Source organism: Nonomuraea jiangxiensis (assembly GCF_900099965.1).
GTDB classification, from domain to species: domain Bacteria; phylum Actinomycetota; class Actinomycetes; order Streptosporangiales; family Streptosporangiaceae; genus Nonomuraea; species Nonomuraea jiangxiensis.
Genome location: NZ_FNDJ01000007.1, coordinates 266,912 through 380,601 on the forward strand (window position 1 = coordinate 266,912; position 113,690 = coordinate 380,601).

Annotated in this window: 102 protein-coding genes, 2 tRNA genes and 1 pseudogene (2 of these 105 running past the window's edge); 47 read left to right on the forward strand and 58 right to left on the reverse strand. The window is 70.5% G+C overall.

The window, feature by feature from the left end:
* Both mfd and BLS95_RS17735 read right to left on the reverse strand, forming a co-directional pair.
* Positions 1-3,072 carry the 5' portion of a transcription-repair coupling factor gene (mfd, locus tag BLS95_RS17730; RefSeq protein WP_090932774.1) on the reverse strand. Its footprint begins 417 nt before the window's first position, so 3,072 of the gene's 3,489 nt are visible here — the first part of the coding sequence; its start codon is at positions 3,070-3,072; the stop codon falls past the left edge of the window.
* Positions 3,073-3,239: 167 nt separating this feature from the next.
* Entirely contained in the window at positions 3,240-3,608 is a 369-nt protein-coding gene (locus BLS95_RS17735; RefSeq protein ID WP_090932520.1) for a cupin domain-containing protein, read from the reverse strand.
* A 61-nt stretch (positions 3,609-3,669) separates the two neighbouring features.
* Between BLS95_RS17735 and BLS95_RS17740 the strand changes: the two genes are divergently transcribed.
* From BLS95_RS17740 to BLS95_RS17750, 3 genes are read left to right on the forward strand one after another with little or no spacing between them, the layout of a single operon-like run.
* Positions 3,670-4,389 (forward strand): class I SAM-dependent methyltransferase, encoded by a 720-nt coding sequence (locus BLS95_RS17740; RefSeq protein ID WP_090932522.1) that lies wholly within the window; start codon positions 3,670-3,672, stop codon positions 4,387-4,389.
* A gap of 54 nt (positions 4,390-4,443) precedes the next feature.
* Positions 4,444-5,673, forward strand: a complete 1,230-nt coding sequence (gene cysC, locus BLS95_RS17745; protein ID WP_245765113.1) for an adenylyl-sulfate kinase — start codon at positions 4,444-4,446, stop codon at positions 5,671-5,673.
* A gap of 1 nt (position 5,674) precedes the next feature.
* On the forward strand, positions 5,675-6,559 hold the full coding sequence (locus BLS95_RS17750) for a sulfite exporter TauE/SafE family protein (protein ID WP_090932525.1): 885 nt from the start codon (positions 5,675-5,677) through the stop codon (positions 6,557-6,559).
* Here BLS95_RS17750 and BLS95_RS17755 read toward each other — a convergent pair.
* The gene (locus BLS95_RS17755) at positions 6,504-7,625 is read right to left on the reverse strand and encodes a glycoside hydrolase family 26 protein (RefSeq protein WP_245765114.1); all 1,122 of its coding nucleotides are present in this window, start codon (positions 7,623-7,625) and stop codon (positions 6,504-6,506) included. The two genes, BLS95_RS17750 and BLS95_RS17755, sit on opposite strands and share 56 nt — an antisense overlap.
* Positions 7,626-7,939: 314 nt before the next feature.
* Between BLS95_RS17755 and BLS95_RS17760 the strand changes: the two genes are divergently transcribed.
* The 6 genes from BLS95_RS17760 to BLS95_RS17785 are packed head-to-tail and all read left to right on the forward strand — an operon-like array spanning position 7,940 to position 14,456.
* Positions 7,940-9,238, forward strand: a complete 1,299-nt coding sequence (locus BLS95_RS17760; RefSeq protein ID WP_090932527.1) for a Wzz/FepE/Etk N-terminal domain-containing protein — start codon at positions 7,940-7,942, stop codon at positions 9,236-9,238.
* Positions 9,235-10,533 carry a hypothetical protein gene (locus BLS95_RS17765; RefSeq protein ID WP_090932529.1) on the forward strand — a complete coding sequence of 433 codons (1,299 nt, stop codon included), beginning with the start codon at positions 9,235-9,237 and terminating at the stop codon, positions 10,531-10,533. Before BLS95_RS17760 ends, BLS95_RS17765 begins: the two co-directional genes overlap by 4 nt.
* A complete protein-coding gene (locus BLS95_RS17770; RefSeq protein WP_090932531.1) occupies positions 10,530-11,426 on the forward strand; it encodes a hypothetical protein in 897 nt (298 codons plus the stop codon). Before BLS95_RS17765 ends, BLS95_RS17770 begins: the two co-directional genes overlap by 4 nt.
* Entirely contained in the window at positions 11,423-12,277 is an 855-nt protein-coding gene (locus BLS95_RS17775) for a sulfotransferase domain-containing protein (protein WP_245765115.1), read from the forward strand. Before BLS95_RS17770 ends, BLS95_RS17775 begins: the two co-directional genes overlap by 4 nt.
* On the forward strand, positions 12,265-13,545 hold the full coding sequence (locus BLS95_RS17780) for a lipopolysaccharide biosynthesis protein (RefSeq protein ID WP_090932533.1): 1,281 nt from the start codon (positions 12,265-12,267) through the stop codon (positions 13,543-13,545). The genes BLS95_RS17775 and BLS95_RS17780 overlap by 13 nt, the downstream gene beginning before the upstream one ends.
* Complete coding sequence (locus BLS95_RS17785; RefSeq protein WP_090932534.1) at positions 13,542-14,456, forward strand: sulfotransferase; 915 nt, start codon at positions 13,542-13,544, stop codon at positions 14,454-14,456. The genes BLS95_RS17780 and BLS95_RS17785 overlap by 4 nt, the downstream gene beginning before the upstream one ends.
* Positions 14,457-14,531: 75 nt before the next feature.
* On the opposite strand, the pseudogene BLS95_RS59035 reads toward BLS95_RS17785, so the two are convergent.
* The 12 genes and pseudogenes from BLS95_RS59035 to BLS95_RS17845 form a co-directional block, all read right to left on the reverse strand.
* Positions 14,532-15,356 (reverse strand): annotated as a pseudogene (locus BLS95_RS59035) (WecB/TagA/CpsF family glycosyltransferase); the annotation flags it as partial.
* Between the two features lie 11 nt (positions 15,357-15,367).
* Positions 15,368-16,288 carry a glycosyltransferase family 2 protein gene (locus tag BLS95_RS17795; RefSeq protein ID WP_090932778.1) on the reverse strand — a complete coding sequence of 307 codons (921 nt, stop codon included), beginning with the start codon at positions 16,286-16,288 and terminating at the stop codon, positions 15,368-15,370.
* The gene (locus BLS95_RS17800; protein WP_245765116.1) at positions 16,285-17,184 is read right to left on the reverse strand and encodes a sulfotransferase; all 900 of its coding nucleotides are present in this window, start codon (positions 17,182-17,184) and stop codon (positions 16,285-16,287) included. Before BLS95_RS17800 ends, BLS95_RS17795 begins: the two co-directional genes overlap by 4 nt.
* 92 nt (positions 17,185-17,276) lie before the next feature.
* Positions 17,277-18,539 carry a sulfate adenylyltransferase subunit CysN gene (gene cysN, locus BLS95_RS17805; protein ID WP_090932536.1) on the reverse strand — a complete coding sequence of 421 codons (1,263 nt, stop codon included), beginning with the start codon at positions 18,537-18,539 and terminating at the stop codon, positions 17,277-17,279.
* Complete coding sequence (gene cysD / locus BLS95_RS17810; protein ID WP_090932538.1) at positions 18,539-19,453, reverse strand: sulfate adenylyltransferase subunit CysD; 915 nt, start codon at positions 19,451-19,453, stop codon at positions 18,539-18,541. Before cysD ends, cysN begins: the two co-directional genes overlap by 1 nt.
* Positions 19,454-19,472: 19 nt before the next feature.
* Positions 19,473-20,312 carry a 3'(2'),5'-bisphosphate nucleotidase CysQ gene (locus tag BLS95_RS17815; RefSeq protein WP_176993242.1) on the reverse strand — a complete coding sequence of 280 codons (840 nt, stop codon included), beginning with the start codon at positions 20,310-20,312 and terminating at the stop codon, positions 19,473-19,475.
* Complete coding sequence (locus BLS95_RS17820) at positions 20,312-21,751, reverse strand: sugar transferase (RefSeq protein WP_090932542.1); 1,440 nt, start codon at positions 21,749-21,751, stop codon at positions 20,312-20,314. The genes BLS95_RS17815 and BLS95_RS17820 overlap by 1 nt, the downstream gene beginning before the upstream one ends.
* A gap of 114 nt (positions 21,752-21,865) precedes the next feature.
* Positions 21,866-22,450 (reverse strand): aminoacyl-tRNA hydrolase, encoded by a 585-nt coding sequence (gene pth / locus BLS95_RS17825; protein WP_090932544.1) that lies wholly within the window; start codon positions 22,448-22,450, stop codon positions 21,866-21,868.
* A gap of 63 nt (positions 22,451-22,513) precedes the next feature.
* Positions 22,514-23,131: a 50S ribosomal protein L25/general stress protein Ctc gene (locus tag BLS95_RS17830; protein ID WP_090932546.1), complete on the reverse strand. Its 618-nt coding sequence runs from the start codon at positions 23,129-23,131 to the stop codon at positions 22,514-22,516.
* Positions 23,132-23,268: 137 nt separating this feature from the next.
* Positions 23,269-24,246, reverse strand: a complete 978-nt coding sequence (locus tag BLS95_RS17835; protein ID WP_090932547.1) for a ribose-phosphate diphosphokinase — start codon at positions 24,244-24,246, stop codon at positions 23,269-23,271.
* Between the two features lie 64 nt (positions 24,247-24,310).
* A complete protein-coding gene (gene glmU, locus BLS95_RS17840) occupies positions 24,311-25,762 on the reverse strand; it encodes a bifunctional UDP-N-acetylglucosamine diphosphorylase/glucosamine-1-phosphate N-acetyltransferase GlmU (RefSeq protein WP_090932549.1) in 1,452 nt (483 codons plus the stop codon).
* Positions 25,763-25,887: 125 nt separating this feature from the next.
* Positions 25,888-25,959: transfer RNA gene (locus BLS95_RS17845), tRNA-Gln, on the reverse strand.
* Between the two features lie 301 nt (positions 25,960-26,260).
* On the opposite strand from BLS95_RS17845, the gene BLS95_RS17850 reads away from it, so the two are divergent.
* From BLS95_RS17850 to BLS95_RS17865, 4 genes are all read left to right on the forward strand, one after another.
* Positions 26,261-27,199 carry an acyl-CoA desaturase gene (locus BLS95_RS17850; RefSeq protein WP_090932551.1) on the forward strand — a complete coding sequence of 313 codons (939 nt, stop codon included), beginning with the start codon at positions 26,261-26,263 and terminating at the stop codon, positions 27,197-27,199.
* Between the two features lie 79 nt (positions 27,200-27,278).
* A complete protein-coding gene (locus tag BLS95_RS17855) occupies positions 27,279-28,181 on the forward strand; it encodes a TetR/AcrR family transcriptional regulator (protein WP_245765135.1) in 903 nt (300 codons plus the stop codon).
* A 101-nt stretch (positions 28,182-28,282) separates the two neighbouring features.
* Positions 28,283-30,340: an RNA degradosome polyphosphate kinase gene (locus BLS95_RS17860; RefSeq protein WP_090932555.1), complete on the forward strand. Its 2,058-nt coding sequence runs from the start codon at positions 28,283-28,285 to the stop codon at positions 30,338-30,340.
* Positions 30,333-31,163, forward strand: coding sequence for an NUDIX hydrolase (locus tag BLS95_RS17865; RefSeq protein ID WP_245765117.1), 831 nt, complete (start codon positions 30,333-30,335; stop codon positions 31,161-31,163). Before BLS95_RS17860 ends, BLS95_RS17865 begins: the two co-directional genes overlap by 8 nt.
* A 13-nt stretch (positions 31,164-31,176) precedes the next feature.
* Here the strand turns inward: BLS95_RS17865 and BLS95_RS17870 are convergent, their stop codons facing one another.
* From BLS95_RS17870 to BLS95_RS17885, 4 genes are read right to left on the reverse strand one after another with little or no spacing between them, the layout of a single operon-like run.
* Positions 31,177-32,349, reverse strand: coding sequence for a cytochrome P450 (locus BLS95_RS17870; protein ID WP_090932559.1), 1,173 nt, complete (start codon positions 32,347-32,349; stop codon positions 31,177-31,179).
* On the reverse strand, positions 32,346-33,824 hold the full coding sequence (locus BLS95_RS17875) for a CYTH and CHAD domain-containing protein (RefSeq protein WP_090932561.1): 1,479 nt from the start codon (positions 33,822-33,824) through the stop codon (positions 32,346-32,348). Before BLS95_RS17875 ends, BLS95_RS17870 begins: the two co-directional genes overlap by 4 nt.
* A gap of 52 nt (positions 33,825-33,876) precedes the next feature.
* Positions 33,877-34,224 carry a VOC family protein gene (locus tag BLS95_RS17880; protein WP_090932563.1) on the reverse strand — a complete coding sequence of 116 codons (348 nt, stop codon included), beginning with the start codon at positions 34,222-34,224 and terminating at the stop codon, positions 33,877-33,879.
* Entirely contained in the window at positions 34,221-34,982 is a 762-nt protein-coding gene (locus BLS95_RS17885; protein WP_245765118.1) for a trans-aconitate 2-methyltransferase, read from the reverse strand. The genes BLS95_RS17880 and BLS95_RS17885 overlap by 4 nt, the downstream gene beginning before the upstream one ends.
* An 81-nt stretch (positions 34,983-35,063) precedes the next feature.
* Between BLS95_RS17885 and BLS95_RS17890 the strand changes: the two genes are divergently transcribed.
* Positions 35,064-35,570 carry a MarR family winged helix-turn-helix transcriptional regulator gene (locus tag BLS95_RS17890; protein WP_090932565.1) on the forward strand — a complete coding sequence of 169 codons (507 nt, stop codon included), beginning with the start codon at positions 35,064-35,066 and terminating at the stop codon, positions 35,568-35,570.
* Positions 35,571-35,703: 133 nt separating this feature from the next.
* Here BLS95_RS17890 and BLS95_RS17895 read toward each other — a convergent pair whose 3' ends face one another.
* Positions 35,704-37,638 (reverse strand): ABC-F family ATP-binding cassette domain-containing protein, encoded by a 1,935-nt coding sequence (locus BLS95_RS17895; RefSeq protein WP_090932786.1) that lies wholly within the window; start codon positions 37,636-37,638, stop codon positions 35,704-35,706.
* 308 nt (positions 37,639-37,946) lie between these two features.
* Positions 37,947-38,102, reverse strand: coding sequence for a hypothetical protein (locus BLS95_RS55725; protein WP_176993243.1), 156 nt, complete (start codon positions 38,100-38,102; stop codon positions 37,947-37,949).
* Between the two features lie 215 nt (positions 38,103-38,317).
* Here BLS95_RS55725 and BLS95_RS17900 point away from each other — a divergent pair, with 215 nt between their 5' ends.
* Positions 38,318-38,884: an NlpC/P60 family protein gene (locus BLS95_RS17900; protein ID WP_090932567.1), complete on the forward strand. Its 567-nt coding sequence runs from the start codon at positions 38,318-38,320 to the stop codon at positions 38,882-38,884.
* Positions 38,885-39,150: 266 nt separating this feature from the next.
* The gene (locus BLS95_RS17905; protein WP_090932570.1) at positions 39,151-40,053 is read left to right on the forward strand and encodes a 4-(cytidine 5'-diphospho)-2-C-methyl-D-erythritol kinase; all 903 of its coding nucleotides are present in this window, start codon (positions 39,151-39,153) and stop codon (positions 40,051-40,053) included.
* Positions 40,054-40,116: 63 nt separating this feature from the next.
* Here BLS95_RS17905 and rsmA read toward each other — a convergent pair whose 3' ends face one another.
* A complete protein-coding gene (gene rsmA / locus BLS95_RS17910; protein ID WP_218135820.1) occupies positions 40,117-40,986 on the reverse strand; it encodes a 16S rRNA (adenine(1518)-N(6)/adenine(1519)-N(6))-dimethyltransferase RsmA in 870 nt (289 codons plus the stop codon).
* A 70-nt stretch (positions 40,987-41,056) separates the two neighbouring features.
* Here rsmA and BLS95_RS57925 point away from each other — a divergent pair, with 70 nt between their 5' ends.
* Positions 41,057-43,078: a serine/threonine-protein kinase gene (locus BLS95_RS57925; RefSeq protein WP_245765119.1), complete on the forward strand. Its 2,022-nt coding sequence runs from the start codon at positions 41,057-41,059 to the stop codon at positions 43,076-43,078.
* 470 nt (positions 43,079-43,548) lie between these two features.
* The gene (locus BLS95_RS56855; protein ID WP_218135821.1) at positions 43,549-44,631 is read left to right on the forward strand and encodes an FG-GAP repeat protein; all 1,083 of its coding nucleotides are present in this window, start codon (positions 43,549-43,551) and stop codon (positions 44,629-44,631) included.
* Between the two features lie 213 nt (positions 44,632-44,844).
* On the opposite strand, the gene BLS95_RS17930 is transcribed toward BLS95_RS56855, so the two are convergent.
* From BLS95_RS17930 to BLS95_RS17945, 4 genes are all read right to left on the reverse strand, one after another.
* Complete coding sequence (locus BLS95_RS17930) at positions 44,845-45,774, reverse strand: resuscitation-promoting factor (protein ID WP_090932575.1); 930 nt, start codon at positions 45,772-45,774, stop codon at positions 44,845-44,847.
* Between the two features lie 84 nt (positions 45,775-45,858).
* Complete coding sequence (locus BLS95_RS17935) at positions 45,859-46,734, reverse strand: TatD family hydrolase (RefSeq protein ID WP_090932577.1); 876 nt, start codon at positions 46,732-46,734, stop codon at positions 45,859-45,861.
* A gap of 4 nt (positions 46,735-46,738) precedes the next feature.
* Positions 46,739-48,523, reverse strand: a complete 1,785-nt coding sequence (metG, locus tag BLS95_RS17940) for a methionine--tRNA ligase (protein ID WP_090932579.1) — start codon at positions 48,521-48,523, stop codon at positions 46,739-46,741.
* Between the two features lie 1,206 nt (positions 48,524-49,729).
* Positions 49,730-50,950 carry a glycosyltransferase family 2 protein gene (locus BLS95_RS17945; RefSeq protein WP_176993244.1) on the reverse strand — a complete coding sequence of 407 codons (1,221 nt, stop codon included), beginning with the start codon at positions 50,948-50,950 and terminating at the stop codon, positions 49,730-49,732.
* A gap of 195 nt (positions 50,951-51,145) precedes the next feature.
* On the opposite strand from BLS95_RS17945, the gene BLS95_RS17950 reads away from it, so the two are divergent.
* Positions 51,146-52,603, forward strand: coding sequence for a hypothetical protein (locus BLS95_RS17950; RefSeq protein WP_245765120.1), 1,458 nt, complete (start codon positions 51,146-51,148; stop codon positions 52,601-52,603).
* On the opposite strand, the gene BLS95_RS17955 is transcribed toward BLS95_RS17950, so the two are convergent.
* Entirely contained in the window at positions 52,533-54,125 is a 1,593-nt protein-coding gene (locus BLS95_RS17955; RefSeq protein WP_245765121.1) for a dolichyl-phosphate-mannose--protein mannosyltransferase, read from the reverse strand. The two genes, BLS95_RS17950 and BLS95_RS17955, sit on opposite strands and share 71 nt — an antisense overlap.
* 10 nt (positions 54,126-54,135) lie before the next feature.
* Positions 54,136-55,005 (reverse strand): 16S rRNA (cytidine(1402)-2'-O)-methyltransferase, encoded by an 870-nt coding sequence (rsmI, locus tag BLS95_RS17960; protein WP_090932587.1) that lies wholly within the window; start codon positions 55,003-55,005, stop codon positions 54,136-54,138.
* A 56-nt stretch (positions 55,006-55,061) separates the two neighbouring features.
* Here rsmI and BLS95_RS17965 point away from each other — a divergent pair, with 56 nt between their 5' ends.
* From BLS95_RS17965 to BLS95_RS17975, 3 genes are all read left to right on the forward strand, one after another.
* Positions 55,062-56,711 (forward strand): dolichyl-phosphate-mannose--protein mannosyltransferase, encoded by a 1,650-nt coding sequence (locus BLS95_RS17965; protein WP_090932589.1) that lies wholly within the window; start codon positions 55,062-55,064, stop codon positions 56,709-56,711.
* Positions 56,712-56,824: 113 nt separating this feature from the next.
* Complete coding sequence (locus BLS95_RS17970; protein WP_176993245.1) at positions 56,825-58,021, forward strand: hypothetical protein; 1,197 nt, start codon at positions 56,825-56,827, stop codon at positions 58,019-58,021.
* 85 nt (positions 58,022-58,106) lie between these two features.
* Positions 58,107-59,039 (forward strand): DUF5996 family protein, encoded by a 933-nt coding sequence (locus BLS95_RS17975; RefSeq protein ID WP_090932591.1) that lies wholly within the window; start codon positions 58,107-58,109, stop codon positions 59,037-59,039.
* A gap of 18 nt (positions 59,040-59,057) precedes the next feature.
* Here the strand turns inward: BLS95_RS17975 and BLS95_RS17980 are convergent, their stop codons facing one another.
* From BLS95_RS17980 to BLS95_RS17990, 3 genes are read right to left on the reverse strand one after another with little or no spacing between them, the layout of a single operon-like run.
* Positions 59,058-59,702, reverse strand: coding sequence for a TetR/AcrR family transcriptional regulator (locus BLS95_RS17980; RefSeq protein ID WP_245765123.1), 645 nt, complete (start codon positions 59,700-59,702; stop codon positions 59,058-59,060).
* Positions 59,703-59,753: 51 nt separating this feature from the next.
* On the reverse strand, positions 59,754-61,091 hold the full coding sequence (locus BLS95_RS17985; RefSeq protein ID WP_425434736.1) for an RNA polymerase sigma factor: 1,338 nt from the start codon (positions 61,089-61,091) through the stop codon (positions 59,754-59,756).
* Positions 61,007-61,423 carry a YciI family protein gene (locus tag BLS95_RS17990; protein WP_090932595.1) on the reverse strand — a complete coding sequence of 139 codons (417 nt, stop codon included), beginning with the start codon at positions 61,421-61,423 and terminating at the stop codon, positions 61,007-61,009. Before BLS95_RS17990 ends, BLS95_RS17985 begins: the two co-directional genes overlap by 85 nt.
* Positions 61,424-61,525: 102 nt before the next feature.
* Here BLS95_RS17990 and BLS95_RS17995 point away from each other — a divergent pair, with 102 nt between their 5' ends.
* The 4 genes from BLS95_RS17995 to BLS95_RS18010 all read left to right on the forward strand — a co-directional run bounded on the left by BLS95_RS17995 (position 61,526) and on the right by BLS95_RS18010 (position 65,423).
* The gene (locus tag BLS95_RS17995) at positions 61,526-62,299 is read left to right on the forward strand and encodes an alpha/beta fold hydrolase (protein WP_090932597.1); all 774 of its coding nucleotides are present in this window, start codon (positions 61,526-61,528) and stop codon (positions 62,297-62,299) included.
* Between the two features lie 342 nt (positions 62,300-62,641).
* Entirely contained in the window at positions 62,642-63,832 is a 1,191-nt protein-coding gene (locus BLS95_RS18000; protein WP_090932599.1) for a Cmx/CmrA family chloramphenicol efflux MFS transporter, read from the forward strand.
* Between the two features lie 4 nt (positions 63,833-63,836).
* Entirely contained in the window at positions 63,837-64,694 is an 858-nt protein-coding gene (locus BLS95_RS18005; protein ID WP_090932601.1) for a maleylpyruvate isomerase family mycothiol-dependent enzyme, read from the forward strand.
* Between the two features lie 63 nt (positions 64,695-64,757).
* Positions 64,758-65,423: a LysE family transporter gene (locus tag BLS95_RS18010; RefSeq protein WP_090932602.1), complete on the forward strand. Its 666-nt coding sequence runs from the start codon at positions 64,758-64,760 to the stop codon at positions 65,421-65,423.
* Positions 65,424-65,633: 210 nt separating this feature from the next.
* Here BLS95_RS18010 and pip read toward each other — a convergent pair whose 3' ends face one another.
* Positions 65,634-66,593 carry a prolyl aminopeptidase gene (gene pip / locus BLS95_RS18015; RefSeq protein WP_090932610.1) on the reverse strand — a complete coding sequence of 320 codons (960 nt, stop codon included), beginning with the start codon at positions 66,591-66,593 and terminating at the stop codon, positions 65,634-65,636.
* A 175-nt stretch (positions 66,594-66,768) separates the two neighbouring features.
* On the opposite strand from pip, the gene BLS95_RS18020 reads away from it, so the two are divergent.
* On the forward strand, positions 66,769-67,518 hold the full coding sequence (locus tag BLS95_RS18020; protein ID WP_090932612.1) for a hypothetical protein: 750 nt from the start codon (positions 66,769-66,771) through the stop codon (positions 67,516-67,518).
* A 174-nt stretch (positions 67,519-67,692) separates the two neighbouring features.
* On the opposite strand, the gene BLS95_RS18025 is transcribed toward BLS95_RS18020, so the two are convergent.
* Positions 67,693-68,076, reverse strand: coding sequence for a RidA family protein (locus BLS95_RS18025; protein ID WP_090932614.1), 384 nt, complete (start codon positions 68,074-68,076; stop codon positions 67,693-67,695).
* 73 nt (positions 68,077-68,149) lie between these two features.
* Here BLS95_RS18025 and BLS95_RS18030 point away from each other — a divergent pair, with 73 nt between their 5' ends.
* Positions 68,150-69,082, forward strand: coding sequence for a LysR family transcriptional regulator (locus BLS95_RS18030; RefSeq protein WP_090932616.1), 933 nt, complete (start codon positions 68,150-68,152; stop codon positions 69,080-69,082).
* Here the strand turns inward: BLS95_RS18030 and BLS95_RS18035 are convergent.
* Both BLS95_RS18035 and rplK read right to left on the reverse strand, forming a co-directional pair.
* Positions 69,042-70,253, reverse strand: a complete 1,212-nt coding sequence (locus tag BLS95_RS18035) for a cytochrome P450 family protein (RefSeq protein WP_090932618.1) — start codon at positions 70,251-70,253, stop codon at positions 69,042-69,044. The genes BLS95_RS18030 and BLS95_RS18035 overlap by 41 nt on opposite strands.
* A gap of 221 nt (positions 70,254-70,474) precedes the next feature.
* Positions 70,475-70,903 (reverse strand): 50S ribosomal protein L11, encoded by a 429-nt coding sequence (gene rplK / locus BLS95_RS18040; protein WP_090932621.1) that lies wholly within the window; start codon positions 70,901-70,903, stop codon positions 70,475-70,477.
* A 38-nt stretch (positions 70,904-70,941) separates the two neighbouring features.
* On the opposite strand from rplK, the gene BLS95_RS18045 reads away from it, so the two are divergent.
* The 5 genes from BLS95_RS18045 (at position 70,942) to BLS95_RS56860 (ending at position 75,155) form a co-directional block, all read left to right on the forward strand.
* On the forward strand, positions 70,942-71,829 hold the full coding sequence (locus BLS95_RS18045; protein ID WP_090932622.1) for a MerR family transcriptional regulator: 888 nt from the start codon (positions 70,942-70,944) through the stop codon (positions 71,827-71,829).
* A gap of 251 nt (positions 71,830-72,080) precedes the next feature.
* Positions 72,081-73,034, forward strand: a complete 954-nt coding sequence (locus tag BLS95_RS18050) for an alcohol dehydrogenase catalytic domain-containing protein (RefSeq protein WP_218135822.1) — start codon at positions 72,081-72,083, stop codon at positions 73,032-73,034.
* 12 nt (positions 73,035-73,046) lie between these two features.
* Positions 73,047-73,730 carry an SDR family oxidoreductase gene (locus tag BLS95_RS18055; protein WP_090932627.1) on the forward strand — a complete coding sequence of 228 codons (684 nt, stop codon included), beginning with the start codon at positions 73,047-73,049 and terminating at the stop codon, positions 73,728-73,730.
* Positions 73,731-73,829: 99 nt separating this feature from the next.
* On the forward strand, positions 73,830-74,600 hold the full coding sequence (locus tag BLS95_RS18060) for a hypothetical protein (protein WP_090932628.1): 771 nt from the start codon (positions 73,830-73,832) through the stop codon (positions 74,598-74,600).
* Positions 74,601-74,780: 180 nt separating this feature from the next.
* Positions 74,781-75,155 carry a transglutaminase-like domain-containing protein gene (locus BLS95_RS56860; RefSeq protein WP_218135823.1) on the forward strand — a complete coding sequence of 125 codons (375 nt, stop codon included), beginning with the start codon at positions 74,781-74,783 and terminating at the stop codon, positions 75,153-75,155.
* A gap of 92 nt (positions 75,156-75,247) precedes the next feature.
* On the opposite strand, the gene BLS95_RS18070 is transcribed toward BLS95_RS56860, so the two are convergent.
* The 3 genes from BLS95_RS18070 to BLS95_RS18080 form a co-directional block, all read right to left on the reverse strand.
* On the reverse strand, positions 75,248-75,883 hold the full coding sequence (locus BLS95_RS18070; RefSeq protein WP_090932630.1) for a 2'-5' RNA ligase family protein: 636 nt from the start codon (positions 75,881-75,883) through the stop codon (positions 75,248-75,250).
* Between the two features lie 89 nt (positions 75,884-75,972).
* The gene (locus BLS95_RS18075) at positions 75,973-76,464 is read right to left on the reverse strand and encodes a hypothetical protein (protein ID WP_143043757.1); all 492 of its coding nucleotides are present in this window, start codon (positions 76,462-76,464) and stop codon (positions 75,973-75,975) included.
* Between the two features lie 74 nt (positions 76,465-76,538).
* Entirely contained in the window at positions 76,539-79,022 is a 2,484-nt protein-coding gene (locus BLS95_RS18080) for a tetratricopeptide repeat protein (RefSeq protein WP_245765125.1), read from the reverse strand.
* A gap of 176 nt (positions 79,023-79,198) precedes the next feature.
* Between BLS95_RS18080 and BLS95_RS18085 the strand changes: the two genes are divergently transcribed.
* From BLS95_RS18085 to BLS95_RS18095, 3 genes are all read left to right on the forward strand, one after another.
* The gene (locus BLS95_RS18085; RefSeq protein ID WP_090932635.1) at positions 79,199-79,654 is read left to right on the forward strand and encodes a carboxymuconolactone decarboxylase family protein; all 456 of its coding nucleotides are present in this window, start codon (positions 79,199-79,201) and stop codon (positions 79,652-79,654) included.
* An 89-nt stretch (positions 79,655-79,743) separates the two neighbouring features.
* A complete protein-coding gene (locus BLS95_RS18090) occupies positions 79,744-80,202 on the forward strand; it encodes an iron chaperone (protein ID WP_090932637.1) in 459 nt (152 codons plus the stop codon).
* A gap of 26 nt (positions 80,203-80,228) precedes the next feature.
* Positions 80,229-80,768 (forward strand): GNAT family N-acetyltransferase, encoded by a 540-nt coding sequence (locus tag BLS95_RS18095; RefSeq protein ID WP_090932639.1) that lies wholly within the window; start codon positions 80,229-80,231, stop codon positions 80,766-80,768.
* 105 nt (positions 80,769-80,873) lie between these two features.
* Here BLS95_RS18095 and BLS95_RS18100 read toward each other — a convergent pair whose 3' ends face one another.
* Together BLS95_RS18100 and BLS95_RS18105 are read right to left on the reverse strand one after the other, a co-directional pair.
* Positions 80,874-81,689, reverse strand: coding sequence for a SigB/SigF/SigG family RNA polymerase sigma factor (locus BLS95_RS18100; RefSeq protein ID WP_090932641.1), 816 nt, complete (start codon positions 81,687-81,689; stop codon positions 80,874-80,876).
* Between the two features lie 302 nt (positions 81,690-81,991).
* Positions 81,992-83,224, reverse strand: a complete 1,233-nt coding sequence (locus BLS95_RS18105) for a glycerophosphodiester phosphodiesterase (RefSeq protein ID WP_090932643.1) — start codon at positions 83,222-83,224, stop codon at positions 81,992-81,994.
* Between the two features lie 815 nt (positions 83,225-84,039).
* Here BLS95_RS18105 and BLS95_RS18110 point away from each other — a divergent pair.
* Both BLS95_RS18110 and BLS95_RS18115 read left to right on the forward strand, forming a co-directional pair.
* Positions 84,040-84,702 carry a response regulator transcription factor gene (locus BLS95_RS18110; RefSeq protein WP_342742724.1) on the forward strand — a complete coding sequence of 221 codons (663 nt, stop codon included), beginning with the start codon at positions 84,040-84,042 and terminating at the stop codon, positions 84,700-84,702.
* On the forward strand, positions 84,699-86,528 hold the full coding sequence (locus BLS95_RS18115) for a sensor histidine kinase (protein WP_143043758.1): 1,830 nt from the start codon (positions 84,699-84,701) through the stop codon (positions 86,526-86,528). Before BLS95_RS18110 ends, BLS95_RS18115 begins: the two co-directional genes overlap by 4 nt.
* Positions 86,529-86,561: 33 nt before the next feature.
* Here the strand turns inward: BLS95_RS18115 and BLS95_RS18120 are convergent, their stop codons facing one another.
* Complete coding sequence (locus BLS95_RS18120) at positions 86,562-87,536, reverse strand: helix-turn-helix transcriptional regulator (protein ID WP_090932647.1); 975 nt, start codon at positions 87,534-87,536, stop codon at positions 86,562-86,564.
* 137 nt (positions 87,537-87,673) lie between these two features.
* On the opposite strand from BLS95_RS18120, the gene BLS95_RS18125 reads away from it, so the two are divergent.
* Positions 87,674-88,069, forward strand: a complete 396-nt coding sequence (locus BLS95_RS18125; RefSeq protein ID WP_090932649.1) for a RidA family protein — start codon at positions 87,674-87,676, stop codon at positions 88,067-88,069.
* A 69-nt stretch (positions 88,070-88,138) separates the two neighbouring features.
* Here BLS95_RS18125 and BLS95_RS18130 read toward each other — a convergent pair whose 3' ends face one another.
* Both BLS95_RS18130 and BLS95_RS18135 read right to left on the reverse strand, forming a co-directional pair.
* On the reverse strand, positions 88,139-88,948 hold the full coding sequence (locus BLS95_RS18130; RefSeq protein WP_143043759.1) for a hypothetical protein: 810 nt from the start codon (positions 88,946-88,948) through the stop codon (positions 88,139-88,141).
* 87 nt (positions 88,949-89,035) lie between these two features.
* Complete coding sequence (locus tag BLS95_RS18135) at positions 89,036-89,503, reverse strand: GNAT family N-acetyltransferase (protein ID WP_090932653.1); 468 nt, start codon at positions 89,501-89,503, stop codon at positions 89,036-89,038.
* 97 nt (positions 89,504-89,600) lie between these two features.
* On the opposite strand from BLS95_RS18135, the gene BLS95_RS18140 reads away from it, so the two are divergent.
* Positions 89,601-90,740, forward strand: a complete 1,140-nt coding sequence (locus BLS95_RS18140) for a hypothetical protein (RefSeq protein WP_143043760.1) — start codon at positions 89,601-89,603, stop codon at positions 90,738-90,740.
* Here the strand turns inward: BLS95_RS18140 and BLS95_RS18145 are convergent.
* From BLS95_RS18145 to BLS95_RS18170, 6 genes are all read right to left on the reverse strand, one after another.
* On the reverse strand, positions 90,734-90,973 hold the full coding sequence (locus BLS95_RS18145) for a SpoIIE family protein phosphatase (protein WP_090932657.1): 240 nt from the start codon (positions 90,971-90,973) through the stop codon (positions 90,734-90,736). The two genes, BLS95_RS18140 and BLS95_RS18145, sit on opposite strands and share 7 nt — an antisense overlap.
* A 248-nt stretch (positions 90,974-91,221) precedes the next feature.
* Entirely contained in the window at positions 91,222-95,661 is a 4,440-nt protein-coding gene (locus BLS95_RS18150; protein ID WP_090932659.1) for a polymorphic toxin type 27 domain-containing protein, read from the reverse strand.
* A 32-nt stretch (positions 95,662-95,693) separates the two neighbouring features.
* Entirely contained in the window at positions 95,694-96,593 is a 900-nt protein-coding gene (locus BLS95_RS18155) for an FG-GAP-like repeat-containing protein (protein ID WP_218135824.1), read from the reverse strand.
* 146 nt (positions 96,594-96,739) lie between these two features.
* Complete coding sequence (locus tag BLS95_RS18160) at positions 96,740-97,975, reverse strand: MFS transporter (RefSeq protein ID WP_090932661.1); 1,236 nt, start codon at positions 97,973-97,975, stop codon at positions 96,740-96,742.
* Between the two features lie 8 nt (positions 97,976-97,983).
* Complete coding sequence (locus BLS95_RS18165; RefSeq protein ID WP_090932663.1) at positions 97,984-98,904, reverse strand: DMT family transporter; 921 nt, start codon at positions 98,902-98,904, stop codon at positions 97,984-97,986.
* Positions 98,905-99,168: 264 nt separating this feature from the next.
* The gene (locus BLS95_RS18170) at positions 99,169-100,074 is read right to left on the reverse strand and encodes an NADP-dependent oxidoreductase (RefSeq protein WP_090932665.1); all 906 of its coding nucleotides are present in this window, start codon (positions 100,072-100,074) and stop codon (positions 99,169-99,171) included.
* 257 nt (positions 100,075-100,331) lie between these two features.
* Here BLS95_RS18170 and BLS95_RS18175 point away from each other — a divergent pair, with 257 nt between their 5' ends.
* Positions 100,332-100,760: a hypothetical protein gene (locus BLS95_RS18175; protein WP_143043761.1), complete on the forward strand. Its 429-nt coding sequence runs from the start codon at positions 100,332-100,334 to the stop codon at positions 100,758-100,760.
* Between the two features lie 147 nt (positions 100,761-100,907).
* Here the strand turns inward: BLS95_RS18175 and BLS95_RS18180 are convergent, their stop codons facing one another.
* Entirely contained in the window at positions 100,908-101,711 is an 804-nt protein-coding gene (locus BLS95_RS18180) for a neutral zinc metallopeptidase (protein WP_090932669.1), read from the reverse strand.
* 316 nt (positions 101,712-102,027) lie between these two features.
* On the opposite strand from BLS95_RS18180, the gene BLS95_RS18185 reads away from it, so the two are divergent.
* Positions 102,028-102,954 (forward strand): hypothetical protein, encoded by a 927-nt coding sequence (locus tag BLS95_RS18185; RefSeq protein ID WP_143043762.1) that lies wholly within the window; start codon positions 102,028-102,030, stop codon positions 102,952-102,954.
* Positions 102,955-103,334: 380 nt separating this feature from the next.
* Here the strand turns inward: BLS95_RS18185 and BLS95_RS18190 are convergent, their stop codons facing one another.
* On the reverse strand, positions 103,335-104,099 hold the full coding sequence (locus BLS95_RS18190) for a class I SAM-dependent methyltransferase (RefSeq protein ID WP_090932674.1): 765 nt from the start codon (positions 104,097-104,099) through the stop codon (positions 103,335-103,337).
* Positions 104,100-104,278: 179 nt separating this feature from the next.
* Between BLS95_RS18190 and BLS95_RS18195 the strand changes: the two genes are divergently transcribed.
* Positions 104,279-105,499, forward strand: coding sequence for an erythromycin esterase family protein (locus BLS95_RS18195; protein ID WP_090932676.1), 1,221 nt, complete (start codon positions 104,279-104,281; stop codon positions 105,497-105,499).
* Between the two features lie 273 nt (positions 105,500-105,772).
* Here BLS95_RS18195 and BLS95_RS18200 read toward each other — a convergent pair whose 3' ends face one another.
* On the reverse strand, positions 105,773-107,008 hold the full coding sequence (locus tag BLS95_RS18200; RefSeq protein WP_090932678.1) for an aminotransferase class V-fold PLP-dependent enzyme: 1,236 nt from the start codon (positions 107,006-107,008) through the stop codon (positions 105,773-105,775).
* Between the two features lie 46 nt (positions 107,009-107,054).
* Between BLS95_RS18200 and BLS95_RS18205 the strand changes: the two genes are divergently transcribed.
* Positions 107,055-108,419 carry an aminotransferase-like domain-containing protein gene (locus BLS95_RS18205; protein WP_245765127.1) on the forward strand — a complete coding sequence of 455 codons (1,365 nt, stop codon included), beginning with the start codon at positions 107,055-107,057 and terminating at the stop codon, positions 108,417-108,419.
* 265 nt (positions 108,420-108,684) lie between these two features.
* Here the strand turns inward: BLS95_RS18205 and BLS95_RS18210 are convergent, their stop codons facing one another.
* Positions 108,685-109,887 carry an MFS transporter gene (locus BLS95_RS18210; protein ID WP_090932682.1) on the reverse strand — a complete coding sequence of 401 codons (1,203 nt, stop codon included), beginning with the start codon at positions 109,885-109,887 and terminating at the stop codon, positions 108,685-108,687.
* 103 nt (positions 109,888-109,990) lie between these two features.
* Here BLS95_RS18210 and BLS95_RS18215 point away from each other — a divergent pair, with 103 nt between their 5' ends.
* Positions 109,991-110,305 carry an ArsR/SmtB family transcription factor gene (locus BLS95_RS18215; RefSeq protein ID WP_090932684.1) on the forward strand — a complete coding sequence of 105 codons (315 nt, stop codon included), beginning with the start codon at positions 109,991-109,993 and terminating at the stop codon, positions 110,303-110,305.
* 56 nt (positions 110,306-110,361) lie between these two features.
* Entirely contained in the window at positions 110,362-110,535 is a 174-nt protein-coding gene (locus BLS95_RS18220; RefSeq protein ID WP_218135826.1) for a hypothetical protein, read from the forward strand.
* On the opposite strand, the gene BLS95_RS18225 is transcribed toward BLS95_RS18220, so the two are convergent.
* Together BLS95_RS18225 and BLS95_RS18230 are read right to left on the reverse strand one after the other, a co-directional pair.
* Positions 110,530-111,410, reverse strand: a protein-coding gene (locus tag BLS95_RS18225; protein ID WP_176993254.1) for an IS5 family transposase whose coding sequence is annotated in 2 segments (ribosomal slippage) — positions 110,530-111,029 and positions 111,029-111,410 — 882 coding nt in all. Because the reading frame shifts where the segments join, the coding sequence is not laid out codon by codon here. The genes BLS95_RS18220 and BLS95_RS18225 overlap by 6 nt on opposite strands.
* Positions 111,411-111,437: 27 nt before the next feature.
* Positions 111,438-112,103: a hypothetical protein gene (locus BLS95_RS18230; protein WP_090932686.1), complete on the reverse strand. Its 666-nt coding sequence runs from the start codon at positions 112,101-112,103 to the stop codon at positions 111,438-111,440.
* Between the two features lie 271 nt (positions 112,104-112,374).
* On the opposite strand from BLS95_RS18230, the gene BLS95_RS57930 reads away from it, so the two are divergent.
* Positions 112,375-112,572, forward strand: a complete 198-nt coding sequence (locus BLS95_RS57930; protein ID WP_245765128.1) for a tyrosine-type recombinase/integrase — start codon at positions 112,375-112,377, stop codon at positions 112,570-112,572.
* A gap of 102 nt (positions 112,573-112,674) precedes the next feature.
* On the opposite strand, the gene BLS95_RS18240 is transcribed toward BLS95_RS57930, so the two are convergent.
* The 3 genes from BLS95_RS18240 to BLS95_RS18250 form a co-directional block, all read right to left on the reverse strand.
* A tRNA-Ala gene (locus BLS95_RS18240) sits at positions 112,675-112,751 on the reverse strand.
* 49 nt (positions 112,752-112,800) lie between these two features.
* Positions 112,801-113,379 carry a divisome protein SepX/GlpR gene (gene sepX, locus BLS95_RS18245; protein WP_143043763.1) on the reverse strand — a complete coding sequence of 193 codons (579 nt, stop codon included), beginning with the start codon at positions 113,377-113,379 and terminating at the stop codon, positions 112,801-112,803.
* A 124-nt stretch (positions 113,380-113,503) separates the two neighbouring features.
* Positions 113,504-113,690 carry the final stretch of a GNAT family N-acetyltransferase gene (locus BLS95_RS18250; RefSeq protein ID WP_090932690.1) on the reverse strand. It continues 458 nt past the right edge of the window, so the window shows 187 of its 645 coding nt (coding positions 459-645); its start codon lies off the right edge, out of view; its stop codon occupies positions 113,504-113,506.

The window sequence follows — 113,690 nt, forward strand, 5'->3', positions numbered from 1 at the left end:
GACGTAGTCGTGCGGGATGTGGGCGTTGATCGGCAGCTCGACCTTGACCTCGGCCTGCGCCTCTGGCGCCTCCACGCCCGACAGCTTGGCCTTCTGCTCCTGCACGGCCTCGGCCATCAGCCGGACGTACAGGTCGAAGCCGACGCCCGCGATGAACCCGGACTGCTCGGCCCCCAGCACGTTGCCGGCGCCGCGGATCTCCAGGTCCTTCATCGCGACGTACATGCCCGCGCCCATCTCGGTGTGCTGCGAGATCGTGGCCAGCCGCTCGTGCGCGGTCTCGGTCAGCGGCTTCTCCGGCGGGTAGAGGAAGTAGGCGTAACCGCGCTCGCGCCCCCGCCCGACACGCCCGCGCAGCTGGTGCAGCTGCGACAGGCCGTAGTTGTCGGCCCGGTCCACGATCAACGTGTTGGCGTTGGGCACGTCGAGCCCGGACTCGACGATCGTGGTGGAGACGAGCAGGTCGTATTCCCGCTCCCAGAACCCCACCATGATCTTCTCCAGCTGGTGCTCGTTCATCTGCCCGTGCGCCACCGCGATGCGCGCCTCGGGCACCAGCTCGCGCAGCCGCGCGGCCACCCGGTTGATCGAGGCGACCCGGTTGTGCACGAAGAAGATCTGGCCGTCGCGCATGAGCTCGCGCCGGATCGCGGCCCCGATCTGCTTCTCCTCGTACGGCCCCACGAACGTGAGGATCGGATGCCGCTCCTCCGGCGGCGTGAGGATCGTGGACATCTCGCGGATGCCCGTCAGCCCCATCTCCAGCGTGCGCGGGATCGGCGTGGCCGACATGGCCAGCACGTCCACCTGCGTGCGCAGGTGCTTCATCGCCTCCTTGTGCTCGACGCCGAACCGCTGCTCCTCGTCGATGATGATCAGCCCCAGGTCCTTGAACCTGACCTCGGGGCCGAGCAACCGGTGCGTGCCGATCACCAGGTCCACCGCACCCGACCTGAGCCCTTCGAGGGTGCCCTTGACCTCGCCGTCGGTCTGGAAGCGGGAGACCGGCTTGAGCGTCACGGGGAAGCTGGAGAACCGCTCGGTGAAGGTCGACATGTGCTGCTGCACCAGCAGCGTCGTCGGCACCAGCACGGCGACCTGCTTGCCGTCCTGCACCGCCTTGAACGCCGCCCGCACCGCGATCTCGGTCTTGCCGTAGCCGACGTCGCCGCAGATCAGCCGGTCCATCGGCACGCCGCGCTCCATGTCGCGCTTGACCTCGTCGATGGCCTCCAGCTGGTCACCGGTCTCGGCGTAGGGGAAGGCGTCCTCCATCTCCCGCTGCCAGGGCGTGTCGGGCGCGAAGGCGTGGCCGGGCGAGGCCATGCGGGCGGAGTAGAGGCGGATGAGCTCACCGGCGATCTCCTTGACCGCCTTCTTCGCCCTGGACTTGGCCTTGGCCCAGTCGGCGCCGCCCATGCGGTTGAGCGTGGGGGCCTCGCCGCCGACATAGCGGGTGACCTCGTCGAGCTGGTCGGTCGGCACGTAGAGGCGGTCGCCCTTGGCGTATTCGATCACCAGGTATTCGCGGGTCGCGCCCTGGATCGTGCGCTGCACCATCTCGACGTAGCGGCCCACGCCGTGCTGCTCGTGCACCACGTGGTCGCCGATCTTGAGCTGGAGCGGGTCGACCATGTTGCGGCGGCGCGAGGGCAGCCGGCGCATGTCCTTGGTGGAGGCCTTCTGTCCCACCAGGTCCAGGTGGGTGAGGACGGCCAGGTTGGAGGTGATGAAGCCGTGCTCGATCAGCCCGGTCGTGACGTGCACCACCTTGGGCTCGGGCGCCTTGTCCAGAAAGCTCCGCAGCCTGGCGGGCACGTCCACGCCCTTGAGCAGCTCCACCATGCGCTCGGCGGGCCCGTGGCCCTCGCTGAGCAGCACGACCGCCTTCTCGTCGGCCAGCCAGCCCTTGATGTCGGCCAGCGCCTTGGCCGTGTCGCCGCGGTAGGCCTCGGAGTCCTGGGCGTCCAGCTCCACCCCGCCGCCGAACGGCGCCATGGTCCACCACGGCTGCCCCAGCGCGTCGGCGTGCCCGCGGATCTCCTCCAGCGAGCGGAACGCGGCCGCGCCCAGGTCGATGGGCGCCTCGCCGCCGGCCGCCGCGTTGATCCAGGAGGCTTCGAGGAACTCCTGCGAGGTGCGTACGAGCTCCTCGGCCCGCCCCCTGATCCGCTCGGGATCGCACACGAACACCGCCGACCGGATCGGCAGGTGATCGAGCAGCAGGTCCATCTCCCCGGCCAGAACGGGTGCGAACGCCTCCATGCCCTCGACCGGCATGCCCTCGGCGAGCTGGTCGAGCACCTCGGCCAGCGCGGGATATTCCTCGGCCAGCTCCCGTGCCCTGGCCCTGACCTCGTCTGTCAGCAGCAGCTCCCGGCACGGCGGCGCGAACAGCCCGTCCTCGGCCGCCTCCAGCGAACGCTGGTCGGCCACCTTGAACCAGCGGATCTCCTCGACCGTGTCGCCCCAGAACTCCAGCCGCAGCGGATGCTCCTCGGTCGGCGGGAACACGTCGAGCAACCCGCCCCGCACGGCCACCTCGCCGCGCCGCTCCACCATGTCGACCCGGTGATAGCCGTTGTCGACCAGCCTGTCCACCACGTCTTCGAGGTCGGCGTCGTCACCGGCCCGCAACCTGATCGGCTCCAGGTCGCCGAGCCCCTTGACGATGGGCTGCAGCAGCGCCCGGACCGGCGCCACGATCACGCTGAGCGGCCCGGCCGCGACGTCGCCCTTGACCGGGTGGGCGAGCCGCCTGAGCACGGCCAGCCGCTGCCCCACGGTGTCGCTGCGCGGCGAGAGCCGCTCGTGCGGCAACGTCTCCCACGCCGGGAACACCGCGACCGAGCTCGGCTCGATGAGGCTGGTCAGGGCCGCGGCGAGGTCTTCGGCCTCGCGCCCGGTCGCGGTCACGGCCAGCACGGTCCGCTGGTCGTGACCGGCCAGCGCGGCCACGCCGAACGGCCGCAGCGCCGCCGGCGCGATCAGCGAGACATCGCCGCCCTCTTCGAGAGCGGCGGTCAGTTTCGGGTCGGCGCGAACAAGGTCAAGTAGCCCGGAAAGACTCATCAGATACGCCCACAGCCCCAGATGCGGCAACACGACTACCCCCGGCCGGGTCAGGTCGCGGGGGTCTCTCCCAAGGGTACTCGCCGCCTCCGCTCGCCCGAGCCGCCGACCAGGCTCATCGTGGACCGGACGCCTCGCCGACGGCCCGGCCTCGCGCTGACCGGCCCCTACCGATCGGGCACCTTGTAGCCCGGCACGGACGGCCAGCGGACGGTGAGCACCGTCGAGTGCTCCTCCGCCCGCCACGAGTGGTCGACGCCCTCGCCCCACACCACGTAGTCGCCCGGCTCGGCCAGCAGCACGCTGCGGCCCGGCAGCTCGACCCGGAAGCGGCCGCTGATCAGCACGAGCAGCGCCGTGCGTGACTCGCCCCTGACCCACTCGGCCCGCTCGTCGCCCGGCGGGTGCACACCCCACTTGACCTCGACGTCCTCGCTGTGCCGCGGATCTCCTGGGGGTTTGAAGTGCCCGAGGAGCCAGCCCCGGTCTCCCGCGGCGTCAATACCGGCGTTGCCGGTGTACACCCGGTCACTCACGGGCAGGACGGTAGCAGGGAAATGCCTTACTCATAGCGTTCGACTGATTACTGTAGGTCACATGTCTGAGGTGCGAACGGTCGCCCGAAAAGGCGATCTCTTCGATCAAAGGATCCGCGAGCACTGCGCGGAGCAGCTGGGCCGGCGCCTCGACGTGCTGGTGGCCGGCTGCGCGCACCGCGAGCCGCTGGTGCTGGAGCACGTCGAGACGAGGTCGATGGGGGCCGACGAGGATCACCCGGTGATCCGGAGCGTGCTGGAGGAGCGGGGCGACCTGGTCTCGTGGTCGCTGGGCGACCTGCGCAGCGTGCCGCTGAAGCCCAGGTCCTACGACGTGATCCAGCTCTCGTTCCTGCTGGAGCGCATCCGCCACGCCGAGCTGGTGCTCGACCGGCTGCTGCAGTCCCTGCGCCCCGGCGGCCTGGTGCTGCTGCGCATGCGCGACCGGGGGTCGGCCTACGGCCTGCTCGACCGCGCCACGCCGTCGTGGCTGCGCCGCCTGCTGTGGCGGCCCCTCGTCGGCGCCGAGCGGCCGGGGCCGCTGCCCACCGTGTACGAGCGGCTGACGTCGAGCGACGGCATGCACGCGTTCTGCCTCAGCCGGGGGCTGCTGATCACCGACGACGTCCGCAACACCAGCGGCCCGGCCCGCGCGGGCCGGCTCGGCGCCGCGGCGGTCACCGCCATCGCCAAGCTGACCTACGGCCGCTACCCTGCCTCTCACGACGAGATCACCATGGTGATCAGGAAGCCTCAGCACCACTTCGCCAGGGTCATCTAGCGACACACCGGCATCAGTCGGTAGACTCCTTTCCTACCAATTTAATCGGAATAGTTGGGACTAGGAAACGTGGAGTGGACCCCCGAGCCGCGCGAGCTGGCCGATCTCGAGCTGCTGCTGTCCGGCGCGTTCGAGCCGCTGACGGGGTTCCTCGGCCACGACGACCTGCACGCGGTGCACGAGCGCGGCAGGCTGGCCGACGGCACCCCGTGGCCGGCGCCCGTCACCCTCCACCTGGACGCCGAGGTCGCGCCCGGCGACGAGGTCACGCTGCTCGACCCTGAGGGCCTGCCGCTGGCGGCGCTCACGGTGAGCGCCCAGGAGCCCGACGGGCTGACCTCGGGGCGGATCAAGGGCCTCGGCACGCCCGAGCACGGGCCGTTCGCGCGGCTGCGGCGCACGCCTGCCGAGGTGCGGGACGAGCTCGGCGGGCGCGCGGCGCTGGTCGTCACCATGCGCGGGCCGCTCGACGACCTCTCCGAGATCGTCGCCACCGCCAAGGAGCTCGACGCGGTGATCGTGCTGCTCGCCCTCTCATACGGCGAGGCCGGCCCCGCCGTCGTACGCGCCGCGCTGCGCGCCCAGGAGCGGTTGCCCGCCGGCACGCTCGTCGTCTCCGTGCCCCTGGCGCCGCGCGCGGAGCCCGAGATCGACCTGGAGCTGCGCGAGCACGTCGCGGCCGCCTACGGCGCCACCGAGCACCTGGCCGGTCCCGAGCCGGTGAGCATTCCCGGCCCGCCGCACCGCCGCGGCCTGGTGGTCTTCTTCACCGGCCTGTCCGGATCCGGCAAGTCCACGATCGCCCGCGGCCTCCGCGACGCCCTGCTGGAGCTGGGCAGCCGCACGGTGACCTACCTCGACGGCGACGTGGTGCGCCGGTTGCTGTCCAAGGGCCTGACCTTCTCCAAGGCCGACCGCGACCTGAACATCCGCCGCATCGGCTTCGTCGCCGCCGAGACGGCCCGGCACGGCGGCCTGGCCATCTGCGCGCCCATCGCCCCGTACGCGGCCACCCGCGCGGAGGTGCGCGAGATGGTCGAGTCCGTCGGAGCCGACTTCCTGCTCGTGCACGTCGCGACGCCGCTGGAGGAGTGCGAGCGGCGCGACCGCAAGGGCCTGTACGCCAAGGCCCGCGCCGGCCTCATCCCGGAGTTCACCGGCATCTCCGACCCCTACGAGGAGCCGGACGACGCCGACCTCGTGATCGACACCACGCACATCACCATCGAGGCCGCCGTCTCCCAGGTCCTGGAGACACTGCGCTCGGGAGGCTGGGTCCGGTGAAATGACCGCGGACTGGGCACTGATCGGCGGATCCTTCGTCGTCGCGGTGGTCGTCGGGCTGACCGGGATGGGCGGCGGGGCGCTCATGACGCCGATGATGATGTTGTTCTTCAACGTCCCGCCGCTGGCCGCCGTCTCCAGCGACCTGGTCGCCTCGGCCGTGATGAAGCCCGTCGGCAGCGTGGTCCACCTGCGCCGGGGCACGGTCAACCTGCGCCTGGTGGGCTGGTTGTGCGCGGGCTCGGTGCCGGCCGCCTTCTGCGGGGTGTTCCTGGCGCGGGCGTTCGCGGTCGGCGACGCGGTCTCCTACGCGCTGGGGGTGGCGCTCCTGCTGGCCGTCGCCGGCATGGCGGTCAAGAGCCTGCTCGGCGCGCGGGGCGGCACGGCGAACGCGCACGAGATCGTCGTGCGACCCATCCCCACCCTACTGGTCGGTATGGTAGGCGGATTGGTCGTCGGCATCTCCTCCGTCGGCTCCGGCTCCCTGATCATCGTGGCCCTGCTCGTGCTCTATCCCGCGCTCAAGGCCAACCAGCTCGTCGGCACGGACCTGGTGCAGGCCGTGCCGCTGGTCACCGCGGCCGCCCTCGGCCACCTGCTGTTCGGCGACTTCCAACTGCACCTCACGCTGTCGCTGCTCATCGGCTCGATCCCGGGCGTCTACCTCGGCGCCCGCATCTCCTCCCGGGCCCCCGGCGGCCTGATCAGGGCCCTGCTGGCGATCGTCCTGCTGGCCTCGGCGCTCAAGCTGCTCGACGTGAGCGACACGGTCACCGTCTGGGCGCTCGCCGCCGCCTCGGCGGTCACGATCGCGGGGTGGCGCCTCAAGGTCAGGGCCGCGGCACGCGCGTCGAGCGAAAGTACGGATCTGTCGCGAGCTCGGTGAACGCCCGCCCGGCCCCGCCGCCCGTGTCGAAGCTCGTGTCACCGCGCGGCGCCTGCGGCGAGTCGAAGTAGAGCAGCGCCTTGATCTGCGGATAGCGCTTGATCTGCCGGCGCACCGACTCGAAGAACGCCCGCTTGAACGCGGGATCGTCGTGCCGCTCGAACACCCCCCACTCGGCCACCATGACCGGCTTGCCGGGGAAGCGCGCCTGCATCCACCGGTAGAACCCCGGCCAGTCCGGATATTCCTTGCGCCGCTTGTTGACCAGCCCGTCGAAGTCGCGCACCTGGTCGTCGGCGTAGGGGTCCATGGCCACCCAGTCGACCACGTCGTCGCCCGGGTAGAGGTCCTCGAACCAGCGCTTGGCCGCCCAGTTGGGCGCCCCCATGTACGTCATGACCATGACCGCGTTCCTCACCCCCTCCGCCCGCAGCCGGAGCACCACGTGCCGGAACATGGCCGCGTAGTCGGTGGCCCGCATGCCCGAGCCGGCCGAGTCGTCCACGTCGTTCTCCGGCTCGTGATGGATGGTGAGGAAGAACCGCTCGGGAAAGGTACGCCGGAGGTGCCCGGCCAGCCGGGTGATCCGTGCGTCGAGGGCCCCGTCGGCGATCTCCGCCCAGGTGTGGTCGAACGACGGCTTCCAGTTGATCATGAGCAACCGCGGCCTGGCCGGGTCGCGGGCCAGCCTGATCTCGGCTCCGGTGGGGAACAGCTCGCTGCCCCGGTGGTAGACGTGCAGGACGTCGGCGGGGGCGCCCATGCGCGACTCCGCCCCGTGCAGCGCCTGGTCCACCGGCAGCCCGGTGAAGACCTCGGGCGCGATGCCCCACCAGGCGCCGCAGGACGGGATGAGCCGCGTGGTGGCCGTGCACGCGGACGTGCCCGCCATCGTCGCCGGCCCCGCGGCCTTGGCCGCCTCCGGAGTCGGCATCGTGGCCGCGCCGGTGGCCGCGCCGGGGAGCGTCCCGGGGGCCGCTCGCGGGGCCGTTCCCGAGGCCACCACCGCCGCCGGGCGGGCGTGGGAATCCGCCGCGCCGGAGCAGGCGGACAGCAGCGCGATCATCACCGTGATGAAAGCGGTATTCGTAGCGGAATGTGAAATTCCCCGTAGCTGCAAAGCCTTCCAACCCCCTCGTCGAATGACCCCCGCCTATCAAACCTGAACCTTGCCATGTGATTCCTGGAACTTCAGCCAGTGTGGGAGTCTCCCCAGCTCATGACGGCTCCAGACCGCCAGAATTTCCTGATATTTCGCTTTAAGGCGAGACGCTTTTCCGGCTGTACTGAAAAAATCTTGTGTATTGCCCCAGCGAATTGACCGGCCGCCCTATAGTGAGCGAGCACCCCGGCACGTGACGAATCCAGGAGAACTCCCCCATGAGCTCCGGCACGGACCTGGACGAGCACCTCGCCCTGCTGCGCAGACGGTGGCTGGTCCTCCTGGGCTGCGTCGTGTTCGGCGGCACGGCGGGGCTGGCGCTGATGCGCCTGACGCCGCCCGCCTACACCGCGACCACCCAGGTGCTCGTCATGCCGGTCGGCGGGCAGGAGCCGGGCAACCAGGTGACCGCCCGCCAGCGCGAGCCGCTCAACCTCGACACCGAGGCCCAGATCGCGCGCTCGGCCGTGGTCGCGGCGCGGGCGGCCAAGGCGCTCGGAGGCGGCGCGCCCGAGCCCGCCGAGGTCTCGGTGCCGCCCAACTCGTCGGTGTTGTGGATCTCGGTGACGGCCGCCGAACCGGCCGGCGCGGCGGCCCGATCCCGCGCGTACGCGGAGGCCTACCTGGCCAACCGCCGCGAGTCGACGCTGACCGCGATGGCCGAGCAGCAGCAGGCCGTGCTGGCCAAGCTCAGGCAGGTCAACGCGGCGATCGACCTGGTGATCAAGCAGCTGGGCGGACTGCCCAGGGGCAGCGCCGAGCACACCATCGCCACCCAGCGCCAGGGTGTGCTCAACCGGCAGGCCGCCACCCTCGCGCTGAAGTACGACGCGCTGCGGACGGTCGCGGTCACCCCCGGCACGATCATCAGCCAGGCCACCCCGCCCACCGGGCCCAGCTCGCCCAGCCTGCCGCTCTACCTCGGCACCGGGCTGATGACCGGGCTGCTCGCCGGCTCGGCCGCCGCCTACGCCCGCGACCGGCTCGACCGGCGGCTGCGCACGGCCGCCGACGTCGAGCGGCTGACCGGCCTGCGGGTGCTGGCCGACCTGTCGGGCCCGCGCGGGCCGGGCGTGCTGCACGACCTGGCCTGCGCCGTGGTCGCCGCCTGCGAGGGGGCCACCGTCCGGCGGCGGCTGCTGGTCAAGGCGCTGCCCTCCGACCTGTACGCGTCGTCGCTGGCCGAGCCGCTGTCCGTCAGCGCGCCGCTGTCGGTGCTCGACGGCTCCGACGTACGCGATCTGGCCAGGGCGGACGCCGCGCTGCTGCTCGTGGGGCTGGGCCGGGTCACCTCGACCGAGGTCGCCACCGCCGCGCGCGGGCTGGCCCAGCACGACGTGCCGGTCGTCGGCGTGGTGACGGCGACCGACGCGGTGCCCTCGTTCGTACCGCTGATGGAGCCGCACACCTCGCTCGGCAAGCTCGTCGCGACCGGCGAGCTGGAGGTGAGCGTGTCCGCCGAGACCACGCCCATGCACGCGCTGCACCGCCGCCGGCGGCCCCGCAATCCGACGTGAGAGGTCCCGCGTGGCCCATCGGGGCGCTGCTGGTCGGCTATCCGCTCTGGTGGGCGCTCGGATTCGGCGGCCTGTCGGTGATCGTGCTCGCGGTGCCGATGGCGGTGGTGCTGTGGCGGCGCAGGCCTGTCAGGGTGCCGCGCGGGCTCGGGCTGTGGGCGCTGCTGCTGGCCGGCTATCTGGTGAGCGCGCTGATGCTGGGCGAGTCGCCGCCCGGCACGTACGGCGACCTCGGGCCCGGCCGGATGATCGGCTACGTCATGCGGCTGGCGCTCTACGTGGCCGTCCTGGTCATGGTGCTCTACCTGGGCAACCTGACCGAACGCGAGCTGCCGCAGCTCCGGCTCGTCCGGATGCTGGGGGTGCTGTTCGTCACCACGGTCGCCGGCGGGCTGCTCGGCGTGTTCTTCCCGGGCTTCGCCTTCACCTCACCGGTGGAGCTGCTGCTGCCCGACTGGCTGGCGGGCAACTCGTTCGTACAGAACCTCATCCACCCCACCGCCGCCCAGACCCAGAAGGTGCTCGGCTTCTCCCTGCCGAGGCCGGAGGCGCCGTTCGAGTGGGCGAACGCGTGGGGCAGCAACGTGTCGGTGCTGGTGGTCTGGTTCGTGGTCGGCTGGTGGGTGTACGGCGGGCGGCGGCAGAAGGTCTTCGTGGCCGTCTCCCTCGCGCTGGCCGCGATCCCCGTCGTCTACTCGCTCAACCGCGGCCTGTGGATCGGCCTCGGCCTGGCCGTGCTCTACCTGATCGTCCGGGTGGGCGGGCGGACCAGGGTCGTGTTGTGCGGGGCGGTGGCGGTGGGGGCGCTGGCGTTCGCGCTCAGCCCGCTGGCCTCCCTGGTCACACAGCGGCTGGACAAACCGCACTCCAACGACATCAGGGCCTTCACCGTGACGGCCACCCTCGCGGCGGCGACCCACTCGCCGGTCATCGGCTACGGCAACACCCGCAACGCCCTGGGCAACCACCGCACGATCACCACGGGCAGGACCCAGTGGTGCGAGGGGTGCGGGCATCCGCCGCTGGGCAGCGACGGGCAACTCTGGCTGCTGATCATCACGCAGGGGTTCACCGGGGCGGCGCTCTACGTGGCGTTCTTCCTGGGGGCGATCCGCCGCCACTGGCGGGACCGCAGCCCGGTGGGGCTGGCCGGGGTGCTGGTGATGGGGCTCGTCCTGCTCTACATGTTCGTCTACGACGGGCTGGTCACGCCGCTCAGCCTCTATCTCATCTCGTTCGCCCTGCTGTGGCGGAACTCGCCGCGGAGTGACACCTGCCTTCGGAGTGACCCATGAACGACGCCGCCGTCCGGCTCGGATATCTCGCGGAGACCGTACGGCTGCTGTATCCGGGGTCGGGCTCGCCCCGGGCGTACACGGTGCTGCCGCACGCGGCCGTGCCCCGGCGGCTGGCGCCGCGGCGCTGGTGGCATCCCTGGCCCGGGGTCGTGGTGCCGGTCGAGGGGTCGATCGCGGCGCATCTGAGCGAGGTGTTCCAGCGCCCGGTCGAGACCGTCGTCCACGTACGGCCGGCGTTGCGGGCCAACCGGAAGCCCATTCTGGAGGCCCGGTCCGGCGGGCGGCGGCTGGCCTTCGTGAAGATCGGCGACAGCCCGCGCGCCCGCGACCTGATCACCGCGGAGGCGGCGGCCCTGCGCAGGCTGGCCGGCCTGCCGCTGGAGACGGTGGTCGTGCCCCGGGTGCTGCACCACGGGTCCTGGCGGGGGCTCGCGGTGCTGGCCCTGTCGCCGCTGCCGGTACGCCGCCGCCGGGTGCCGCGCCCGCTGCTCGTCGAGGCGATCAAGGAGATCGCGGGCACCGGTGGGTCAAGCCCCGCCTGGCACGGTGACCTCGCCCCGTGGAACATGTGCCCGTCCCGCGACGGCCGGGTGCTGGTGTGGGACTGGGAGCGGTACGAGGTCGGCGTCCCCTACGGCTTCGACGCCGTACACCACTTCTTCCAGCGGGCGCTGCGGCGGATGGACCCGCCGCTGGCGGCGCGGGCGTGCCTGGCTCAGGCCATCCGGGAGCTCGCGCCGCTGGGCGTGTCCGGGGCGGCGGCCAGGCAGACCGCGCTGCGCTACCTGATCGCGCTGGCCGACCGGCACGCCGCCGACGGCCACGAGCCGCTCGGACCGCCGGAGTCCTGGCTCAACCCGGTCGCCGACCACGAGGAGTCGCTCACGTGAGAACGGCCAAACGGACGCTGCTGTCGGCGTCGCGGACGATGGGACGGCTGTCCGCCCGGGCGCGGTTGCTGCCGTCCTTCCTGATCGCGGGGGCGCAGCGGTGCGGCACCACCTCGCTCTACCGGGCGCTGGCCCAGCACCCGCTGCTGCTCAAACCGTTGCTGCACAAGGGGGTGCACTACTTCGACGTCGGCTACGCGCACGGGCTGCCCTGGTATCAGGCCCACTTCCCGCTGCGGGCGAGCGCGGCACTGCTCGCCCACAGGTACGGCACCGGGGCGCTCGCCTTCGAGTCCGCCCCCTACTACCTGTTCCATCCACTGGCCGGGGAGCGGATCGCGGCCGACCTGCCGGGGGTGAAGCTGATCGTGCTGGTCCGGGACCCGGTGGCGCGCGCCTGCTCCGCCCACGCCCACGAGCTGGCCAGGGGCTTCGAGACGGAGTCCCACTTCGAGTACGCGGTGGAGCTGGAGGCGCGGCGGCTGGCCGGGGCTGAGGAGCTGTTGCGCGCGGAGCCCCACGCCCTGCACCACTCGCACCGCCATCACGGTTACCTGGCACGCGGCCGGTACGCCGACCAGCTCGACCGGCTGGAGCCGCTGATCGGCCGGGAGCGCATCCTGGTGCTGGACAGCCACCGGTTCTTCGCCGAGCCGGAGCCGGTCTATGACCGGGTGCTGGAGTTCCTGGGGGTGCCCCATCTGGGCTATCCGGAGTTCGAGCGGCACAACCGCCGGGCCCTGCCGCGGCCGATGCCCCAGGGGCTGGAGCGGGCGCTCAGGAACCACTTCGAGTCCTACGACGCGCGGCTGACGCGGTGGCTGGATGGTGAGCCCTCGTGGCGGCGGTGACCGGCGTGCTGGGGCGCAAGGGGGTCGCCGGGGTCAGCGGGGCGGTGGCCGGCGCGGGGCTGCAGTTCGCGCTGGTGGTGGTCGTGACCAGGGCGTTCCCTCCCGCGGACGCCGGGGCGTTCTTCACCGCGACCGCGCTGGCGCTGATGGTGGCGGGGGTCGCGAAGCTGGACGCGGGGAACGGGCTCGTGTACTTCATCGCGCGGGCGAGGACGTATGGGTACATCGGCATTTCCGGATATATCCGGGCGGCCGTGGTGCCGTGCGCGGTGGTGGCCTGCGCCGCCGGAGCGGTGCTGTATCCCCGGCTGGGGCCGCTGGCCGTGGCGCTGCCGGTCATCGTGGTGGGGGACGTCCTGCTGGCGGCCACGCGGGGGTTCGGGACCGTGCGGCCCACCGTGCTGCTGGACGGGATGGCGGTGCCCGGGTGCCAGCTCGCACTGGTCGCCATGGTGGCCTGGGCGGCGGCGCGCGGCGAGGTGTCGGGTGCCGGGGTCGTCGGGTGGCTGGCGTTCGCGTGGGCGGCGCCGTACGCGGTGGTGCCGGTGCTGGCGGCGGCTGCGCTGCACGGGCGGGTGCCGCGCGGGCGTTACCTGCCGGGGACGGCGCGGGATCTGTGGCGGTACACCGCTCCCCGGTCGGTCGCGGGGGCGGTCCAGGCGGTGTTCCAGCGGGTGGACATCGTGATCGTCGCGCTGCTCGCCGGGCCGGCGCAGGCCGCCGTCTACACGGCCGCCACCCGGTTCAAGGTGGTGGGGCAGCTGGCCAACCAGGGGCTGGCGCAGGCCGTACAGGCTCGGCTGGTCAGGGCGCTGGCCTGCGGGGAGGCGGGGCTGGCCAGGGAGCTGTACCAGACCGCCACGCTCTGGCTGGTGCTGCTGACGTGGCCGGTGTGGCTGGCCTACGCCGCGCTGGCGCCCGTGGTGCTGCGGGTGTTCGGCCCCTCGTACGGCTCCGCGGCGCCGGTGGCGCTCGTACTGGCCGGGACGATGATGGTGGCCACCGCCTGCGGGATGGTGGACGTCGTGCTGACGGCGGCCGGGCACACCGGCATGAGCCTGCTCAACCTGCTGGCCGCCGTGGCCTGCACCCTGGTCCTGGACGTGACCCTGATCCCCGCCTACGGGGCGCTCGGGGCGGTCATCGGCTGGTCGGGCGGCGTGGTCGTGAAGAACCTGCTCCCCCTGTGGCAGTTGCACCGCCGCTATCGCCTGCACCCGTTCGGCCGCCACACCCTAACGGCCCTGCGCCTGCGGGCGGCGGCATGAGCGAGGAGCGGGTCCCCGTGCTGGTGACCGGGCTGCCGCGCAGCGGCACGAGCTGGACCGGCCGGATGCTGGCCGCCGGTGGCGACCTGGTCTACGTCAACGAACCCCTCAACCCCGAGCACCCGCCCGGTCGCTGCCCCGGAGTGCTCAAAGTCCCGGTGACCCACAGATTCCAGTACATCTGCGACGACAACGCCACCTCCTGGCTGCCCGCCTTCCGGGACACGGTGGCGCTGCGTTACCGCTGGCTCGCCGAGCTGCGCGCCAACCACTCCCCGTACGACCTGGCCCGTCTCCTCCGCTACGGCACCGCCTTCGCCCTCGGCCGGCTGGCGGGGCGGCGCGCCCTGCTGGACGACCCGTTCGCGGTGCTGAGCGCGGGCTGGTTCGCCGCGCGGCTGGGGTGCCGGGTGATCGCGCTGGTACGCGACCCGGTGTCGTTCGTGGCGAGCTGGCGGCGGCTGGGCTGGACGGTCTACTTCCACGAGCTGCTGGAGCAGCCGCTGCTGGTGCGCGACCATCCGGAGCTGCTGGAGCTGCGGGCCCTCGTCGGCTCCCAGGACCACGTGGCCAAGGCCGCCGCCCTGTGGCGGGCGACCCGCGCGATCCTGGCCCGCACCCCCGGCATCCTGCTCACCTCGTACGAGTCTCTGGCCGCCGACCCCCTCCCCGGCTTCCAGCGCCTGTACGCCTACGCCGGCCTCCCCTGGACGCCGGCCGCCGAACGCCGCATCACCCTGGCCTGCACGGACCCGCCGGGCTCAGCCCTCGTCGCGGCGAGGACGGGCTTCACCTGGTCCGGCCTGTCCCGCACGGCCTACCGCCGCATGGACTCCCGCCGTGCCCTGGACCACGCCACCCACGGTCTGACCCCGGCCGAGGTCACCCGCGTCCGCGCCCTCACCGCCTGACTCCGGCCGGCCGAGCCGTGCGGCCAGGCAGCCGCCCAGCAGGCGGGCCGCGAACGGCAGATCGTCCAGCAGATAGCGCCGCGCCAGCCGCCTCGGCTCGGTGGCCAGCCGGAAGAGCCATTCCAGCCCGGCCCCGCGCAGCCACTCCGGCGCCCTGGGGACGGCGCCCGCCGCGAAGCCGAGCGCCGCCCCGCAGCCGAGGAACCACGTGCCCGGCAGCTCGTCCCGCAGCCCGGCCACCAGCCGGTCCTGCCGGGGGAACCCGAGCCCGGCGAACACCAGCTTCGGCCGCGCCGCGACCACCCTCGCCCGGACGCGCTCGATCCCCTCCCGGGTGGCGTCGAAGCCGTAGGGCGGCGCGTGCACGCCGCACACCCGCAGCCGTGGGTGGCGGGCGGTGAGCCGGTCGGCGGCCTTGAGCGCCACGCCCGGGGGGCCGCCGAGCAGGTAGACGGGCCAGCCGCGCCGGGCGGCCAGCTCGCTGAGCGACCAGAGGAGATCGGCCCCCGTGACCCGGCCGGGCAGGGGGGTGCCGAGCAGCCTGGCCGCCCACACCAGCGGCATCCCGTCGGCCACCACGAGGTCGGCGGCGCACACGAGCTCTCTGAGCGCGGGGTCGGTGGCGGCGGCCCGGCAGATGTCGACGTTCGGGGTGACGATGCGCCCGCCCCGGCCCGCCGCCAGCTCTGCGGCCACCCGCTGGACGGCCTCGGCCTCGGTGAGCGCGTCGACGCCCACGCCGCCCACCCAAACCCGCCGGGCGGGGGCGGGCCATCCGGACAGCGGGGCGACCCACGCTTCCGCAGCGACCGGTGCGAGCTCGGCCGCTGCGGGCGCGGACCCGTCCACTATGTCAGCGACCCCCACCGCTCCGGGAGGGGAGGCGGACACCGTTGTCACATCGGGTGGGGTCAAATGCCGTGCCCCCGGTTGTGCAGGGCCGAGAGCACCGTGGGTGCGGAGATCAGCCCGGCGGCGACCGCCAGGGCGATCGGGGCGCGCGGTTCGGCGAAGCGGGCCCTGAGCGCGCGGGCGGCCCAGCGGGCGGCCTCGCGCCGGTGCCCGAGTGCCGCGTGGCCGAAGGCCAGCTGGCCGTAGACCCGCGCCGCGCCGCGTCGGTCCACGGCCAGTTCCGGGTGCCGGTCGAGCATCCACCCGAGCCCGGCAATACGATCCGCCCATCGGGTGACATAGTGGGACCCGCCCCACCGGACCCGGACGAGCGGCCGGTCGACGTGCACGATGGGGCGGCGCCGGGCGGCGCGCAGGGCCAAGTCCCAGTCCTCGTTCTGGCCGGCGGGCGCGCTCTCGTCGGCCCACAACCCGCCGCGCTCGAACACGAACGTCGAGGAGTGCACCATCACCATCCGGGAACGGACCAGGTCCTCCACGGTCACGGCCGAGACCCCGGCGAGCCTCGGCACGCGGCGGCACCCGTACTCCACCTCGATGCCGCAACTGGCGAACTCGCCGCCGCCCTCCAACGCCCGCACCTGCGCGGAGAGTTTGCCCGGCAGCCAGACGTCGTCGTCGTCGCAGAAGGCGACGAGATCGGTGTCGCAGGCGGCGATGCCGGTGTTGCGCGCCCCGGGGAGCCCGGCGGTGAGCGTGTTGGGCAGGACACGAACCGTGTGGCGGGCCCCGATGACGACCCCGGCCACCTGCTCGGCCACCTGCTCGACAATGGGGGCGGCCGCGGGCGGCGTGTCCACCACCACGACCGCGGAGAGCCTGCCCGGGTAGTCCTGGGCCAGCACCGCCGCCACCGCCTCGCGAAGCTGGGCGGGGCGGTCGCCACGGGTGGGTACGACGACGCCGACGGACCGGGTCACGCCACCGCCCCCGAGTAGCCGTATCTGGCCCTGAGCGGCCACGTGAGGGCGTCCACCACCCGCCGGTCCCGCCCGGGCAGCCCCGACCGCCACGAGTCGTCCCGGCGCAGCTCCACCCATCCCACACGGAATCGCATCGGATTGCCGGAGGCGGTGTGGGAGCGGCCCAGCCACACCGTGCGCCCGTCGACGAACGGCAGCTCCGGCACCTCCAGCCCGAGCGTCCTGGCCAGCTCCAGAAGCGTGGGCCCCGGGGCGGCGACGAGGTCCTCGTAGCGGACCCTGGTCACCTGCCCGCCCCGGTCGGAAAGCAGCTCGATGGCGGCGTTCTGGGCGGTCCAGTGGACCGCCGTACGGGCCGGGCCCCAGCGTGTCATGGGCTGCCCGTCCTCGGGCCGGCGCACGGTCCTGCCCCAGGAGTGGGCGACCGCGCGCGGGTCCCTGACCACGTGCACGATCCGCAGGTCCATCCCGCTCTCCAGCAGGCAGCAGGCCAGCGACGCGTGCTTGCTGGAGTCGATCACCACCCGGGCGTCCACGGCCTCGTACAGGCGGCGGTGGGCCTGCGCGTATTCGGCCAGGTCGGGATGGGCGATCCGGGCGATCCTGCGGGTGCGGTCGACGCGGCGCCGCAGCGTCAGGATCCGCTCGGCCAGGGGCCGGGTCCATCCGCCGAACGCGCGCTCCCCGATCCGGCGCCAGAAGGCGCAGGAGGGGAACGCCACGCCGCATCCGCAGGGCTCCTCCGAGATGACCCCCCTCTCCCAGAGGTGGGTCACCTCCCCGAGCGCCACCACGCCGGGAACCTCGCCGAGGAGCCTTTCCAGCAGGGTGGTGCCGCTGCGGCCGAGACCGCCCAGATAGATCACTCGGGCGGTGGTTACACGATCATTCACGGAGGAGGGCTTTCGCGTGGGCGTACACCGAACGCGAAGAACCTAGCGCGGAGAGTAATCAACCGGTCACGGAACGACCAAAAGATCTACCTTCAGCTCGCGTCGAGGACCATGCCGGCGCCGACCGTGCCGTTGGTGGCCTCGTCCACCAGGATGAAACCGCCGGTCTGCCGGTTGCGGGCGTAGTCGTCCACGAACAGCGGCTGCGTGATCCGCAGCGACACCCGGCCGATCTCGTTGAGGCCGAGCGAGGTGGCCTCCTCGTCCCGGTGCAGGGTGTTGACGTCGAGCCGGTAGTGCAGGTCGCGTACGAGGGCGCGGGCCGTACGGGTGGTGTGCTTGATCGACAGCTTGGAACGCGGCGTCAGCTTGATCCCGTCGGCCATCCAGCAGACCATCGCCTCCAGCTCCTGCGCGACGTGCGGCTGGTTGTTGGGCCGGGCGATCATGTCGCCGCGCGAGATGTCGATGTCGTCCTCGAAACGCAGCGTCACCGACATGGGCGGGAACGCCTCCTCCACGGGCCCGTCGAACGTGTCGATCGAGGCGATCCGCGTGGTCAGCCCAGAGGGCAGGTGCACGACCTCGTCACCGGGCTTGAGCACGCCGCCCGCGACCTGGCCCGCGTAGCCGCGGTAGTCGTGGAAGGCGTGATCGTTGGCCCGCTGGGGGCGGATGACGTACTGGACGGGGAAGCGCACGTCGGTCAGGTTGCGGTCGGAGGCGATGTGCACGTTCTCCAGGTGGTGCAGCAGCGACGTGCCGAGGTACCAGGGCGTGTTCTGCGAGCGCGAGACCACGTTGTCGCCGTTGAGCGCGGAGATCGGGATGAAGGTGAGGTCGGAGACGTTGAGCTTGGAGGCGAACGCGGTGAACTCCTCCCTGATCTCCTCGAAGCGCTCCTGGGAGTAGTCGACCAGGTCCATCTTGTTGACCGCCAGCACCAGGTGCGGCACACGCAGCAGCGAGGTCAGGAACGCGTGCCTGCGCGACTGCTCCAGCACGCCCTTGCGGGCGTCGATGAGGATGATCGCCAGGTCGGCGGTGGAGGCGCCGGTGACCATGTTGCGGGTGTACTGGATGTGGCCGGGCGTGTCGGCGATGATGAACTTGCGGCGCGGCGTCGCGAAATATCGGTACGCCACGTCGATCGTGATCCCCTGCTCCCGCTCCGCCCGCAGGCCGTCGGTCAGCAGCGACAGGTCGGTGTATTCGGTGCCCCGGTCGCGCGAGGTGCGCTCGACCGCCTCCAGCTGGTCCTCGAAGATCGCCTTGGAGTCGTAGAGCAACCGTCCGATGAGGGTGGACTTGCCGTCGTCGACGCTCCCCGCAGTGGCAAAGCGAAGAATGTCCATTAGAAGTAACCCTCTCGCTTCCGATCCTCCATGGCCGCCTCGGACGAGCGGTCGTCGGCCCTGGTGGCCCCGCGCTCGGTGATCCGGGTGGCCGCGATCTCCTCGATGATCTCCTCGACCGTGGCGGCCGGGGACTGCACGGCGCCCGTGCAGGTCATGTCGCCCACGGTGCGGTAGCGCACCACCGCCTCGAACAGCGGCTCGTCGTCCCCCCGCTGCACGACCTCCGAGTCGGGCAGCAGCATGCCGTCGCGCTCGAACACCTTGCGGGTGTGGGCGAAGTAGATCGACGGGATCTCGATGCCCTCGCGCCGGATGTAGTCCCAGACGTCGAGCTCGGTCCAGTTGGACAGCGGGAAGACGCGGATGTGCTCGCCCTTGCGGATGCGGGCGTTGTAGAGGCTCCACAACTCGGGGCGCTGGTTCTTCGGGTCCCACTGCCCGAAGTCGTCGCGGAAGGAGAACACCCGCTCCTTGGCCCTGGCCTTCTCCTCGTCCCGCCGGGCGCCGCCGAAGACCGCGTCGAACTCGTGCTCCTCGATCGCGTCGAGCAGCGTCGTGGTCTGCAGCCGGTTGCGCGAGGCGCGGCGCCCGGTCTCCTCGACGACCCTGCCCTGGTCGATGGAGTCCTGCACGCTGGCCACGATCAGCCGCGCGCCCAGCTCAACGGAGCGGCGGTCGCGGAACTCGATGACCTCTTTGAAGTTGTGCCCCGTGTCGACGTGCATGAGCGGGAACGGGATGGCCGCCGGCCAGAACGCCTTCTCCGCGAGGCGGAGCATGACGATCGAGTCCTTGCCCCCGGAGAAGAGCAAACAGGGACGCTCGAACTCGGCGGCCACCTCGCGCATGATGTGGATGGCCTCGGCTTCGAGCACGTCGAGCTGCGACGTCGTGTAGTCGCGCTGGAGCATGGGAGCTTTCCTCCGGCGGTTAGCGATGCAGGTCCCGAATCCCGGCGAGCAGCGATGCCGCCAGCTCCGGTAGGGAAACAAGGATATCCGGTAGTGACGGGTCGGCCTGGTTGTAGACCAGCTCGGAGCCGTCGATGCGGCTCGCGTGAGCCCCGGCGGCCAGCGCCACGGCGACCGGCGCGGCGGAGTCCCACTCGTACTGGCCGCCGGCGTGCACGTAGGCCTCGACCTCTCCGGTGAGCACGGCGGAGATCTTGGCCCCGGCCGACCCGATCGGCACCAGGTCGGCGCCGACGAGATAGGCGAGTTTCTGGACGAACTCGGGCGGCCTGGTGCGGCTCACCGCGATCCGGAAGCGCCCTCCGTCGTAGGTGGGCCGCTTGGGCGGGTCGGCCGTGGTCAGCGTGCGGCCCTGGGCGGGCAGCGCCACGGCGCCCGCCGCCAGCCTGCCCCGCTCCCACAGCGCCACGTGCACGGCCCAGTCGGAGCGCCCCTCCGCTGGGCTTGTGGTCGCGCTCCCTTCGGCCCCGTCCTGGTCACGCAAGCCGCCGCTTCCGGGGCCGGCTCGCCGCTCCGAGAACTCGCGGGTGCCGTCCAGCGGGTCGACGATCCACACCCGGTCCGCGCTGAGCCGGCGCGGATCGAGCCGCTCCTCGCGGGTGGCCTCCTCGGAGAGGATGCTGTCACTCGGCCGCAGCCTGGCCAGCGACTCCATCAGGAAGACGTGGGAGGACCGGTCGCCCTCGGCCCGCAGCGCGGACGGGTCACCGAATCCCATGCGGTCGCGAACCCGCAGCAGTCTCTCCCCTGCCTCGGTCGCCAGGTCGGCGGCCACGGCGTGGTCGTCGCGAATCGTCATCAATAAGCTCCTTGCCCACGGGCGACGGCCGACCAAGTCTTCCACAGGATCTGGAGATCCATCGTCAGAGACCAGTTCTCCACGTAACGCAGGTCCAGGCGGACGGATTCCTCCCACGATAGGTCAGATCTGCCGCTCACCTGCCACAGCCCGGTCAGCCCCGGGCGTACGAGGAGCCGTCGGCGCACGTCGTCGCCGTAGCGCGCGACCTCCTCCGGCAGCGGGGGCCGGGGGCCCACCAGGGACATGTGGCCGCGTACGACGTTGATGAGCTGGGGCAGCTCGTCGAGCGAGTGCCGGCGCATGAAGGTGCCGAGCGGCGTGACCCGCGGATCGTTCCGGATCTTGAACAGCACCCCGGCGCGGTCGCTGACCAGGGTGATCCTCTGCTGTTCGGAGCCGCGGCGCATGGTACGGAACTTCACGATCGTGAAGAGCGTGCCGTCCTTGCCCACCCTGGTCTGCCGGAACAGCGCCGGCCCGGGGCTCGTCATGCGCACGGCGACCGCCAGCCCCGCCAGCAGCGGCGCCAGCAGCACCAGCAGCCCGGCGGCGACCAGCCGGTCGAAGACGTTCTTCACGAGCTGCCTGGCCCCGGCCAGCTCGGGATGCTCCACGTGCAGCAGCGGCAGCCCGGCGGCCGGTCTGATCATGATGCGCGGCCCGGCCACGTCCATCAGCGCGGGGGCGACCACCAGTTCGGTGAACGTGCGCTCCAGCCGCCAGGCCAGCCGCCGCAGCGCCTGGCCGTCCATCTCGGGGCAGGCCAGCACGGCGACGGTGTCGGCGGCGTACTGGTCGGCCACGATCGGCACGTCGCTGAGGTCGCCCGCCACGGGCACGCCGCCCACGTGCTCGCCGGCCGCGCCGCCGGGCAGGCAGGCGGCCACGACCTCCATGCCGTGGTAGCGCTCCCTGCGGAAGAGCTGCACCAGCTCGGCGATCGAGGTCAGGTGGCCGACCGCGACCACGCGGCGCATGCACTCGCCCCGCGCCCTGCGCCGGTGCAGGGCGCGGCGCAGGCCGTATCGGAAGATCAGGGTGAGCAGCGTGACGAGCGGCAGGGCGAGCACGACGTAGCCGCGCGCGACGTCGGTCTTGGTGAGGTAGGAGCCGATGGCGGTGCCCGCGATGAGCGCCACGCCCACCTGCATGACCCGGCGGAACTCCTCGGAGCCGACACCCAGCATGCGCGGCTCGTAGGCCCGGTTGAGCGCCACCGCGCAACACCACACCACCGGCAGCGCCAGGCTGACCAGCAAGTACGGCAGCACGTACGGAGTGAGCCCGCCGAACCGCACCCAGAAGGCGGCGCAGGACCCGATGCCCGCCCCGCACAGGTCGGCCAGCACCGCACGCAGGCGGTAGGAGTGGACCCAGGCAGGCGTACGCGGGCTCACCCGCCGGGACGCGGCCGGCCCGGAGCCGGCAACGGTCATCAGTCCGCGGGCTTCACCGCGCACGCGCGCCTCCGGGTGACCATTCCTGAACGGACAGTCACTGATCGTAGTCGCGGGAAAGCCCGCGAACCGGCGAACGGCTCTATGTGGTGATCAGCGTGGAGGGCCCGATATGTGCAGATCAGCCCGGTGGAACTCGTTCTGGGTGACTTCCAGGCCGCGGGTCATCAGCGACTCCACCACGTCGGCCGCCCGGTCGACCAGGAAGGGCAGGTCCTTGCGCTCCATGGTGGCGAAGTCCCGCAGCACGTAGGCGGCGGGGTCCATGCGGCCGGGCGGGCGCCCGATGCCGAAGCGGATCCGCAGGTAGTCGCGGGTGCCGAGGACCTTGGTGATCGACTTGAGGCCGTTGTGGCCGTTGTCGCCGCCGCCGAGCTTGGCCCGCAGCGCGCCGTAGGGGATGTCGAGCTCGTCGTGGACGACGATCAGCCGGTCCGGGGTGATCTTGTAGAAGTCGGAGAGCGCCTTGACGGGGCCGCCCGACAGGTTCATGTAGGTCAGGGGTTTGGCCAGGATCGCCTCGCGTGTCTCGCAGACCTCGGCCCTGCTCTTGTGCGCCTTGAACCGCCCGCCGGCCCTGCCGGCCAGCTCGTCGAGCACCATGAAGCCCGCGTTGTGCCTGTTGCCCGCGTATTCCGGGCCCGGATTGCCCAGTCCGGCGATCAGCCAGCGATCCATCTGCACCCCTTACCGCGGAACGGGGCGGCACCGCGTGGGCCGCCCCGTTCACCGGAGAACGTGTTATTCGGCGGGGGCCTCTGCGGCCTCGGCCACGGGGGCGGCCTCGCCCTCGGCGCCCTCTTCCTCGGCGGCCGGAGCCTCGACCGGCTTGTTGATGACGTGGAGGACCACGACCTCGGGGTCGGCGATCAGCGAGGTGCCCTGCGGGAGCCGGAGCTGGCCGGCGGTGATCGCGGTGCCGATCTCCAGGCCCTCGACGTCGACCTCGACGCCGGTCGGGATGTGGGTGGCCTCGGCCTCCACGGCGATGGAGACGAGCTGCTGGTCGAGCAGGCCCTCGGGGTTGACGTCGCCGACGGTGGTCACCGGGATCTCGACGGTGACCTTCTCGCCGCGCCGGACCAGGAGCAGGTCGACGTGCTCGACGAAGCCCTTGATCGGGTCGCGCTGGACGCCCTTGGGCAGGGCCAGCTCGTCGACGCCGTCACCCTGGAGGCGGATCAGCACGTTGGGCGTGCGCAGGGCGAGCAGCACCTCGTGGCCGGGCAGGGTGAGGTGCTTGGGGTCGATGCCGTGCCCGTAGAGAACGGCGGGCACCTTGTCGTCGCGGCGGATCTTGCGGGCGGCGCCCTTGCCGAACGTGGTGCGCGGCTCTGCGGCGATACGTACTTCGGACACGACATCTCCTAGGGATGCTCGGGGTTCGGTTTCGGCTGAGCGCTCACCCTCACCCGCCCTAGCGGAAGGCGTTACGAGCGCAACCCCGTCAGTCTACTGTGCCGTCCGGCGGGCTCCGGCCGGACGGCCGGGACGGCTCAGGTGTCGCCCTCGAACAGGCTCGTGACCGAGCCGTCGTTGAACACCTCCGTGATCGCGCGGGCGATGAGCGGCGCGATGGACAGCACGGTCAGCTTGTCGAACCGGTTGGCCTGCGCGAGCGGCAGCGTGTTGGTGACGATGACCTCGGAGATCCGCGAGTTCTTCAGCCGGTCGACCGCGGGGTCGGAGAAGACCGCGTGCGTGGCGGCGGCCAGCACGTTGGTGGCGCCCTGCTCGTAGAGGGCGTCGGCGGCCTTGCAGATCGTGCCCGCGGTGTCGATCATGTCGTCGATCAGCACGCAGGTGCGGCCGCGCACCTTGCCGACGACCTCGTTGACCTTCACGGAGTTGGCCACGTCGAGGTCGCGCCGCTTGTGGATGAACGCCAGCGGCGTGCCGAGCGTGTCCGCCCAGCGCTCCGACAGGCGCACGCGGCCGGTGTCGGGCGAGACGACGGTGGTGTTCTCCAGGTCGAGCTTGTCCTTGAGGTAGCTCTCCAGCACCGGCATGGCGAACAGGTGGTCCACCGGGCCGTCGAAGAAGCCCTGGATCTGCGAGGTGTGCAGGTCGATCGACATGAGCCGGTCGGCGCCGGCGGTCTTGAACAGGTCGGCCATCAGCCGGGCCGTGATCGGCTCGCGGCCGCGGCCCTTCTTGTCCTGGCGGGCGTAGCCGAAGAACGGCATGACCACGGTGATGCGCTTGGCGGAGGCCCGCTTCAGCGCGTCGACCATGATCAGTTGCTCCATGATCCACTTGTTGATCGGCCCGGTGTGGCTCTGGATCACGAAGGCGTCGCAGCCGCGTACGGACTCCAGATAGCGGGCGTAGATCTCGCCGTTGGCGAAGTCGATCAGTTTGGTGGGGGTGAGTGAGACGCCGACGTGCGCGGCGACCTCATCGGCCAGTTCGGGGTAGGCCCGGCCCGAGAAGAGCATCAGGTTCTTCTCGCCCGGCTGCTTGATGCTGGTCATGAGACCTCCTTCGGCGGTCCCGTGACCGTGGTGCTGAACTTCGTGATGACCTCGACGAGCTCGGTCATGATTCCTTCTCCTGCTGTGCTTGCTCGTCCAGCGCCCGCTGGGCGGCCGCGGCCGACTTGGTCCCCGCGCGCCTGCGCAGGACCCATTTCTCGATGTTGCGCTGCCGGGCCCGCGCCACGCCGATCGCACCCGGCGGGACGTCGTCGACGATCACCGAGCCGGCCGCCGTGTGGGCGCCCTCTTTGACCGTCACCGGGGCGATCAGCATGGTGTCGCAGCCGACGAACGCGCCGTCGCGCACGATCGTGTGGTTCTTGTTGACCCCGTCGTAGTTGACGAAGATGGTGGAGGCGCCGATGTTGACGTCGTCGCCGATCGTGGCGTCGCCCGCGTAGGTCAGGTGCGGCACCTTGGAGCGCTCGCCGACCTGGGCGTTCTTCATCTCGACGAACGTGCCGGCCTTGGACCTGCGGCCGAGCACGGTGCCGGGGCGGAGGTAGGCATAGGGGCCGACGTTGGCCTCGGGGCCGATCTCGGCGCTGTCGCAGACGGCGTTGCGGACGACCGCGTCCTCGCCGACGCGCGTGTCGGTCAGCGTCGTGGCGGGGCCCACCTCGGCGCCGCTCTCGATGACGGTGCTGCCGTGGAGCTGGGTGCCGGGATGGATGACCGCGTCGGCGGCGATCTTCACTCCGACGTCGATCCAGGTGCTGGCCGGGTCGATGATCGTGACCCCGGCGCGCATGTGGGCCTCCAGGAGGCGGTCGTTCAGCACCCTGCGGGCGGCGGCCAGTTGCACGCGGTCGTTGACGCCCTCGACCTCGACGAAGTCCGCGGCCACGCAGGCGCCGACCCGGTGGCCGTCGCCGCGCAGGATGGCCAGGACGTCGGTGAGGTATTCCTCACCCTGCGCGTTGTCGGTGGACACGCGCTTGACCGCGTCGGCCAGCAGCGGGCCGTCGAAGGCGTAGATGCCGGAGTTCATCTCCCTGATGGCGCGCTGCTCGGCGCTGGCGTCCTTCTCCTCGACGATCTCCAGCACGGCGCCCGCCTCGTCACGCACGATCCGGCCGTAGCCGGTCGGGTCGGGCACCTCGGCCGTGAGCACGGTGACCGCGTTGCCCTCGGTGGCGTGCCGTTCGAGCAGGTGGGCGAGGGTCTGGGTGCGGAGCAGCGGCACGTCCGCGTAGGTGACGAGGATCGTGCCGGAGATCGTGCCGACCTCTTCGAGCACCGTGCGCACGGCGTGGCCGGTGCCACGCTGCTCATGCTGGACGACGGGGCGGGCGTCCGGGCTGGTGGCGGCCAGATGGCCGCCGACCCGCTCCAGCGCGTGGCCGATGACGACTATGAGCCGCTCGGGACCGAGGTCGCGGGCGGCCGAGAGCATGTGGTCGACCAACGCGCGGCCACATAGCTCGTGCAGGACTTTCGGGGTCTGGCTCTTCATCCGGGTGCCCTCGCCCGCGGCGAGGACGATGACGGCTGCCGGGCGCGGCACACTCACGGACTGAGGCTCCCTGTGACTGGACGGATCAGGGCAATTGGTACGGCTACCGCACCGCTACCCTCCCGACACCGTGAGGATACCTGGCCTCTCCCCGAACATTTTCGCCGGGGAGCACCTCAGAGCTCCCGGAAGAGGACTCGAACCCCTACAAAGTGGACCAAAACCACTTGTCCTGCCGATTAGACGATCCGGGATAGATCGGACACATGCCGTCCGATGCACCCCCTACGATACCGAGCCCGCACCCGCTCGCGCGCCCGTAATTACACCTTGCCCCCGGCGCCGGACCGGATTCCCCTGGTGAGGGCCCCATCGGCGCGCCACCTCTCATAACAGACCGCCCGAAAAGGCGCAAGCCACGAATCCCACCCTCCTTGCCCGGCCATGCGTCACCTTCCCCCCATTCACGTCTTAGGTCTTCCTTACTTACGCTGGCGTAGGTTACGGTTGCGTAGCCAGGACATACATCCTCATACATGCTGTTGGAGGTAGCCCATGACCGTTCTCGCCGAGCGCTCCGCACCTTCCCCCAAGCCCGAATTCGAACCCGAGCCCAGGACCAGGGCAGAGCTCGTCATCTTCGGAATCGTCGTCGGGCTGCCCCTGGTGGCCATCGCGGCAGCGGTGCCACTGGCGTGGGGATGGGGACTCGGCTGGACGGACATCGCGATCGCGTTCGTCTTCTACGTGATCTCCGGCCTCGGCGTCACCGTCGGCTTCCACCGCTACTTCACGCACGGCTCCTTCAAGGCCAAGCGGCCGCTGAAGATCGCCATGGGCCTCGCAGGCAGCCTGTCGCTGGAGATGTCGGTGCTCGACTGGGTGGCCACGCACCGCAAGCACCACAAGTTCTCCGACAAGGAGGGCGACCCGCACTCGCCGTGGCGGTTCGGCCCCGGCTTCAGGTCGCTGTCCAAGGGCCTGCTCTACGCCCACATGGGCTGGCTGTTCGAGAGCGAGCGGACCAACAGGGAGAAGTACGCCCCCGACCTGTGCAAGGACCCGGACATCCAGCGGCTGCACAGGTGGTTCGGCCGGCTGGCCATCGCCTCGGTCGCGCTCCCCGGCGTCCTCGGCCTGCTGCTCACCTGGTCCTGGCAGGGCGCGCTGACCGCGCTGTTCTGGGGCTCGCTCGTACGCATCGGGCTGCTGCACCACGTGACCTGGTCGATCAACTCGATCTGCCACGTCTTCGGCGAGGAGTCCTTCCAGGTGCGTGACAAGTCCCGCAACGTGGCATGGCTGGCCATCCCCTCCTTCGGCGAGTCCTGGCACAACCTGCACCACTCCGACCCGACCTGCGCCAGGCACGGCGCGCTCAAGGGGCAGATCGATCTGAGCGCCGGACTCATCCGGATTTTCGAGAGGCTCGGCTGGGCCTACGACGTTCGCTGGCCGACACCCGAGCGGCTGGCGGCGAAGCGCATTGCCTGACGTCCAACAGCCGACGAGCGGCGGGCAAGCCGTGGCCGTCATTATGGAAACCGTGACCGAACCCCGATCTCGCAGGCGCATGTCCGGTAGCGAGCGCAGAGAGCAGCTGATTCACATCAGCCGCACGCTCTTCGCCGAGAAGGGGTTCGACGGGACCTCTGTCGAAGAAATCGCTGCTACCGCACAGGTGTCGAAACCCGTGGTATACGAACATTTCGGCGGCAAGGAAGGCATCTACGCGGTCGTGGTCGACCGCGAGATGCAGAAGCTGCTCGGCATGATCACCGAGGCTCTGTCCGCCACCCATTCCCTGGTCAAGCTGGAGCGGGCCGCGCTGGCCCTGCTGCAGTACATCGAGGAGGACAGCGAGGGCTTCCGCATCATGGTGCGCGACTCGCACGCCGCCTCCGGCACGGGCACGTTCGCGAGCCTGATCAGCGAGATCGCCAGCCAGGTCGAGGACGTGCTGGCCGACGAGTTCGCGGCCCGCGGCTACGACCCCAAGCTCGCCCCGATGTACGCCCAGATGCTGGTCGGCATGGTCGCGCTGACCGGGCAGTGGTGGCTCGAAGTACGCAAGCCCGGTCGCGAGGAGGTCGCCGCCCACCTGGTCAACCTGGCCTGGAACGGCCTGACCGGGCTCAACCCGAGCCCGTCGATCACCGCCGCCACCCGCAACCCCACCGCCCCCGCCAACAGGCCGCGGACCAGCGAGAAGGAGCTGCGCGAGCTGGAGAAGGCCCGCGAGAAGGAGCTCAAGGAGGCCGAGAAGGTCCGCCAGCGGGAGCAGAAGGAGGCCGAGAAGGCCCGGGTGCGCGATCTGAAGGAGCGCGAGCGCCTGCTGAAGGAGGCCGAGAAGGCCCGCGAGCGCGAGGAGAAGATCCGCCAGCGGGAGGCCCGGCTGGCCGAGCGCGCCGCCCGGCTGGAACAGTCGGAACAACCCGGAATGGTGCCCGGCCGGCGGGCCGACGCCCCTGAGTGACGCGGGGATACTCTGAAGTGTCGGGCTTTTGGGTCCCGACAGAGTGAGTCGTTGCGACTACGTTAACGTTCTGTTCAACCAAACGGGGCAATATACGCCATATGTCCGCGGAACCATACCCTGCCAACGACCTGCCCCTCCCGCAGGAGCGGTTCCTCAACCGCGAGGAAAGCTGGCTCCAGTTCAACGAACGAGTGCTGGAACTGGCCGAGGACCCCTCGCTCCCGCTGCTGGAGCGGGTGCGCTTCCTGGCGATCTTCGCCAGCAACCTGGACGAGTTCTTCCGGGTCCGCGTCGCCGGCCTCAAACGGCGCATGGCGACGGGCCTGCTGCTACGGACCAAGAGCGGGCTCAAACCGCGCGAAGAGCTGGCCAGGATCGCGATGATCGCGGACGAGCTGGCCCGGCGGCACGCGGCGGCCTTCCATGAGCAGATCTGCCCGCATCTGGCCACCGAGGGCATCGAGGTCGTCAGGTGGGACGACCTCGGCCGCGAGGAGCGTACGGAGCTGCGCAAGCTGTTCAGGGAGCGCATCAGGCCGGTGCTGACGCCGCTGGCCGTGGATCCTGCTCATCCTTTTCCATATATTTCCGGCCTGAGCCTGAATTTGGCAGTTCTCGTAAGGAATCCGGTTACCGAGCACACCGTTTTCGCCCGGGTCAAGGTTCCCTCGCAGTTGCCCAGATTTGTCCCGGCGTCTAAGGACAGATTTGTTCCCCTTGAAGATGTTATTGCGGCGCATTTGGGGCAACTCTTCAAGGGCATGGAGATCCTCCAGCACCACGTCTTCCGGGTCACCAGGAACGAGGACCTCGACGTCGACGAGGACGTCACCGAGAACCTCATGCAGGCGCTGGAGAAGGAGCTGCTCAAGCGGCGGTTCGGCCCGCCGGTACGGCTTGAGGTCGAGGACACGATCACGCCGGAGGTCCTGGCGCCGCTCGTGGAGGAGCTGGAGCTGGCGCCGCACGAGATCTACCGGCTGCCCGGGCCGCTCGACCTGTCTGGCCTGCACGCCATCGCCGACCTGGACCGGGGCGAGCTCGGCTACCGGCCCTTCGTGCCCGCCGAGGTGATCAACGCCGAGGACGACATCTTCTCGACGCTGCGCGAGCGCGACGTCCTGCTGCACCACCCGTACGACTCGTTCGCCACCAGCGTGCAGCACTTCATCGAGGTGGCCGCGAACGACCCCAGGGTCCTGGCGATCAAGCAGACCCTCTACCGGACCAGCGGCGAGTCCCCCATCGTGGACGCCCTGATCGACGCCGCCGAGGCGGGCAAGCAGGTCGTGGTGGTCGTGGAGATCAAGGCCCGCTTCGACGAGCACGCGAACATCTCCTGGGCCCGCAAGCTGGAGAAGGCCGGCTGCCACGTCGTCTACGGCGTGGTCGGGCTGAAGACGCACTGCAAGCTCGCCCTCGTGGTCCGCCAGGAGCCCTCAGGCGAGCTGCGCCGCTACTGTCACATCGGCACCGGCAACTACAACCCCAAGACCGCCCGGCAGTACGAGGACTTCGGCCTGCTCACGGCGGACCCGCTGGTCGGGGAGGACGTCACCGACCTGTTCATCCACCTGACCGGCTACTCCAACCACTCCGCCTACCGCCGGCTCCTGGTCGCGCCGCACTCCATGCGCAGCGGGCTGCTGGCCAGGATCGAACGCGAGATCGCCCACCAGGAGGCCGGCCGGCCCGCCAGGATCAGGATCAAGACCAACTCGCTGGTGGACGAGCCGATCATCGACGCCCTCTACCGGGCGTCCAGAGCCGGGGTACCGGTGGACGTGTGGGTGCGCGGCATCTGCATCCTCCGCCCCGGCATCCCCGACCTGTCCGAAAATATCCGCGTAAGGTCGATTCTCGGGAGATTCCTGGAGCATTCCCGGGTCTACGAGTTCGGCCTGGGCCGGCGCCCCGAGCTGTGGATCGGCAGCGCCGACCTCATGCGCAGAAACCTGGACCGCCGCGTCGAAGCCCTGGTCAAGGTGACGGCGCAGCAGCACAAGGCCTATCTCATCGACCTGATGGACCGGGCCATGGCCGAGACCACCAACGCGTGGTGGCTGAACTCCGATGGCACGTGGGCCCGCCACCCGGGCGAGGACCTGCAGAGCCATCTCGTCGGGACCCGACGCTGGAGGACCGTTGATGACTGACCTGCTCCGGGCAGCCGGAGCCGTGGTCTGGAGGGGCGAGGAGACCAGCCCCGAAGTGGCCGTCATCCACCGACCGAACTACGACGACTGGACATTCCCCAAGGGCAAGCTGAAGGCGGGCGAGCACGTCATCGCCGCCGCGCTGCGTGAGGTGCACGAGGAGACCGGGCTGACCGTGGTGCTCGGCCGGGCCCTGCCGCCCGTCCACTACATCAGCGCCGGCCGGCTCAAGCGGGTCGACTACTGGACCGGCCGGGTCCACGCCGACGACGGGTTCGTCCCCGGTGAGGAGGTGGACGAGCTGCGGTGGCTGCCGGTGGAGGCGGCCAGGCGGCTGCTGACGTACGAATGGGACGTGGGGTTGCTGCGGGCCCTGCGGGCGGCGCCGCTGGAGACCGTACCGCTCGTCCTCGTACGGCATGGATCGGCCGGATCCAGGAGCGAGTGGGCGGGCGAGGACGTCACGCGCCCGCTCGACACCGACGGCCGCTCCCAGGCCGCGATCCTGTCCACCGCCCTGCCCGCCTTCCGGCCCGAGCTGCTGATGAGCTCGCCCAGCGCCCGCTGCCTGCAGACGCTGGAGCCGTACGGCGGCGAGATCCAGGTCGAGCCGCTGCTCAGCGAGGAGGGCCAGGATCCCAAGAAGACGCCCACCCTGGTCGGGGACATCACCGTGCCGGCGGCCCTGTGCAGCCACCGCAAGGTGCTGCCCGGGCTGATCCGCACGCTGAGCGGCAAGGACGTGCACCTGCGCAAAGGCGCGTTCGCCCTGCTGCACTGGTCAGGCGATGAGGTCGTCAGCGTCGAGCGCTACCTCACCTGAGGATGCGGCCGCGTCACCAGGTGACGGGCAGGCCGGCGAGTCCCTCGGTGATCCTGCCCACGTTGCGCGGCAGTTCCTCGATCGGCACGGCCGTCCGCAGCGTCGGGAAGCGCTGGAACAGCCTGCTGAACACGGCCTCCAGCTCCACCCTGGCCAGGCTGGCGCCGACGCAGAAGCGCGGCCCGTACCCGAAGCTCAGGTGGGGGTCCGGCTGCGGACGGCGGAGGTCGAACGCATCCGGATCGGGATAGATCCGCTCGTCCCGGTTGGCCGCGCTCGGAATGATCACGACGGCCTCGCCCCGGCGGATCGTGCGGTCGCCGATCTCGATGTCCTCGTGGGCGTAGCGGGGCAGGCCGTGCAGGCTCGGCGAGGCCATCCGCAGGATCTCCTCGACGGCGGCGGGGGCCAGGGCCGGATCGGCCTTGAGCAGGTCGAGCTGGCCCGGGTTGGCCAGCAGGAGCAGCACACCGAAGTCGATCCTGTTGACCGTGGTCTCATGCCCGGCGAACAGCAGCGTGCCCGCGAGCCGCGCGATCGTGCCGTCGTCGTCCAGCTCGTTCGCCAGGTCGGACAGCACGTCCTCGGCCGGCTCGCGCCGTTTGCGCTCGATCAGGCCGGCCATGTACGCGCCCATCTCCTCGCGCGCCGCCTCGCCCTTCTCCAGGTCCAGCATGTCGCCCATGCGGGCCGACACGCCGCTGAAGTACTGCCTGTCCTCGAAGGGCACGCCGAGAAGCCGGCAGATGACCAGGACGGGCAGCGGGAACGACAGCTCCGCGTGCAGGTCGGCAGGCGGGGTCAGCTGGGCGAGATGGTCCAGCCGCTCTTCGACCAGGGACCCGACGTGGGCGCTGAGCGCCTTCATCCGGCGGGCCGAGAAGGACGGCATGAACAGCTTGCGCATCCGGTCGTGCTCGGCCTTCTCCGTGGCCGCGTCGCCCTGGGGGCCGCCGATCAGCGCCGATCTCGACAGGCGCGCGGCCTTGTCCGGCTCCGGGTGCGAACGCCCCAGCCTGGGGTCGTTGAACAGCTTGCGCGCGTCCTCATAGCCGCTGACGAGCCAGACCTCGTCGCCCGCAGGCGTACGTACTCGTGCGATGCCCTCCTTGACCCGAAGCTCCCGGTACGCCGCGGGGACTTCGAGGAGATCGCCGCGTTCGAAGGGTATGACGGGAATGCTCATAGCACCTTCCTCACTGCCTTGACCGTTTCCGCCCAGACCCTGGGGAAGTCGGCGTGAGCCTGCTCAGCGACGCTGCGCTCGATCCCGATGAGCACCCCGTACGTGAAGGTGTCCTCGCCTGCCTGGCGGGCGCTTTCCGCCGCCTTGGCCAGGGTTTCCTGCGCGACCACGCCGTCCTGGTACGTCCCCAGCACTTCCTGGATGCCCGCGGAGAGCTTGGCGAGCTTGGCCATGTTCGGGCCGAGGGTGGGTTCGAGCGCTTCGGCGGTGTAACGAGCGCGTTTGGCCGCCTTGCGCACGTCGTGCATGGCGATCTCGCGACGTTCCGGGTCCCCGATGGCCTGAGCGGTGTCGTACGTCTTCGTCACCCGGCCCCAGCCGGCCGCCGCGATGGCGCTGAGCTGCTCCTGAGCCGGCTTGGCCGCCCCCTTGCCCAGGTTCGGGGAGGCGACGAGCTCGTCGAGCGCGTTCAGGAGGGTGTAGTAGCGGTCGCCGCTGAGTGCGTCCTTGATGCGGTCGTACGCCTCCTGCTCGCGTTTGTGCAGGTCCGAGCCGAGCCGGCGCTGGATGGGGCCGGTGACCAGCTCGGGGGGCAGCCCGTCCAGCAGCCGGGCGAACCTGGCCCTGGTCACCTCCAGGTCGCGGGCCTCGCCGAGCACCGTGCCGAGCCACCGCAGCTCCTCCTGGACCTGCTCGGTGTCCACCACCACGGTCTTGAACGCCTTGAGCGCGCTGCGCAGCCGGCGGGCGGCCACCCGCGCCTGGTGCACCGCGTCGTCCTCGGCCCTGCGGACCCGGGGGTCCTGCGCGAGGAGGGCGGCGACCTGGCTCGCGAGGTAGTTCACGACGACCTCGCCGGCGGTGCCCTCCTTGACGGCGGCCCGGGCGGGCGGGGCGGGCCTGAGGAGTCTGGCCAGCTTGCTGGTGGCCTCCGACGGGCTCGCGCCCGCCTTCCTGAGCCGCTTGCCGACCTTGGCCAGCAGCGTCCGCGTGCCGCCTTCGAGCAGCTCGGCCTCGACCTCGCGCCACCGTACGACCTCGGGCTCCTCCTTGAGAACCGTGCCCTTGACGCGGTCGTCGGCGATCTCGGCCAGCCTGGTCTCGCCGTCCAGCAGGATGGTGACGGTCCTGCGCGTGTCGAGTTCGGCGACCGGCTGGAGGTCGGCTCCCCGGGTGTAGGCGCGTACGAGCTCGGCCAGTGCCGAGGGCACGGCCTTGGTGCTGCGGGTGAGCGGATGGGTGATCTCCTGCCGTGCCCCCTTGGCCTTGGGCAGCTTCAGGTGCCAGCCGGGATCGGCACCACCACGTCTGCGCCGGAGCGTGACGCCGCGGGCCGCCAACCGCAAATCAGGCGTGTCATAGTAAAGGGCCACTAGTTGGTAGGTCTTTGGGCCCACGACGTCGGCCAGACCGCTCAGGTCGGGAATCGCGTACTCGGCGGGAACGTCGAACTTGTCCTCAATCTCGATGCCCACTGCACCTCGCAAGTGTCCGATTTCGGACAATGATGCCACTACCTGGTGATTATCACACTGATTGCAGGAGCTCTATTCTGTTGCCCACGGGATCGGAAAGATAAATACGCCGGTATCCGGGGAGCAGGTCATCGGGGATGGCGTCGCGGATTTCGGCAGCGTACGCGTCGAGATCGTCCACCAGAAACGCCGGGTGAGCCTTGCGCGCCGGCCTGAACCCGTCCTCGACGCCGAGGTGGACCTCCACGCCCTCGCCACGGAACCAGACGCCGCCGCGCCCGGCCAGCCCGGGCGGCTTGGGCACCTCGCGCAGGCCCAGCACGCCCCCGTAGAACTCCCGTAACAGCGGCTCGCTGCCCGCGGGCGCGGCGAGCTGGACGTGGTGCAGCGCCTTGATCATGATGTGCCACCTCTCTTCTGCGCGACGACGAAGATCCGCCGGAACGGGAACGGGGTGCCGTAACTCCTGGCCGGATACGCCTCGGCGAGCAGTCCGGCCAGCTCCTGCTTGAAGCGCCGCTGCCCGTCCGGGTCGAGCCGGTCCAGGATCGGGCGCAGGGCGGTGCCGGAGACCCAGTCGAGCACCGGGTTCTCGCCCTGGAGCACGTGCACGTAGGTCGTCTCCCACGTGTCCACCTGGCAGCCGCTGCCGGTGAGCAGGTCGAGGTAGTCGACGGGATCGCCGACCGGGTCGTCCCTGACGACACCGCCGAGCCGGTCTGACCAGGCGCGGGAGGAGCACAGCTCGCGGATGGCCCGGTGGCTGGGGGCCTGGAAGTTGCCCGGCACCTGGAACGCCAGCCAGCCGCCCGGCGCCAGCTCCTCCACCCAGTGCTCCAGCACGTCGCGGTGCTCGGGCACCCACTGCAGGACGGCATTGGAGACGATCACGTCCAGCGGCCGGTCGGGGCGCCACGTCGTCACGTCGGCGACCGTGAACCTGATCTTCGACTCCAGCTTGCGCGCCTCGGCGATCATGGCGGGCGAGGAGTCGAAGCCCTCCACGGTCGCGTCGGGCCAGCGAGCGGCCAGGTGCGTCGTGAGCTCGCCGCTGCCACAACCCGCGTCCACCACGCAGTCCGGGTCGACCGCCCCTACCCTTGAGGTCAGATCGACGAACGGCCGCGCCCTCTCGTCCGAGTACACGGCATACGTCATAGGGTCCCAAATATCTCTTGACATAGAGATAATTGATATCGAGAGAGATATCTCGATGTCAAGACAGTACACTCTTGTGTCATGACGGAGGATGCTAGAGACGAGGTCGACCTCCTCGTCGCGGCTTGGCGAGCGGAACGTCCCGACCTCGATGTCGAGCCGCTCCAGGTGCTCTCCAGGGTGTCCCGGCTGGCCCGGCATCTCGACCGCGCCAGACGGGCGGCGTTCGCCGAGCACGACCTGGAGCCGTGGGAGTTCGACGTGCTCACGGCGCTGCGACGGGCCGGCCGGCCTTACGAGCTGAGCCCGGGAGCGCTGCTGCGGGCCACGCTGGTCACGTCCGGGACCATGACCAACCGCATCGACCGCCTCGCCCAGGCCGGGCTGGTGCGGCGGCGGCCCGACCCCGAGGACCGGCGGGGGGTCCTGGTGTCGCTGACGGAGACCGGGGTGGCGCGGGTGGACGCCGCCTTCGCCGATTTGCTGCGCCGGGAGCGCGACCTGCTGGCGGGCCTTGGGCCCGAAGGGCAGCGATCCCTGTCCTCTCTCTTGCGTACGTTGCTGGCGCCGTTCGACTCGCCGCTGTGAGCGAGCTCGGCCGCCCTTGGCCGGCCGTCCAGCCGTCCTCCGCCGCACCGCCATCCACGAATCCGGGGACAGGCCGGACGAGCGCCTGGACCATGAGCTTTGAACCCTATGAGTCCCGGACCGCCATGGTCGGTCAGTCACCCAGGCGGTCGGCCAGCTCCAGCCATTCGGACTCGATCTCGTCCTTCTGGGCAGTGATCTCGCGTAGCTGGGCGTCGAGGGTGCCCAGCTTGGCGTAGTCGCTGGCAGCCTCGGCCATGGCGGCGTGGAGTCGGTTCTCCTGGCTGGTCAGCTTGTCCAGCTGGCGTTCGAGGCGGTTGAGCTCCTTGCGGAGTTCGCGTTCCTCCTTGGTCGACAAGCCAGGCTTCGCCGCCTGGGCCTGAAGGCCCTGTGCGGCGGAGTCGTGGCCCTGGGTGGACGTGGCCTCCCCCGGGCCGCCGGAGGTCCTGCCGGCCGGTCGTCCCGAGGCGGCGTCGGCGGACACGCCGGCACCGCGGGCGGTCGCCGTACCGGGACGGGCCGACGTGGATCCGGCGCGAACGGTCGCGCCGAGACGGGCGGTCTGCGCGGTGCCCGCGGCACGCCGTTCGAGGTATTCGTCCACGCCGCCGGGCAACATCGACAACTTGCCGTCACCCAGCAGGGCCACGCACCGATCGGTCACCCGCTCCAGGAAGTAGCGGTCGTGGCTGACCAGGATCAGTGTGCCCGGCCAGGCGTCCAGCAGGTCTTCCAGCTCGTTCAGCGTCTCGATGTCGAGGTCGTTGGTGGGCTCGTCGAGCAGCAGGACGTTCGGGTCGTCCATGAGGAGCCTGAGCAGCTGCAGCCGCCGCCGCTCGCCACCCGACAGGTCACCGATGACCTTCCACTGGGCCTCGCCCCGGAACCCCAGGCGTTCGAGCAGCTGGGAGGCGGTCCACTCCCGCTTGCCGACCTGGAGGTATTTGCGCACCTCCTCGACCGACTCCAGCACCCGTCGGGACGGGTCGAGCTCGGCCAGCTCCTGTGACAGGTGCGCGAGACGTACGGTCCTGCCTCTGATCACGCGCCCGGAGTCGGGGGTGACCGTGTCGGCGAGCAGCCGCAACACGGACGACTTGCCCGAACCGTTCACCCCGATCAGCCCGATCCGGTCACCCGGGCCGAACTGCCAGGTGAGGTGGTCGAGCACCAGCGGCCCGTTGCCCGGCCCGCCGGCGTGCAGGGTGACGTCTTCGAGGTCGTAGACCGTCTTGCCGAGCCGGGCCGCGGCGAACCGCATCAACTCGACGGTTTCGCGGGCCGGCGGCTCGTTGGCGATCAGCGCCTGAGCGGCGTCGATGCGGAACTTGGGCTTGGACGTACGGGCGGGCGGGCCGCGGCGCAACCAGGCGATCTCTTTGCGCATGAGGTTCTGGCGGCGGTCTTCCGCGGCCTGCGCGATCCGCGCCCGCTCCGCCTTGGCGAGCACGTAGGCCGCGTATCCCCCCTCGTAGCGCTCGACCCGCCCGTCCACGACCTCCCACGTGCGGGTGGACACGGCGTCGAGGAACCACCGGTCGTGGGTCACGACCAGCAGGGCGCTCTTCCTCGCGGACAGATGGCCGGCCAGCCAGGCGATGGCCTCGATGTCGAGGTGGTTGGTCGGCTCGTCGAGCATGATCAGGTCGTGGTCGCCGATCAGCAGGCGGGCCAGCGCCGTACGCCTGCGCTCGCCGCCGGAGAGGTCGGCCGCCTTGCCGTCGAGGTCGAGGTCGCCGATGAGGTTCGTCAGGATCTCGCGAACCCGCTGATCCCCCGCCCATTCGTGCTCCGCCAGCTCGCCGAGGACGATCTCGCGGACGGTGGCGACGGGGTCGAGCGCGTCGTGCTGCGACAGGAACCCGACCCGCAGCCCGCGATTGTGGGTGACCCGACCGCTGTCCGGCTGCACGTCTCCGGCGATGACGGACATCAGGGTCGTCTTTCCACCCCCGTTACGCCCGACAACGCCGATGCGCTCCCCGGCTTCGACGCCTAGTGAGACGTCGCTGAGGAGCGGTTTGGGCCCGTAAGCATGAGAAACCGACTCAAGATTGACCAGATTCATGGCCACCCCAGCGTATCGGCTCCACCCACCTGCCGCCCTCCACAAACCCACCCACCAACAACCCAAAACCGACCCCCCACAACTCCCAGCCACGACCCTCCAACCATGCCAATCCTCCGGGGCACCAAAACGCGGACGACGCTCAGCGCCTTAAGACGCCAGAGCACAGGCGGCGCTCACCGCTCAGGACGGCCAGGGACGGCCGGCCAGAGATGGCCAGGGAGGCCAGGGCCAGAGACGGCCAGCGACGGCCAGCGACGGCCAGGCACGGCCAGGCAGGGTGAGGGACAGCCAGGCAGGAGGCAGGGTCAGGGACGGCCAGGGACGGCCAGGCAGGGCCGGGGACGGCCGGCGATGGCCGGGACGGCCCCGGAGGCGGTCACCGCCACCAACCACGACAGCGGGCCCTCCACCACCCCAACCAGCAAGCACGAGAGCGGCACGACCTGCCAATGCACGATCACGAGGTCACGATCATGGCGGCAGGACCACCAGAGCCCTGGCATACCTGAGTCCCTCGCGCGACAGCGGCCTGCCCAACAACCCGGTTATCCACAACCCCACCCTGACCGGCGCCGTCTCATCCACAGAACCTCGTTCGGCCGGACGCCGCCCCCGACCACCCAACGATCCTGGCCTCCCCGACCCCTACGGCAACCACAAGGCGCAGGAGGCGACCATGATCCACCGTTTCACCCTGCTATGGCAGCGCACCGTCAACGGAGGACTATTCGTAGGGCTCTTCACCGCACTGGCAGCGGCGTTCCCCACCTCTGCCGAAGCCGTCCCTCTCACAACCGAAACCCTGAAGCGCATGGCCAAGGGCGAGCGCCTCACGAAGGGTCACATCGCCGCCGCTGCCGCCCTCGGCCAACTGGGCGTCTCCTTCTCCTGGGGCGGCGGCTCCACCAAGGGCCCGACCATCGGCATCGGCAGAGGCGCCCGCACCAGAGGCTTCGACTGCAGCGGCCTGACCCTCTATGCCTGGTCCAGAGCAGGCATACGGCTGAGCCATTACACAGGCGCCCAGTTCCGCCAGGGCCGCAGAATCCCGCTGACCGCCCGCCGGATAGGCGACCTGCTCTTCTTCGGCGGCGGCACAGGCGACCCCACCCACGTGGCCCTGTATCTCGGAGGAAAACTCATGATCCACGCCCCCAAGACCGGCGACGTGGTGAAGAAGACCAACTTCCTGAACTCGGCTTACTATCGCGCCAACTTCCGCGGCGCCGTACGCCCTGGCTGATCATGCACACTTCCGCACCACCCACCACCCAGGAAGTGGCGCGAGCGTGAAAGTGGGCGCTACGGGCATACAGCGTGGAGATACCGATTCTTGATCACTCTTTGTTATCGATCGAGATGCGGGCAAATGACCATCAACCTGACTCTGTGTGTTGCCGGGCAGGCCATCCCCGGGGTCATATTTCAAGAACCGCATGTCAGGGCCGCGCACCCCGATAACATCGAGTGTCCTTGACCCCGGCAAGTGATGAGAGTGGCAGAAGATCGATGAGTTCGGTGACCGTACGTGTGCCTGCGAAGGTCAACGTGCAGCTTTCTGTCGGCCCGCTCCGGGAAGATGGCTACCACGACCTGGTCAATGTCTTCCACGCAGTGTCGATCTTCGATGAGGTGGTGGCGAAGGAGTCCGAGTCGATCACCGTGTCGGTGAGCGGGAAGTGGTCCGACCAGGTGCCGGTCGACGACACCAACCTGGCGATCCGGGCCGCCCGCGCGCTCGCCAAGCACGCGGGGCGCACCTATGGCGCCGACCTGGTCATCCAGAAGGACATCCCCGTGGCGGGCGGGATGGCGGGTGGCAGCGCGGACGCCGCCGGTGCGCTGGTGGCGTGCAACGAGTTGTGGGGGTTGGGACTGCCGTTCGAAGATCTCATGGAGATCGCGGGAGATCTGGGCAGCGATGTCCCGTTCTCGCTGCTCGGCGGCACAGCGGTCGGCACCGGCCGAGGTGAGCGGTTGAGTGAGCTGCCCACCGGCGGCACCTTCCACTGGGTGTTCGCGCCGGCGAACGGCGGCCTGTCCACGGCCAGCGTGTACGCCGAGTGCGACCGGCTAAGAGACGCCTCGGGCGCCCAGGTCCCCTGGCCGCAACTGGACGACACGCTGATGGAGGCACTGGGCACCGGTGACGCCTACTCCCTGGGCGCCCACCTCAGCAACGACCTCCAGGCCGCCGCCCTCAACCTCCGCCCCGAACTCGCGCCGACCCTGGACGCGGGCCGCCAGCACGGAGCCCTGGGCGCGATCGTCTCCGGTTCCGGCCCTACCTGCGCCTTCCTCGCGATCGACGCCACCCACGCCCGCGACCTGGCTCTCAGTCTGACCACCACGGGCGCCGCCCACACCGCCGTCGCCGCCCATGGCCCCGTCCACGGCGCCACCCTCGTCTAGGAGCTGATTCTCAGTCCCGCTTGAGCTGCCACCGGCCTCACCAGGCCCGTGGAGCCAGCGCGATCAGGGGCTCAGGGGCCTGTGTTCGGCGATGCGGGCGAAGGAGTTGATGTCGAGCTCTTCGCCACGGGCGGAAGGGTTCACGCCCGCCTCGCGGAGGGCCGTCTCCGCCAGGGTCGCGGTGCCCGCCCAGGACGCGAGGGCTGCTCGGAGGGTTTTGCGGCGCTGGGCGAAGGCGGCGTCCACCACGGCGAAGACCTCCGTACGGGAGGCCGTGGTGGTGGGGGGATCGCGGCGGGTCAGGGAGACGAGGCCGGAGTCGACGTTGGGGACCGGCCAGAAGACGGTACGGCCCACCGGACCGGCTCGGCGTACGTCCGCGTACCAGGCGGCCTTGACCGACGGGATGCCGTAGATCTTCGACCCCGGCGTGGCGGCGAGGCGGTCGGCCACCTCGGACTGGACCATGACCAGGCCCTTGCGCAGGGACGGCAGGGCTTCCAGGAGGTGGAGGAGCACCGGGACGGCCACGTTGTACGGGAGGTTGGCGACCAGGGCCGTCGGGGTGTGACCGGGCAGGTCGGTAGGAGTGATCTTCATGGCGTCGGCGTTGACCACCGTGAGATTGTCCACACCGTTTCGGTCCGCGACCGTGACGGGCAGTTGGGCGGCCAGCACCGGGTCGATCTCCACCGCTATCACGTGAGCCGCCGCGGGCAGCAGGGCCAGGGTGAGGGAGCCCAACCCAGGGCCGACCTCGATGACCACGTCGTCCGGTGACAGGTCGGCCACGCGGACGATGCGCCGGACGGTGCCGGCGTCGATCACGAAGTTCTGGCCCAGCTTTTTTGTCGGACGCAGATCCAGGTTATCCGCCAAAATACGTATTTCTGCAGGGCCCATCAGCCTCATCATCCAACCAGTCTCCCGCATCGAAGAAGCTGCGATGGCGGATGGGGAGACCAAAGGAGAGGATGGCGTGGAACAGGAAGGAACGTCCCTCATGGAGCCAACGGGCGCCGCACCACTCCGCCCGACGGACCTGCGGGAGATCGGGCCGTACCGGCTGCTCGGGCGGCTCGGTGAGGGCGGGATGGGGACCGTCTTTCTCGCACGGGCACCGACGGGGCGGTTCGTCGCGCTCAAAGTGGTGAAGGCGGAGTTCGCCAACCAGGAGGGGTTCGCGGCCCGGTTCCATGCGGAGGTGGAGAACGCGCGCAGGGTGGCGTCGTTCTGCACGGCTCAGGTGCTGGACAACGGCAACACCGGCGACGGACGGCCGTACATGGTCACCGAGTACATCGCGGGCACCCCCCTGTCAGATCAGATAACGCAGTACGGGGCCCTGGAGCCCGGGCCGCTGCACGGTGTCGCGCTCGGAGTCGCGGCGGCGCTCGCGGCGATCCACGTGGCCGGGCTCGTGCACCGGGATCTCAAGCCGGCGAACGTGATCCTCTCCCTGTCCGGGCCACGGGTGATCGACTTCGGGATCGCCAGGGCGCTCGACAGGGACACCGGGTTCACGCTCTCCGGTGAGCTGCTGGGGAGCCCCGGCTGGTGGGCCCCGGAGCAGGTACGCGGCCAGACCGTCAGCCCGGCGGCCGACATCTTCGCCTGGGGTTGCCTGGTGGCGTACTCGGGCAACGGCCGCCACCCGTTCGGGCGTGGCGATCCCATCACGCTGGCCACGCGCGTCCTGAACAACCCGCCCGACCTGGGTGTACTGCCCGCGCCCCTCGACGAGCTCGTACGGCGGGCCACCGCCATGGAGCCGCACCTGCGCCCGACCGCGCAGGAGCTGCTGATCGCCCTGGTGGGGGGCAGCGCTCCGGCGGCGGCCGACGTCGAGCCGCCCACGCTGGTGGCGACGGAGATGCTCACCGACTACGGCTGGCAGCCGCCGCAGAACGTGGTGGACGAGCCGGACATCACGGCCACGTACACGACTCCGCCACCGAGCGACACGACCGGCAGGTCCCTTGGCTCTCCTGCCCCGGGTTCCGCCGGCCGGGCGCCTAGTTTGCCGGGCTCCGCCGGTCAGCGGCCCAGTTTGCCGGATTCCGTTGGCCGGGCGCCTAGTTTGCCGGGTTCGTTCGGGAAGGCGGTCACCTCGCCGGGGTCCGCTGATCGGGCGCCTAGTTTGCCCGGCTCGTTCGGGAAGGCACCCACTTCGCCGGGCACCGGTGGCGGGTCAGGTGGCGGAGATGCTCGTGGTGCGGGCGCCCCGGAGGAGCTTGCGGCCCCGGAGAGCCGGCCCTCGGTCGAGGAGTTGGCCAGGAGGGAAGAGCAGGCGGCCAAGGAGGAGCTGGCCCGGTGGGAGGTCCCGAACCGGCCCCAGGAGCGGGGACGTGGACTGTTGCGGCGCGGGCGGCCGGCCGAGGAGGCCCAGCCCGCGGAGCAATCCGCCCAGTTCCGGCAAGGTGCCCTGTCAGGCACGCAGACCCAGCCGGGTGAGCGGGCCGGCCAGGTCGCTGCGCCCGGCGGCGAGCCCGACACCATCGGCGGTTCGCGAACCGCGGGCACCCGATGGCTGCTGGCCGCCGGGGCCGCCGTGCTGGCCATCGTCGTGACGACGGCCGTGCTGATCGCCTCCTCCGCCCGCGACACGGCCGGCACCCGGGCCAACTCCACCCAGGTCGCCGCCACCGCCGGACCGAACGACGTGGGCCGCAGGTTCGCGCTGGGCACGGACTTCGACGATCCCATCGCGATCGTCGCGACGGCGCCCGTGTGCGGTCTGAGGGAGTACGAGGGCAGGACCGCGACCAAGGGGCAGCTCTGCGTGATCCGATGGTCCATGATCAACCCGGGTGGCGAGCGGCAACTGCTGATCCAGCCCGTGGTGACCATGGTCGACGACCAGGGCGGCGAGCACGACCCGGCCCCCGTCACCCTGCCCCCGGCCATCCTGCCCGGCGGGCGGGTGGACAGCGCGTTCGTGTTCGACCTGGCCATGTACCGCAAGCCCGTGAAGATGACGGCGACCATGCTCGAGAACGGGCAGCAGATCGAGGTGGCGCTGTGATCGTCAGATCGGCTCTCGTCGCGCTCCTGATCGCTTCTGGGCTCGCCCCGCTGATGTCCACGCCCACCGCCGCGTCCGTCACCTCATTAGAAGCATCCGCATCCGTCGCGTCCGTCGCGTCATTGAAGACGTCCGCGTCGGTCGCCTCGGTCGCGTCGTTGAAGGCGTCCGCGTCTGTCGCGTCCTTGAAGGCGTCCACGTCCGTCGCGTCACTGAAGGCGTCCGCGTCGGTCGCCTCGGTCGCGTCATTAGAAGCGGCCGCGTCGGTCGGCTCCGTCGCATCGTTAGAGGCGTCCGGGTCCGTCGCGTCACTGAAGGCGTCCGCGTCGGTCGCCTCGGTCGCGTCACTAGAAGCGTCCGCGTCTGTCGGCTCCGTCGCATCGTTAGAGGCGTCCGGGTCCGTCGTGTCGGCGGCGGCGTCCGGGGTCACGGCGGCCTGCGGTGGTACGTCCGACTTCGATGGTGACGGCGTGGATGACGTGGCCGTGGGTGACCCGTTCGCGGACGACCAGAAGGGGTCGGTGAGCGTGGTGTCCGGTGACAAGGTCGTCGCCGTCACCGTTCCCGGCCTGGCCGATGGCGACGGCTTCGGCTGGTCCGTACGGCTGGCCAAGGTCGACGGCGACGCCTGTGCCGACCTCGTGGTCGGTGCCCCGTACACCGACGTGGACGGGGCCGAGGACGCCGGGGCCGCCTACGTCGTGTACGGCGGCGGGGCCACGCCTCCGCAGCGCCTGACCGCCCCCCAGCCGCAACGTTTCGCGCATTTCGGCTGGTCACTGGCGGCGCGGGGTGACCTGGTGGCGATCGGCGCACCGTACGAGGACGAGGGGTCGCTGGTGGACGTGGGCGCCCTGTACGTGCGCAAGGGCACCGGCGAGTTACGCCGGATCAGCCAGGAGACCGTCGAGGTGCGGGGCAACAGCGAGGTGGGCGACCAGTTCGGCTGGTCGATGGCGTTCGGCCCGGAGAACGGGATGATCGTCGGCGTCCCGTACGAGAACGACGACGGCGCCGGCCGCCAGGTCGAGGCCGGCAAGATCGACTCGGGCTCGGTCGTCTTCATCGACGACGTGCTGGCCCGCGAGCTCACGACGTTCAAGCTGGACTCGCCGACCAATGCGAGCGGCGACCGGTACGGCTACGCGGTGGCCTACGCCGAAGGCTCCGGATACGCGGTGAGCTCCCCGGGCCCCGGTTCCGTGCAGCTCCTGAACCCCGCCAGGAAACTCGTCAGGACGGTGACGCAGGCGGGCAAGGAAGCGTTCGGGTTCTCGATGGCGGCCTCCGCGGACGGCAGGCTGGCCATCGGCGCGCCCTACGGCGGCGGCGTCCGGATCGTCTCCTGGAAGGACGCCGACGAGGATCGCCGGTTCCCGGCTGCGGACGGGCTGTTCGGCTGGTCGGTCGCCTTCAGCGGCAACAAGCTCTTCATCGGGCAGCCGGACGCGCGACCGTACGGGCGGATCGCGGTCGCGGCCCGCAACTCCGACACCCTCCAGCCGTTACAGCCGGCCAAGGGCGCCGACTTCGGGGCGGTGGTAGCGGGTTGACGCCTGCCCCGAACCGGCTGCAGGCTTGCGGCGCCCGGCCAGGACGGCGCGGCACGGGCGAACGAGACGGGCCAGGGGCGGCCAGCGCGGCGAGGAACGGCGGATGAGACGCGCCGTTGGGGCTCCGGACGGGGGATGGGACGCGCCGTTGTCCGGACGGCTTGGACGGGTCAGGGGCCGTCAGGGCGGCGCGGGACGGCGGGTGAGCATTGGTCAGGGGGCTGCCAGGGCGGTGCGGGTGAACAGGTGGCCGCCGCAGTTCGGCCACTGCCCCTGCCACCTGCCCTGCACGTGCTGGAACAGGAGCTGAGCCCGGTAGGTCTGCTCGTCCTCCGGCCAGGCGCTCGGCAGCCCCATGCCGCCCACGGCCTCCCACATGGGCAGGCTGAACTGGTACATCCCGTAGTAGGGACCGTCCGGGTTGTAGGCCTGCGGGTCGCCGTTCGACTCGCACTCCGCCAGCGCCGCCCAGTTGAGGTGCATGACCTCCGGATCGACCGGCAGGGCGCGCGGCGGCATGATCGTGATGACCGTGCCGTCCTCCGGGAAGCTGGTCAGCGGCGGGGACACCCGGTAACCGCGGCCCAGCGGGATGCGCTTCTGCCTGAGCACCTGGCGTACCGTGCGGGCGGTCGTACGCGAGGTGAAGCGGGTGGTGCCCGCGACCACATAGACCTTCCGCCGCGTGTACACCGTCAGCGACATCCCCTCCAGCGGCACCGCGTCCCCCGGCGGGGCCGACAGCTTGCCCGCCGCCGGAACGATGTCGAGCTCGGCCAGGGCATCGGCGACGTTCGTGGCGGTGACCAGGTGATGGGACGTGCGGCCGTCCAGGATCAGGGTGATCGGGCGCGCCCGGTGTACCTCGATCGTGGCGCCGTCGGAGACGGCCTCCTGCCCGGCCGGCCGTACGACGTCGCCGACCCCCAGCGACACCCCGGCGTCGCCGAGCACCCCGCCTACGGTGCCCGCGAAGCTGCGCACCGCCAGCGGCCGGCCGTCGACGACCACGACCACCTCTTTGACCAGGAACGACACCACCGCGACCGCGCCGAGGGCCACCACTCCCGTCAGGCACACCACGGGGGTCCACCGGGAGCGCCAGGGGATCGGCGGCCGCGGCGCACGCCTCTTGCCTCGCACGAAACCACCTCCGGTAACGGGCTGCGACCGCCCGAACGCTAGCGGCGACGAGACCGCCGCAGCTACCGGTTCACCAAAAGATGGTCACCACTCGCCGAAGACCGTGATTCCGTTGGCGCTGATCGCCTCGCACAACTCATCCGGCTGCACCTTCTTGACCTCGGCGAGGCAGCGCAGGGTGAGCGGGATGAGGTAGGGGGCGTTGGGCTTGCCCCGGTGCGGGACCGGCGGCAGATAGGGCGCGTCGGTCTCGACCAGCATGAGCTCCATGGGCGCGACCTCGGCGGCCGCGCGGAGGTAGGAGGCGTTCTTGTACGTGACGGGCCCGGAGAAAGACATGAAATATCCGGCGTCAACGCACTTTTTCGCCATTTCGGCGTCGCCGGAGAAGCTGTGGAAGACCACCTTCTCCGGCGCACCGGCCTCGGCCAGCACCTTCAGCACGTCGTCGTGGGCGTCCCGGTCGTGGATCACCAGCGCCTTGCCGGTGCGCTTGGCGATCTCGATGTGCGCCCGGAAGCTCGCGTGCTGGTCGTCCTTGCTCGCCCAGTCGCGGTAGTAGTCGAGCCCGGTCTCCCCCACGGCCCGCACCTCCGGCCGCCCCGCCAACGCCTCGATCTCGGCCAGCACCTCGGGGGTGGCCTCGTGGGCCTCGTTGGGGTGGATGGCCACCCCGGCGTAGACGCCTTCCTGCTCCGCCGCCACGTCGGCGCCCCACCGGGAGGACACCAGGTCGTAGCCGATCGTGACCAACCTGGTCACGCCGACGGCGCGGGCGTCCTCCAGGATGCCGCGTACGGTGGCCGCCGACGCCTGCGCGGCCTGCGCCACCGGATCGCCGGACGAGGCCTGCCGATTGCCGACCATGACGTCGAGATGGCAGTGGCTGTCGAACACGGGCCGGGACAGCGGCTCCGGCGCGGCGGGCAGCGTGGTCCTGCCCGCTGCGGACTTGCTCATGTCGTCACCCCGTCAGCCGGGCCAGTTCGTCGTCCACGACCTTGGGATCGAGCTTCTTGAACAGCGGCACCGGCGGCGCGAGCGGCGTGCCCGGCTTGATCGGCCGGTGCTCCCAGCGGGCCGCCCCGCTCTCGTAGTCGCCGGTGATCACCGGGTAGGGGGTGCCGCCGTCCTCGTCGACCTCGCGCATCTCCGGCATGCCCGTCCACACGCCCTCGCCGCCCAGCATGGCGAAGACCTTGTTGGCGGAACTGGGCAGGAACGGGGTGAGCATCGTCTTGGCGTCGTCGACCACCTGCAGCGCGACGTGCAGGATCGACTTCTGCCTGGCCGGGTCGTCCTTGAGCTTCCACGGCTCCTGCTCGGCCAGATATTTGTTGGCCTCGCGGACCACGTCGAACGCCTCGGTGATCGCGTTCTTGAACCGCGACCTGCCCAGCTCCTCGCCCACCGGCGCGAACGCCTTGCGCGAGCGCTCCAGCAGCGCCCGGTCGGCGTCGGTCAGGTCGCCGGGCTCGGGCACCGCCCCGAAGTTCTTCGCCGCCATCGAGATCGACCTGTTGACCAGGTTGCCCCAGGCCGCGACCAGCTCGCCGTTGTTGCGGTTGACGAACTCCTGCCAGGTGAAGTCGGTGTCCTGGTTTTCCGGTCCGGCCACGGCGATGTAGTAGCGCAGCGCGTCGGCGTCATAACGCGCGAGGAAGTCGCGTACGTAGATGACGACCTGCCGGGACGAGGAGAACTTGCGGCCCTCCATCGTCAGGAACTCGCTGGAGACCACCTCGGAGGGCACCTGGAGCGCGCCCAGCGAGCCCGCCGAGCCGCCGCGGTCGCCTTGGCCGCTGTAGCCGAGCAGCATCGCGGGCCAGATCTCGGCGTGGAAGACGATGTTGTCCTTGCCCATGAAGTAGTAGCCGCGGGCGTCGGGATTCTGCCACCACTGCCGCCACGCGTCCGGGTCGCCCGAGCGCCTGGCCCACTCCACCGAGGCCGACAGATAGCCGATCACCGCGTCGAACCACACGTAGAGCCGCTTGTTGGGCTGGTCGCGCCAGCCGTCGAGCGGGATCGGCACGCCCCAGTCGAGGTCACGGCTGATCGCCCGCGGCTGCAGGTCACCGAGCAGGTTGAGCGCGAACTTCAGTACGTTGGGCCGCCACTCGCCCTGCTTGGACTGCAGGTAGGAGCCCAGCACCCCGGCAAAGGCGGGCAGGTCGAGCATGAAGTGCTCGGTCTCGACGAACGTCGGCGTCTCGCCGTTGATGCGGCTCTTCGGGTTGATGAGCTGGATCGGGTCGAGCTGGTTGCCACAGTTGTCACACTGGTCACCGCGGGCGCCGTCGTAGCCGCAGATGGGGCAGGTGCCCTCGATGTAGCGGTCGGGCAGCGTACGGCCGGTGGAGGGCGAGATCGCGCCCATCGTGGTCTTGGGGAAGATGTAGCCGTTGGCGTAGAGGCCCTTGAAGATCTCCTGCGTGACGGCGTAGTGGTTTTTCGTCGTGGTCCTGGTGAACAGGTCGTAAGAGAGGCCCAGCCCGGTAAGGTCCTCGGCGATCACGCGGTTGTAGCGGTCGGCCAGTTCCCTGGCGGTCACGCCCTCCTTGTCGGCCTGCACCTGGATGGGAGTGCCGTGCTCGTCGGTGCCGGAGACCATCAGCACCTTGTTGCCCGCCATCCGCTGGTAGCGGCTGAAGACGTCGGACGGCACGCCGAACCCTGAGACGTGCCCGATGTGGCGGGGGCCGTTAGCGTACGGCCACGCGACGGCGGTCAAGATGTGCTGGGACATGCACCCAAGCCTATCCGCGCCCCTCGCCGCAAAAGTCCACCCCGGAGTTTTTACCGCGCGAATGCTCTCCCACCCCAAAACCCCACCCATCACACCCCGAAATCTCCTGCGAACGGATCCGCCGCGTTGGGGGTTGGCTATGAGAGAGCCCGGGTGCCGACACGTCCAGATGCGCCACCACACCCGCAAGGCCGCCGGGATCGCCTGAGGTCGGGCCGGATCGGGAGACCCAGATGGCACGGCCGGCGCGTCCGGGGTGCCGGTCACGTCGTAGGGGCGATCACACCGGGTCCGGTCACGTCGTAGGGGCAGGTCACACCGGGTCCGGTCACGTCGTAGGGGCAGGTCACACCGGGTCCGGTCACGTCGTAGGGGCAGGTCACACCGGGTCCGGTCTCGTGGTGGGGGCAGGTCACATCGTGGGCGGGCCGCGTCGTGGGCGGGCCCCAGTGGGGGCGGGCCGCGTTGGGGGCAGGTGACGTCCCGGACGGGCCACGTTGGGAGGCGGGCGCGTCACGGGGCGGGCCGGGCGTCCGGGTGCCGGTCACGTCGTAGGCGAGCCGCGTGGGGACCGAGCACATCCCGGAGCAGGCCGCGTGGAGGGCCGGACGCGTCAAGGGGCGGGCCGCGTGGAGGCCGGGCGCATTGGGGATGGGTGCTCTGGGGTGAGCGCGCCGGTGTGGGTGCTGGGGTGGGCTCGCTGGGGTGGACTCGCTGGAAGGTCGGCCGCGCTGAGGAGCCGGTGTGCTGGGCCAGGCCAGGCCAGTCGCGTCGGCGGCACATCACGCCAACTGGACGCCACGCCGGCTGAGCGCCCCCAAAGGCTGTGCTGCCGCTGACCGGGCTCCACCCACTCTGCTCCACCTACGCGGCTCCACATATGGGGGCCCACCCAGTGGCCTCACCGACTGCCCGCTGCTGACCAAGCTCCCGCCCGCCAAGCTCCCGCGGACCAAGTCCCCCGCTGGTCAGGTCCCTGTGGGCTCAGTCCTCACGTCTGGCCCCGCCGACTGGGCGCCGCGTCGGCGGGGTGTTGTGTGGTGGGGGCGGCGCAGGTGGGCGGCGCCCAGGGTGGGCCATGGGGGCCGGTCCAGGAGGCGCACCGTTACGGTGGCACGCCACTGACGGGTCAGCGGGCGTTTCCTAGAGGGCCCTCAGCCGGAGTACGGCGGGTGGCTAGCCACGGCAACGCGTACCAGATGAGCTTTAACTCTTTGAGGCTTCCAGGGATACCGCGGCTGCGGCCTCCTCGGCTGCCTTGGCGGCTACGTCGATGGAGCTTTCGCGGGTTCGGCGGATGCCGAGGATGCTGATGAACAGGGACGCGAAGATCGTCTGGAAGCTCATCACCAGCGCCGTCGCCGACGGCACCACGATGCGCAGCGACTCGCGCGGGTTGAGCTCGCCGAAGCTGCGCACCTGCCAGTGCACCAGCGACATCACCAGGCCGACCAGGCCGGCCACCGCCAGCAGCCCGCCGACCACCAGCCCCTTCTCCAGGGTCACTATGTCGATGATCTTGCGGATGCGCGGCGACTCCGGCAGGAAGCCCTCCTCGGCCGCGTAGACCTTGGTGAACAGCGCGAACAGCGCCGCCTGGAATCCGATCACCATGAGCGCCGACGACCCGACCAGGGTGTCGACGTCGAAGGCCAGCTCGCCGATCTCCACCGGCCCGAACGTCAGCGCGGTGCCCACGATCAGCCCCAGCACCATCATGAGCACGCCGGGATAGAAGAACAGCCACTTCGGGCTGTAGAGGAGCAGGAAGCGCAGGTGGCGCCAGCCGTCGCGCCAGGAGCGCAGGTGCGGCGGGCGGGAGCGGCCGTCGGGCGAGAGCGTGGTGGGCACCTCGCGCACGTCGAGCCCCGACAGCGTGGAGCGGACCACCATCTCCGAGGCGAACTCCATGCCCCCCGTCTGCAGCTGCAGCCGCAGGATCGAGTCGCGCCGGAAACCACGCAGCCCGCAGTGGAAGTCGCCGATCGCCGAGGGAAAGAACAGCCGCCCGATGAACGACAGCACCGGGTTGCCCAGGTAGCGGTGCAACGGCGGCATGGCGCCGGGGGCGATGCCACCCTTGAAGCGGTTGCCCATCACCAGGTCCGCGCCGTCGCGCAGCTGCTCGACAAAGGGCAGCAACGCGGTGAAGTCATAGGAGTCGTCGGCGTCGCCCATGATCACGTATTTGCCACGCGCCGCCCGGATCCCGCCCATGAGGGCGTTGCCGTAGCCCTTCTCATCCACGTGGACCACGCGGGCTCCGGCGTCTCTGGCCAATTGCTGCGAGCCGTCCGTGCTGCCGTTGTCGGCGATCAGGACCTCGCCCTCGATGCCGTGCTCCTCCATGCACGCCAGTGCCTTGCGCACACAGACTTCCACGGTCTCCGCCTCGTTGAGGCAGGGCATGACCACCGTCAGTTCCACGTGTCTACCCTTCAGTTAAGGCTCTTCCAGTGCACCATCATGCCCTGTGCCCGATGATGTTCGGGTCAAGACCCAAAAACGACTGGCATTCTTTACAGCATGGTGAGCGTCGCGGAGATTACCCCTGCGGACAACTCCGCCCCTGGCCTGGCAGCTCGTGCGCTGTCCATGTTGGGCCGGCATCGGGTGTTCGCCGTGGCATTCGGCATCGGCGCCGTGCTGCGGCTCATCACCATGCTCGGCTACGGCCCGGCGATGTGGTTCAACGACTCATACGAGTACGTCTCGGTGGCGCTGCACCCGCGGCCGCACCCGATCCGGCCCGACGGCTACAGCGCCTGGCTGATGTTGCTCAAGCCGTTCCACAGCTTCGCCCTGGTGACGTTCACGCAGCACCTGATGGGCCTGGCCACGGCCGCGCTGATCTACGCGCTGCTGCGGATCAAGTTCCGGCTGCCGAAGTGGGGCGCCACGCTGGCCGCGGCGCCGGTGCTGTTCGACGCCTACCAGATCCAGCTGGAGCAGCTGGTGATGTCCGACACCCAGTTCATGCTGCTGGTGGTGGGCGCGATCACGCTGGTGCTGTGGAAGCGGCGGCTGACGTGGAAGGTGGGCGCGGTCATCGGCCTGCTGCTGGCGCTGACGTGGCTGACCCGCTCGATCGGCCTGCCGATTCTCGCCCTCGTGGTGCTCTATCTGCTGGTCAAGCGCACGGGCTGGCGCCCGATCACGGCCGTGCTCCTCGCCTGCGCGATTCCCGTCATGGCCTACATGGGATGGTTCGCCTCCGCGTACGGGAAGTTCGCGATGACCAACAGCGACGGCCTCATCCTGTACATGCGCACGGCCATCTTCGCCGACTGCAACAAGATGGACATCGACAAGTACAAGGAGGTTCAGCTCCTCCTGCTGTGCATCAACGACCCGGTCAACCAGCGCAAGGACTATGCGCAGTGGTATCTGTGGGGCCAGGGCAACGGCGACGGCACCGGCACCGGCGAGGTGCTGCACCGGTGGGGCACCAACAAGAAGTGGAGCGAGATCACCAACGACGCGGCCAGCGCGTTCGCCACCCGGGCGATCCTGTCGCAGCCCGGCGACTACCTGAAGGTGGTGGCGCGCGACTTCCTCCGCTCGTTCCACTGGGCGCGGCCCCGCTTCCCGGACGAGTCCACCTACAACATGTACCAGTTCAAGCCGTACGTCGAGATGGACGAGACCGGCCAGCCCAAGCGGCTGCCGAAGTGGGCCTCCTACGCGGGCGGCCGGACCGACACCGACGCGTTCAGCTACGAGCAGGGCCCGCCCGAGACCAGGATCGTGCACCCGTGGGCCGACATCATGAGCGCCTACCAGCAGGTGTTCTACCTGCGCGGCATCATGCTCGGCGGCATCCTGCTGATCGGCCTGTACGGCGTCGTCGTGCGCTGGCGCAAGTTCGGCGGCCCGGTGGTGCTGCCGTGGCTGGGCGCGGTGGGGTTGCTGCTGGCCCCGGCGGCGACGGCCGAGTTCGACTACCGCTACGTGTTGCCGGCCGTGCCGCTGGCCTGCATCGCGGCGGCGATCACGCTGCGCCACGGCGTCAGGTGGGGCTGGGGACGACGGCCGTCCAAGAACGCATCAGCATCCGGGCCCACCACTCTGCCTGCGTGATCGTCTCGCCGGTCAGCACCGGCTGGAGCCACCAGAAGTTGATCAGCACGATGAGCGCGTAGGCCCCCACCACCGCAGCCCCGAGCGCCCGCCGGCCAGGGGAGGCGTCCTGCCGGCCGAGGGCGAGCCCCGCCACCAGCACGACCGCCAGCACCATGAACGGCACCACGGGGAGCATGTAGAACAGGTACATCGTGCGGTCGTCGGCGATGGCGTAGTAGAACCACGGCAGCCAGCCGACCGCGAACGCCAGCAGGGTCGCCCCGGCCCGCCAGTCGCGGTTGGCCACGTACCACCCGATGAGCCCGATCAGCGCCACCACGGCGCCGTACCAGAGGGCCGGGGTGCCGACCCCGAGCACCGCCTGCGCACACCGGCCGCCCCCGCACGCCGACGGCGGCAGGTCCGCCCCATAGTAGAACGGGATCGCCCGCAGCAGCAGCGGCCAGTGCCAGGGCTCGGACATGTACTCGTGATATTCGTGCAGGTTGCTGTGATAGCCGAGGACCTGCACCTGATACCCCACCCATGACCGCACCGAGTCGATCATGAAGAACCACGGCCCCGAGGCGGTCGCCTGGTCCCAGTTGCGCCCCCACCCGCCGGCGGTGGCGAACCACCCAGTCCACGTCGCCATGAACGTCACCGCCGGCGCCAGCACCATCGCGGCCAGCCCGCGGGGCACGTCGTACGACCACGCCCCCCGGTAGGCCGAACGTAAGCCCAGGGCGCGCCGGGCCCCCATGTCCCACATCACGCTCAGGACCGCGAACGCGATCAGGAAGAAGATCCCCGACCACTTCACCGCACACGCGGCCCCGAGGCAGACGCCCGCGGCGAGCCGCCACGGCCGGGCCCTGAGCCACGGGCCGCGGGGGGTGAGCGGCGAGCTCTCGTACCAGGCGACCAGCCGCTCCCGAGCCTGGTCACGGTCGACCACCAGGCACGCGAACCCGGCCAGCACCCAGAACATCAGGAAGATGTCCAGCAGCGCCGTCCGCGACAGCACGTAGTGCAGGCCGTCCAGCGACAGCAGCAGCCCGCCCAGGCAACCCAGTAGCGTCGAGCGGGTCATCCTGCGCGCCACCCGGGCCAGCACGAGGATCGACAGCGTGCCGATGAGCGCCGCGGCGAAACGCCAGCCGAACGGTGTCATCCCGAACAGCCACTCACCCGCCGCGATCATCCACTTGCCCAGCGGCGGATGGGCGACGAAGGAGGCGCAGTCGGCCGGTTGCGGGCACTGCTTGAAGATGTCCAGGTTCCCGGCGATGAGCCGCTGGTCGGCGATGGGATTCTTGGCGTCGCCCAGCATGGTCCGCTCGACGCCGTACTTCAGCAGCGAGTAGGCGTCCTTGGCGTAGTACGTCTCGTCGAAGACGACGGCCCGGGGCTCCCCCAGCCGGACGAAGCGCAGGATGCCGCCGAACATCGCCACCAGCAAGGGCCCGAGCCAGCCCCATAACGGGCCCTCCTGGAAGGGTGGCACGATCCGGCGAGGCGAAACCCCCCAGTTCCTCACGATGCGCACCCTATGGCGTCGCGGATCTCCTGTGAACCAGGTCATAGAGCTCCCGCTTGGGAACCCCCGCCTGCCGGGCCACGTCGGCGATGGCGAGTTTGCGCTGCGCGCCCTCGGCGACCCGGCGGTCCACCTCGGCGACGAGCGCGTCCATGTCCTGCCCGGCCGCGTCGGCCACGTGCCCGGCCACCACGATCGTGATCTCGCCCTTGACGCCCGCGGCGGCCCACTCGGCCAGCTCCCCCAGGCCGCCCCGGCGCACCTCCTCGTACGTCTTGGTCAGCTCGCGGCACACGGCGGCCGGCCGGTCGGGGCCGAAGGCCGCCGCCATCGCCGCCAGGGAGCTCTCCAGCCGGTGCGGGGCCTCGAAGAAGACCATGGTGCGCTCCTCGCCCGCCAGGGCGGCCAGGCGGCGGGCCCGGTCGCCGGGTTTGCGCGGCGGGAAGCCCTCGAAGCAGAACCGGTCGCTGGCCAGGCCCGACACGGCCAGGGCGGTGGTGACGGCGCTCGGGCCAGGCAACGCGGTGACCGTGACGCCCTCCTCCACCGCCAGCCGCGTCAGGCGGTAGCCAGGATCGGAGACGCCCGGCATGCCCGCGTCGGTGATCACCACGACCGTGCGGCCGTCCTTGAGCGCCTCGATCAGTTCCTGGGCGCGGCCCGCCTCGTTCTGGTCGTAGTAGGACACCACCCGGCCGGTGATCTCCACACCCAGCTCGCCGGCGAGCCTGCGCAGCCGCCTGGTGTCCTCCGCGGCCACGACGTCGGCGCTCCCGAGCACCTCGCGCAGCCTGGGCGAGACGTCACCCGCCTGCCCTATGGGTGCTCCTGCCAGCACCAACCTGCCGTACCCAGTCACCTGACCATTGTGGCAGCCCATCCCAAATAGACCGTGTTTCTGCGTTCGTTGCGGCTTGGGGCCCGTACGATGTCCGAATGGCGGTGACCGATTCCCCGTACCAGGGCTACGAGAGCCTGGAGGCCGGCGACGACCGGCCTCCGACCGAGCCTCGGGCCCGTTCCGTACGCGAGCGGCTCGTCCCTCCCATGCGCGGCAGCGTGCTGTGGGGCTGGGTCGGCCCACTGCTGGTCACCGTCTTCGGCGGCGTCCTGCGGTTCATCAATCTCGGCCATCCCAAGGCCGTGGTGTTCGACGAGACCTATTACGTCAAGGACGCCTACTCGCTGCTGAAGTACGGCGTCGAGCGGATCATGCTCGGCGACGCCAAGAATCCCATCGCCGACCAGCGTCTCATCGCCGGAAACCTGGACATCTTCAAGCAGTGCCCGCAACCGGCCGACTGCGCGTCCTACGTCGTGCACCCGCCGCTGGGGAAATGGATGATCGCGGCGGGCGAGTGGTTGTTCGGGATGACGCCGTTCGGGTGGCGTTTCGCCGCGGCGCTCATCGGCACGCTGTCCATCCTCATCCTGGCCAGGGTGGCGCGCAGGATGACCCGCTCGACCCTGCTCGGCTGCTTCGCGGGCCTGCTGCTGTCGCTCGACGGCCTGCACTACGTGCTGTCGCGGACGGCGCTGCTGGACATCTTCCTGATGTTCTGGGTGCTGGCCGCGTTCGCGTGCCTGGTGGTCGATCGCGATCAGGCCAGGGAGCGGCTGGTCGCCTGGTACGAGAGTTCGCCGGTGTCCGCCTACGGGCCGTCGCTGGGCATCAGGTGGTGGCGGATCGGCGCCGGGGTGTGCCTGGCCATGGCGATGGCGGTCAAGTGGTCGGGGCTGGCGTTCGCGGTGGCGTTCGCCGTCATGTCGCTGCTGTGGGACTTCGGAGCCCGGCGGGCGGTGGGGTTGCGGCGCCCGTACGTGGGGGCGTTCAACAAGGACGTGCCGCAGGGGGTCGTGGCGTTCGGGATCGTGCCGTTCTTCGCGTACATGGCCACCTGGACGGGCTGGTTCGCCAGCGCCAACGGCTACGGGCGCAACTGGGACCAGGCCACCTCGTCCATACCGTTCTTCATCTTCGACTCGATGCGGTCGTGGATCAAATACCAGTGGCAGGTCTACAGCTTCCACAGCGATCTGACCACCAGCCATCCCTACATGTCCGAGCCCTGGCAGTGGCCGCTGCTGCTGCGCCCGGTCGCCTTCTACTACGAGGGCAGACAGAACACCTGCGGCGTCAAGGACTGCTCGGAGGCCGTGCTCGGCGTGGGCACGCCGGTGATCTGGTTCGGCGCGGTGGCGGCGCTGGTGGCCCTGATCACGTGGTACTTCTCCACGCGCGACTGGCGGGCCGCGGCCGTGGTGGTGGCCTACTTCATGGGCTGGCTGCCGTGGTTCTACTTCGCCATCGCCGACAACCGTACGATGTTCCTGTTCTACGCCATTCCCATGGTGCCGTTCATGGTGCTGGCCATCACGCTGTGCGCCGGGCTGCTGATCGGGCCTGCCACGCCGACGGCCTCGGGTGCTATGCCGGTGCGTCGCACCGTCGGAGCCGCCGTCGTCGGGGCCTTCGCCCTGCTGGCACTGATCAACTTCTGGTGGCTGCACCCGATCCTGTCCGCCGACCTCATCCCCTACACCGAGTGGAAGGCCCGGATGCTCTTCGAGAAACGGTGGATATGACCCCGTTATCGCCCCCGCAATAACGCTCTCTTAGGGTAGTCGCAGTGCAAGACCCAATACGCACCGGATTCGGTCATCGTCAGGCCCGGGGTCGATACGGCAAACTTCGAGGCATGAGTGCACCGGATGTCACCGCCCTGCTCGCCGAGTTGGAGCGATCTCACCCGGACCAGGTCGAGGAGGCCCGGACCGCCGTCGAATGGCTGACGGGTGGAGAAGCCCTGGAGACGGTGACACAGCTCGACGTCTGCGAGTTCCTCTGGTACACACTTCCGATCAAGGTCGGCCCGCTCAAGCCGGGCGGCGACCACGAGCGCCTCGCGCGTGCCCTCGGCCGGCTGCTCCAGCTGGGCGGTATGGAACGTTACGCCGCTCTGTGCGTGTCCCCCACGACCATGCACATCCTGCGCACTTACGCCCGCGAGGGCGAGGACGCGGGCACCGCCGCCTACCAGCAGGCGCTGGAGGCCACCGGCGTGCTCCCGCCGGACGTGCGCGAGCTGCAGTGGAGCATGATCATGGGGCCGGAGGAGCTGGGCGCCCACCTGGCCTGCTCCGCGGCTCTGGAGCTGGCGATCGTCGCCGGCGAGAGCCTCGACCGCGTCGCCCTGACCCGCCGCTGGCTGACCGAGCCGCGGGCCGACCTGGGCGGTGACAGCTGGCTCAACCGCGTGCACGGCGAGCGGCTCAACCGGTGGGTGCTGGGCCGCGGCCCGGCCAGGCGGGAGCTGGCGCAGCCGTTCGAGGTGCGACTGCACGCGCCGATCAAGCCGCAGCCGCTGCCGGCCCTGCACCGGCTGCTCTCCCTGGCCGCCTCGGAGGGCCTGCCGCTGCGGCTGGCCCCGTCACCCGAGGCGCTCAGGCTGCGCGAGCTGGCCGAGCGGGAGCTGGGCGCGATCAGCCGCGACGGGGCGAAGCTGGCCATCACCGAATACGGCCGGCGGCTGCTGAAGTCCCCCTCGGCCATGTGGTCGGCGGTCACCCGGCTGCTGCTGGCCAGGGGGCGGCGCGAGTTCGAGGTGTCGGCGCGGGAGGCCGCGCTGCTGCTGCTCGCCGACGGCACCCTGATGTCGCCCGCCAAGCTGCGCGAGCGGGTGGCGGAGGTGGTCGGTGGCGAGGGCTGGCATCCGTCCGCCGGCCTGGAGGACGTCGCCGGTCCTGTGACCGACCTGATCGCCCAGCTGACGGCGCTGGGGCTGGCCTTCAGCGACGACCTGGCGGTGCGGCTGGACCGGCCGGGCCAGCTCGCGGCCCTGGCGGCGCTGCGGGCCCACGCCCTGCGCCCGCGCAAATACGTCAGCTCGGGGTGACCCCCGGGATCCCACGCAGAGGAGTTAGTCCGATACGTGGGGTAGTTATCCCTTCGGGAGTGCTCACCGCCGGAGGGGGGCTGTCATGGAGCTGTTCCCGGCCATGCCGCTCGCTGAGTGGGTCGAGGCCAAGGAGACCTTTCACAGGTTCACGCAGATCGTCGGGAAGATCCGCCTGGCGTCGAGCAACCGGCGCAACCACTGGTGGCAGGTCCCCTTCCATCCGACCGGGCGGGGGCTCACCACCCGGCCGATGGGCGGGCTCGGCGAGCAGCCGCTGTTCTGCGTCGACTTCGACCTCGTACGCCACCGGCTGGTGGTGGACGTGCTCGACGGGCGCAGCGCCGAGTTCAGCCTGATCGGCCGGTCGGTGGCGACCTTCCACGACCGGCTGTTCGAGACGCTGGCGGGCCTCGGCATCCGGCCGGAGATCTGGGCGGTGCCGTTCGACCTGGGCGACGACACCCCGTTCGCCGAGGACACGCTGCACGCGCGCTACGACCCAATGCTGATCAACCGCTACTGGCGGATCCTGTCGCAGGTGGTGCAGCTGCTCGACCGGTTCGCCGCCGACTTCGCCGGCAAGACGAGCCCGGTGCACCACTTCTGGCACACCTTCGACGTCGCGGTCACCCGGTTCACCGGGCGGGTGGTCCGGGTCTCGCCGGATGCCGACTCCGTCACGCGGGAGGCGTACAGCTGGGAGGTGATCAGCTCGGGGTTCTGGTTCGGGGACAAGGAGCGGCCCTGGCCGGCGTTCTACTCCTACACCGCGCCCGAGCCCGCGGAGCTGTGGCGGGAGCCGCTGTGGCCGGCGGAGGCCGAGTGGCTGCCCGCCCGGGGCAGCCACCTGGCCGTGCTGCGGTATGACGACGTCCGGGCCATGGAGGATCCCGTACGGGCCGTGCTGGAGTTCCTGGACAGCGCCTACCGCGCCGGAGCCAAGCTGACCGGACTGGACATGGAGGCGCTGAGCAGCCCCGGCGGGGTCACGGACCCGTACTACGCCAAGGGATGACAGCACGCCACCGACCCTTCATCCGGACCTGTCGTCCTTCATGGCGCCGTGCAGGAACAGGTCCACCAGTTCGGCGGCGGTCAGCGGGGTCGGTCCCCGGCCCGCCGCCATCACCAGGAACTGGAAGGCCTCGGCGAGCCGCTCGGCGGGGAGCCTGAGGCTGTCGCGCTCGGGCTCGAACAGCCCGGTCAGCACGTCCCGGGTGGCGGCCATCGACTCCTCCCGGCTGGACGCCGGCGGCCTGGCCTGCTCGCCAGAGGAATCTTCAGTGGCGGCGTCGCCGCGGGGCGCGCCGCGTTGCAGGAGCCCGGAGACGGCCATGGCGCTCGCCACCGCACCCATCCTGGCCAGGTGGCCGCGCATCGCCTCCGCCGCCTCGATGAGCCGCTCGGCCAGCGGCAGCGTCGTCGAGATCGCGGCCACGTGGGCGAGCATGTCGTCCGGCCGCAGCGCCTCCGCCATACAGGCGGCCAGCAGCGCGTCCTTGTCGCCGAAGGCACGGAAGATCGTGCCCTCGCCGATGCCCGCCGCACGGGCGATCTGGGCGGTGGTCACGGACGTGCCGTACTCCACCACCAGGGGGAGCGCCGCTCGGATGATCATCTCGCGGCGCCGCTCGGGACTCATGGCCGGCGCACGCCGGCGATCTGTGGGGTTCGTCATACGCTTCACAGTACGGAGTGAGCACTCACTCCGTCAATAGCGAGTGAGTCCTCACTCCGCTGCGCGTAGCAGGGCCGCTCGGGCGTGCAGGTACCGCTGCTGCGGGAGGCTCATCGCGCGGCCGGCCGCCTCCTCGTAGGCCGCCCGGGCGGCCTCGTGCTCCCCGGCCTGCTCCAGCAGGTGGGCCCGGACCGCGTACAGCCGGTGGTCGCCGGCCAGGCGCTTGTCCTGCCGGAGCCCTTCGAGCCGGTCCAGCCCCGCCCGCGGGCCGCGCGCCATGGCCACGGCGACGGCGTGGTTGAGCGCGACCATGGGGTTGTCGGACAGGCGCAGCAGCAGCTCGTACAGGGCCGTGATCTGCGGCCAGTCGGTCTCCTCCGCGGTCCGCGCCTCGTCGTGCAGCGCCGCGATCGCCGCCTGGATCTGGTACGGGCCGGGCTTCCCCCGCGACAGTGCGCCGGTGACGAGTTCGACGCCCTCCGCGATCTGGGCCGCGTCCCAGCGGGTCCGGTCCTGCTCGGCCATCGGGATCAGCGCGCCGTCGGGACCCGTACGCGCGGACCGGCGCGCGTCGGTGAGCAGCATGAGCGCCAGCAGCCCCGTCACCTCGGCGTCGCCGGGCAGCAGCCGGCGCACCAGGCGGGTCAGCCTGATCGCCTCGGCCGTCAGCTCAGCCCGCTGCAGGTCGGGCCCCGACGTGCTGGCGTACCCCTCATTGAAGATCAGGTAGAGCACGTGCAGCACCGCGGCCAGCCGTTCGGCGCGCTCGGCCGCCCGCGGCAGCCGGAACGGCAGCCCGCTGTCCTTGACGCGCTGCTTGGCCCTGGTGATGCGGCGCGTCATCGTCCCCTCGGGCACCAGGAACGCGCGGGCGATCTCCGCCGTGCTCAGGCCGCCGACCGCGCGCAGCGTGAGGGCGATCTGGGCGGCGGGCGGCAGCGCCGGGTGGCAGCACATGAACAGCAGGATGAGCGTGTCGTCCGAGCCGCCCGCCGGCTGATCGGCGGCGGGCGCCAGCCACTCGCCGGGCGACTTCCAGGCGGCAGCGGTGTCCTCGCGGCGCCGGCGCGCCTGCTCGGCGCGGAGCAGGTCGGTCAGCCGGCGCGCGGCCACGGTGATCAGCCAGGCCCTGGGGTCGTCCGGCAGCCCCTCCGTCGGCCACCGCAGGGCGGCCGCGAGCAGCGCCTCCTGTACGGCGTCCTCGGCCGCGGCGAAGTGCCCGTAACGCCGTACCACCGCGCCGAGGACCTGCGGCGCCAGCTCGCGCAGCAGGTCCTCGGCCGCGGACCCGGTCGTGGCCGCGATCAGAACCCCAGGTCGGCGCTGGAGTCCACGATCGGCCGGATGTCGGCCACGGCACCGCTGTAGGCGCCCCCGGGGTGGGGACACTGCCCCAGGCGGACGGCGATCTCGGTCGCCCGGTCGAAGCTCTCGCACTCCACGATCCAGTAGCCGGCCAGCACCTCCTGGGTCTCGGCGTACGGCCCGTCGGTGACGACCGGGACACCGTCCTTGCTGTGCAGCCTCCTGGTGTGTACGGGGGCGGCCAGCCCGCGGGTCTCGACCAGCTCCCCCGACTCCTCCAGCTCCTTGCCGAACGTCCTCATGAACTCGGCCATCGCCGCCACGTCCGCCTCGGACCAGGCGGGCTTGTCGGTCTCCCGGCCGGCCAGCACGTCGTAGTCCTGCTGTGAGCCGTAGGTCAGGATCATGTACTTCATGGGTCGCGTCCTCTCCTGGTGTGTGCCTGTCACCGGATACGTCGGAGCCGAGCCCGCCTCGCGGACACCCTGCCGGAACGTTCATGCGGCACCATCGATGCCGTGCCTTACGCAACCACACCGGACGGCGTCAAGCTGTCCTACCAGGTCCGCGGCGACGGACCGCCGCTCGTGCTCCTGCCCGGGCAGGCCAACGACCACCGCTGGTGGGACCCGGTACGCGCGGACTTCGACGCCGCCTACCGGACGATCACCTTCGACTACCGGGGCACCGGCGAAAGCGACAAACCAGACGAACCGTACACCACCCGCGGCTTCGCCACCGACGTGCTGACCGTGCTGGACGAGCTGGGGATCGAGCGGGCCCGGGTCTACGGGACCTCGATGGGCGGCCGGGTGGCCCAGTGGCTGGCGGCCGGCCATCCCGGGCGGGTGACGGCGCTGGTGCTCGGCTGCAGCTCGCCGGGCGGCGCCCACGGCATCGAGCGGGACAACGACGTACGCCGGTCGCTGGCCCAGCCGGACCGGGCGGCGGCCGAGCGGGCGCTGCTGGAGCTCATGTACACCCCCGGCTGGCTGGCCACCCATCCCGGGCCTTACCACACGATCGGTGACCCGGGCATGCCCGCGCACGCCCGCCGCCGCCACCTGGCCGCCAGCGCCGGGCACGACGCCTGGGACGCGCTGCCCTCCATCACCGCGCCCACGCTGGTCGTACACGGGACAGACGACGTGTTCAACCCGGCCGCCAACGCGCCGCTGCTGGCCGGGCGGATCCCCGGGGCGGAGCTGCGGATGATCGAGGGGGCGCGGCACGCGTACTTCGAGGAGTTCCGCGCCGTCGCGAGCCCGCTGGTGCTGGACTTTCTGCGGTAAAGCGGTTGGACAGCGCGCGACCCCGGTTGCTAGGTTGCCGCCTATGTCCAGCCCCGAGGCGTCAAGACGCTAGCCACCGGTCGTCCGGTGGCTGTCCAGCGTCGCCTCCCCGTGCTCAACCGGGCCCCCATGGGCTGAGGTTGCGTGACCCCGTTGCCTTCGCGGGCCCGGGGTACATTCGCGATCCGCGACCGCTCGCCACTCGGATCACCGTGATGCGGGCTGTGTTTCCCCCGAACCGCGCGCCGGCCTGCCCGGCGCCCGGCGGGTCTTTCCCGGCGCGGCAGGCACTTGCGGCCTGCCCACCGCCTCGAATCCACGATGTGGTCGCGGAGTTTCCTCATGCCTTTCGCTGTTTACCTGCTCGGACTGGCGGTCTTCGCCCAGGGGACGTCCGAGTTCATGCTGTCCGGCCTGATTCCGGGCATCGCGCGGGACCTGCAAGTGTCCATCCCCGCCGCCGGGCTGCTGACCTCGGCGTACGCCGCCGGGATGGTGGTCGGGGCGCCCCTGATGGCGGTCCTGTCGTTGCGCTGGCCGCGGCGGTACGCGCTGCTGGCGTTCCTGCTCACCTTCCTGATCGTGCACGTCGTCGGCGCGATCACCACCAGCTACGACGTGCTGGTGGTGACCCGGGTCGTGGCCGCGCTGGCCAATGCGGGCTTCCTGGCCGTGGCCCTGGCCACGGCCGTCGGCCTGGCGCCGCCGAACGCCAAGGCCCGCGCCACCTCCGTCCTGCTCGGCGGCGTCACCATCGCCTGCGTCGCGGGCGTGCCGGGCGGGGCGCTGCTGGGCGAGGCGTGGGGGTGGCGCTCGGCGTTCTGGGCGGTGGCCGCCGCACTGGTCCCGGCCGTCCTGGCCGTACTGAGGTCGGTGCCGGGCGGCTCCCCGGGTTCGGCGGGTACGAGCGTGCGCGGGGAACTGCGTGCGCTGCGGCGGCCCCGGCTGCTGGTGCTCCTGTTGCTGGGAGCCCTGGTGAACGGCGCCACCTTCTGCACCTTCACCTACCTCGTGCCGCTGCTCACCGGCGACACCGGCCTCGGGGCGGGCTGGATGCCCGCCCTGCTGGCGCTGTTCGGCCTGGGCTCGTTCGCCGGGGTGACCATCAGCGGGCGGGCCGCCGACGCCCGGCCCATGCGGCTCCTCGTGGGCGGCGGGGTGGCGCTCGCCGCCGGCTGGATCGGCTTCGCGCTGACGGCCGGGTCCGTGGTCCCGGCGGTCGTCCTGGTCTTCGTCCAGGGCACGCTGTCGTTCGCCGTCGGCTCCACCCTGATCTCGCAGGTGCTGTACGCGGCCACCGGCGCGCCGACGCTGGGCGGCGCGTCCGCCACGGCCGCCTTCAACGTGGGCGCCGCCGTCGGGCCGTGGCTCGGCGGGCTGGCCATCGGGGCGGGGCTCGGTTTCCGGTCACCGCTGTGGGTGAGCGCCCTGCTGGTGACCGTGGCGCTGGCCGTGGGCGCGGTCACCCGGGTGGTCCGCACGCCCGACAGGTCGCGGGCGGTGGAGGAGCGGCGAACGTATGAGGCACAGTGAAACCATGGATCACGCCTCTCATTTCGAGCGGGAAGTACGCGCGTTCCAGGCCGCCGCCCGGCAGGCGGCCGACACCGGCGGCGCGCCCCTGGTGCCGTCGTGCCCCGGCTGGTCGGTGGCCGATCTGGTGCTCCACCTGGGCGGTGTGCACCGGGCCGTGACCAGCGTCATCAGGGACCGGCTCGACAAGTCCCCGGACCCCTCCGACCTGTCCTTCGCCGCGCTGCCGCCGGACCTGACGGGCTGGCCCGCGCCGGAACAGGCGCCCAACCTGGGGCCGATCCCGGCGGGGCTGCTCGACTGGTTCGCCGACGGCGCGGCCGGGCTCGGAGCGCAGTTCAGGGCGAACGATCCGGGCACACACGCCTGGACCTGGTCGGCGGAGCAGACCGTCGGGTTCTGGCTGCGCATGCAGACCATCGAGGCCGCCGTGCACCGCTGGGACGCCGAGAGCGCCGTCGGAACCGCACGGCCGATCCACGAGGAGATCGCGGCCGATGCCATCGGGCAGACGTTCGAGGTCATGGCGCCGGCGCGGCGGGCGTGGCGGCAGGCGCCCGGAGGGGCGGGCGAGCGGTTCCGCTTCCGGCGTACCGACGGCGCGGGCTGCTGGACGGTTCACTTCGACGGCGACGACGTACGGCTGACGGTCGGCGACAAGCTGTTGGCGGTCGGCGACGACGAGCGGATCACGGGAGGAGAGGACGTGCGGTCGGGTGTGGGCGGTCTCGATGTCGAGGTGGCCGGGACGGCTTCGGACCTGATGTTGTTCCTATGGCAGCGCATCCCGGCCGACGGCCTCGATGTGCGTGGCGACCGGGAGGCACTCGACCGCTACTTCGTACTGGTGCCTCCGGTATGAGGCGATTCGAGGCTGCGGGGGCGGGCGCTTGATCCGCGGGCGACCCCTGGCACAGTGACCGCCATGTTCGAGATCTTCCTGCTGGCCCTGTGGGTGGGGCTGCTGTTCAACGCGGCACCCGGCGCGGTGTTCAGCGAGTCGTTGCGGCGCGGGATGCGGGGCGGGTTCGGCCCGGCGTTCGCGGTGCAGGTCGGCTCGCTGGCGGGCGACGCCTTGTGGGCGGTGCTGGGGCTGGCCGGGGTCGGGGCGCTGTTCACCGTCCCGGCCCTGCGGGTGCCGCTGACCGTCGGCGGTTGCCTGCTGCTCGGCTGGCTCGGGCTGGCGGCCCTGCGCACGGCCGCCTTCCCGCCACCCACACCCGCCGAACCACCGGCCCCGCCCCACGCAGCCGAGCCGCCGGCCCCGCCCGGTGGGCGGGTTCGCACGGTCGGGCGTGGGGCGCTCGTGGTCGGGGTCGCGATGTCGATCGGCAACCCGTGGAACGTCGTCTACTGGTCCGGCGCGGCCAGTGCGGTCAGCTCCGTGCTGGGGCGGGAACCGGGGGTGGCGGGGCTGGCCACCTTCTTCGCCGGGTTCATGACCTCGTCCCTGGCCTGGTGCTTCGTCTGCGCGGGGCTCATCGTCCTGTTGCGCCGGGCCCTGCCGCCCACGGCCGTACGCCTGCTGGAGGCCGCGTGCGGGATCTCGTTGCTCGTCTTCGCGGCCCTCCTGCTGGCCCGGCTCTTCTGACACCTGGCCCGGCCGTATGGATAAACAAGTGGTGGCCGCTCGGGCGGCGCGGCTACCGTGACTGCCAGGTCAGCGAGCGGACGGGGCCTGGACACCCCGTCCTTCCTGCCGGCTGTGCGAACCCCGCGGCTCACCGTACGGAATCGACCGACGGCGAGGCGATGGTCACCTCGGGCACCGTCCTACCCAGCCCGGAGCCGCGGGATTCCACTACCGGCCGGCGAAGCCGTCGATGGCCGCCCGAACCTCACGCCCGAAGGTGTCGCTGCCGGTGTGCCCGGAGTCCTCGACGACGACCAGCTTGGCGTCGGGCCAGGCGCGGGCCAGCTCCCAGGCCGTGTCGAGCGGCCCGCCCAGGTCCAGGCGGCCGTGGATGAGCACACCCGGGATCCCGGCCAGCCGGCCGGCCTCGCGCAGCAGCACGCCTTCCTCCAGCCAGACACCGTTCGAGAAGTAGTGGGCGCAGATCCGTACGAGCGCGTGCAGGGCCTCGGTGGGCCGGTCGCTGTAGGCGTTCGGCTTGCCGTTGGGCTCCATGGAGATCACCGTGTCCTCCCAGGCGGTCCAGTCGCGGGCCGCCTTGTCCCGAACGGCGAAGTCGGGATCTGCCATCAGCCGCCCGTACGCCGCCAGCAGCGACGGCAGGTCACCATCCCGGTCTGCCTCCGGGACGCCCATCCTGAACCGCTCCCGCTCCTCGGGGAAGAACCTGCCGACGCCGCGGAAGAGCCAGTCGGTCTCCGAGCGGCGGGTGGTGGTGACCCCGGGGATGACGATCTCCGACACCCGATCGGGATGGGCTTCGGCGTAGGCGAGGATCAGCGTCGAGCCCCACGACCCGCCGTACAGCAGCCACTTGTCGATGCCGAGGTGCTCGCGCAGCTGCTCCATGTCGGCGATCAGGTGGTGGGTGGTGTTGTTGGTCAGGTCGGTGGCCGGGTCCGCGGCGTGTGGCCGGCTCCTGCCGCAGTTGCGCTGGTCGAACAGCACGATCCGGTATCGCTCGGGGTCGAAGGCGCGGCGCGAGCCGGGCGTGCACCCCGAGCCGGGGCCGCCGTGGACGACGAGGGCGGGTTTGCCCTCCGGGTTGCCGCAGACCTCCCAATAGACGAGGTTGCCGTCGCCGGTGTCGAGCATGCCGTGCTCGTAGGGCTCGATCGGGGGTCTCAAGGGTCGGTTCCTTTCCGCGCGGATATAACAGGGCTTATAGATTATCGGCCTCCTTCGGCGACAAGTCGGCAGTACGCGGAGTAAAGAGGGCTAGATCCAATCATGGAGTACTTGAACCATCACTTAGGGTAACGATCATTCGGGATGGAATGAAACGTCACTTGCAGGGAGCATCATGTACAAGCACGCCATCGCCATCTTCACCGCGACCTCCGCCGGTGTGTTGCTGGCCGCCCCGCCGGTCGCCGCCGAGAACGTAGCCGTGCTGCCGTGCGGCAACAACCAAGTCGTCCGCATCACCGTGATAGCCCCACCGGAGCTGACCGGAGACGTCAGCGTCGCCGACGTCCGTAAGGCCGTCGAGACGGTGGTCTCCGACACCTCGCCCGCCTCGCCGGCCGTGCCGTGGTGGACGCTTCCCGGCTACGCGCGCTATGCGTTCCCCGACCCGGCCCCGCTCACGGCGCCCGGCCCGGACCCGACGCCCACCCCGAGCGCGCTGCCGTCGACCGCGCCCAGCCTGCCCCCAGCCCCGTCACCCAGCCTGCCGGCCGCCGCGCCGGAGCAGTCGGCGCCCGCGCCGCCGGCGGCGGCCCCCACCCGGCCGTTCACCTTCGAGGAACTGGTCACCCGGACGATCGAGTGCGTCAGCCGCAACACCCCGCCCGAGACGACGGACCCGGCCACGTCCGACGCGGACTTCGACGCGGTGGTGGAGGCGATCATCGCCAGCGGGGCGGTCTGCGGGACGTCGGCGGTGCCGTCCAACTCGCTGCTGGGCTCCATCGGCGTCAGCACGGTCATCCGCACGCTCGCCACCGGCATCCCGCCGTGCGCCGGTCCGGCTCCCGAGCAGTTCATCGACCGGCCGTCACTGAGGGAGTCCCTCGGGGTCTCCGGCCTGCTGGTGGACCTGATCCACTGACGCCCTCCACGAGCGGCGGATCGCCGCCGAAGGTGGACGGCCTGGGCAGCGCGTGGAGGAGTTCGGCCGGCAGGACGGCATGGTCCCGCGCCGGCTCCCCGACGTCCAGCCCGCGCCGTCCACGCCCCCGGCGTCCCGATGAGGGCCGTGATCGGGCCCGAGCTTCGAGCTCCTTTACCCGCGCCGGGCGTACACCTCGATCTCGATCTTCATACGGGGGTCGGACAGGCCGCACATGAGCATCGTGGCGGCCGGCCGTACCTCGCCGAAACACTCGCGCAGGACGGGCCAGCAGGGCTCGAAGTCCGCGCGGTCGGGCAGCATGTAGCGCACTCGTACGACGTCGGCGAACGTGCACCCGGCCGCCTCCAGCGCGGCCCCGATGTTGCGCAGGCACTGCTCGGCCTGGGCCACCACGTCATCGGAAATGGTCATGGTCGCGTAGTCGAACCCGGTGGTGCCCGACACATGCACCCGGTCGCCGTCCACCACGGCCCGGGCGTACCCGATCTGCTCCTCGAACGTGGAACCGCTGAGTATCGCGCGTCGCTCTGTCATGCGCGGAACGGTACGTGGACCGGCTGCGATACGTCTAATACAGCGGGAAGCATGGGCTGATATCTCTAGAGGTATGGATCGTCCGGAGCTGCCCCTGGCCCAGTTGCACGCCTTCCTCGTCCTGGCCGAGGAGCTGCACTTCGGGCATGCCGCCGAGCGCCTGGGCATCGCGCAACCCCCGCTGAGCCAGCAGATCCGCCGGCTGGAGGACAAGGTGGGTCATGCGCTGTTCGCCCGTACGCCGGGCCGGGTGGACCTGACCCCGGCGGGCCGGGAGCTGCTGCCCGCGGCCCGCCGGGCGCTCGCCGAGCTGGCGGACGGCCTGGCGGCGGCCCGCGCGGCCGGCAGCGGCCGGACCGGGCGGCTGCGGCTGGGCTTCGCCGCCTCACTCGCCTTCACGGTGCTGCCGGGACTGCTGCACGCCCACCGGGAGCGGTTCCCGGACGTTCGCCTGGAGATCCGCGAGATGACCACGGCACCGCAGCTCGCCGCCCTGCGCGAGCGGCGCATCGACGCCGGCCTGCTGCGGGAGCCGCCGCCGGACGAGCCCGAGCTGAAGTTCATGACCGTGCTGAGCGAGCGCTTCGTGGCCGTCCTGCCGGCCGGGCACCCGCTGGCGAGGCACCGCACGGTCGAGGTCGCCGCGCTGGCGGACGCGCCGTTCGTGATGCTGCCCCGCGCCAGCGGCCCGGGGCTGCACGACCGGATCGTCGAGCTGTGCCGTGAGGCGGGTTTCGTGCCCCAGGTGGCGCAGCACGCGGTGGAGTGGCAGACGGTGTGCGCGCTCGTGGAGGCCGGGCTCGGCGTCTCGCTGGCGCCGGCGGGCATCCGCCGGATCCGCCTGAAGGGCGTGGCCTTCCGCGCGATCGAGCCCGGTGCCCGTACGCGGGTGGCCGTCGCCTGGCGCGCCGACGACACCAGCCCGCTGGTCGCCGGGCTGCTGGCGACCATGAGCGAGGCGGGACCTACAGCAGCACCACCGGCAGCTCGACCGGCCCCTCGGTGATGATCGAATTCGTGTAAACGATCTCCTCCGGTTTGATCGCCAGCCGCAGATCAGGAAATCTCCCGAACAACGAGGACAGGGCGATCCGCATTTCGAGCCTGGCCAGCGGCGCCCCCAGGCAGAAGTGGGGGCCCCTGCCGAACCCCACGTGCGGCTCCTGACCACGCGAGATGTCGAACCGCGCGGCGTCCCCGCCGAAACGGGCCGGGTCCGTCCCCGAACCGCTGATCCCGACGATGATCGGCTCCCCGGTCCGGATCGCCACCCCGCCCACCGACACGTCCCGCAGCGGATACCGGAAAAACGTGCTGACCACGGAGTTGCGGCTGCGCAGCGCCTCCTCGACCACGTCCTCCCAGGCGTCGCGCTCGCGTGCCCTGGCGAGCTGCTCGGGGTCCGAGCACAGGGCGACGACCGTGTTGGCGATGAGGTGCACGGTGGTCTCGTGGCCGGCGATGAGCACCACCCACAGCAGCCACACCATCTCCTCGTCGGTCAGCCGGTCGCCGTCGTCCTCCTGCACCTGGATGAGCCCGGTGGTGAGGTCGTCGCCGGGCGCGCCGCGCTTGCGCCCGATGAACTCGGCCAGATACGCCAGCAGCGAGCCGCCCGCCGCGGCGATCTCCTCCGCGGTGGCGTCGTGCGACAGCAGCACCCCGCTCCACTCCCGGATCTGGCGACGCTCCTCGCCGGGAATGCCGAACAACTCGCAGATCACGGCGACCGGCAGCGGCTCGCTGAAACTTCGTACGAGGTCGACCGAGCTGCCCTCCTCCGCCATCTGGTCGAGCAGCTCGTCCGTCATCACCTGGATCCGCGGCGCCAGCCCCTGCACCCGCGAGGGGGTGAACGCCCGGTTGACCATGCTGCGCAGCCGCCGGTGGTCGGCGCCGTCCTTGACCAGCAGGTGCTCGCCCACGATGACCTGCCGGGGCGGCCAGTCGGCGGGGATGCTGCCGTCGTGCAGGGCCGGGAAGTTCGCCGAGTCCTTGCTGTAGTGAATGTGGTCGTTGGCCAGGACCTCGTTGATCGCGTCGTACGAGGTCACGAGCCAGGCCCGCACGTTTCCCGCCATTTCGACGGGGATCACCGGTCCGTGCTCTTCCCGGTAGCGGGCGTACGTCTCGGACGTGCGTTCACCGGGGACCGGAACCTGGGGAAGCGTAGTCATCGCAGGTCTCCCAACGGAAGGGTCCTCTCACTCTCCGCTACGCATGAATGCTGGGGAAGGCGCTTAGGTGTCACCGCGGAGCCGCCAAGCCCTGCCCGCCGCGCTACTTCCTCTGCCCGCGCCGAGGTCACGGCCCGGAAACCGGGCGAGCACCGGCACCGGAGTGCGAAGGGAGCCGACCGTAATCAGGGTCCGGGGGCGGCCCCTTTCGATCGGGCCGGTCAGGAGTCGGTGATCGTCAGCCCCATCGACCGGGCCGTACCCGCCACGATCTTGACCGCCTGGTCGAGGTCGGTGGTGTTCAGGTCGGGCAGCTTGGCCGCGGCCACCTCCCTGAGCTGCGCGACGCTGACGGTCCCGCCGCTCTGGTGCCCGGGCCGCGGGCTGCCGCCGTCCAGCCCGGCCACCCGGCGGATCAGCGACGCCGTCGTCGGCTGCTTGACCGCCACGTCAAAGGCCCGGTCCTCGTAGACCGTCACCACCGCCGGCACGACGTGCCCGCGCATGCCCGCCGACAGCGCGTTGTACTGCTTGCAGAACTCCATGAGGTTGATGCCGAGCGGTCCGAGGTCCTTGCCCACGTTCGCGGGGCCTGCCTCACCGGCCTGGATGTGCAGGGTGACGACCTTGGCCACCTTGTTCTTCGCCATGCGCGGTACGCTAAAGTCTCCCGTAACTGGAGATTCAATTGAATTATTCGATCGGCCGGCTGGCGGAGCTCACCGGGGTCTCCGTCAAGACGATCCGCTTCTACTCCGACGAGGGTGTCCTGCCCGCGCCCGAGCGCACCGCGTCCGGCTACCGCCGTTACACCGACGACCACCGCGCCCACCTGGAGCTGGTGCGCACCATGCGGGAGATCGGCCTCGACCTGGCGACCATCCGCTCGCTGGGCCGCCGCCCGCTCAAGGAGGTCCTGGCCCTGCACCTGCGCGCCGTCGAGACGCAGCTCACCGCCCTCCAGCGCACCAGGACCGTGCTGCGCGCCACCCTCGACAGGGACGACCCCACCGACGCCGACCTGCGCAGGCTGCACGCGCTCGGGCGGCTGGGCCGGGCCGAGCAGGCGATGCTGCTGGACTCGTTCGTCGACCAGGTGGGCGGCGGCATCGAGGCCCGGCACCAGTGGCTGGCGAACATGCGCGACTGCATGCTGCCCGAGCTCCCGGCCGAGCCGACGACCGCGCAGCTCGACGCCTGGCTGGAGCTCACCACACTGCTCGCCGACGACGACTTCCGCGACAACCTGCGCAGATCGAGCGATGACTTCTGGGCGGAGCCGAGCGCACTCGACGCCTGGCGGCAGACCACCGCCGCCATGGTCGACGAGATCGGCAGGGCCGGGGTCGCCCCCGACTCCCCCGAGGCCGCCTCCGTGCTGGCGCGGGTGCTGGAGCTGACCGGCCAGACCCGCGAGGAGTGGCTGCGCGTCTTCGACGAGCACGACCCGCGCGCGGAGCGGCTCTGGAGGCTCGTCGCGATCGTCAGGGGAACGGAATACCAGCCGCCGGCCGTGGCGACGGCGTACGCGTGGCTCGAACAGGCGCTGCGCCACTCCCCCGGCGAACCGGACTGACCCTTCCCGCGCTCCGAAGCCCGGCCCTTCCGGCATGGAGCCGCGCCAGCGCAGAGCCTCCGACGACCATCGGACATTCCCGCCTCCCCGATGATATGACCAGTCGTCTAAAACTTGCGCCGAGTGACTTGACGCCGCTTGAGACGACCGGTCATATTGATGCTTGTCCAACCCACCGGAGGAGGGGCATGTCAACATATCGAGCGTTTGAAGTGACCGGTTCGCGAAGATTCCGGCTGGTCAATCGTGAGGTGACGGAGCCTCCGCCAGGTCACGTACGGGTGCGGGTGCACAGCTGCGGGGTGTGCCATACCGACGTGCTGGCGGCGGACGGACTGCGTGCCGATCCGGCCGCGCCGATCGTGCCCGGCCACGAGATCGTCGGCGTGATCGACGCGATCGGCGACGGCGTACGCGGCTGGCACGTCGGCGAGCGGGTCGGCGCCGGATACCTCGGCGGGCACTGCTGGGAGTGCGAGCCCTGCCGCCGCGGCGACTTCGTCAACTGCACCGACCAGCCGCAGCTCGGCACCACGGCCGACGGCGGGTACGCAGAGGTGGTCCACGTCCGGACCAGCGGGCTCGTACGCCTGCCCGACGGCCTGAGCTCGACGGACGCGGCGCCGCTGCTGTGCGCGGGGCTGACCACGTACAAGGCGCTGCAGCAGGTGGCGGCCCGGCCGGGCGCGCTGGTGGCGGTGCAGGGCATCGGCGGCCTCGGCCACCTCGGCATCCAGTACGCCGCCCGCCTCGGCTACCGCGTGGCCGCCATCGCCCGCGGCACCGGCAAGGCCGAGCTGGCCCGCAGGCTCGGCGCCGGCCACTACATCGACAGCACCCGGCAGGACCCCGCCGAGGCACTGCGGCAGCTCGGCGGCGCCGCCGCGATCATCGCCACCGCCGCCAGCGGGGCCTCGATGAGCGGCCTGACCGCCGGGCTCGCGCCACGCGGCCAGTTGCTGGTCCTCGGCGCCGCGCCCGACCCGATCAGCGTGGGCACGGCCGAGCTCATCTTCGGCACCCGCTCCATCACGGGCAGCCTCACCGGCAGCTCGATCGAGAACGAGGACAACCTCGCCTTCATCCTCCGGCACGGCATCCGCCCCATGACCGAGGTGCTGCCGCTGTCCGAGGCGCCCAAAGCGTACGAACGCATGATTTCCGGCGACGCGAGGTTCCGCGTCGTGCTGGACACAGCGGCATAAGGAGACCTGAAAATGCACATTGACACTGCCGTCGCCATCGTGACCGGTGGCAACCGCGGCTTCGGCCGGCACCTCGTCGCCCAGCTCGTCGAGCGTGGCGCCAAGGTCTACGCCGCGGCCCGCAAGCCCGAGTCCGTGGACGTGCCCGGCGCGCTGCCGCTGCGCATCGACCTCAACGACCCCGACTCGGTGACCGCCGCCGCCCAGGTGGCGACCGACGTCACCCTGCTGATCAACAACGCCGGCATCTCCACCCGGACGAACCTGCTCGACGGCGACCTCGACCAGGCCCGGCTGGACATGGAGACCAACTTCTTCGGCCCGCTGGGCATGACCCGCGCCTTCGCCCCCGTCATCGAGCGCAACGGCGGCGGCGCCATCCTCAACGTCCTGTCCGTCCTGTCCTGGTACCACCCGCCGCAGTTGAGCGCCTACAGCGCGGCGAAGGCCGCCTCCTGGGCGATGACGAACGCGTCGCGCCTCCAGCTCGAGCCCCGGGGCATCCAGGTCGCGGGCCTGTACGTGGCCTACATGGACACCGACATGGCCGCGGACGTGCCACCGGACCAGAAGTCCGACCCGGCGCTGATCGCCAGGAAGACGCTGGACGAGCTGGCCGCCGGCGCGACGGAGATCCTCGGCGACGACCTCACCCGCTCGGTCAAGTCCGGCCTGTCCGCCCCACCGACCCCTTGACGGCCCCCGGTTGAGCGCGCCGGTCCCGGCCGGCAGCCTCGACGCGACCGGCGCTCCGGCGTCCAGGTCGGCGGTTCCGCCGGCACGTAGCCTGGGGCGGTGATCAACGTGGTGGAGTGGACCCGGTTGGAGCCGTGGCGGGTAGCCCGGGGGCGTACTGACCGCGACGAGACGGTGATCATCAAGTGGATGGGGTCGCACGCCGGCGCCGCCCAGACCGAGGCGTGGCGACTACGCACGGAGGTGGCGGCGCTGAGGTTCCTGTCGGAGGATCTCGGCCTGGGCCTGGCTCCGCGCGTGCTGGCGGAGGACTTTGCGGCCGGGCGCGTCATCCTGGAGGATCTGGCTCCCCGGACCGCGCTGGACGTACTGCTGCGACGGGACGGCGCCGAGCCGCACGCGGAACGGCTGGTGGCCTTCGCCCGCGCCCGGGGCGAACTCGGAGCGTTCACCGCCGGCCGGGCGGAGCCGTACTACCGGCGACGGAGCCGGCTCGGGACGGTCGATCCTGCGGCCGACCGGCTCGGGCGGGTCGCCGGCCTGCGCCGGACAGGGCTCTCGCAGACCGAGGTCCTAGGGGTGCCGGTCAGCGGCGCGGTCGAGCACGACCTGGCCCTGGCGCTGGCGGAGCTGTCCGACCCCGGGCCGTTCCTGGCGCTGAGCAGCGGTGACCCGGAGGCCAACAACGTTCTCGTGCACGCAGGCGGCGCGGCTGACGCGCGCCTGATCGACTTCCGCCGCCCGAACGCCCGACCCCTCCCGCACCTGGCGGGCCTGTGCTCCCACCTGGCCGAAGCACTACGCCACCGCTGGCCCGACACCGACGTAGACCTCACCACCGTAGCCCCCTACACTCCACGCCGCCGCTGAGGGGACGGGGGCTACCTGTGAGCGACTCCGCCAAGCGGTCCGCGAGCTCGACGACGTTATGATCGCCAGGTGACCCTGACGCGCTTCCGGTCTTGGCGCGGTCGCGCGGCCGTGCGCCCGAGGACAGCGGCTGCGGGGAGTTCGGCGGCCACCCCCATCCTCGACTGGGATCATCCTCGGGTGCTGGGATTGGTGGCCGAGGCCCGGGACATCGGTGCCGGGGCGGACCGGGCGTTCCTGATCACCGCCCATCAGCTGGTCGCGGCTCGCGTGCGCCCGGTGTACGCCATGGACGAAAGGCAGCCCGTCTCCACGACCCTGGGTCTGGGGCGCGGTTCGTGCAGCCAGAGACTGGCGCTGCTGGAGGCCGTGGCACGGGGCTCCGGGATCGCCACTCGGGTCAGGGGGCTGCTGATCGATGGGCGGTTCTGGCATCCACGATTCCCGCGGCTGCGTGCGCTGATCCCCCGGCAGGTGGTGCTCGCCTGGCCGGAGTTCCTCCTCGCTGGGCGGTGGGTGGCCGTTTCCGAACCTGGGCCACTTCGACTCCCGTGACGACCTGTTCCGCGAGCACGGGCAGACCCTGTGCCTCCCGGTACGCCTTCCCGCGGACCTCATCATGAGCCGTCGGACGGCCGGCCACCGGTTCAGCGTGTCGCGAGCGGGGCCGTCGTGTTGAGGTCCCAGCGGTATACCCACTCGGGTTCCAGGACTCGTCTCTGTACGATCAGGGCCACCTGGTCGACGTTGACGCCGACCGGCTCGGCTTCGGCCGTGTTCAACGCCTCGACGTACGGCTGAGCGGGCCCTGGCGTGTTGAAGTAGGTCAGGCTCACGTGCGGGTGGAAGGCCTTGGTACGGGGGGTGTTCCCGGTGGCCTCGGTGATTCCGGCTCTGATCTCCTGCCACAGCCGGTGCACGGGCCCTTCCGGAGTCGGGGTGAGGACGACGGCCTCGCCGACGACCGTTGGGCGATGGAAGGTCAGCTCGAAGGGCGGGAGCTCCCCGACCCGCGCGCTGACGGCCTTGGTCACCTGGGCGAGCCGGTCGTCGGACACCTCGTCGGCGTACCCGACCGACTGCAGGGTGAGGTGCAGCCAGCGCGTCGGGATCGCCTTGTGGCCGTCGATCGTGGCCAGGGCGCTCTGGTAGCGCTCCGCGAGGCGGTGAAGTTGTGGTGCGTGTTCGAAGGTCAGGTGCCAGGTGTGGACCAGGCGGCCCAGCCACCAGCCTTCCCTGGGCCACCAGTGCGAGCGAACCTCGTCCACGTGGTGAATGGTCATCGGCCTGCCTCAGGTCTGGAAGGACGCATCGGGGTACATCGATGACTGGTTACCCCATCCATGGCCGAATCGCCAGCCGGGCAGGACTTTCAGCCGGCGATCACGAGGGCGAAGGCAAAGAGCGCGAGGGCTGCGGCAGCGGACACGAGGAGCAGTGCCCGGGGGACGCGCGGCATGGCCAACCAGGTCGCGAGCGGATACGCGATCACCCCGCTGAGGACGATGAGGGCCAGGCTGCTGTCAAGGGCGGTGAACAGCAAGGCTTCGGCCAGCCGCCAGATCGCCATCAGGAAGAGGGCGGCCAGGATCGCCACGCGCCAGGCGGGCCTGATCCGCAGGACGTGCAGCAACGGCCAGGCGAGACCGACCGCGACCCAGCGCCCGACCTCCCACGCCTGCACCAGGTAGCCAAAGCAGCCGGTGTATTCACCGCATTGCGGGGAGTCAGGGAAAAGCCTGACCATCAGCGCCACCCATCCCAGGAGGGCGATGGGGAGGATGATCCCGACCACGCCGGCCAGGGCGATTCGCCGACCGGTTCCTTGGCCGGGTAATGATGCATCCGCGCCTGTTGCGACCATGTACGCATGGTGACACGCGGGGCGGTACCCGACGATGGACAGATCGCCGACCGTTATTCACCTGAAGCCCCGGGTCAGGCCCTGAGTTCGAGCTCCCGCCGGATGGCCTGCCCCGCCGCGCGGTGCTCGGCGGCGGCGGCCGGGTCCGTCCCGTCGAGGACGGCCGCGATCCCCTCGTGGGCCAGGGCCTCCTTGTGCCGGTAACCCACCTTCGGGGCCAGTTCGAGTGCCTGACGGTGCAGGCGCAGGGCCTCGTCGGGCAGGCCGGCCAGCCGGCAGGTCTCGCCGTACCCGTTGAGGAAGTGAACCTTCCAGTGCTCCTCGAACAGCTCGTCCAGGAGGGCGAACGCCCGCCGGTGGCTGTCCAGCGCCTCCTCGTAGCGGCCCATCTGGCGCAGGGCCACGCCCAGGCAGTTGAGGCACCACGCCTCGTTGTGTCTGTGGCCGTCCTCGCGGGCGACCTCCAGGGCTCGGTGCAGGTGCTCCGCGGCCACGTCCGGTTGCTCGTCGGCGATGGCCACGCCGAGGGTGATCCGGGCCGTCAGCACGGCCGGCCAGGCGGGCTCGGCGTGCGCGAGATCCAGCACCTCGCGGGCCAGCCGCGCCGCCTCCTCCCTGTGGCCCAGTTGCAGCATCGCCCAGGCCTCGTACGCGGTCGCATGGGCCGCGCCCATCGGGCACCCGGCCTCCGCGTACAGCTTGCCCGCCAGCCGGAAAAGGTCGAGTGGCTCCTCGACATAGCCCTGGTCCCACCTCAGGTAGCCCCGGCGCATGACCAGGTCCGCCTCGGAGCGGGTGTCCCCGGCCTGGGACACCAGCGGTGCCGCCGCCTCGTACGCCGCCCCGGCCTCCGCCATCCGGCCCGCGTTGTAGCGAGCGAAGCCCAGGTCGCTGTGCGCTTCGGCCAGCCGCCACGGGTCGCCCAGGCGCTGGGCGGCCGACAATGACCGCTCGAACAGCACGTTGAGGTGCGTCGTGCCGCACCGCCTGGCGAAGAACGCCCGCATGAAGCGCGGCAGCTCGCACGCATGCGCGTCGGCTCCGGCGGCGACCGCCATCTCGAAGGCGCCCATCAGGTTCGTGTACTCCGTGCCGAACCAGCTGAGCGCGGCATGCTTGTCGGCGAACCGCGGCAGCTCGGCCGGGGCCCGGCCCGCGGAGGCCGCGCGGCTGCCGGACACGTACGGCATGGCGGCGTCGGCGGCGGCCGCGGCGTGTACGTAATAGTCGAGCACCCGGCCCAGCGCCTGCTCCCGCTCCTCCGGCGAGTCCTGCTCCGCGGTGGCCCGGCGCGCGTGCTGGTGGACCAGGTCGTGCAGCGTGTAACGACCGGCCGACGGCTGCTGGACGAGGTGCGCGTCGAGCAGGTCCTCCAGCATCGTCCTGGCACGGCGCAGCGGCACGTCCGCCAGTGCCGCGGCCACGTATTCGTCGAAGGACGATCCGGACAGCAGGCCCAGCAGCCGGAACAACCGGCGCTCGCCCCGGTCGAGCTGCCGTACGGACATGGCGAACGCGGTGTCGAACTCGCTCGCGCCCTCCGCCATGCGCTCGACGAGGATGCCCACGGTCCAGCCCGGCCGGTGCCGCAGCCGCGCCCCCGCCAGCCGCAGGGCCAGCGGCAGATGGCCGCACAACCGCAGCACCTCGGCCGCGGACTCCGGGTCGCGGGCCAGCCGGCCGTCGGGACCCCTGGCGTCGCCACTGGCGCGGGCCAGCAGCTCCGCGCTCTCCTCCGGGGTCAGTACGTCCAGCGAGACCGGCGGCACCTCCTCCAGGCCCAGCAGCCGGTTACGGCTGGTGATCAGGGCGACGGAGGCGCCCGCCCCGGGCAGCAGCAGGCGTATCTGGTCAGCGCTCGCGGCATTGTCGAGGACCACGACGGCCCGCCGGCCGGCCAGCTCCGCCCGCCAGCAGGCGGCCAGGGGCTCGATTCCACCCTCCTGCGGGATCTTCTCCGAGGGCACGTCGAGCGCGGCGAGCAACGCCCGCAGCGCCGGATCGGGATCGAGCGGTTCCCGCCCGTCGGTGAACCCGTGCAGGTCCAGGTAGAGCTGGGCATCGGGGTAGTCGGCGGCGAGCCGGTGCGCGGCGTGGACCGCCAGACAGGTCTTGCCGACGCCCGCCATGCCGTCGATGGCGACCACCCGGTTGCGGTCCACCGCGGCGAGCACGGCGGCGAGCTGGGCCTCACGTCCGGTGAAGTCCGGCACGTCGCGCGGCAGATCGTTGCGGGGCGGGCGCGGGGCGCCGGCGGGCGGCGACGGGGGCTGGACCTGGCGGCTCGCCTTCGGGGGCGCCGGCAGAGGGCTCGTCGCCCGTTCCCACAAGGGGCGCAGCGGGCGGGGGTCCCGCTTGACGAGGCGGCAGAGCTCGATCACCACGGGCCAGGGCGCCACCGACTGGCCGTTGAGGTAGCGCGACAGCGACGACGAGCTGAGCCCCGTGTCCCGCGCCAGAGCTCGTACGCCCCGCCCGGACAACTCCTGGAGCAAGCGCAGCCGGGCCGCCAGTTCGTCCTGGGGGTCCACCTTCGCCATCCGCTGGTACGCAGCCACCGTTTTCGTGCCTCTCTGTCCCGTAGCAGAAGCACTTTACCTGGACGAATCACCGCAGGCCGAAGCCGTTTCAACTGTCCCACGGTGTCCCACCGTCGTGGCCCTGGCAAGCCCGTGCGGCTGTCATGGAGTCACGCCCCGAGGGACGGGGCGCCGATCCGGAAGAGGAGAGCACGATGCAGTCCCGTATGCAGAACCCGGCCTTCGTCCTGCCCGACGCGATGCAGCCCATTCAGGCGCTGTTCAAGGCCGTGCACGCCGGTGGCGTGGACGCTCAGACGCTGGAGCTGGTCCATCTGCGGGTCAGCCAGATCAACGGCTGCAGTGCCTGCGTCGACGCCGGCACCAAGACCGCCCGCAAGGCCGGGGTGAGCGACGATCGGCTGGCCTCGGTCGTCGCCTGGCGGGAGGCCCCGTACTTCAGCGAGGAGGAGCGCGCGGCGCTCGCGCTGGCCGAGGCCGCGACCCGGCTGGCCGACCGGGCCGACGCGGTGAGCGACGAGGTCTGGGACAGGGCGGCCACCTATTTCGACGAGAAGCAACTGGCCGCGATCGTGCTGATGATCGGCGTCACCAACCTGTTCAACCGGCTCAACGCCACCACCCGGCAGATCGCCGGCGCCTGGGGGTGAGCGGTGCACGGCGTACGCTCTCCGAGCGAAGCCGGACAAACCGCCGCAATGGCCCACATTCTCATCACTCGCAGACAGGAAGCCTCACCATGACCGAAACGCAGAAGGCCGCCAAGGGCACGTACGACGGGTTCACCGACGACGAACGAGCCGCGATGAAGGAGCACGCCCAGGAGCTGAAGAAGGCCGCGCGCCGCGGCTCGCGCGCCACCGAGGCCGACGCGGAGCGCGACGTGCTCGCGAAGATCGCCGAGATGGTGGGGGAGGACCGCCTCCTCGCCGAGCGGATCCACGCCATCATCAGAGCCGGCGCGCCCACCCTGGCGCCGAAGCTCTGGTACGGAATGCCCGCCTACGCCAAGGCCGGCAAGATCGTCTGCTTCTTCCAGCCCGCGGCCAAGTTCAAGGCGAGGTACGCGACCCTCGGCTTCAACGACCCGGCGAACCTCGACGACGGCACCATGTGGCCGACCGCGTACGCGCTGACGGACCTGACCGCCGACGACGAGGCACGGATCAGCGCCCTCGTGAAGCAGGCGGCGAGCTGAGGCACCCGTCGGGAGCAGGGGCCGCTGTGGCGACCTACGAACCCTTCGTACCCCGGAGTGCGACGGAGGACGACCTCGCGGCCTGGTGCACGGTGTTCAGCGAGGGACAGAGCGAGATGTCCGGCGACCCGCCGCTCGCGTCCGCACTGGCCGAGCGGCTGCTGGCCGAGGAGGAGGCTCCTCCGGTGCTGCGCTGGGCCGCCCGCGCCGACGGCGCTCGGCCGATCACCGGCGTGGCCGAACTACGGCCCCAGCCGCACGATCCCCGGGTCGGTTTCCTGCGCCTGTTCGTGGCGGCTCCGGCCCGCCGCAACGGCATCGGCTCCGCCCTGCCGGCCCGGATCGCCGGCGATGCCCGCTCGACGGGGATGGACCGGATCCAGGCCCTGGCATCGGCCGGGGAACCCGGTGAAGCGTTCGCCGGCACCTGGCCCGGCGTACGGGAGATGGCGGCGCGGGCCTGGGACCGGGCGGCGGTGCGCGCCTGGGAAGCCCGGATGAGTCAACCAGCGGAACGCGCCGATGCCGGCCGTGAACCGGGCCGTGGGCTACCGGACGGCCGGTGAACGGCTCCTGCTGGAAGGGCCTGTGGGCCATGCGTGAACACCCCCCGCTCAGGGGCGTTGGATCGAACGTGCCTGACGCTCGATCCAACGCACCTGGAGGACCGGTCAGGCGGCCGCGCGGGTGAGGCGGGACGACCGGTGATCGGGGCCGGCGGTCAAGGCCTTGCGCAGGTGGGTGAGCGTGGCGCGCAGGATGCGCGAGACGTGCATCTGGGAGATGCCGAACTCGGCGGCGATCTCGGCCTGCGTCAGGTTGCCGTAGAACCGCAGCAGCAGGATGTTCTTCTCCCGGTACGGCAGGGCGTCGATGAGCGGCTTGACCGCCTGCGCGTCGACCAGCGTTTCCAGCGTCTGGTCGTAGTCGGGGATGAGATCGCCCAGGCTGGCCGAGTCGCTGTCGTCCGTACCGACCGGCGCGTCCAGGGACAGGGTGCTGTAGGCCGTCGAAGCGTCCAGGGCCAGCAGCACGTCCTCCTCTGACAGGTTCATCTTGGCGGCCAGTTCGGCCACCGTGGGCGAGCGGCCCAGCAGCTGGGTGAGCTCGCCGGTGATCCGGTTGAGCTCGGCGCGGCGCTCCTGGTAGACGCGCGGTACCCGGATGGCCCAGGTCCGGTCGCGGAAGTGTCGCTTGACCTCACCCGTCATGGTGACCGCGGCGTAGCCCCGGAAGTCGTGGCCCAGGCTGGCGTCGAAGCCGTTGATGGCCTTGACCAGGCCGACGTAGGCGGCCTGCCGCAGGTCCTCCAGCGGTTCGCCGCGGTGGCGGTAGCGGCGGGTGATCTCGGTGACCAGTCCCTGGTGCATCTCGACGAGCCTCTCGCGCAGCCTCATCCGCTGCTCGTCGGAGGTGTCGGGGTCGACCATGGCCACGAGAAGCTCTTCGGCGGTCATGTCGGTGATCGTGATGTCCTGAACGGTCATGATGTTAGCTGCTCCCAGCTATGCAGGCCGCCCCGCCCAAGACAAAAGCCCAGGCAGAAGCGCGCCTCGTATCTATCGCGAGACGAAGCCCTCTGCTGGACCTCACCTGATCATTTGCCACTCTCAGGCGCCTTAATCACCCTTGTTGGTAACAATACGGTCACGCCCGCTGGATGGTCGGAACCGAGCCCTCATGACCAGGCCGATCACGCCGCCACGGGAACATCCCGCGGCGGCGTCCGGCTTCCCGTCCTACCCAGTCAGGACGGCTGGTGCCGGGAGAAGCCCCGAGGGCCGCGTGTTCATGCGCGTCCGGTAGAGGCGTGGACGGCGCCGTCCCCGGCGAAGGAGACCTTCGCGCCACGCAGGTTCCTGGCGGGTACGGTCACGCAGCCGCCGTCACCGGTGACCAGGTCGATGCCCTTCCTGCCGTTGCCCTTGGCGAGGTGCACCGTCTTGCCGGGGAAGCCCAGGTCGTTGTCGGCGTTGACCAGGCACACCTGGTCGGCGTTCGCGCCACGGTCGCGGTCGTCGGCGCGGCCATGGCCGTTGTTCCGCCTCGTCACGATCTTGGAGTCGACGGCCTCGCCGGCCGCGGCCACGATGAGGGCGGGCTGGTTGGTCTGCACGCCGTCGGCGCCGATCGAACGGGCGAGCTGGAACTGGGCCACCTCCTGCTCCGGTCCCGCGTCGTAGGCGTGCGGCATGACGACCGCGCACGCGTCGTGGGCGGCGGCGATGGACTCGGGGGCGTACTCGGCAAGGGTCGAGCCGTACACCTTGGCGATCTGCCCGATCTCGTAGATCAGGTAGCCGGGCTCCCAGTCGCTGCGGTTGTAGATGACCCGGGCGTCAGGCGCGGAGACGAAGACCCGCGGGTCGCCCGAGTTGAAGATCGACTCCTCGATCAGACCGTACTTCTTGACCAGGTCCGTGACCTTTCCTTCCTCGGTCACCGAGCCCTTGATGTCGAGCTCGACGCCCCGGCCGGCCCGCTTGGCGAGGTCGAGGATCTCCTCCAGCGAGGCGATCTGCGCCGGGTCGTACTCGCCGCCCTTCCAGGGCGCGTAGTCGGCGGCGTTGAGGGCGCGCACCTCGTCGTAGGTCAGGTCCGTGATGTTGCCGGTGCCGTTGGTGGTGCGGTCCACGGTGGAGTCGTGCAGGGCGACGAACTTGCCGTCCTTGGTCTGCTGGACGTCCACCTCGACCAGGTCGACACCGTAGGCGAAGGCGTACTCGTAGGACTTCAGCGTGTTCTCGGGGGCGAGGGTGTTCGCTCCCCGGTGGGCGGAGATGATCACGTTCTCGGAGCCCTTGTCCGGGGTCCCTACGTGCTCCCAGCGCTCCGGCTCCGGCACCTGGTCGCACACCGGCGGCTTGACCAGCGGCTTGAGCTGGGCCAGGATCTGCCGGACCTCGTCGACCCGGGGGTCATCGTCAGCGTGTGCACCGATGGTGCCGACCGCCAGACCAGCGGTCAGTGTGGCGACGGCGACCAGCGACCGCACAGCCCGGCGTGCGGTGGGGTACGTCATGTCCGATCCTCTCGACAAGCTTGTTGGCGTGCCGAGTATTCAGGTGCTGCCGCACCGCTCGGTGAATCGCTCTTGGCGATCAAAAGGCGTATTTCCGACGCTTCGGGCAATTAGTCCAATTTCCCCCGGCGATCGGCCCGTGGACGACCCCGAGGGATAACCCTCTGGTGGGCCGACCCTGCCGGTTGTGACGATGGCTTCTGACCAGCCGGCCGGCCCGCTCCCTGCGCCCCGAACGCGGCGGCCCGCCGCGCCTCGACTCGCCGACAAAGGAGAAAAGCATGTCTCGAACCAGCCACAGGCGAACGGTGACGGCCCTGGCCTGTTTTGTACTGGCGGCCGGGCTTACCACGGCCGTCTCCTCGCCCGCTCTGGCGGATCACCAGGTGTGGAACATGCACGGAGACAATTACGCCGTAAGTTCTGCGATCTATGACGAGCTGTGGGTCTGCGATCGCGAGGCCGACAACAACGCCTCCGCATCGAGTACACCCTCAGGTCGGGCGGCGGGACTCGGACTCTGCGCGACGCCAACGGAAGCGCGTCCGGGTGCGGTCACATCGATCTGGGATCGGGGCGCCTCAACCGATGGTGCCTGGCCGAGACCGGCGAAACGTGCACCGGAGCCGATTACACCCGCCCCACCATCCCCCGTCCGCACTGAGACAGGTGAAGCGGTCCCGGCGCCGCCCACTGCTCCTCGGTAGGAGACCCCGCTCTCTTGCCGCGCCCCGGCTTCTCCCTGGAATTTGACATAAAGTCAGGGGGGATGCCGGTTCGCGCTGGGGAGTCGGGTTGACGGAAACTCATGGGGCGTGGCCGTGCGGGTGATGCTCGCCGACGACGCGCTGCTGTTCCGGGAAGGGCTGGCCCGGCTCATGGGCGAGGCGGGGTTCGAGGTCACGGGGCAGTGCGGTGACGCCGAGCGGCTGCTCATCCTGGCCCGCTCCCACCGGCCCGACGTGGCGGTGGTCGACATCCGGATGCCCCCCACGTACACCTCCGAGGGCCTGGACGCGGCGCGGCGGCTGCGGGCGGAGCATCCGGGTCTGGGCGTGCTGCTGCTGTCGCAGTATGTCGAGACACATCATGCGATGACTCTCGTACGCGACGCCTGCGCGGCGACGGGCGGCGCCGGTTATCTGCTGAAGGACCGGGTGACCCGGCTGAGCGAGCTGGCCGAGGCGGTGCGCCGCGTGGCCGCGGGCGAGTGCGTGGTCGATCCCGGGCTGGTGAGCCGGCTGGTGTCGCGCCCGCGCTCCAGCACGGTCCTGGAGGAGCTGACCGGACGGGAGAGCCAGGTGCTCGCCCTGATGGCCGAGGGGCGGTCGAACTCCGCCATCGCCAGGAACATGGGGCTGAGCCACAAGACCGTGGAGGCGTACGTCCGCAACGTCTTCGACCGGCTCGGGCTCGCCCTCAGCGAGGACGACAACCGCCGGGTGCTCGCCGTGCTGGCGTACCTGCGCGCCTCATGACAGCGCCCGCCCGCGCCGGCGTCCTCGCCGGGCGGACCGTACGGACCCGTACGGTGTCCGGTCCCCGGCCGGCGGGCCTGGGCGGTGCGCGCGGCGGCGCGGTCGCGTTCCTGGCCAGCGGCTCCTTCTACGGGGCGGCCGTGATGTGGGGTGGGGCCGATCCGGACGCGGTCGCGGTCGCCAAGGCGGGCGCCGCGCTCCTGGCGACGTGGTCGTTCTTCGTGGCGGGGTTCGTCGCGCTGGCGCGCAGGCCGGGCAGCATGCTCGGCGCGCTGATGCTCACCTCCGGTGCCGTGGGGACGCTCAACAGCCTCACCTATGTGAACCACCCGGTCGCCTACGCGATCGGCAACCTGGCCTCGCCGCTGTTCATCCTGTTGTGGCTGCACATCGCCATCAGCTTCCCCGAGGAGCGCGGCCGGGCCGGCCCGGCGCGCAGGGTCCTGCTGTACGCGGGCTACTTCGTCATCGTGCCGATCGTGACGGTCGCGCAGGTGCTCGTTGAACCCGCCCACTACGGCTGTGACACCTGCCCGCCGAGCGGCGTGTTCGCCGCCGGTTACGTCGTGGCCCGGCCCTACCAGCTCACCGTCATCGCCGTCTTCACCGTGACGTGCGCGTTGGTCCTGATGGCACTGTGCCTACGCTGGTATCGCGCCTCGCCGCCTCGCCGCCACGTGCTCCTGCCGATGCTGCCGGCCACCGTGTCGGCTTTCACCCTGGCCGCCGCGGGCTGGGTGGGCACCGCCGTGGACCGCCCCGAGGTCGCCACCGCCGTCCTGGTCGCCGACTTCGGCGCGTACGCCGCCTCGGCGCTGTGGCCGGTGGGATTCCTCGTCAGCCTGGCCCGCGCCCGCCTGCACCGTTCCGTGGTCGCCGACCTGGCCCTCAGCCTGGACGCCCCGCTGCGCCCCGCACAGGTACAGCAGGCGCTGGCGGACGCGCTTCGCGACCCGACGCTGCGGCTGCTCCTCCGGCCACCGGATCACGAGCGCTTCGTGGACGTGACCGGGCGACCAGCAGGCCTGCCCACGGCGGCGGAACAGCATGCGGTCACCCTGCTGGAAGGCGGCGCCGGCCACGTCGTGGCGCTGGTGCACGATCCCGCGCTGGACGAGGACCCCCGGCTGATCCGGGCCGCCGCCACCACGGTGCTGATGGCGATCGAGAACGAGCGGCTCAACGCCAAGGTCATGGCACAACTCGCGGAGGTACAGGGCTCGCGGAGCAGGATCGTGGAAGCGATGGACGCGGGCCGCCGCCGCATCGAACGCGACCTGCACGACGGCGCCCAGCAGCGACTGGTGAACCTCGCGCTGATGTTGCGGCTGGCACGCTCCCGGCTGGAGGACGGGCATCGCGCCCGCCCGGTCGTCGACGAGGCGGTCTCGGAGGCGGAGGCCGCCATCGAGGAGCTGCGCGAACTGGCCAGGGGGATCCATCCGGCGATCCTGACCGACGCCGGACTCGGTCCAGCGCTGGAGTCACTGGCCGAACGCGCACGTCTGCCCGTAAAGGTGCTCGCCCTCCCCGGCCGGCGGCTGCCGCCCACGGTCGAGAGCGCGGTGTACTTCGTCGCCTCCGAGGCCATCGCGAACGCCGCCAAGCACGCCAGGGCCAACGAAGTGACCGTCGCGGTCGATGAGGAGGGCGGCCTGCTCCGCCTCGTGGTCTCCGACGACGGCATCGGCGGCGCCGACCCGCACGGGCCGGGACTGCGCGGCCTCTCCGACCGCATCGCCGCCGCCGGCGGACGGCTCTCCGTCACCAGCTCGCTGTCGCACGGTACGCGCATCACCGGCGAAATCCCTCTCACCTGGGGATGAGCCCGCCCCTTGACCGTCGCCGCGCACGAACTTTCAGGATGAGCCCCCGTAGCGGGTGGCGATCGTGGTGGCGCGGTCGCGCAGCGAGTCGCGTAACCACTGCGGGGCCAGGGCTTCCGCGTTCGTGCTGAGCTGCCACAGCGCCCATTCGGCGTGTCTCGGGTCCTGGAAGGTCACCTCCAGCCGCAGCCAGCCGTCCGTGTCGGGTTCCTCGGCGCGGACGGCCAGCGCGGTGCCCAGCAGGTCCTCCCGCCGCACCGGGTTCACCCGTACCAGCACGGTGACCTGGTCGCCGCCGGCCCGAAACCGCGTGCTGCGTTCCTGCCAGGCCTGGTCCAGATCGACCCGGTCTGGTCGCTGTGCGGGTTCGGGGAGTTGCTTGGCGGCCAGGACCCGGGACAGCCGGTAGGTGCGGTCCGCGCCCGACCTCGTGGCCAGCAGGTATCCCCGGTCGCGTACGGTGACCAGGCCGATCGGGTCGACCGTGCGCCACTTCGGGGTCTCGTCCACAGCCGCGTAGTGGATCCGCAGCTTGTGTCCGGCGAGCACCGCGCGCAGGACCTCGGCCACCACGGTGTCAGGCGCCTCCTCCGTGACCAGCCGGCGCGAGAGGAGGTCGGTCTCCGGGTCGATGAGCAACCGCTCGGCCGCGCCGGCCGCAGTGTCCCGATAGCTTTCGGGCAGCGCGTCGACCACCTTGAGCATCGCCGAAGCGAGCGCCGAGCCGAGGCCGAACGCCTGCGCGCCCCGCCGCGATCCGGCGATCAGCAGGGCAAGGGCCTCGTCGTGGTTGAGTCCGGTGAGCTCGGTACGGAACCCGGGCAACAACGCGAAACCGCCGTGCCGGCCGCGTTCGGCGTAGACCGGGACGCCGGCCGCGGACAGCGCCTCGATGTCGCGCAGCACGGTGCGGGTGGATACCTCCAGCTCGCGGGCCAGCGCGGTCGCGGACAGCCGACCGTGCTGCCGCAGCAGCAGCACCAACGAGACCAACCGGTCGGCGCGCACCCGGAGAACTCTACCGAAATACACGACACAGGATGTCGTGTATTCGCTGGCAGGCTCATCAACGCGACCAAAGGATGTCGGCTACCGAGCCGATCGACGTACGTGATGTCGACGAATCGAATGGAGCGAATGTGGCAATGGAGCGAACGGCGGTCAACCCGTGGGCGTGGTCGACGGAGCTGGGGTACAACCAGGGTGAGCTCGTCTCCGGGCACACCCGGACGCTGTACTGCTCCGGGCAGACCGCGATGAGCGGCGAAGGCAGGCCCCAGCATGCCGGTGACATGGCGGCGCAGTTGGCGCTGAGCCTCGACAACCTGGAGGCCGTACTCGGCGAGGCCGGCATGTCCCTCGCGAACCTCGTCCGGCTCAACGTCTACACCACCGACGTCGATGGGCTGTTCGGGCACTACGGCGTGCTGGCGTCACGGTTGGGCGCCGCCGGGGTGGCACCGTCCACCACGATGCTCGGGGTGACACGGCTGGCGCTCTCCGACCTGATGGTCGAGCTTGAGGGAACCGCCGTCGCGTGATGCGACCTCGCCGCCGCCTCCGGCAGAACCGCCGGAGGCGGCACGATTGACGAGCTGACGCCGGGTCATTCACGAAGAGTGCGGCTGGGCGGGCTCCCGCTCCGGGGTCGTGCCGGGGCCGCCTCGGCCGGGCAGCCGAGCGTGGGAGAGCAGAGCCAGCGCCCCCGCGATCACGTGGGGCCAGCCGAACAGGTCCAAAGTGCTGGAGCAGCCATGCGGGGCGGACGATAGAAACCAGGCGACCGGGTGGAACAATCCGGGCACCAGCAGCGCCAGCCCGACGAGCGGCGCGCTCGGATGCGCGGCCAGCACGGCCCCGACAGCAGCCAGGCCGACCCAGATGTAGAGGGCCCCGGCAGTGTCGAGGTGTATCGCGGTCTGCGCCCAGCTGCCCCGCAAATCCGCCCAGCAGCCGACAAAGACATCGGAGAAGTACCTCCGGGCCAGGGCCTGGCCGAGCACCAGAAGCACGACGGCGCTCCAGAGGGCCGCCCGCGGTCTCGGCAGTTGGTGTCCCGGGCGGGTCCGCAGCAGGGCGACGACGGCGACCGCGTGGCAGGCCACCACGAGCCACTCACCGCTCCTCTGGCCACAGGGGCTGGTGTAGGGGATGACGAGGGTCAGCGCGTTAAGCGCCAGCGTCACCGCCGCGCAGATCGCACCGACTTTGGGGAACTGCCGAGGCGCCCAGAGCGCGAGGAACGCCAGTATGAGGGGCAGCAGCGTCGAGGCGTATCCGGCGCTCTGCCAGACGGCGGTCTCCAGCGCGCTTGGCTCCATCACCTGGTAGGCGAAATAGCCGCAGCTTTCGAGCGTCAGGATGGATAACAGAAGCGGTGCGGTGGCGGCCAGGATGGCCAGGGCACGGAACATCGGCAACCTCTCACCGGGCGAATGATCACGGGAGAGAGTAGCGTCGCGGCCGAAGTGGCCGCGCGGGGCGCACTGGCGAACTCCGCGCAGGCATCAGAGCGGCTGCTCCAGCACGTGTTTCCATTCGGCGAATCCGGCCGCCGCATAGAAGCCCTTGGCGCCCTCGTTGAAGTCCAGCACGTCGGTCAGCAGCCTCCGGCAACCCTCCAACCTGCCTGCGTCCTTCACGGCCTCGATCAGCCGACTCGCGACCCCGCCTCTGGCCGCCTGTGGATCCACCGCCAGCTGATCGAGGACGATGAAGGATTCGGCTTGGAGGAACGGGTTTTCCTCGCGACGTACGATGACGGCCACGGCATACCCGACCGGACGATCAATCTCGGCGATGAACGCTCGCGTGACGTCTTTGACCAGCTGAGCCGCGAAGTAGTCGGTGAGCTCCTCTTCGGGTGGGTCGACGCGGTAGACGTCGGGGCGGTGAGCGGCGTGGATCGCATGAACGTGAGGGTTCAGCAGGGCCAGGATTCTGGCGTCCTCTGCTGCGGCGGCGCGGATCTTCATGCGGGCACCCTAAATCCAGCCGCTCTCAGGGCCGTCCGAAATGACGATGTGAATGTGCATTACCGACGGCTGCCCAGGTTGTGTGATCCTCAGTGAGATGCGTAAGGCGACGCGTGTGCTCACTGCACTGGTCCTTGCCGCCATGTGTGTGCCGGCCGCCGATACGGCCCTGGGCGGTGGTGGGCGGACGGCTGATGACGCTGTTCGGTCGGCGGCGCGCTGGACTGTGAGATACACCGCCTCTGGCGACGAGAACTCCGCGATGAGGGTGATCCCGACGGCGAGTGGCGGGGCATGGCTGTTCACCACGGGAGCCCGAAGACCCGGCTGGTCGATGCTGCGCTGGGACGGGACCTCCTGGAAACGCTCCACGCCGCCCAAGCAGTTTGACAAGGCCTGGTCGCTCGAAGTCGGCGGCTCGCCATCCGGGGAAACGATCTGGGCGGCCGCGAGCGTGGCACATGGAGACGAGGACGCGAGCACAGAGCATCTGTGGCGGTTCTCCGATGGGCGCTGGACGCACCAATTCTCCCGAGACGCGACCTGGACCGGCGTGATCGACATCGCCGTCAGCTCCCGCGACGATGCCTGGTTCGTCACCTCCATGGATCCGGACGGCGCCCCCTCGGCGGTGCTGCGCTGGGATGGCAGGGCATTGCGTTACCAGGAGGGGCCGGGCGAGTTCGACATGACCGCGGTCGCTGCGGCGGGGCCGAACGACGTGTGGGTGGTGAGCAGAAGGCAAGGGCCCAGGACACTGCACTGGAACGGCGCAGCCTGGAAGGAAGTCGATCACCCCTGCGTGGCGGAGTCGGTTCGGTCACCATGTCGGGGGCGGCGCCACCTCGCGTGGATGAGCCTGACGGCACAGCCGGATGGCCGGGCGTGGGCGGTAGGCCCTGCCTCGGCGGACGGTGGCAGCCCGATCGTGCTGCACTGGGACCGTACCCGATGGACGCAGGTGAGCCTGAACGTGGTTCAGACAGGCTTGACCGCGGTACGCACCGATCCAGTGAGCGGTCTGTGGATCGCCGCCAGCCCTGCCTCCGGCGCGCCCTATGTGCTCAACCTTCGCGACGGCAGATGGACCAGATCAACCCTGCCCGGGGGCGGTCCGGCTGATCGCATCATCGACATCGCCCCAGCGCCGGGCACGACGCGGCTCTGGGTCCATACCGTGCGCCGCGAACTCGCCGGTGACAAGGAGGTTCGGACGGTGTACGAGCTGGTTCAGTGACCCGGCAGCTGTACGGCGATGATCGCGATGTCGTCCCGGCGTGCCAGGGGCAGCCCGCTGAGCAGTTCGTCACAGAAGACGTCCAGGGGCTCGCGGGCCAGGGAGGCGGCGGTGCGGCGCATGCGTCGCAGCCCCGCATCGAGGCGCTCTCCTGGCACTTCTACCAGGCCGTCGGTGTGGAGCAGCAGCGTGCTGCCCGGCGGAAGCGTCGCGACGGTGCTGGCGCGCGGCATGTCCCCCTGAGCGCGTCGCGCACCTGGCTCATGGTGACGGCGGCGGGCCCGTACGGCGGGGTCGGTCCTGAACGGCGACGGCCGCCTTTTGAATCTCTCCCCTCAGTGCTATCGGGATGACCGCGCGTAACGTTGCGTGCAGCCGGAAGGGTCACCGGCTCCCACCGCTCCATGAGGCCGATCGAATCCGTCTCGGGTGGTAAGGCCGGGTCCGGCGAGGTCCGGACCCGGCATGCGGCTACTTCATCTCACGACCCCGGGGGCAGCGGCGGCCGCGGGAACACCCTCGTAGGCGTCCCGTCCTTGAGCATGTAGAACTCGATCGACTCCCAGGTGCGCCTCTCCATCCGGTACGCCCGGCGCAACTCGGTCATTTCCCATGCGGTCCCAAGGCCGTTCTTCGGGTCCGCCACCGTCCGCCAGTCCCCCGGGGGCACCTTGTCTCCGCGCGCCAGCAGGGAGGCCAGCGCCTCGTCGGCGGTCGTGGCGCCGGGGACGCCGTCCAGGGTGACGGACAGCCGGACGGAGGAATTGTTCGCCGCCTCGGTGGCGGCGGTCATCCAGAGGGGCCGTCCGTCGCCGTTCGGGGTGGCTACGGCGAACGCCTGCCTGTTGAAGGTGTACCCGCCGAGGCCCCTGGCCAGGTTGTCCGACCAGGGGTTGATGCCCAGGACGGCGTGATCCCCGGCCTTGACGATGTCCTTGATGCAGTCGTTGTGCACCAGGACCGGCGTCGAACCCGCGTACACGTAGTACGTGTGGTCGGTCTCGACTTCGAAGTTGTACACGTCGACGCGCCCGTCACTCGCCGACACCGCCTGGACCCGGTCGGCCTTGCCGGACGGGTCCTGGAGCGCGTCACCAGGGCGGAGGTCCTGCGACTGCGTCCAGCCCTTGCCCTGGACCCAGAACCGGTGGCCTTCGGTCACCGACAACGTGCCGCTGTCCGCGGTGATCCGCACCAGTGAGTCCACCGACCGGTGGAACAGCCGTACGACGTCGCGCAGGGTCCGCCTGCCCGTCGCCGGGTCGGCGGCCCAGACGCGGTCCCCGACCCTGATGTCCTCGATCTTCCTGGGACCGTCCTCGGTGTCGACGAGCGTGCCGGCCGGGAAACAGTGTCCGGTCGCCAGCGCGTTGCCCGCGGCCCGCTCCAGGCCGGAGATCGCCTCGGCGGGCAGCCCCGAGTAGCGCAGCCGGAACAGCGCCTGGGTGAAGGCCGTCCCGCTCTGCATGGCCGTACGCAGGGACAGCGCGTACGTGTACCCGGCCTTGATCACCGGTGGGATGACGATCGAGCCGATGGCCCACGCGCAACTGGTGGTCGATCCGCCGTCCTGGCCCGTCACCTTGCGCCAGCAGCTGACGTAGTCGTGCACCAGCGCCCTGCCCAGCCCCTGCAGGAAGTTGACGACCAGGTCCTTCCCGTTGAAGTGGGTGCGCTTGGTGTAGCGGACGTCGAGCGGGCCGCTGCCCAGGTAGTCGAGCACCAGGGGCCCGGTGCAGTCGGCGATGCTCCTGCCGGGCTGGGAGCAGGTCTCCAGGTAGTAGTCCTGCGTCCCGTAGAGGTGATACTCCAGGTCGATGTCGCAACCGTTCGTACCGGTGCAGAAATCCTCCAGGGGATTGATGTCGTAGAGGGCGTCCTCGCTCGGCAGGCTGATCAGGTTGGGGATGCCGGTCGGGCCCGATTCCGAGGCCCTGGCCGCCTCGCGTTCCTGTTCGGCGGCGGCCTCGGCACGTTCGGCCGCCGCCTGGGCCTGCTCGGCCAGTTCGCGGGCGCGGGCCGCGGCGGCCTCGGCCGTACTGGCGTCCGTCTCCGCCTGGGTGGCGACGTCGCGGGCCGTGGCCGCGTCGTTCTCGGCGGCGGTGGCCGCGTCACGGGCGGAGGCGGCGTCCTGCTCGGCCGCGTCGGCCGAGGCGCGGGCGGCGCTCGCGTGCCCCGCCGCGGCGTCGGCGGCCGAGGCCGCGGCAGCCGCGTCCGCCGTGGCCTGGCGGTCGTACTCGACGGTGTCGGCCTCGGCCTGCACCGCCGCCTTGGCCGCCGTCTTCGCCTCCGCCGCGGAGTCCCGCGCCTTGGCGAGCGAGGCGGCGGCCTTGGCTGCGGAGTCGGCCGCCTGGGCCGCCGCGACGGCGGCCGCCTTGGCGTCGGCCGTGGCCTGTGCCGCCAACGCCGCGGCCTCCGTGGCGGCCCGTTGCGCCTGTGCCGCCTTGGCCTGGGCGACGGCGGCCTGCTGCGCGGCCAGCGTCTTGGACGACTGTCCGGTCAGCACGGCCAGACCGGCCGAGGCATCGGTGTCCTTGTACGGCGAACCGAGCTCGATCGCGTCGTTGGCCGGCTTTATCACCTGGGCCGCGGAGTCGCGTGCGGCCACCGCGGCCTGGGCGGTGGAGTAGGCGAACCCGGCGGTACGGACCGCGTCGACGTGGGCCGCGTCGGCCTCCCTGCGCGCGACGACGGCGTTCGCCTTGGCGGTGACCGCCTTGGCCTTGGCCGTGTCGGCGAGGATCTTGGCCAGGCGGACGTTCTCCGCCGCCGCCTCGGAGGCGGCGATGGCGTCGGCCGCCGCGGCGTGGGCCTTCTTGACGGCGGCGTTCGTGATGGCCACGTCGCGCTGGGCGGCGTCGGAGGCGGCCCGAGCGCGGGAGGCGGCGGCCTCGGCGCGCGTGGCGGCCTCGCGGGCGGCGGTCGCGGCCTCGGTGGCCTCGGTGGCGGCGGCGCGGGCGCTAGCTGCGGCGGCGGTCGCCCGGTCGGCGGCGGCCCGTGCCTGGGTGGCGGCGGCCCGCGCGTCCTGCGCGGCGTCGGTGCCCTCGACGGCGGCGGCGTGCGCCTCGCGCGCGGCGGCCTTGGCCGTCAGGGCGTCCCGCTCGGCTTCAGCCTCCACCGCCTTGTTGCGCGCGTCGCGCGCCTTGCGCTCGGCCTCCAGCGCCGCGGTCTTCCTCTCCGCCGCCGTGCCGCCCGCCGCCTCGGCGTCGCTGAGCGCGGCAGCCGCCACCTGCCGCTGGTTCTGGGCGGTGGCCTCGGCCGTCCTGGCCTTGGCCCGTTCCCCGGCGGCGATCTCCTTCTGCGCCTCGGCTCTGTCACGCTCGGCCTCGGCGGTCGCCCGCCTGCTTCTGGCGTCGGCGGCGGCGGCCTCGGCCTCCTGCTCGGCGGCCTCGGCCCTGCTCTGGGCCTGCTTGGCCTTGGTGGCGTTGAGCGCGGCCTCGGCGGCCTGCGCGGCAGCCCCGTCGGCGGCCGCCTTGGCCTGCGCGGCGGCCTCCTCGGCTGCGATGCGCCGGAACTCGGCCTGCGTGGCGTGCGCCTGTGTCTCGGCCAGTGCCATCAGGGTCTTGCTGTCGGCGGCCGAGGCGCGGGTGGCGTTGGAGGCGGTCTCGGTGGCCTTGGCCACGGCCTTCGCGGCGGCGGCGGAGGCCCGGGTGACCTGGACGGCCTGCTGGCCGTAGAGCAGGCCCCGGCCGCGGGGCAGGCCGGCGGCGTCGGCGATCGCGTACGCGGCCTGCTGGGCGGCCACGGCCGAGGCGGCGTGCTCCTGGGCGGACTGGGCCGCCCTGGAGGCGACGAACACCCTGCCGAGCGCCATCGCCTGCGCCTTGACGATGTCGTTCTTGACCTGGGTGAACTCGGCCGCGTCCGGATAACTCGGGTTCGCGGAGGTCTGCTTCAGCCAGAACGCCTGCCAGTCGGCCAGCCGGACCGCGATGATCGACTGACCGAGCGCCTCGCCCAGGGCCTGGGTGGCGACCTGGAGGTCGGCCGTGGCCTGCGCCTCCTCCTTGAGGATCGTGTCACGCTGGACCCGCTGGCCGTCGACCTCCTGCTGCCACTCCGCCGAGGCCGTGGCGAACTCGGCCTCAAGCACCTTGTACGGGTCGGGCGGGTTCTGCGTGGTGCAGGAGGCGTATCGGGCCTTGAGGTTCTCGACGTCGACCCGGAACTCCATGCTGTCCGGCGCGGGCGCGCTGGTCGGGAACCCGCCGGTGGCCAGGAAGGCCCGGGCGTCGTCGGCGTACATGGGGTGCATGAAGGTCATGTCCTCCCACGCACGCCACCCCTCGTAGTCCTTCTCCATCGTGTAGCGCTCGGCGGCGATGGCGTTGACCGCGTCCACGGACTGCCTGCTGGCCACAGGTGTCTGGTCGTCGTAGAAGTCGGACTCGCCCTGCCAGTACTGGTTGTTGATCCAGCCGATCAGGCCCACTTTGGTGAACGGGCTGTCCGTCCGGCCGATCGTCTGGAACCCGGCGTGCGTGTAGCCATCCGGGGGCGTGACGGAGAGGGGCTGCTCCCACACTGCGCGGCGGCCGTCCAGCTCGTCCCCTTTGGCCGAGGCTCGTTCGCCGTCTTTGTCGTAGGCGGCGCTCAGCGGCGTGGGCGGCTCGGTCCAGTACTCGGGGTTGGCGGCCCGCAGCAGGTCGGTGTCGGTGCCGACGAGCCCGGCGCGGGCGACGGCCTTCAGGTCCTGGCCGCCCTTGCGCTGCACGACGGTGAGCAGGCACTGGGCCGCGCGCACCTCGGCGGCGTGCGCGAGGTCGTATTCGCCTTCGCCGGCACCGGTGTCGGCGAAGGCGGCGGCCGGGCGGATCCCGGGAAGGGGCACGATCTGCGCGCCGCCGACGACGACCGCGGCGCAGGTGAGGGCCGCGGCGATCGCCCGCAGCCGCCCTAATAGGGGGATATTGGTAGGCATGTCAGCCGTTTCTTTGAAGCGGAGTACCGGGATCAGAACAGGGCGTTGAAGGCGTTCCACCCGGAAGCGCCGATCTGCACCCGGGCGGCGAAGGGGGCGGAGGAGACCCCGGTGCCCTTGAACAACCACAACGCGCCGGCCGAGTCGCGGGCGATCAGGTCGGCCTTGCCGTCCGCGTTGTTGTCGCCGGTGGAGACGAGGGCGGTGTAGGCGCCCCAGCCGGTTCCCGCGCTGATGCGGGTCCCCAGGATCTGGTTGGCGACGATGCTGCCCGTTCCCGGATAGATGTAGAGCGTGCCGGTGGTGGTCCTGGCCAGCAGGTCGTTCTTGCCGTCACCGGTGTAGTCGCCGTACCCGGCCAGGGCGTTCATGGTGTCCCAGCCGGACGCTCCGGCCTGGGCACGCGCCGACAGGCCCCCGTCGGAGCGTCCCGGGATGAGCCACAGGGCACCGGCCGTGTCCCGCGCGATGATCTCGGGGGCTGCGCTGCTTCCCATGTTGCCCGGGGTCATGATCAGGTTGTAGATGTCCATGTTCCCGGCGACGTGCATGGATGAGCTGCCGCGCTCGGCGGTGTAGAAGAGCATGCCGCCGAGGCGGAAGAACAGGTCGTTGCCCGCGCCGCTCTCAGAGGTGTTGGCGCGCAGGATCGCGGTGGCCGCCGCGAAGCCGCCCCCCAGGTCGACGGGGGCCTGAAAGCCGCCGGCCGCGCCTTTGGGCTCGTACGCCAGCAGGTGGCCGTCGCTGCTTCTGCGTACGAACAGGGGCGACATCGGCGCGGCGGCGGCCGCCTGGACGGTCTGCCCGGAGGCGGCGGCCACGGGTTCGGGCGCCAGGGCCGGGCCGATTACCAGAGCGGCGGCCAAGGCCATCACGACCAGGACCCGCCGTGCGGAGGTGATGAACGTAGTCGTCCTTCGACGCAATATCACTAGATTTCCTTCCATGACCAGGTCATGCAGCAGTTCGGTGGCCGCCTGCCGTCCGGCGTGGTCCCTGGGGCCGGACCGGGCCGCGGGAATGGCGGACGTCGGCGGACGGCGCGGTGAAGCGGCGGCCCCGACGGTTCCGACGGCGTTCAATGCGCGGTCACGTCGAGCCCGCGTCTCATGCGGAGCGGGGAGAGGAAGACCGGCAGGAAGGCCGTCGCCAGGACGCACGCGCCCACCCACAACGTGACGTGCACGCCGGCCAGCTCGCCGATCAGGCCGGCCACGGCGGAACCGACCGCCAGGGCGCCGGTCAGCAGGGTACGGAAGGTGGCGTTCATCCGGCCGAGCAGGGCATCCGGAGTCATGCGCTGCCGCAGGCTGACGCCGAGCACGTTGTCCATGCCCGTCTTGAACATCACCAGCAGATAACCGGCTCCCGCCAGCCACAACCCGGCGCCACGGTCGATGAAGGGGAGCGTCAGGCTCGCGGGCGCCAGACAGAGGCCGACGAACGCCAGCGCCCGGCCGTGACCGAGCCGATCGGCGACGGGCCGGGCGCAGCGGGCGCCGAGGAGCAGTCCGACGCCGCCCACCGCCCAGAACAGGCCCAGCGTCGCCGCCGGGTAGCCGAGTTCCCGGACGAACAGCACCGGCAGCATGGTGTTGACGATCTGGGAGCCGAAGTTGTTCAGGGTCGCGGTGAACGCCAGGGCGCGCAGTTCGGCGCTGCCCAGAACGTGCCGCACCCCTTGCGCGATCTGCGTACGCAGCCGGGCGGGCCGTACGGATGAGCGTGGAGCCGGCGTACTGGGCAGGGCGGTGAGCCGTACGGCCGAGATCAGGTAGGCGCCCGCCGTACAGGCCGTGGCCACGGGTGCGGTGAGCACCTGGACAAGACCGCCGCCCGCCCCTCGCCCGGCGACATTGCCCACGGCGATGAGGCTCATCGTGGCCGCGTTCGCCGCGACGAGGCGGTCACGGCCCACCAACTGCGGCAGCACGCTCTGGGAGCCGACGTCGAAGAACACGGTGGCGCAGCCGTTCAGCACGGCCACCAGGTACAGCTGTTCCAGGGTGAGCACGTCCAGCCACCACGCGATCGGCAGCGAGGCCGACAGCGCCGCGCGTGCCAGATCCGCGGTGATCAGCACATGCCGGTGGGACATCCTGTCCATCCACGCCCCGGCGGGCAGGCCGATCACCAGGAAGGCCACCGTGCTCAGCGTGGCCAGCGCCCCGACCTGGCCGGGGCTCGCCTCCAGCGCGGAGACGGCGATCAGGGGAAGGGCGATGTAGCCGACATTGGTGCCGAACTGGCTGAGCGTGGACGCGGTGAACAGGACGCGAAAGCCCGCCACCTGCCACGGAGAACCGGGGTGCATGGTCCGGTTCAATCGGCGGTCGAACCGGTGCCGCCGCGGCTGCCGGCGAGGTGGATCGGGTGAGGTGGTGTTCGCCGGGTCAGCCCGACCCCGAGAAGGACCACGGCCATCCCGGCGATGACGCGGAGGGTGAGCTCCTCGTCGAGAACGAGCGCACCCAGGGCCACTGAGACGACCGGCAACAGATAGCCGACGACGGCCGCGCTGGTGGCGCCTTCGTCCTCGATGAGGCGGAAGTTGAGGTAGAAGGTGACCCCGGTGCAGAAGACGCCCAGGATGACGACGGCGACCAGCGCCGTCACGTCCGCCTCGGCCGGGACGGCGCCACTGACGGCCAGGACGGGCGCGCTCAGGCCGGCGGCCATCAGGAGCTGGGCCGCCGAGAGCGCGACAGGGGCGCCTCTGCCGACGAGCTCGCGTCCCATGTAGGCGAAGGCCACGGCATAGCTCGCCGCGCCGCCGAGCATGGCCAGGACTCCCCAGGTCAGCGGCCCGCTCCCCTGCCAGGGCGCGAAGATCAGCAACGTGCCCGCGAAACCGAGCAGCAGCCCGGCCAGGCGTACCGGACGAAGCCCGCGCTCGGTTCCGATGGCCATGCCGACCAGCAACGACCACAGCGGCGTCGTCGCGTTCAGCGCTCCGGCCATCCCGCTGCTCGTGGACTCGACGCCGACCGCGAACAGCAGGAACGGCAGGGCGTTGCAGAAGAAGGCGGCCACGACGAGTCGGCCCCAGGTGGCTCGATCGCGCGGCAGGCGCCGGCCCGTCATGCGGGCCAGGACGACGAGCGCCAAGGCCCCGAACGCCGAACGGGCGACGGTGACCTGCAACGGGCTCAGACCGTGATCCAGAGCGACCTTGATCCACAGGAAGGCCGACCCCCACAGTAGGGCGAGCACGGCTATGCGCGTCCACGCCTTGTGGGTCATCGTCCGCCTTTCGTCCCGCCGTTCCAGATGAACGTTGCCGTGGTCGGACTCGACAGCACAAGTGCAAGATTGTGCACTCACCTTTAAGCAGAGCTACATGCTTTGGCGCACAGCGCCCGCAGGCCCCCGCCCAGAAGCCGAGATGGTCCCCCCGATTGGCTCCCATCGACTTCCAGACATGAGAAAAGGGCCCCCGGACTACTCCGAAGACCCCTCTCACCTGCGGCTTCTTGGTGGGTGTTCACGAAAGGGTGTGGCCTGCGGTCAGAAGACGAGAGCGATCTTTCCTGTCAACTGGCCGCGGCGGAAGCGCTCGTGCGCTTCTCGCACGTCTCGCAGGCTGTATTCGGAGTCGAGTCGCACCTTCACCTGGCCCGCATCTACGATCTTGGCCAGTTCGGCGAGCCCCGCACCGTCCTCGCGTACCTGGTTGACCGTGGTGCGAACCGAGCGGTGGGACAGGTCCGGCACGGGTCCGGCCTGGGTGGCGATGGAGACATAGCGGCCTTCGTCGACGACAGCGTCCGTCACGAACGCGCCGAAGGTGTCGAAAACGGCGTCATAGGCGGCTGCGGGCAGAGCCGCCCGGTCGGTTGTGGCCCATTCAGCCCCGAGTTTCCGGACCACTTCAACCTGGGCCGGCCTGGACACCAGCGCGTCGACCCGTGCGCCACGCGCTCGGGCAAGCTGGACGGCCAGGCCGCCGACGGCGCCGGCCGCTCCCGCGACCAGCAACCGTTCTCCTGCGCGAATGTCGAGCCAGTCCAGCGTCTGAGCAGCGGTGAGCCCAGGCAGTGGCAGCGTCGCCGCTTCCACCAGGCTGATGGTTGAGGGTGCGACGGCAAGAGCGTTGTCCGGCATGGCCACGAGATCGGCCCAGGTTCCTCGACCGGTGTCAAGCTGGTGAGACATCCCGAAGACCCTCTCACCCACAGGCAGTTCGCTGGTGCCGCTGTCGACGACGATGCCCGCCAGTTCCCAACCCAAGATCATCGGCAGGGGTGGGGCGCCCTCGCCGATGGCGCCTTCACGCGTCTTGTCGTCCACGGGGTTGATGGCGGAGGCGACAACGCGCACCAGCACCTGGCCGTCCCGGGGACGAGGTGCTGACGCCTCCGTCAAGGTCAGGACGTCAGGGTCGCCGAAGTGGTCGATCCGTACGATACGCATGCTCAACTCCCTCAGTGTTCGATAGGCATCCAACGCTAAGGGATGCTGTTCCCCACTCCTCATGGGGTGCGTCGGCGGGAGCGAGGGGCCCCTTGACCAGCCTGGCTTGCGATAGCGCTCAAGAGTTGAAGCGCAGTCGGACACCTATAGCGCATCTGCGTCCCGCCTGAATCTTTCTTGGTGGGTGTTCACGAATAGTGCCGGCGCAGGGGTGGAGTAGCTACTTAAAAGGTCGCGTGGTCGTTAGAGTGCTCGCTGTGCCGCTTCCTGATCTTCCCTCTGGTCGTGCCGGCCGCTCCTGGGTCGGCTTCATCATGGTCATGCTGTTCATGGCCGCCTGTTCAGTGCAGTTACCTGAGGATTCGACGCGCCCCTTGGTCGATCTACGGACAGAGGTCAAGGGAAAGATTCTTCTGCATCATGTCGCCGACTCGGGCGACCAGACTGAATGGGTCGGAAAGCTGAAGGCGGGGAACTTGTACAAGGTCGCTGTCGATTGCGTCGGTTCCCAGGGAATGATGACGATCGTGCCCCGCAAGGGCTGGACGACGGCACGGCAGTGCAGCGCGGGATTCGGGACGTACACGGTCGACAATCGCCCCGCTTCGACGCCGGAAGTAGAGACGCTGATGATCAAGGCGCCGCGTGGTGCCAGATGGGCTGTGCTGGCAGTCCAAACCTCGTAAGTGGCCGAGAGGCCCGAGACCTGAGCCTGCACTCCCTGCACGGAGCCACCGGGAAAAGCCCCCAACCGGCGACGATGCCGACTGGGGGAATCGTGGTGCGAGAACGTCCGCGATCGGACTCCGTCCACCCGGCCCGGAGCAGGTTTCTCAGGCGACCTGGGAGGACGCGGCCGACCAGGAGTTGCACGCGGCCGGGTTGCCGCCGGCGTAACCACGCTTGATCCAGGCGCGCACGTTGGCCGGCTTGCCCATTACCCGCTTCTCACTGGAGGCACGTGCGGCGTCGCCCTTTACCAGGGTCAGCAAGTGGTTCCAGTCTTTGCCGGATCGCCCCCTCATCGGCGAGACGCTCTTCAGAAAGGCGGCGGCGAAGCAGTCCGACTGGAGGTTGTGGCGCCGGAACTGCTCGCTCAGCTCGGACTTCGAGCTGGTCGGGATCGCCTGGAAGGCGTCCTCTATGCCGACCATGTTCTGGACGTGCATGCCGTAATGGGAGGACACAAGGTGGAACAACCAGAGGTCCGAGGGGTCATCCATCAGGTCCTTGCCGATCTGGAAGACCAGCGTGCTGGTCTTGGCGCAGTAATAGGCCTGGGAGCTGTCCACGGTCACGTCGAAGCCGCAGTACTTCTTGGGAATCCGGTCCATGTGCTGGACCTTGGCAGGCTTGTACGGCAGGCCGGCCTTGGTGAGGTGCTGTTTCCAGGTCTTTCCCAAGCAGGCGGCGACCGCGTTGATGTACGCCCGGGCCTGCGTGCGGTTGTTGCGCTGGACCCGCGGCTCCTTGCAGGTCGTCTTCGGCAGCAGGCCGGCCTTGTAGAGCGGGTTGTCGATCAGCTTGGGGTGCTTGACGGGGTAGGCCGCGGTCTGCGCGGCTGCCGTGCCGGATAAGGGGACGATGAGGGCACCCGCGAGCGCCGCGATCGTAAAGGATTTCACGAAGCGTGACAATAGGGTCTGTCCTTACTCCATGACAACCCGAACTCTTTCCCACCCCCTTCGCGCAAGGAGCGTCCGGCCGCTTGATGAGACACCCGTACCATGCCGGAGGGCCGATATCTTTCGTAGCCGAATCCTGCGCCGGAAAGGACCTGTCTTGCTCTCTCGCCTTGCTATGATCAGTCGGCCGTGGATGGTTTTCTGGGCCATCTTGGTCGCGCTCTGTGTCGGCGCGGTGACGATATTCTTGACAACGGCGCGGACGGCTCCGTCCCCCTCGGAGGGCGCCAGGAGATATCTGCTTTTCGCCACCCCTTTCCCCACCGTCATGGATCTCGCCACCGGCAAAATCCTGGAGGAAATACCGTCGCCGGACGGAACGCTCACCGAATACGCCACTTTCGCCCGCGACACGGCCCCGGGGACCTACCTCGCGGTCACCGTGGAGCGCCCACCGGGCTATGACCCGCGGCAAAGCCCACGCGGCGCCAAATCCACAATTCATCGGCTCACGATGGACGCCCAAGGGGTGGTCAAAGTGCAGGGCACCGCCTCTGGCGAAATAGAAGGAGTCATCCGCAGCCTCGCCGTATCCCCGGCAGGGGAGATCGCCTACGCGCGTACGACCGCCGACAAGAAGGACAACCTCTTATCCTTCGCCGGCGTGCTCGGCACCACCTCCGAATGGCCGGTCGAGGACCCTTACCGCCTGTACTGGAGCGACGAGAACACACTGGTCTTCCCGTCGAGAGCCGAACCCCCGTGGACGCTCCGCACCAAGGAGAACGGCGAGCGTTTCATCGCCGGCGGCGGATTCCTGCCCACCCGCGAGGTCAGGACCGGAGCAGCCGGGAAATTGCCGGTCCCACCGGATCTGACGTCCTACGGAATGGTGCAGCTCCCGGACCGCCGGATGATCTGGGCGACGGCGTCCCCGGACGACAGCGACATCATGTCCCTCGTCCTCTACGACGGGCCCACATCGATCGGGACCGTGTACCAGCCTCCCCGAGGAAAGATCGTCTCGATGACTCTGGACCCCACCGGTAGCCACCTGCTGGTCGGCCACGAAATCGCCCGGTCCACGGGCACCGGCATGGACGACTTCACGCACGACCAGAAGCTCATCCGGATCGACCTGCGGCAGGCAACCGGCCTGACCACCCCTGCCACGAGCACCCGCCGAGACCTCGCCTTCCCGCAGCAGGTCGTCTGGCAGGGCAACGACCTGGCCCTCGAAGAAATCGCCTGGTAGCCGCTGCGGCCCCGCCACCGCCAGGCGAAGGCCCCGCTCGACCGACCGGTGACGAAGGGTACTGCGTTCGAGGTTGCTGCGGCACTATCCCGACAGCGGACAACTGGTCCGCGATCGGGCTCCGCGCACCTGCACGGCGACGCTGGTTTCCGCACCGTAGCCGGGGCGCAGGAGGCGGGTGGTCACTGGCGTTCGCGACCTTGACCCGGCTGAAGCGGGTGAGGCCGCGCCTGCGGCTGAATCGCGTCGACGTCGAAGTGACAACCCGGGGGCGTCTGCGCAACGCCTCCGAAACGGGGACACCCCCATTCAGCCGTCCTCTGTCGCCGCATCGACCGCGGGGACGCTCAGCCGGCACAACCGATCGGGACGAGGCGCCGTTAGTCGGCTTCCAGTACGAAGAACAGGAAGCTCAGGAACCTCGTGCCAGTGCGCTCGCGGAACTCCTCGGGGAACAGTTCGCGGGCTTCCGGCACATACGGCGGTTCGCTGATGACGCTGATGCGAAAGCCGGCCGCGGTGAAGGCCTCGGTCATCGCGTGCAGCGGCCGGTCCCAGAAACTCATCTGGGCGCTCTGCCCGCCCATGGTCCATTCTTCGACCCGGTTACGGGTTCCGAAATAGCTGGGCTTTTCCCCGGCCATGGCACGCATGAGGGTGATCACGAAAGGATGGTCGACCGAGACGAGGAGTCGGCCGCCCGGCCTCAGCACGCGTCGCAGCTCGGCCAGTGTCGGTCCCCAGTCTTCCAGGTAGTGCAGCACCAGAGACGCGGTGACGTCGTCGAATGTCCCGTCGGGAAAAGGTAGCGGGCCGGCCAGGTCGGCGACCCGCAGGTCCGCGTCGGCGCCCAGCCGCCGTCGGGCCAGCTCCAGCATCCCCGCACTCGCGTCGATGCCGGTCATGATGGCGCCTCGATCGCGCAGCGCGGAGAAGAGGGGACCCGAGCCGCAGCCGGCGTCGAGGATCCGCCGACCGGTCACGTCCCCGGCGAGCTCCAGCATCGCGGGCCGTTCGTAGTATGCGTTCACGAGGCTGGTCTCGTTCTCGGCCGAGTACCCCTCGGCGATCATGTCGTAGGCGTTGAACGGGGAGGGCTGTGCGGTCTCAACGTGATCTTCGGGCATGGTAGGCATGCGGGCCATTGTGGACCAGCGGTATCGGTGACACAGACATACGGCTCGTTTGCCGTGATTGAGTGCTTCAATGGACGGCGGCTGGACCGGCATGAAGGTCGCCCAACTGGCTGTCTCCATGATTTTCTGGATCGCCCTCCCCGTGACGTTCCGCGCGCTGCGTGTGCTCCGTAAGGAGGTTCACTGACATGAGGCGGGCCCTTCCCGTGGTGGCCGCACTCGCGCGGCTGGCCGGGTGCGGCGGCGTGGACACCACCGGTGTGACGTCCTCGGCCGTCGTCCCGCTGCCGGAGGCCACGCTCGACGCCGCGGCCAACGACCGGGTGGTCGGCATCGGCGAGGCGACCCACGGCAACAAGGAGTTCGTCCAGGTCCGCCTGCAGGTCATCAAGACCCTGGTGGAACGGCATGGCTTCCGCGCCGTCGCGCTGGAGGCCGACTTCGGCGGCACGGCCGTCGCCGACGACTACGTGACGGGCGGCCAGGGCACCGCCGAGGACGCCGCCAAGGCGCTCGGCTTCGACCTCTACCGCACCCGTGACACGGCCGGCCTCCTGCGCTGGATCCACGACCACAACGCCACCGTGCCCGACGCCGAGAAGGTCCATCTTCTCGGCTTCGACATGCAGCGGTACGACCGCAACAAGGAGCGCCTGCTGCGCCACCTCACCGACGTGGATCCTGCGCGGGCGGCCTCCGCCGAGCGCTCGCTGTCCGGCCTCACCGACGCCACCCGCACCTCACCGCCTCCTGCCGGGGCCAAGGACGCCGTCGCAGGCGTCATCAGCCTGCTGAAGAGCAAGCGCGAGGCGTACGTACGGGCCGGCTCCGAGCAGGCGTACGCCGTGGCGGTCCACCACGCCGAGATAATCCGGCAGGGCGTCGAGCTCCAGTCCTCGGGCAACGACTACATCGCCAAGCGCGACGCCTGGATGGCCGAGAACATCGGCTGGATCGCCGGCCAGGCGAAGGGCAAGATCATCGTAGCCGCGCACAACGGCCACATCGACAAGAGCGGGGCCGCCTACTCCTTCGAGTCGATGGGCCGCAGGCTCGCCGCCACGTACGGGGACGACTACTTCGCGATCGGCACCGACTTCGGCACCAGCACCTTCATCACCAAGGACTCCATGTCGGGCCGCCGCCAGAAGTTCACCGTGGAGACCGACGCGCCCCTGGCCAAGCTCTTCGGCGGCGAGCCGATGGGCTACGTGGACATCGCCCAGGCCTCTGCCGACCCGGCCAACCGCAGGCTGCTCAACGCGAAGGTGCCCATGGGCAGCGTCGGTGACGAGTTCTCCGCCCTGTTCAGCAAGCTGAGCAAGATGTACACCGTCGCGACGGTCCCGGCCAAGGCCTACGACGCCCTGGTGTACGTCCCGCACGCCGGCCCGGTGACACCCCTCTGATCACTGGCCGACACGTAGCCGCCGCCAAATCGCCGATGCCCTTGGCATCACCCACGGAGCCGCGCACCGGCCCCCGGCCTACCAGCAAGCGCGACGGTCCCGATCACATCCAGGGATGGGAGTACGGCATGCAACGCAGGTGTTCTACAGAGCAGTGGCGGAGCAGCTCAGCGGCCGCCGTCTCCGTCGTCCCTGCGCTCGCTGTCGTGGCGGGCAATTGTGGACTCTGGGGTGATATCTGCCCCCGCCGCGATACCTAATGAATGGCGGGCGTCACGCCTGCCGGGTGTGGCTGAGGTCGGCGACCGCCTCGACGACATGGTCCACTTCCTCTTCGGTGTTGTAGTAGTGCGGCGACAGGCGCAGGCACCAGTCGATGTCCTTGTCGCCGAAGTCGAACTGCGCGAAGTGGCGGAAGCTGAGTGCCGAGTTGATCCGGCGTGCGTCCATGGCGGCCTTGAACGGCTCCGGTTGCCAGCCGTCGATGGCGAAGGTGACCAGGGCGCCCAGGTGCCGGCCGTGGTCGAGCACGCGGATGCCCGGCAGGTCGGCGAGCCTGTCACGCAGGACTGCGGCCAGGGCTGGGGTACGGCGGGCGATGGCGTCCATGCCGACCTGGCGGGCGTAGCGTGCGGCCGCGGCGCAGCCGAGGACGATGGCGTAGGGGAACTCCCAGTCCTCGAACCTGGCTGCCGTCTCGACGGGCTGGTAGCGGTCCGGCGAGACCCAGCGCGCGCCGTACATGTCGATGAACAGCGGTTCGTAGCCGGCGCGCAGGACGCGGTCGGATACGTACAGGAAGCCCGAGCCGCGGGGGCCGCGCAGAAACTTGCGGCAGGTGGCGGTGAGCAGGTCGCAGCCGATCTCCGCGACGTCGACGGGGTACTGGCCGACCGACTGGCAGGCGTCGACCAGGTACAGCAGGTCCAGTTCGCGGCAGTGCCGGCCGATCTCGGCGACCGGCTGGACCAGGCCGGAGTTGGTGGGAATGTGGGTGGCGGCCACCAGGCGGGGCCGGTGTTCGCGCATCAGGGCGGCCATCGCCGCCACGTCCACCCCGCCCTCGGGGGCGTCGGGAGCGTGCACCACGCGCACGCCGAACCTCTTGCTCAGCGACAGGAAGGCGATCTGGTTGGAGATGAAGTCGTTGCGGGTGGTGAGGATGACGTCACCGGCCTCGAACGGGATCGCCGACAGGGCGGTGGAGAACGCGTGGGTGGCGCTACCGGCGAACGCGATGTTCTCCGGAGCGCAATTGATCAGCGCGGCGGTCTCGGCGTAGAACTCCCGCACCTGATCGGCGCGGGCGGCCGCCGACTCATAACCACCGATGCTCGCCTCGAGTTGGAGGTGGTCGACCATCGCGGTCAGCACCGGCGCGGCCATCAAACCGCACCCTGCATTGTTGAAGTGCACGACGTGGTCGGTGCCAGGGGTATCCGCGCGCAGAGCCGCGATGTCCAGAAGCGATTCTGTCAGAATTCCGGAAGCGCTATTATCCTTATTCATGCCGAATAGTAGCAGTTCTGCTGAGTTGGCCACCAGGATGCGCGCGATGATCGACCGGTTGTCCCCGGGCGACCGGTTGCCCAGCAGCCGCGAGCTGATCCGGCGCTTCCAGGTCGGCCCCGCGACCGTGTCGCAGGCGATCGCCGTGCTCGCCGCCGAGGGCCTGGTGGTCACCCGTCCAGGCAGCGGCACGTACGTGGCGGCCCGCGTCCAGCGGCGTGCCGAAGTGGCCGATACCGCCTGGCAGACTGTCACCCTCGCCGATCGGAGCGTGGACACCCGCCTCCTCACCGGCACGATCGGCGAGCCACCGGCGGGGACGATCATGTTGGACGGGGGATACCTGCATCGATCGCTCCAGCCCACGCAGATCCTGACAGCGGCGCTGGCCCGGGCCGCGCGCCGCCCCGACGCCTGGGACCGCGCCCCCGCCGGCGGCCTGGCGGCCCTGCGCAGCGTGTTCGCTGCCATGGCCGGCGACGGCGTGAGCGCGGACGACATCCTGGTCACCGCCGGCGGGCAGAGCGCCCTGTCCATGGCGTTCCGGGCCATCGCGGCGCCGGGTGACCCCGTCCTGGTGGAGTCGCCCACCTATCCGGGGGCGATCGCCGCCGCCAGGGCAGCCGGCCTACGCCCGGTACCGGTGCCGATGGATGCCGACGGCCTGCAGCCCGACCTCCTGGCCGACGCTTTCGCCATGACCCGCGCCCGGCTGCTGTACTGCCAGCCGACCCATCACAATCCCACCGGCACCACGCTCGCGCCACAACGCCGCCGGCAGATCGTCGATGCCGCCAGGGCGGCGGGCGCGTTCGTGATCGAGGACGACTTCGCGAGGTACCTCGGCCACGGTACTCCGGTGCCGCCTCCCCTGCTGGCCGGTGATCGCCATGGCACCGTGGTCCACCTGACCTCGCTCACCAAACCGGCGGCGCCGAGCCTGCGCATCGGCGCCCTGGTGGCCCGTGGCCCGGTGCTGGAACGCCTGCGCGCCACCCGCCTGGTCGACGACTTCTTCGTCACCCGCCCGCTCCAAGAGGCAGCGCTCGAACTCCTCAGCTCCCCCAACTGGGAACGGCATCTCCGTTCTCTGGCCGCAACCCTCCGGGAACGCTGCGCAGCACTGGCGGCCGCCGTCACGCACCAACTTCCGCACTGGACCCTCACCCGCATCCCCACGGGTGGGCTTCACCTGTGGGTCCGCCTTCCGTACGGCACCGACGACACCGTGGCCGCCGACACGGCCCGTCAGTACGGCGTCGCCGTCAGCGCCGGTCACCGCTACTTCGCCACCGAACGCCCGGCGGCCTACCTACGCCTCGGCTTCGCCGCCACCGCCGACCGCACGGAGCTGACCGAGGCCGCACGCCGACTCGCGTCCGCCCACGAGCAGGCCGCCGGCACGCGCTGATCGAGGCGCCGGACCACATCCATCGGCGTACCTCCTGACACTCCACCGACCTGCGGAGACGCACAGATCCTGGAGGTGCCGGCACGATCGCCGACCTGCCGCACGACGCGCCTGGCTCGGCCGCACGTTGATGGCTTGACCGGGGTGCGTGCCGGCCATCGAAACCATGGCGCTTGGCGCCATCAACACCGATATGCGGGTGCACCCGCCGCCGATGAAGTCAGCACGACGTGGACGAGCTCGCCCGGCTGCTGACCACCGCCGGTCAGGTCAATATGTCGGAGCTACGGGGCGTTTGCCCGGCACGTGTGCCGTTCGCGACAGTCAGCGTGGCAGCGGCCAGCATCAGTACGGCGGCCAGGTGCGGCAGGTGGGCCGCGCCCCACCCTTCGAGTGCCAACGCCCCCGCCCCTCCCGACAGCGACACGGCGAGGTAGAGGGCGGACTGGTAGAGCGAAGTGATCAGGCCGGAGCCGGGTCCGGCCAGGGTGATGAGGAGGTGCTGCTGCGGTGTCGTGACCGAGAAGGACAGGAATCCGACGATCATGATGATCGCGACAGCCGCCCCGAGAGTGCCGCGGCCCAGTGGGGTGAGGGCGAAGGCCGCGGCCAGGATCAGCGTCACGGCCACGATCACGCGGCGGGGGCCGTACCGGTCGGCCAGGTGCCCGGCGGTGAGGTTGCCCACCGTCCCGGACAGGCCGTAGACCAGCAGCAGGACGGCCAGGCCCGAAGTACCCGCGTACGCGGGGGCGAAGACCTCGCTGACGTAGGTGTAGGGAATGTAGATGCCGGTGAAGGCCACCACGGTGGTGACCAGCAGGCCGACGATCCGCCGGTTGCGCAGCGGCGCCAGGAACGCGCGCAGGTCGCCGTTGCCCTGCCCGGTGGCCGAGGGCAGGCGGAGCCCGATGGCGGGGGCGGCGACCAGGGCGAGCGCGGTGACGAGCCACATCGCGGCCCGCCAGTCGGCCAGGCCGCCGATCAGCGTGCCGAGTGGTGCTCCGAGGACCAGTGCGGTGGTCACGCCGAGCATCACGATGGAGATCGCGCGGCCGCGTTCTCGGTCTCCCGCCAGAAGTGCCGCTGTCGCGCTGGCGGTCGCGGTGAACAGCGCGGCCCCGGCGGCGGCGACCACTCTGGAGGCCAGGACCAGGTCGTACGAGGGGGCCAGCGCGGTGATCGCGTTGCCTGCCGCGAACACCGCCAGCGCGGTGACGAGCACCCTTCTGCGCGGCCACGAGGCGGTCAGGGCGGCCAGCACCGGTGCGAGCACCGCGTAGGAGATGGAGAACACCGTCACAAGCTGGCCGGCCGCGGCCACGCTGACGTGCAGTGACGTGGCGATGGAGGGCAGCAGGCCGGCGACGACGAAGCCGTCGGTGCCGACGGCGAAGGCGCCGAAGGCCAGGACCGCGGTGTGGGGGCGCCAGCGTACTGGGGCTTCGGTATGTGTAGGTGACGTCATGACACTCTTCCGATGCGTATCGGTAATTACGATGCTAATCGTAATATTGCTCCGACGGGTATCGTAATAGCTGTCGTCATCGGACATGTCGAGGGGGGAAGCGATGCAGACCTGGATGGGGCAGCCCGACCTCGACGAGATCGACGTGGCCACGGTGCTGCAGGCGCTGGCCGATCCGATGCGACTGCGCATCGTCCGGCTGCTCGACCAGGTTGAGGAGTCCACCTGTACGGCGCTCGATCTGCCGGTGAAGGTATCGACGGTGTCACACCACGTCAACGTCCTGCGCCACAGCGGCGTGGTCTCCACCAGAATCGAGGGCACCGCCCGGCCCAGTCGCCTACGCCGCGACGATCTGGAGCGCCGCTTCCCCGGCCTGCTGTCCTCCATTCTCGCGGCCACCCCGCCGAAGGCGTAGCCAGGGGGTGCCGGAGAAATGAGTCGGGGAGCGCGATGAGCCGTACGGTCTCGCCCATGAAGCTGCTCTCCGTCAACATCGGCCGCCCCAGGCCCAACCCCTGGAAGAAGCTGGGCGCGACGGGCATCGACAAGCGGCCGGTGCGGGGCCCGGTGGCGGTGAGCGCGCCCGGCCCGAAGGGCACCGGCGAGGTCGGCCCAGGGCGTGTTTCAGAAGTGGTGGCCTCATAGCCAGGTGTCGATCACGGCGATGTGGACGGTGGCTTCGTAGCGAACGGCAAGCTTGTCGTAACGGGTAGCCACCACTCGGTAGCCCTTGAGTCTGTTGATGCCGCATTCCACCGCATGGCGCAGCTTGTACGCCTCGGAGTCGAACGCCGGTGGCCGGCCGCCCTGGGACCCCTTCCTGCGCCGGGCGGCGGCTTGGTCCAGCTTGATCGGGATGGTGGCCTTGATGCCGCGCCTGCGCAGGTAACGGCGATTGCCACGCGAGCTGCAGGCCTTATCGGCCAGCACCCGGTGCGGCCGGGTACGGGGCCGACCCCCGCCAAGACGTGGCACCCGGATGCCCTCCAAGACCGCCGTGAATTGCGGGCTGTCACCACGCTGCCCGGCCGTCAGCACGATCGACAGCGCCCTACGGCCCTGCTCGGTGGCCAGGTGCAGCTTGGTGCTCAAGCCACCACGGGAACGCCCCAGCCCGTGATCGGCCGGCTCCTCCCGCACACCGCCCGGCGACTCCACCTGCAGATCCCCCTTTTCCGCGCCCCGGCGGCGTGCTGATGGGCCCGGCAGACGCTGGAGTCGACACTCACATCCCAGCCGATCAGCCCGGCCGCGTCCGCCCGAGCCTGCAAGACGGTCAGGACCTGCTGCCAGATGCCGGCACGCTGCCAACGCCGGAACAATCCGTAGATCGTCTGCCGGCACCCGTACCGCTCCGGCACGTTCCGCCACGGCGCACCCACCCGCACCCGCCACCGGATCCCATCGATGAGCTGCCGTTTCGTCCAAATCGACGGGCGCCCCGACCTCCGGCCCACGGGCAGCAGCGGCTCCAGCACCGCCCACTGGGGTGTTCGCGAGTACCCATGAGCTAGACCGATACGGCCAACTGAAGATCGCTTCCCGCCTCACCGAAGATCGTTTCCCGCCGCCTCGGCCCTTGAGGCCCGCCGCCGTACGCGCAGGAAACGGGCAATCACGAGGCCGACAGCCACAGCGGCCGCCGTCCACACGACCCACTGCCCGATGTTCCTGAGCACATCGTTCCTGCCCGGTGGCAGCACGGCCATCTGGACGGCCGCGCCGACCGGCACGGTCAGCCGGGCGAGCACACCGATCACTCCCGGATGCCCAGCGCAGGCTCCGATGGCACCGAGTACCGGACCGAACAAGGCGCTCGCCACCCACCAGTAGACCGTGTCGTGGACGTAGGAGCCGGATGAGACGTCGTGGACGATCGTGTCGGCGATGTAGTAGGTAGCGGTGGCGGCGAGCAAGGCCACCACGCCGACGACGGCGCCCCGCGCCAGGCGGCGGCCCGTGAGAACGCCCCCTTGACCACGGGTGGCCCGCCATCCCGCCAGCACCCCCAGTCCCGCCCATGCCCAGCCGGCGTCCAGCAGGATGCTGACGATCTCCATGATCGACCACCCTCGGATGGTGGCCTCGGCGCTTTCCAGATCCACGGTCAGAGTGGCCGCGGCGTTGGCCAGCGAGGTGGCGGCGCCGAATACCGCGCCGACGGCCAGGGCGCTCAGCAGGGAGATGAAGCTGGGCCGCGGGATGGTGGTCATGGGCGGCTTTCTACCAGATTGGTGGCCGGCCCACAGGGCCGCGCTCAAGCGCCCGTCGTGAGTTCGCGGAGGGCTTCTAAGGACGGCTGAGCAGCAGCAATACGGAGGGCAGAAGCACCACACCCGCCAACTCGCTCAGAAGCTCAAGGCGGGGCGAGGCATGGCAAGATCACAACCTGGTGTTCTGCAAGAGCGTCGGCACCCAACTGGACGCATCGAACGTGCGGCGGGCATTCCGCAAGATCACCAAGGCAGCGGAGATCGGACCCACATGGAGCCCGCGAAACTGCGTCACTCGTTCGCTTCCATCATGAGTGACCAGGGCGTACCCATCGAGACCATCGCCGATCTCGTCGGACACGCGGGCACCATCGTCACAGAAGCGGTCTACCGGCACCAACTCAGACCGGTGATCACCAAGGGTGCCCACACGATGAACACCATCTTCGGCGACAGCCGACACGGGTAGAGAATCCGAGTGAGATGGCTCCCCGATTGGCTCCCATCGACTTCCAGACATGAGGAAAGGGCCTCCGGACTACGCCGAAGACCCTGCTCACCTGCATCTTCTTGGTGGAGATGAGGGGATTCGAACCCCTGACCCCTTCGATGCGAACGAAGTGCGCTACCGGACTGCGCTACATCCCCAAGGACTTGATTAGATTAGCAAACTCCCAAGGGTCCTCGCGCCACCCATTCAGTCCCCCACCGCCCGCTTGGGCGGCTCCGCGTACTGGTCGAAGAGGACGTCCGCGTGCAGAGGCGTGAGATCGATGATCTCGGCCTTCGACTCCTCCGTCACGCGCCGCTGCTCGCGGGCACGCCGCCGCCGCTCTACGCGGGCCAGGCGGACGCGTTCGCGGCGTTCCCTGTCCACCTGTACGGCGATGCGCAGAAACGCCATGTACGCCAGCATGATGACCCCAGAGGGCGCCACGCCCCACCACGGGATCATCTCGACCGCGGCCGTCACCACGGAGGCCAGCACCAGCAGGGCGGTGAAGAACAGCAGGCGGCGCCGGCGGGCCACGATGATGGCGCGGCGGCGCAGCCGGAACTGGCGGACGTCGACCTTCTCGACCTCGACCGTTCCATCTTCCTCGTCGGTGTCGGAAGGGGCCAGACTGTCCAGGTCGGGCAGGGCGTGTTCGCCGGTGTAGTGCTCTTCGAGTTCGGCCAGTTCGGCGAGGTTTGTCTTGTCCCTGCGCAACCACATGGGAATCAGGACGCACAACCACATAACGACGATGGCCAAATAGAGGAGGACGCCGCTCACGACCACCTCCGGGCAGCACAAAGACGCGAGTGTGCTCGTCGCGTCATCAATGTGCTCACGTCACGCACCGTAAGACCGCGTGTCACTGATTGACGAGCATTCGGTGCGGTGTGTCGCGAGATCGTCAAACCTCTTCGACGGGAGACCCACCGTGAGCCGCTGACTCACGAGCGCGACGCCACTGCACGAGCAGCCCGCCAGGAACGTCCTCGACGGTCAGCGCGTAGCAAATGTGGTCGCGCCAGGCTCCGTCGATGTGGAGTTGGCGACGCCGAATGCCTTCTTCCCGGAAACCGAGCTTCTCAACCACC

Excerpts from the sequence above, each read along its gene's own strand:
- BLS95_RS17770 (WP_090932531.1), top strand. The coding sequence starts at position 10,530 with ATGAACGACGCCGCCGTCCGGCTCGGATATCTCGCGGAGACCGTACGG.
- BLS95_RS17980 (WP_245765123.1), bottom strand. The coding sequence starts at position 59,702 with ATGACGAACCCCACAGATCGCCGGCGTGCGCCGGCCATGAGTCCCGAG.
- BLS95_RS18160 (WP_090932661.1), bottom strand. The coding sequence starts at position 97,975 with ATGCACCCCGGTTCTCCGTGGCAGGTGGCGGGCTTTCGCGTCCTGTTC.
- BLS95_RS17895 (WP_090932786.1), bottom strand. The coding sequence starts at position 37,638 with ATGAATCTGGTCAATCTTGAGTCGGTTTCTCATGCTTACGGGCCCAAA.
- BLS95_RS17965 (WP_090932589.1), top strand. The coding sequence starts at position 55,062 with ATGGCGGTGACCGATTCCCCGTACCAGGGCTACGAGAGCCTGGAGGCC.
- BLS95_RS18145 (WP_090932657.1), bottom strand. The coding sequence starts at position 90,973 with ATGCCGCGCGCCAGCACCGTCGCGACGCTTCCGCCGGGCAGCACGCTG.
- BLS95_RS18230 (WP_090932686.1), bottom strand. The coding sequence starts at position 112,103 with ATGACCACCATCCCGCGGCCCAGCTTCATCTCCCTGCTGAGCGCCCTG.
- BLS95_RS57925 (WP_245765119.1), top strand. The coding sequence starts at position 41,057 with ATGGAGCCAACGGGCGCCGCACCACTCCGCCCGACGGACCTGCGGGAG.
- BLS95_RS18090 (WP_090932637.1), top strand. The coding sequence starts at position 79,744 with ATGACCGAAACGCAGAAGGCCGCCAAGGGCACGTACGACGGGTTCACC.
- BLS95_RS17890 (WP_090932565.1), top strand. The coding sequence starts at position 35,064 with ATGACGGAGGATGCTAGAGACGAGGTCGACCTCCTCGTCGCGGCTTGG.
- BLS95_RS18170 (WP_090932665.1), bottom strand. The coding sequence starts at position 100,074 with ATGCGTATCGTACGGATCGACCACTTCGGCGACCCTGACGTCCTGACC.
- BLS95_RS18215 (WP_090932684.1), top strand. The coding sequence starts at position 109,991 with ATGCAGACCTGGATGGGGCAGCCCGACCTCGACGAGATCGACGTGGCC.
- BLS95_RS17785 (WP_090932534.1), top strand. The coding sequence starts at position 13,542 with ATGAGCGAGGAGCGGGTCCCCGTGCTGGTGACCGGGCTGCCGCGCAGC.
- BLS95_RS18030 (WP_090932616.1), top strand. The coding sequence starts at position 68,150 with ATGGATCGTCCGGAGCTGCCCCTGGCCCAGTTGCACGCCTTCCTCGTC.
- BLS95_RS18010 (WP_090932602.1), top strand. The coding sequence starts at position 64,758 with ATGTTCGAGATCTTCCTGCTGGCCCTGTGGGTGGGGCTGCTGTTCAAC.
- BLS95_RS17755 (WP_245765114.1), bottom strand. The coding sequence starts at position 7,625 with ATGATCGCGCTGCTGTCCGCCTGCTCCGGCGCGGCGGATTCCCACGCC.
- BLS95_RS17975 (WP_090932591.1), top strand. The coding sequence starts at position 58,107 with ATGGAGCTGTTCCCGGCCATGCCGCTCGCTGAGTGGGTCGAGGCCAAG.
- BLS95_RS17970 (WP_176993245.1), top strand. The coding sequence starts at position 56,825 with ATGAGTGCACCGGATGTCACCGCCCTGCTCGCCGAGTTGGAGCGATCT.
- BLS95_RS18035 (WP_090932618.1), bottom strand. The coding sequence starts at position 70,253 with ATGACTACGCTTCCCCAGGTTCCGGTCCCCGGTGAACGCACGTCCGAG.
- BLS95_RS18105 (WP_090932643.1), bottom strand. The coding sequence starts at position 83,224 with ATGACGTACCCCACCGCACGCCGGGCTGTGCGGTCGCTGGTCGCCGTC.
- BLS95_RS17740 (WP_090932522.1), top strand. The coding sequence starts at position 3,670 with ATGTCTGAGGTGCGAACGGTCGCCCGAAAAGGCGATCTCTTCGATCAA.
- BLS95_RS18125 (WP_090932649.1), top strand. The coding sequence starts at position 87,674 with ATGGAGCGAACGGCGGTCAACCCGTGGGCGTGGTCGACGGAGCTGGGG.
- pth (WP_090932544.1), bottom strand. The coding sequence starts at position 22,450 with ATGGATCGCTGGCTGATCGCCGGACTGGGCAATCCGGGCCCGGAATAC.
- BLS95_RS17900 (WP_090932567.1), top strand. The coding sequence starts at position 38,318 with ATGATCCACCGTTTCACCCTGCTATGGCAGCGCACCGTCAACGGAGGA.
- BLS95_RS18140 (WP_143043760.1), top strand. The coding sequence starts at position 89,601 with ATGCGTAAGGCGACGCGTGTGCTCACTGCACTGGTCCTTGCCGCCATG.
- BLS95_RS17870 (WP_090932559.1), bottom strand. The coding sequence starts at position 32,349 with ATGAGCATTCCCGTCATACCCTTCGAACGCGGCGATCTCCTCGAAGTC.
- BLS95_RS57930 (WP_245765128.1), top strand. The coding sequence starts at position 112,375 with ATGGAGCCCGCGAAACTGCGTCACTCGTTCGCTTCCATCATGAGTGAC.
- BLS95_RS18115 (WP_143043758.1), top strand. The coding sequence starts at position 84,699 with ATGACAGCGCCCGCCCGCGCCGGCGTCCTCGCCGGGCGGACCGTACGG.
- BLS95_RS17990 (WP_090932595.1), bottom strand. The coding sequence starts at position 61,423 with ATGAAGTACATGATCCTGACCTACGGCTCACAGCAGGACTACGACGTG.
- BLS95_RS18025 (WP_090932614.1), bottom strand. The coding sequence starts at position 68,076 with ATGACAGAGCGACGCGCGATACTCAGCGGTTCCACGTTCGAGGAGCAG.
- BLS95_RS18075 (WP_143043757.1), bottom strand. The coding sequence starts at position 76,464 with ATGGTCGCAACAGGCGCGGATGCATCATTACCCGGCCAAGGAACCGGT.
- BLS95_RS17850 (WP_090932551.1), top strand. The coding sequence starts at position 26,261 with ATGACCGTTCTCGCCGAGCGCTCCGCACCTTCCCCCAAGCCCGAATTC.
- BLS95_RS18205 (WP_245765127.1), top strand. The coding sequence starts at position 107,055 with ATGATCGACCGGTTGTCCCCGGGCGACCGGTTGCCCAGCAGCCGCGAG.
- BLS95_RS18000 (WP_090932599.1), top strand. The coding sequence starts at position 62,642 with ATGCCTTTCGCTGTTTACCTGCTCGGACTGGCGGTCTTCGCCCAGGGG.
- BLS95_RS18165 (WP_090932663.1), bottom strand. The coding sequence starts at position 98,904 with ATGACCCACAAGGCGTGGACGCGCATAGCCGTGCTCGCCCTACTGTGG.
- BLS95_RS17935 (WP_090932577.1), bottom strand. The coding sequence starts at position 46,734 with ATGAGCAAGTCCGCAGCGGGCAGGACCACGCTGCCCGCCGCGCCGGAG.
- BLS95_RS18085 (WP_090932635.1), top strand. The coding sequence starts at position 79,199 with ATGCAGTCCCGTATGCAGAACCCGGCCTTCGTCCTGCCCGACGCGATG.
- metG (WP_090932579.1), bottom strand. The coding sequence starts at position 48,523 with ATGTCCCAGCACATCTTGACCGCCGTCGCGTGGCCGTACGCTAACGGC.
- BLS95_RS18220 (WP_218135826.1), top strand. The coding sequence starts at position 110,362 with ATGAAGCTGCTCTCCGTCAACATCGGCCGCCCCAGGCCCAACCCCTGG.
- BLS95_RS17750 (WP_090932525.1), top strand. The coding sequence starts at position 5,675 with ATGACCGCGGACTGGGCACTGATCGGCGGATCCTTCGTCGTCGCGGTG.
- BLS95_RS18195 (WP_090932676.1), top strand. The coding sequence starts at position 104,279 with ATGAGGCGGGCCCTTCCCGTGGTGGCCGCACTCGCGCGGCTGGCCGGG.
- BLS95_RS18185 (WP_143043762.1), top strand. The coding sequence starts at position 102,028 with ATGGATCTCGCCACCGGCAAAATCCTGGAGGAAATACCGTCGCCGGAC.
- BLS95_RS18150 (WP_090932659.1), bottom strand. The coding sequence starts at position 95,661 with ATGCCTACCAATATCCCCCTATTAGGGCGGCTGCGGGCGATCGCCGCG.
- BLS95_RS18100 (WP_090932641.1), bottom strand. The coding sequence starts at position 81,689 with ATGACCGTTCAGGACATCACGATCACCGACATGACCGCCGAAGAGCTT.
- BLS95_RS17905 (WP_090932570.1), top strand. The coding sequence starts at position 39,151 with ATGAGTTCGGTGACCGTACGTGTGCCTGCGAAGGTCAACGTGCAGCTT.
- BLS95_RS18200 (WP_090932678.1), bottom strand. The coding sequence starts at position 107,008 with ATGAATAAGGATAATAGCGCTTCCGGAATTCTGACAGAATCGCTTCTG.
- BLS95_RS17880 (WP_090932563.1), bottom strand. The coding sequence starts at position 34,224 with ATGATCAAGGCGCTGCACCACGTCCAGCTCGCCGCGCCCGCGGGCAGC.
- BLS95_RS17760 (WP_090932527.1), top strand. The coding sequence starts at position 7,940 with ATGAGCTCCGGCACGGACCTGGACGAGCACCTCGCCCTGCTGCGCAGA.
- BLS95_RS17865 (WP_245765117.1), top strand. The coding sequence starts at position 30,333 with ATGACTGACCTGCTCCGGGCAGCCGGAGCCGTGGTCTGGAGGGGCGAG.
- BLS95_RS18020 (WP_090932612.1), top strand. The coding sequence starts at position 66,769 with ATGTACAAGCACGCCATCGCCATCTTCACCGCGACCTCCGCCGGTGTG.
- cysD (WP_090932538.1), bottom strand. The coding sequence starts at position 19,453 with ATGCTCCAGCGCGACTACACGACGTCGCAGCTCGACGTGCTCGAAGCC.
- BLS95_RS18005 (WP_090932601.1), top strand. The coding sequence starts at position 63,837 with ATGGATCACGCCTCTCATTTCGAGCGGGAAGTACGCGCGTTCCAGGCC.
- BLS95_RS18055 (WP_090932627.1), top strand. The coding sequence starts at position 73,047 with ATGCACATTGACACTGCCGTCGCCATCGTGACCGGTGGCAACCGCGGC.
- BLS95_RS17815 (WP_176993242.1), bottom strand. The coding sequence starts at position 20,312 with ATGACGATTCGCGACGACCACGCCGTGGCCGCCGACCTGGCGACCGAG.
- BLS95_RS18210 (WP_090932682.1), bottom strand. The coding sequence starts at position 109,887 with ATGACGTCACCTACACATACCGAAGCCCCAGTACGCTGGCGCCCCCAC.
- rsmA (WP_218135820.1), bottom strand. The coding sequence starts at position 40,986 with ATGCGGGAGACTGGTTGGATGATGAGGCTGATGGGCCCTGCAGAAATA.
- BLS95_RS18135 (WP_090932653.1), bottom strand. The coding sequence starts at position 89,503 with ATGAAGATCCGCGCCGCCGCAGCAGAGGACGCCAGAATCCTGGCCCTG.
- BLS95_RS18070 (WP_090932630.1), bottom strand. The coding sequence starts at position 75,883 with ATGACCATTCACCACGTGGACGAGGTTCGCTCGCACTGGTGGCCCAGG.
- rsmI (WP_090932587.1), bottom strand. The coding sequence starts at position 55,005 with ATGGGCTGCCACAATGGTCAGGTGACTGGGTACGGCAGGTTGGTGCTG.
- BLS95_RS17835 (WP_090932547.1), bottom strand. The coding sequence starts at position 24,246 with ATGACCAGCATCAAGCAGCCGGGCGAGAAGAACCTGATGCTCTTCTCG.
- rplK (WP_090932621.1), bottom strand. The coding sequence starts at position 70,903 with ATGGCGAAGAACAAGGTGGCCAAGGTCGTCACCCTGCACATCCAGGCC.
- BLS95_RS17885 (WP_245765118.1), bottom strand. The coding sequence starts at position 34,982 with ATGACGTATGCCGTGTACTCGGACGAGAGGGCGCGGCCGTTCGTCGAT.
- BLS95_RS17855 (WP_245765135.1), top strand. The coding sequence starts at position 27,279 with ATGTCCGGTAGCGAGCGCAGAGAGCAGCTGATTCACATCAGCCGCACG.
- cysN (WP_090932536.1), bottom strand. The coding sequence starts at position 18,539 with ATGGACATTCTTCGCTTTGCCACTGCGGGGAGCGTCGACGACGGCAAG.
- BLS95_RS17820 (WP_090932542.1), bottom strand. The coding sequence starts at position 21,751 with ATGACCGTTGCCGGCTCCGGGCCGGCCGCGTCCCGGCGGGTGAGCCCG.
- BLS95_RS17860 (WP_090932555.1), top strand. The coding sequence starts at position 28,283 with ATGTCCGCGGAACCATACCCTGCCAACGACCTGCCCCTCCCGCAGGAG.
- BLS95_RS18190 (WP_090932674.1), bottom strand. The coding sequence starts at position 104,099 with ATGGCCCGCATGCCTACCATGCCCGAAGATCACGTTGAGACCGCACAG.